Origin of the sequence: Streptomonospora alba, assembly GCF_000826685.1 — a bacterium.
Classification (GTDB): Bacteria; Actinomycetota; Actinomycetes; order Streptosporangiales; family Streptosporangiaceae; genus Streptomonospora; species Streptomonospora alba.
The window spans coordinates 115,012-222,606 of the sequence record NZ_JROO01000010.1 but is presented as its reverse complement, the minus strand read 5'-3'; the positions used below and the strand labels follow the sequence as shown (position 1 = coordinate 222,606).

General features: G+C 68.6%; 78 protein-coding genes, 1 tRNA gene and 6 pseudogenes (1 of these 85 only partly in view). 35 read left to right on the top strand and 50 right to left on the bottom strand.

Translation table 11 applies throughout. The features are described 5' to 3' along the window. Positions 1-1,301: hypothetical protein (locus tag LP52_RS27170; protein WP_052809543.1), on the bottom strand; the 1,301-nt coding region annotated here is incomplete at its 3' end. Positions 1,302-1,419: 118 nt separating this feature from the next. Here LP52_RS27170 and LP52_RS28960 point away from each other — a divergent pair. Beyond that, positions 1,420-1,923 (top strand): effector-associated constant component EACC1, encoded by a 504-nt coding sequence (locus LP52_RS28960; protein ID WP_084722975.1) that lies wholly within the window; start codon positions 1,420-1,422, stop codon positions 1,921-1,923. 225 nt (positions 1,924-2,148) lie between these two features. Here LP52_RS28960 and LP52_RS07045 read toward each other — a convergent pair whose 3' ends face one another. Further along, on the bottom strand, positions 2,149-3,066 hold the full coding sequence (locus LP52_RS07045) for an NAD(P)/FAD-dependent oxidoreductase (RefSeq protein WP_040271741.1): 918 nt from the start codon (positions 3,064-3,066) through the stop codon (positions 2,149-2,151). 368 nt (positions 3,067-3,434) lie between these two features. Here LP52_RS07045 and LP52_RS28720 point away from each other — a divergent pair, with 368 nt between their 5' ends. Continuing rightward, positions 3,435-4,121 carry a hypothetical protein gene (locus LP52_RS28720; RefSeq protein WP_274518791.1) on the top strand — a complete coding sequence of 229 codons (687 nt, stop codon included), beginning with the start codon at positions 3,435-3,437 and terminating at the stop codon, positions 4,119-4,121. A 178-nt stretch (positions 4,122-4,299) separates the two neighbouring features. Here LP52_RS28720 and LP52_RS28715 read toward each other — a convergent pair whose 3' ends face one another. Further along, positions 4,300-4,722 carry a DUF2637 domain-containing protein gene (locus LP52_RS28715; RefSeq protein WP_274518790.1) on the bottom strand — a complete coding sequence of 141 codons (423 nt, stop codon included), beginning with the start codon at positions 4,720-4,722 and terminating at the stop codon, positions 4,300-4,302. A gap of 225 nt (positions 4,723-4,947) precedes the next feature. On the opposite strand from LP52_RS28715, the gene LP52_RS07030 reads away from it, so the two are divergent. Then, a tRNA-Val gene (locus tag LP52_RS07030) sits at positions 4,948-5,021 on the top strand. A 753-nt stretch (positions 5,022-5,774) separates the two neighbouring features. Here LP52_RS07030 and LP52_RS07025 read toward each other — a convergent pair. The 10 genes from LP52_RS07025 to LP52_RS26320 form a co-directional block, all read right to left on the bottom strand. Further along, positions 5,775-8,246 carry a condensation domain-containing protein gene (locus LP52_RS07025; protein WP_052809542.1) on the bottom strand — a complete coding sequence of 824 codons (2,472 nt, stop codon included), beginning with the start codon at positions 8,244-8,246 and terminating at the stop codon, positions 5,775-5,777. Next, the gene (locus LP52_RS07020; protein ID WP_238580770.1) at positions 8,243-10,639 is read right to left on the bottom strand and encodes a penicillin acylase family protein; all 2,397 of its coding nucleotides are present in this window, start codon (positions 10,637-10,639) and stop codon (positions 8,243-8,245) included. Before LP52_RS07020 ends, LP52_RS07025 begins: the two co-directional genes overlap by 4 nt. Positions 10,640-10,657: 18 nt before the next feature. Continuing rightward, positions 10,658-12,322, bottom strand: coding sequence for an amino acid adenylation domain-containing protein (locus LP52_RS07015; protein WP_052809541.1), 1,665 nt, complete (start codon positions 12,320-12,322; stop codon positions 10,658-10,660). After that, on the bottom strand, positions 12,323-13,570 hold the full coding sequence (locus tag LP52_RS07010) for an MFS transporter (RefSeq protein ID WP_202966065.1): 1,248 nt from the start codon (positions 13,568-13,570) through the stop codon (positions 12,323-12,325). Positions 13,571-13,618: 48 nt separating this feature from the next. Further along, positions 13,619-18,925 (bottom strand): non-ribosomal peptide synthetase, encoded by a 5,307-nt coding sequence (locus LP52_RS07005; protein WP_052809540.1) that lies wholly within the window; start codon positions 18,923-18,925, stop codon positions 13,619-13,621. Between the two features lie 177 nt (positions 18,926-19,102). Further along, complete coding sequence (locus LP52_RS07000) at positions 19,103-19,987, bottom strand: TauD/TfdA family dioxygenase (protein ID WP_040271735.1); 885 nt, start codon at positions 19,985-19,987, stop codon at positions 19,103-19,105. 58 nt (positions 19,988-20,045) lie between these two features. Further along, on the bottom strand, positions 20,046-23,285 hold the full coding sequence (locus tag LP52_RS06995; RefSeq protein ID WP_052809539.1) for a non-ribosomal peptide synthetase: 3,240 nt from the start codon (positions 23,283-23,285) through the stop codon (positions 20,046-20,048). Positions 23,286-23,325: 40 nt separating this feature from the next. Next, positions 23,326-29,025 carry a type I polyketide synthase gene (locus LP52_RS25690; protein ID WP_052809538.1) on the bottom strand — a complete coding sequence of 1,900 codons (5,700 nt, stop codon included), beginning with the start codon at positions 29,023-29,025 and terminating at the stop codon, positions 23,326-23,328. Positions 29,026-29,027: 2 nt separating this feature from the next. After that, positions 29,028-36,074: a non-ribosomal peptide synthetase gene (locus LP52_RS06985; protein WP_052809537.1), complete on the bottom strand. Its 7,047-nt coding sequence runs from the start codon at positions 36,072-36,074 to the stop codon at positions 29,028-29,030. Further along, a complete protein-coding gene (locus tag LP52_RS26320; protein WP_084722983.1) occupies positions 36,064-36,309 on the bottom strand; it encodes an MbtH family protein in 246 nt (81 codons plus the stop codon). Before LP52_RS26320 ends, LP52_RS06985 begins: the two co-directional genes overlap by 11 nt. Positions 36,310-37,575: 1,266 nt before the next feature. Between LP52_RS26320 and LP52_RS06980 the strand changes: the two genes are divergently transcribed. Next, positions 37,576-38,217, top strand: a complete 642-nt coding sequence (locus LP52_RS06980; RefSeq protein ID WP_040271733.1) for a VOC family protein — start codon at positions 37,576-37,578, stop codon at positions 38,215-38,217. Between the two features lie 854 nt (positions 38,218-39,071). On the opposite strand, the pseudogene LP52_RS28955 reads toward LP52_RS06980, so the two are convergent. From LP52_RS28955 to LP52_RS06950, 7 genes and pseudogenes are all read right to left on the bottom strand, one after another. After that, positions 39,072-39,338 (bottom strand): annotated as a pseudogene (locus LP52_RS28955) (CPBP family intramembrane glutamic endopeptidase); the annotation flags it as partial. Between the two features lie 702 nt (positions 39,339-40,040). After that, entirely contained in the window at positions 40,041-40,913 is an 873-nt protein-coding gene (locus tag LP52_RS06970; RefSeq protein WP_040271729.1) for a YwqG family protein, read from the bottom strand. A 73-nt stretch (positions 40,914-40,986) separates the two neighbouring features. Next, on the bottom strand, positions 40,987-41,928 hold the full coding sequence (locus LP52_RS28005; protein WP_202966064.1) for a leucine-rich repeat domain-containing protein: 942 nt from the start codon (positions 41,926-41,928) through the stop codon (positions 40,987-40,989). 20 nt (positions 41,929-41,948) lie between these two features. Beyond that, a complete protein-coding gene (locus tag LP52_RS28000; RefSeq protein ID WP_202966063.1) occupies positions 41,949-42,647 on the bottom strand; it encodes a hypothetical protein in 699 nt (232 codons plus the stop codon). A gap of 124 nt (positions 42,648-42,771) precedes the next feature. Then, on the bottom strand, positions 42,772-43,278 hold the full coding sequence (locus tag LP52_RS06960) for a LysR family transcriptional regulator substrate-binding protein (protein ID WP_052809536.1): 507 nt from the start codon (positions 43,276-43,278) through the stop codon (positions 42,772-42,774). 603 nt (positions 43,279-43,881) lie between these two features. After that, entirely contained in the window at positions 43,882-44,088 is a 207-nt protein-coding gene (locus LP52_RS06955) for a hypothetical protein (RefSeq protein ID WP_238580767.1), read from the bottom strand. 10 nt (positions 44,089-44,098) lie between these two features. Beyond that, positions 44,099-44,899, bottom strand: coding sequence for a hypothetical protein (locus LP52_RS06950; RefSeq protein WP_157036243.1), 801 nt, complete (start codon positions 44,897-44,899; stop codon positions 44,099-44,101). A 404-nt stretch (positions 44,900-45,303) separates the two neighbouring features. Here LP52_RS06950 and LP52_RS06945 point away from each other — a divergent pair, with 404 nt between their 5' ends. Next, positions 45,304-45,642 carry a hypothetical protein gene (locus tag LP52_RS06945; RefSeq protein ID WP_040271726.1) on the top strand — a complete coding sequence of 113 codons (339 nt, stop codon included), beginning with the start codon at positions 45,304-45,306 and terminating at the stop codon, positions 45,640-45,642. 159 nt (positions 45,643-45,801) lie between these two features. Here the strand turns inward: LP52_RS06945 and LP52_RS27155 are convergent, their stop codons facing one another. Next, on the bottom strand, positions 45,802-46,170 hold the full coding sequence (locus LP52_RS27155; protein ID WP_157036242.1) for a hypothetical protein: 369 nt from the start codon (positions 46,168-46,170) through the stop codon (positions 45,802-45,804). Between the two features lie 618 nt (positions 46,171-46,788). Between LP52_RS27155 and LP52_RS06940 the strand changes: the two genes are divergently transcribed. Then, entirely contained in the window at positions 46,789-48,129 is a 1,341-nt protein-coding gene (locus tag LP52_RS06940; RefSeq protein ID WP_157036241.1) for a hypothetical protein, read from the top strand. Here the strand turns inward: LP52_RS06940 and LP52_RS27150 are convergent. Continuing rightward, entirely contained in the window at positions 48,060-48,962 is a 903-nt protein-coding gene (locus LP52_RS27150; RefSeq protein WP_157036240.1) for a hypothetical protein, read from the bottom strand. The genes LP52_RS06940 and LP52_RS27150 overlap by 70 nt on opposite strands. 577 nt (positions 48,963-49,539) lie before the next feature. On the opposite strand from LP52_RS27150, the gene LP52_RS06930 reads away from it, so the two are divergent. Genes LP52_RS06930 through LP52_RS25685 form a run of 4 tightly spaced genes read left to right on the top strand, consistent with a single transcriptional unit; the run spans position 49,540 to position 55,698 of the window. Continuing rightward, a complete protein-coding gene (locus tag LP52_RS06930) occupies positions 49,540-49,791 on the top strand; it encodes an acyl carrier protein (RefSeq protein ID WP_040271722.1) in 252 nt (83 codons plus the stop codon). Beyond that, positions 49,781-51,013, top strand: a complete 1,233-nt coding sequence (locus tag LP52_RS06925; RefSeq protein WP_040271721.1) for a beta-ketoacyl-[acyl-carrier-protein] synthase family protein — start codon at positions 49,781-49,783, stop codon at positions 51,011-51,013. Before LP52_RS06930 ends, LP52_RS06925 begins: the two co-directional genes overlap by 11 nt. A gap of 20 nt (positions 51,014-51,033) precedes the next feature. Then, positions 51,034-51,795 carry an SDR family NAD(P)-dependent oxidoreductase gene (locus LP52_RS06920; RefSeq protein ID WP_040271719.1) on the top strand — a complete coding sequence of 254 codons (762 nt, stop codon included), beginning with the start codon at positions 51,034-51,036 and terminating at the stop codon, positions 51,793-51,795. Positions 51,796-51,819: 24 nt separating this feature from the next. Continuing rightward, positions 51,820-55,698, top strand: a complete 3,879-nt coding sequence (locus tag LP52_RS25685) for an alpha/beta fold hydrolase (RefSeq protein ID WP_052809534.1) — start codon at positions 51,820-51,822, stop codon at positions 55,696-55,698. A 73-nt stretch (positions 55,699-55,771) separates the two neighbouring features. On the opposite strand, the pseudogene LP52_RS26305 reads toward LP52_RS25685, so the two are convergent. The 3 genes and pseudogenes from LP52_RS26305 to LP52_RS06905 form a co-directional block, all read right to left on the bottom strand. Further along, positions 55,772-56,056, bottom strand: a pseudogene (locus tag LP52_RS26305) (transposase); the annotation flags it as partial. Between the two features lie 164 nt (positions 56,057-56,220). Beyond that, entirely contained in the window at positions 56,221-56,697 is a 477-nt protein-coding gene (locus tag LP52_RS06910; RefSeq protein WP_052809533.1) for a nitroreductase/quinone reductase family protein, read from the bottom strand. Then, complete coding sequence (locus tag LP52_RS06905) at positions 56,694-57,473, bottom strand: glucose 1-dehydrogenase (RefSeq protein ID WP_040271717.1); 780 nt, start codon at positions 57,471-57,473, stop codon at positions 56,694-56,696. Before LP52_RS06905 ends, LP52_RS06910 begins: the two co-directional genes overlap by 4 nt. A 144-nt stretch (positions 57,474-57,617) precedes the next feature. Here LP52_RS06905 and LP52_RS06900 point away from each other — a divergent pair, with 144 nt between their 5' ends. Continuing rightward, entirely contained in the window at positions 57,618-58,262 is a 645-nt protein-coding gene (locus LP52_RS06900) for a TetR/AcrR family transcriptional regulator (RefSeq protein WP_040271715.1), read from the top strand. Positions 58,263-58,926: 664 nt separating this feature from the next. On the opposite strand, the gene LP52_RS06895 is transcribed toward LP52_RS06900, so the two are convergent. Beyond that, positions 58,927-59,601 (bottom strand): hemerythrin domain-containing protein, encoded by a 675-nt coding sequence (locus tag LP52_RS06895; RefSeq protein ID WP_040271713.1) that lies wholly within the window; start codon positions 59,599-59,601, stop codon positions 58,927-58,929. Positions 59,602-59,702: 101 nt separating this feature from the next. Here LP52_RS06895 and LP52_RS06890 point away from each other — a divergent pair, with 101 nt between their 5' ends. From LP52_RS06890 to LP52_RS29100, 3 genes and pseudogenes are all read left to right on the top strand, one after another. Further along, positions 59,703-62,390 (top strand): AfsR/SARP family transcriptional regulator, encoded by a 2,688-nt coding sequence (locus LP52_RS06890; RefSeq protein ID WP_193789959.1) that lies wholly within the window; start codon positions 59,703-59,705, stop codon positions 62,388-62,390. 101 nt (positions 62,391-62,491) lie between these two features. Beyond that, entirely contained in the window at positions 62,492-63,343 is an 852-nt protein-coding gene (locus LP52_RS06885) for an LLM class flavin-dependent oxidoreductase (RefSeq protein ID WP_040271712.1), read from the top strand. 684 nt (positions 63,344-64,027) lie between these two features. Beyond that, positions 64,028-64,337: pseudogene (locus tag LP52_RS29100) on the top strand (hypothetical protein); the annotation flags it as partial. A 226-nt stretch (positions 64,338-64,563) separates the two neighbouring features. On the opposite strand, the gene LP52_RS25680 reads toward LP52_RS29100, so the two are convergent. Continuing rightward, positions 64,564-65,484 (bottom strand): LysR family transcriptional regulator, encoded by a 921-nt coding sequence (locus tag LP52_RS25680; protein ID WP_052809532.1) that lies wholly within the window; start codon positions 65,482-65,484, stop codon positions 64,564-64,566. A 135-nt stretch (positions 65,485-65,619) separates the two neighbouring features. Here LP52_RS25680 and LP52_RS06865 point away from each other — a divergent pair, with 135 nt between their 5' ends. The 7 genes and pseudogenes from LP52_RS06865 (at position 65,620) to LP52_RS06845 (ending at position 71,621) form a co-directional block, all read left to right on the top strand. Next, positions 65,620-66,801: a CaiB/BaiF CoA transferase family protein gene (locus LP52_RS06865; protein ID WP_040271709.1), complete on the top strand. Its 1,182-nt coding sequence runs from the start codon at positions 65,620-65,622 to the stop codon at positions 66,799-66,801. 16 nt (positions 66,802-66,817) lie between these two features. Next, the gene (locus LP52_RS06860) at positions 66,818-68,119 is read left to right on the top strand and encodes an SLC13 family permease (protein ID WP_052809531.1); all 1,302 of its coding nucleotides are present in this window, start codon (positions 66,818-66,820) and stop codon (positions 68,117-68,119) included. A gap of 722 nt (positions 68,120-68,841) precedes the next feature. Further along, positions 68,842-69,231, top strand: a complete 390-nt coding sequence (locus LP52_RS28280; RefSeq protein WP_040271708.1) for an ABC transporter permease subunit — start codon at positions 68,842-68,844, stop codon at positions 69,229-69,231. A gap of 114 nt (positions 69,232-69,345) precedes the next feature. Next, a pseudogene (locus LP52_RS28950) lies at positions 69,346-69,501 on the top strand (ABC transporter ATP-binding protein); the annotation flags it as partial. A 73-nt stretch (positions 69,502-69,574) separates the two neighbouring features. Then, entirely contained in the window at positions 69,575-69,718 is a 144-nt protein-coding gene (locus LP52_RS28945) for a hypothetical protein (RefSeq protein ID WP_238580772.1), read from the top strand. 54 nt (positions 69,719-69,772) lie between these two features. Beyond that, positions 69,773-70,117, top strand: coding sequence for a hypothetical protein (locus tag LP52_RS28940; protein ID WP_238580771.1), 345 nt, complete (start codon positions 69,773-69,775; stop codon positions 70,115-70,117). A 319-nt stretch (positions 70,118-70,436) separates the two neighbouring features. After that, a complete protein-coding gene (locus tag LP52_RS06845; protein ID WP_084722968.1) occupies positions 70,437-71,621 on the top strand; it encodes an acyltransferase family protein in 1,185 nt (394 codons plus the stop codon). Here LP52_RS06845 and LP52_RS06840 read toward each other — a convergent pair. From LP52_RS06840 to LP52_RS27140, 5 genes are all read right to left on the bottom strand, one after another. Continuing rightward, positions 71,618-71,953, bottom strand: a complete 336-nt coding sequence (locus LP52_RS06840) for a hypothetical protein (protein WP_040271707.1) — start codon at positions 71,951-71,953, stop codon at positions 71,618-71,620. The genes LP52_RS06845 and LP52_RS06840 overlap by 4 nt on opposite strands. Before the next feature lie 730 nt (positions 71,954-72,683). Next, complete coding sequence (locus LP52_RS06835; protein ID WP_040271705.1) at positions 72,684-73,307, bottom strand: response regulator; 624 nt, start codon at positions 73,305-73,307, stop codon at positions 72,684-72,686. Then, on the bottom strand, positions 73,304-74,587 hold the full coding sequence (locus LP52_RS06830) for a sensor histidine kinase (RefSeq protein ID WP_157036239.1): 1,284 nt from the start codon (positions 74,585-74,587) through the stop codon (positions 73,304-73,306). Before LP52_RS06830 ends, LP52_RS06835 begins: the two co-directional genes overlap by 4 nt. Positions 74,588-75,297: 710 nt before the next feature. Continuing rightward, a complete protein-coding gene (locus tag LP52_RS06825) occupies positions 75,298-76,722 on the bottom strand; it encodes a non-reducing end alpha-L-arabinofuranosidase family hydrolase (RefSeq protein WP_084722981.1) in 1,425 nt (474 codons plus the stop codon). A 546-nt stretch (positions 76,723-77,268) separates the two neighbouring features. After that, complete coding sequence (locus tag LP52_RS27140; protein WP_157036238.1) at positions 77,269-77,418, bottom strand: hypothetical protein; 150 nt, start codon at positions 77,416-77,418, stop codon at positions 77,269-77,271. Positions 77,419-77,468: 50 nt separating this feature from the next. Between LP52_RS27140 and LP52_RS06820 the strand changes: the two genes are divergently transcribed. Then, complete coding sequence (locus tag LP52_RS06820) at positions 77,469-79,148, top strand: MFS transporter (protein ID WP_084722967.1); 1,680 nt, start codon at positions 77,469-77,471, stop codon at positions 79,146-79,148. On the opposite strand, the gene LP52_RS28935 is transcribed toward LP52_RS06820, so the two are convergent. Further along, on the bottom strand, positions 79,053-80,096 hold the full coding sequence (locus tag LP52_RS28935) for an AraC family transcriptional regulator (protein WP_084722966.1): 1,044 nt from the start codon (positions 80,094-80,096) through the stop codon (positions 79,053-79,055). The two genes, LP52_RS06820 and LP52_RS28935, sit on opposite strands and share 96 nt — an antisense overlap. On the opposite strand from LP52_RS28935, the gene LP52_RS06815 reads away from it, so the two are divergent. Both LP52_RS06815 and LP52_RS06810 read left to right on the top strand, forming a co-directional pair. Further along, positions 80,040-81,215: an aldo/keto reductase gene (locus LP52_RS06815; RefSeq protein ID WP_338011620.1), complete on the top strand. Its 1,176-nt coding sequence runs from the start codon at positions 80,040-80,042 to the stop codon at positions 81,213-81,215. The genes LP52_RS28935 and LP52_RS06815 overlap by 57 nt on opposite strands. A gap of 32 nt (positions 81,216-81,247) precedes the next feature. After that, entirely contained in the window at positions 81,248-81,541 is a 294-nt protein-coding gene (locus LP52_RS06810) for a DUF427 domain-containing protein (protein WP_040271702.1), read from the top strand. A gap of 503 nt (positions 81,542-82,044) precedes the next feature. Here the strand turns inward: LP52_RS06810 and LP52_RS06805 are convergent. The 9 genes from LP52_RS06805 to LP52_RS06765 form a co-directional block, all read right to left on the bottom strand. Next, a complete protein-coding gene (locus LP52_RS06805; protein ID WP_040271700.1) occupies positions 82,045-83,856 on the bottom strand; it encodes a gamma-glutamyltransferase family protein in 1,812 nt (603 codons plus the stop codon). A gap of 18 nt (positions 83,857-83,874) precedes the next feature. Continuing rightward, positions 83,875-84,987, bottom strand: coding sequence for a DUF3500 domain-containing protein (locus tag LP52_RS06800; RefSeq protein ID WP_040271694.1), 1,113 nt, complete (start codon positions 84,985-84,987; stop codon positions 83,875-83,877). 78 nt (positions 84,988-85,065) lie between these two features. Next, complete coding sequence (locus LP52_RS06795; protein WP_052809530.1) at positions 85,066-85,875, bottom strand: alpha/beta fold hydrolase; 810 nt, start codon at positions 85,873-85,875, stop codon at positions 85,066-85,068. 593 nt (positions 85,876-86,468) lie between these two features. After that, positions 86,469-87,086 carry a TetR/AcrR family transcriptional regulator gene (locus LP52_RS06790; RefSeq protein WP_040271692.1) on the bottom strand — a complete coding sequence of 206 codons (618 nt, stop codon included), beginning with the start codon at positions 87,084-87,086 and terminating at the stop codon, positions 86,469-86,471. Positions 87,087-87,197: 111 nt separating this feature from the next. Continuing rightward, on the bottom strand, positions 87,198-88,337 hold the full coding sequence (locus LP52_RS06785) for a pyridoxal phosphate-dependent aminotransferase (protein WP_040271691.1): 1,140 nt from the start codon (positions 88,335-88,337) through the stop codon (positions 87,198-87,200). Further along, positions 88,334-88,966: an RraA family protein gene (locus LP52_RS06780; RefSeq protein ID WP_238580769.1), complete on the bottom strand. Its 633-nt coding sequence runs from the start codon at positions 88,964-88,966 to the stop codon at positions 88,334-88,336. Before LP52_RS06780 ends, LP52_RS06785 begins: the two co-directional genes overlap by 4 nt. 249 nt (positions 88,967-89,215) lie before the next feature. Next, positions 89,216-89,479, bottom strand: a complete 264-nt coding sequence (locus LP52_RS06775; RefSeq protein ID WP_040271686.1) for a hypothetical protein — start codon at positions 89,477-89,479, stop codon at positions 89,216-89,218. Positions 89,480-89,584: 105 nt separating this feature from the next. Next, complete coding sequence (locus LP52_RS06770; RefSeq protein WP_040271685.1) at positions 89,585-91,024, bottom strand: carboxylesterase/lipase family protein; 1,440 nt, start codon at positions 91,022-91,024, stop codon at positions 89,585-89,587. A gap of 88 nt (positions 91,025-91,112) precedes the next feature. Next, positions 91,113-92,027, bottom strand: a complete 915-nt coding sequence (locus tag LP52_RS06765; RefSeq protein ID WP_040271683.1) for an MBL fold metallo-hydrolase — start codon at positions 92,025-92,027, stop codon at positions 91,113-91,115. A 144-nt stretch (positions 92,028-92,171) separates the two neighbouring features. On the opposite strand from LP52_RS06765, the gene LP52_RS06760 reads away from it, so the two are divergent. Further along, positions 92,172-93,056, top strand: coding sequence for a helix-turn-helix domain-containing protein (locus tag LP52_RS06760; RefSeq protein WP_040271680.1), 885 nt, complete (start codon positions 92,172-92,174; stop codon positions 93,054-93,056). Positions 93,057-93,519: 463 nt separating this feature from the next. Here LP52_RS06760 and LP52_RS06755 read toward each other — a convergent pair whose 3' ends face one another. After that, complete coding sequence (locus LP52_RS06755) at positions 93,520-93,774, bottom strand: helix-hairpin-helix domain-containing protein (protein WP_052809529.1); 255 nt, start codon at positions 93,772-93,774, stop codon at positions 93,520-93,522. A 203-nt stretch (positions 93,775-93,977) separates the two neighbouring features. Here LP52_RS06755 and LP52_RS28930 point away from each other — a divergent pair. Next, positions 93,978-94,310, top strand: a pseudogene (locus LP52_RS28930) (PhzF family phenazine biosynthesis protein); the annotation flags it as partial. 84 nt (positions 94,311-94,394) lie between these two features. Here LP52_RS28930 and LP52_RS06750 read toward each other — a convergent pair. The 5 genes and pseudogenes from LP52_RS06750 to LP52_RS06735 form a co-directional block, all read right to left on the bottom strand. After that, positions 94,395-94,613 (bottom strand): hypothetical protein, encoded by a 219-nt coding sequence (locus LP52_RS06750; RefSeq protein ID WP_040271785.1) that lies wholly within the window; start codon positions 94,611-94,613, stop codon positions 94,395-94,397. Between the two features lie 552 nt (positions 94,614-95,165). Further along, positions 95,166-95,540 carry an excalibur calcium-binding domain-containing protein gene (locus LP52_RS28260; RefSeq protein WP_238580765.1) on the bottom strand — a complete coding sequence of 125 codons (375 nt, stop codon included), beginning with the start codon at positions 95,538-95,540 and terminating at the stop codon, positions 95,166-95,168. Beyond that, positions 95,528-95,656 (bottom strand): annotated as a pseudogene (locus LP52_RS28925) (hypothetical protein); the annotation flags it as partial. The pseudogene LP52_RS28925 and the gene LP52_RS28260, both read right to left, overlap by 13 nt. A 185-nt stretch (positions 95,657-95,841) precedes the next feature. Beyond that, complete coding sequence (locus LP52_RS06740; protein WP_040271678.1) at positions 95,842-96,558, bottom strand: ABC transporter permease; 717 nt, start codon at positions 96,556-96,558, stop codon at positions 95,842-95,844. A gap of 89 nt (positions 96,559-96,647) precedes the next feature. Further along, positions 96,648-97,550 (bottom strand): ABC transporter ATP-binding protein, encoded by a 903-nt coding sequence (locus tag LP52_RS06735; protein ID WP_040271677.1) that lies wholly within the window; start codon positions 97,548-97,550, stop codon positions 96,648-96,650. A gap of 163 nt (positions 97,551-97,713) precedes the next feature. Between LP52_RS06735 and LP52_RS06730 the strand changes: the two genes are divergently transcribed. The 5 genes from LP52_RS06730 (at position 97,714) to LP52_RS06710 (ending at position 103,854) form a co-directional block, all read left to right on the top strand. Then, positions 97,714-98,865: a sensor histidine kinase gene (locus LP52_RS06730; protein WP_040271676.1), complete on the top strand. Its 1,152-nt coding sequence runs from the start codon at positions 97,714-97,716 to the stop codon at positions 98,863-98,865. Beyond that, entirely contained in the window at positions 98,862-99,464 is a 603-nt protein-coding gene (locus tag LP52_RS06725; RefSeq protein ID WP_040271675.1) for a response regulator transcription factor, read from the top strand. The genes LP52_RS06730 and LP52_RS06725 overlap by 4 nt, the downstream gene beginning before the upstream one ends. Positions 99,465-99,903: 439 nt before the next feature. Further along, positions 99,904-101,124, top strand: a complete 1,221-nt coding sequence (locus LP52_RS06720) for an MFS transporter (protein ID WP_040271673.1) — start codon at positions 99,904-99,906, stop codon at positions 101,122-101,124. Next, on the top strand, positions 101,111-101,863 hold the full coding sequence (locus LP52_RS06715; RefSeq protein WP_040271671.1) for a MerR family transcriptional regulator: 753 nt from the start codon (positions 101,111-101,113) through the stop codon (positions 101,861-101,863). Before LP52_RS06720 ends, LP52_RS06715 begins: the two co-directional genes overlap by 14 nt. A gap of 62 nt (positions 101,864-101,925) precedes the next feature. After that, positions 101,926-103,854 carry a S9 family peptidase gene (locus tag LP52_RS06710; protein ID WP_040271669.1) on the top strand — a complete coding sequence of 643 codons (1,929 nt, stop codon included), beginning with the start codon at positions 101,926-101,928 and terminating at the stop codon, positions 103,852-103,854. Between the two features lie 418 nt (positions 103,855-104,272). On the opposite strand, the gene LP52_RS06705 is transcribed toward LP52_RS06710, so the two are convergent. Continuing rightward, a complete protein-coding gene (locus LP52_RS06705; protein ID WP_040271667.1) occupies positions 104,273-105,211 on the bottom strand; it encodes a GlxA family transcriptional regulator in 939 nt (312 codons plus the stop codon). A 171-nt stretch (positions 105,212-105,382) separates the two neighbouring features. Between LP52_RS06705 and LP52_RS06700 the strand changes: the two genes are divergently transcribed. From LP52_RS06700 to LP52_RS06685, 4 genes are read left to right on the top strand one after another with little or no spacing between them, the layout of a single operon-like run. Then, positions 105,383-106,042: a DJ-1/PfpI family protein gene (locus tag LP52_RS06700; protein ID WP_040271666.1), complete on the top strand. Its 660-nt coding sequence runs from the start codon at positions 105,383-105,385 to the stop codon at positions 106,040-106,042. Further along, complete coding sequence (locus LP52_RS06695; RefSeq protein ID WP_238580764.1) at positions 106,039-106,392, top strand: hypothetical protein; 354 nt, start codon at positions 106,039-106,041, stop codon at positions 106,390-106,392. The genes LP52_RS06700 and LP52_RS06695 overlap by 4 nt, the downstream gene beginning before the upstream one ends. Continuing rightward, on the top strand, positions 106,389-106,886 hold the full coding sequence (locus LP52_RS06690; RefSeq protein WP_040271664.1) for a DUF2269 family protein: 498 nt from the start codon (positions 106,389-106,391) through the stop codon (positions 106,884-106,886). Before LP52_RS06695 ends, LP52_RS06690 begins: the two co-directional genes overlap by 4 nt. Then, positions 106,883-107,143, top strand: coding sequence for a hypothetical protein (locus LP52_RS06685; protein ID WP_040271663.1), 261 nt, complete (start codon positions 106,883-106,885; stop codon positions 107,141-107,143). Before LP52_RS06690 ends, LP52_RS06685 begins: the two co-directional genes overlap by 4 nt. Before the next feature lie 312 nt (positions 107,144-107,455). Here the strand turns inward: LP52_RS06685 and LP52_RS06680 are convergent, their stop codons facing one another. Further along, positions 107,456-107,595 carry the end of an ABC transporter substrate-binding protein gene (locus tag LP52_RS06680; RefSeq protein ID WP_238580763.1) on the bottom strand. The gene runs 745 nt beyond the window's last position, so 140 of the gene's 885 nt are visible here — the last part of the coding sequence; the start codon falls outside the window, past its right edge; its stop codon occupies positions 107,456-107,458.

Here is a 107,595-nt window from a genome sequence, read left to right as displayed (position 1 = left end):
TTCCCGTTGTCGGCGGCGCGGCGCCAGGCGGTCTCGGTAACGCCACGGTCTCCGTCGGTGTAGGCAGTGGCACCGATCGCGAGGCGGTCCTCGTCGCCTGCCCAGTCGAGCGCCACTCGCCACACCGCCTCAGGCACCGGCTCCTCGCGCGTGAGGTAGTCCAAAGCCCGCCAGCGCTTCCGGCCGTGGTCGGCGGGCACCAGGAGGCCGGCCACCTCGTGGCGCACCCGCGTCGCCCACTCCCACGCCTCATCAGCGGCCTCGGCCGCCGGGGGCGGGGGCGGCAGGTAACGCTCGGCGACCCCCTCGATCCGGGGCCGGCTCAGCGGCGCCGACAGGCCGGTGCGGGCCAGATCCACCGCCGCGGCCACCAGCGCATAGCCCCGGGGATGGCCGGCGGCAGGGCCATGGCGCCAGAGGTCTTCCAGCTGCGGGCCGCCGCCCACGTAGGCGGCCACCCCCACGGTCTCCTGCGCCGCGGCCTCGACCAGGCGTTCGTCGCCGCTGCGGGCGGCGCGGGCGCGCTCCCCGGGGCTCCAGTCGACCAGGGACAGGGCGGGGGCTCGGAGCACGGCATAGCCCACGGCCCGCCCGTCTGATTCGGTGGCGGGTTTGAGGGCCTGGACCCGGTTCCAGCGGATGGTGGCGGCCACGATCGCCCCGGCCCGGCCCAGCTCCTCGATCAGGGGTGGCTTCAGGTGGGCGTGGGGCAGGCGGCGGTCGAGGTCGTCCAGCCACACCACCCAGCCGCGCCGGCCGCGCCACCGGTGTCGCTTGAGCCATGCGGGCAGGTGGGTGAGGTCGGCGTCCTCGGGCGGGACCACCAGACGGCGCTTGGGCAGGCTGCGGGTCAGCGCGGCGGCCAGCGCGCGGCTCTTGCCCGCCATGGAGTCCCCCTCGACCAGCACCATCCCGCCGCGCCGGTCGGCCGCCGCGGCTTTCAGCCGCTGGTCGAGGTCGAGGTCGACGTCGCGGGGCACATAGGGGGGTTGGCGACCACCGTCGGGCCCGGGGCGGGCGGTGTGCACCCCCAGCCGGGCCAGGTCGGCCCGGGGCGTGCGCACGGCGTTGGCGACCCAGGCGGGCACCGGGGGGCGGGTGGCTGCGGCGGGAGGGCCGCGCAACTGATAGACGCCCAACACCAGCGCCACAGCGAAGGACGCGACAGCGACGACGAGGGAGGCCACGCTGGCGAGCCCGGGCAGGTCCTTGAAGGGGCCGAGGTCCAGATAGCGGTTGGCGGCCCACAGGCCCACGCATGCCGCGCAGACAGCCAGAAACACCCACGCCCACAGTCGCATGCGCCGATTCTGCCGCCTCCGGTCCCCTTCCCGCACAAGCGGGCCTTAGCGATGGCAGAGAGCAGCGGACCTTTTGGATTTTCGCGCCCGCCACCGCGACTCTCAGTAGGCTTCCCGTATGGGAACTTCCCGAGACGACGATAGGGCAGTGATGCGTCCCCGGAGGCGGCGAGGCTCGCCCGGGTTGCTGGGTGCGCTTCTCGAACTCGCGGGCATGCTGGTCCTGGCCCCCTTCGCGCTCGGCGGCGCCCTCGTCACCTGGATGCGCCACCGGAGTTCCGACTTGAAGGTGAAGCTCGCCCGCAAGGACGGATCCACCACCGACACCGACGAATTGTCACCGGAGTTTCGAGAGAACGCCGACACATACATCGCTCAAACACCTCTCGGGAGGCTCAGGGAGCCAGAGGATATCGCCGACGTTGTCGCCTTTCTCGTGGACGACGATGCGCGCTGGGTCACCGGTCAGACGAGGCCGCCGGCGGCCTCGTCTGACGCAGGGCTCGTTCAAGTTTCTGAAGTGTCGGGTTTGCAACTGATCCCGAAGAAAGGTAGGGCCCGTTCAGGCAGATCCCCGATCGTGGGGGTGGCCTTGGCGACGTTGTCGCCCCCGCAGCATTGAGGACACCGATAGCCAGATTGCGGAAGGTCGCCATAGCGCGGGGTGCGGCCCCGCTGTGCACCGGGAGGCGTCCTCGTTGAAGGCGACGTCGCGGATGCGGTGGCTGGAGCTGTCGATCGCCCGATGTCCGCGAAGGTAGGCCGCCAACGCCGCCGGGTTGGGCTGGTGGGCGTCCAGGCGCATGATCAGGACGGCGGCCTACCGCCCCTTCCGGTGTCGGGACCGTCAGCGCCCGGTGTTGAGTCCGACGACGGCCGCCGCCCCGACGAGATACCCGGAGGCGAGTGCGCTGCTAAGCGAAGGCGGTACCGACGTCGCCGCGTCGCCGGCCGCGAACAAGCCCGGCATCCCCGTGGCGCCCATGCGGTCGACCTGGATGGCCTCAACGCTGAGGTGCTCGTCGGGTTCGAGCACCGTGGCCCCCAGATCCCGCGCCAGGGTGGAACGTTGCCGCAGAATGGACTTGACCAGTAGGCCCTCGGCCGGAATCTCACCGCCGTCGGCGAAGTGCACAGCTTGCAGTTGGGGGCCGGTTCCGGTCACCTTCGCAACCGGTCGTTCGTCGAGCGTCACGCCGCCGTCGGCGAGAATCTTGCGGTGGTCATCGGTGAGCGAATCGTCGCCGTTGGTCAACAGCGTGATCCGATCGCTCCAGCCTCTCAGGTTCAGCGCACCGTGTACTCCGACCTCACCCGCGGCCAGCACAGCCAGCGGGCGATCACGCACCTCCCACCCGTGGCAGAACGGGCAGTGGAACACCGCGTTGCCCCAGCGGTCCTCGAGACCCGGCAAGCGGGGGTAGTCGTAGTCGACACCTGGCGCAAGGATCAGCGTTCTTGCATGGACCTCCGGGCCGTCTGCCAGCACGACCGTGAAGCCGTCCTCCGCGCGCCGGGCCGCCGCGATCTCGCCGTCGCGCAGCTCGACCGTGGGGAACGCCGTCAGCTCTGCACGCGCGGTAGCGTAGTACTCCGCCGGAGTACCGCCTTCGTGCCCGGGCAGCCCACCCACGGTCGTCGCCGCCAGGTTGCTCTGCCGACCGTTGTCGACCATAAGAACCTCACGGCGCCCTCGACCGAGAGTCAGCGCCGCGCTGAGCCCGGCCGCACCGCCACCGAGAACGACTGATTCGAATCGGGACATCTCGATACCACCCTTCACTTCACACACACGTCCCTGAAATGTAGCCCCCGGCTGTGACGTAGCAGTAGCGGCGATCGAGGATGTTTCGCCCATTGCACCAGTCGCCGTCGAAGTCCAGGGCCTGCCGCCTCTCGATCCGCGCCGCTTCCGGTTGTGCTGCTGGTCGGTTTCGGGATCACAGCGGTGCTGCCCCGGCCGCGCAGGTGGGGGGATTCGCGCGAGACGAGTAGGTCTTATCGCCGCGCACCGCATCCGGTCTCGTTCGGGGCCGTCCGACCGGTCTGGAGACACGAACCCGTTCCGGCAGCGGGCAGCATCGGCGAGTCTCCGGCTTGACCGGGTGTCAGGATCGTCGCCGGCGGGAGTCCGTGTACGACGACGATCTGATAGATCCTCGGCATCAGCGCGGCCACGGCGGCAAGGGTCGGCTGGACGGGCTCGCCGACGCGCCCCGGTCGGGCGCGCAGGCGACGATCAGCGAAGACACCATCCGGCGGGTCGTCGACGACACCCGCTTCGGCGAGCCGCCAAACGGCGCCCCGCACTGGTCATCGCGGGATATGGCCGCCCGCGCCCAGATCTCCCAAGCGGCCGTGGTGCGCATCCGGCAGTCGTTCAACCTCCAGCCCCATCGCCAGAACGCCTTCAAGCTCTCCACCGGCCCGCTGTTCATCGACAAGGTGATCGATGTGGCCGGCCTGTACCTCAAATCCGCCCGACCACGCCGCCGTTCTGTGCGTGGACGAGAAACCGCGGATCCAGGCCCTCGAACCCACCGGCCCGGACCAGCCGGTCTCCCCCAGGGCCATCCCGCCCCCTTTCCGGGAGTATCTGTCAACGGCGGTGGAAAACTGGCTCTGGCACGGAGGCGTCATCCACGCGAGCACCTCCTCCTCGCTGCACCGCAAACCGTACGGGAGTCAGGCGGCTCTCTGCCGGAGCGCGCCTTGCTGCCCCCGCTGCTTGACCAGCCTGCCCCAACGCTGCTTCCGGCCGAAGGCCGCAGCGATCTCGCCGCCGGTCGGCAGGGAATCGTCGTCACCGCGATGCTCTAACGCCCAGTTCCAGGCTTCGACTTGGATGGGCGGCACGACCACTCCCCCAGACTCGACAGGGCCGAGCGTTGGAGCCGCACCGTTCTCATCCCCGACAATATGGAGCCCTCCACGAGTTCGGTCCTGCACGTCTGTAGTGCTGGCAACGCCATCGCAGTTCTGGGCCCAGCTGTCGTTCCTACCGAGCGGCCCCTCGTCTGCGTAAGCCGTGCCTTCGCCGCGGGCGGCCACGCGGAAATGACGCATGAGCAGCTCGTAGGCGCCCATCAAGGCGAAGCTCGGCCAGGCGTGGATCACCCGCGACCACCGTCGGATCGGCCACCGCGACATTGGCGGCCAAGGACGCGGCGCTGCCGACGATCAGCAGGATCCAGGGCAGCGCTCCCCCACGCCTCCCCTGGCGGGCGTCGCTGAGCAGGGACATGGAGGCGGCGACGATCATGCCGTCCACCGACAGCGGGAACAGGCCGGCGCGCCAGGCGGGCTCGCCGTGGCGCAGGGCCAACTCGAACATGTGGGCGTAGGACACGACCGCGGCGATGGCGGCCAGCAGGCAGACGGTCGCGACGGTGGTCCAGCGCGACAGGGGCGAGGTGTGCATGGCGGGTCACTCACTCTTTTCCCTGGTGGAAGGAACGGTGAGGGAGCCGCCCGTGGCCGCGCTACAGCGCGAGATGAGGGCGCGAACGCCGGAATCCGCGTGGGAGACGGCGCTACCGGCCCGGCGCGGTGGGAGACGCGTGGGAGACGGGAACCGCGCCCACCCGCTCCCAACGGCCGCGAACGGCTCCCAAGAGACCCACCTGACCTGCCCGGAAACCGGAATGGGCCGGTCACAGGAACGGCCTGACTACCTTGACACGGTAGAGGTCACAGGTTCGAATCCTGTATCGCCCACCAGCAACACCGCAGGTCAGAGGCCGTTCATCGGTCTTGTTCAGTTATCGCGGGCTTCGGTGATGGAGAGAATCTGGAGACGATCTTGCTCCGGCTCCGTCACGAAGCCCGTTTCTCATCGGGTGCACGGTAGTACTCACCCAGCCGCGGAACCGTCTCCACGATCCACTCGCACTCGGCCGATTTCAGTGCCTGCAGGCTCTGTTGCCAGCGGTCCTCCAGACTCCTGTACAACGTAGATTTCTTCTGGGCGGGTCAGCGGGTCCGGCGCCGCTCGGCCATCGGCTCCTGCTCCGCCTCGCGCACGATCCGGTGCAGGCGATTCCCCGATTGTAAGCTAACCGTTGCCGATGGTGACGAGCAGGTTTGCGTACTCCATGCGCATGGAAGGAATTGGAACCGTGCGGATGGTCTTCCGCCCCAACCGATACCCGGCGGGTGGTCGTCGTCCGTCATCTGCCACCGAGAGGGCCATCTGCTGGGGCATGTCGACATCGCTCTTGAAGCTGTGGCGGAAGCCCTCTAGACCAGCGGACCTCGCCCGTTCGAGAGCCGATGACCGGCGTTTCGTCCGTTCCGTCGGCCAGCGGTTCCGCCAGAACTCCGGCACCGGGGTCATCGACGTGACTCCGTGACCGCACAACCCCGGGCCCCCACGAGGGCGTCAGCCACCCGCCCCCGCTTCCACGCAAGTGCGGCCCGTTCCCGTCGGCCTCCCGAGCACCCCGGCCCGCGCGGCTCGCTGGGGCGGGCCGGTCAGTCGGCGACGCGTTTGATCACCGCGGCCACCGATGCGACGGCCGGTGCGCGCAGTGCCGAGTGGTGATCGGCATCGAGCCGCTCCATATCCGCCGGGTCCCGGAACCGGTCTTTCCAGGCTGTCATTTCATCGTCCGGTAGATCCGCGGCCAGAATTGCGGCACGCGTCTCGAGTACCCGGCCGGACACGAACGAGGCTGACGCCCGAGAATGCCGGTCATACGCATTCCAGCGGTCAGTCACGGTTCCGTCCGACAAATCGTGTCCGAGGGCGCGCAGTCGCGCGGACAGCACCAGCAGCGCATCCCGTATCCCTTGCTCGGTGCTGAGGCCGTCCGGCCCCGTGGAATCGCTGGAATCAGCCACCGGCGAGCCGTCCAGCCGCACGCCGAGGCTCAGCGAGAGCATTGTGGCGAAATCCCGGATACGTTGCCGCAGCGGCAACGCCGAAAGGGGCACGGCCACCGGCGGCGGCGAGTCGATCAGTACGACGCCCGGCACCTCGTCGCGGTAGCCGGCCGCGACTTCGAAGGCCAGTTGCCCGCCCAGCGACCATCCGACGAGCAGATCGGGCCGGAGATCGTCGGCGTCCAGGTCCCTGCGGAACCGGGCGGCCAGGTCCGCGACGCTGTCCAGCGGCTCCTGCTCGCGGGAGAAGGTGATCCGCCAGTCGGCGGGCAACAGCTCGATCAGGTGCCGGTAATCCTGCGCGGATCCGCCTACCCCGGGGAACAGGTGCAGATGGCGTCCTGGGCCGGACCGCAGCGACACCACTGTGCTCCGCCCATCCGTGGCAGTCCCGGCGCAGCCCGCCATGCCGTCGGCCGGACCACCGAGCTGTGTGAGCACGTTGCGTGGGGTCGGCTTGGCCAGCCAGTCCGCCAGATCGGGTTCCGCTCCGGTGGCTCCAGCGATCTGGGCCATGAACTCGACCGCGTTCAGCGAATGCCCTCCGGCCTCGAAGAAGTCCTCATCAAGCGAAGAGGGCGGATAACCGAGCATGTCCGTCCACGCGTCGTAAACGGTTTGCTCCCTGTCCTCCATCTGGCCGGGGACCGCAGGCACATGCAGACGGGACGCGTCCGAATCCACCCACCGATCGTCCTTCGCTTTCCCGGACTTGGTCAGCACGCGCACGTCTGCAACGCGCCGCTGCGGCGCCGAGCCGTGGGAAAGCACCGCGTCGAAGTCCAGCAGCAGCCCTGACACGGTGGCTTCCTCGTACCGCACGGTGCTGTACTCCACTTCGGCCATGAGGCCCCCGTCCTCGGTTCGCCAGCAGCCGATGCCGATATCCGCGCGAGACGCGACGTTGGGGCTCGGCAGCAGCGTCAACTCGATGTCGTCGAGCCGCAGCCCCTGACCGATCGTCCCCAGGTAATTCAGCATCACTGGCGCGATGTCACCGAGACCGGACCTGGTCTCCTCGTCCAGCGCGGAGAACACCACGGGGTACGGAACCGCCTGATGCGCGAACATCTCCCACGACGCCTCGCTTGCCTGGCCGACCACTTCGGCGAGGGTGTCCTCCTCGGACACGTTCGACCTGATCATGCACAGGTTGACCAGGTAGCCGACGAGTTGCTGGTCGAGCGAACTCATCCGATTGGCGGCGACGGCGCCTATCACCACGTCACTACCCGCACCGGAGCGGGCGAGCAGGACCTGCAAGGCGGCCAAGAGGACGGCGAACGGCGTAGCCGACGACGACTGCGTCAACGTGGTCAGCCCGGCGACCGCAGCGTCGCTGAACGTGTGCCGCACAGTCGCCCCGGGGCCTCCGGTACCCACGTACCGGCTGCGGTCGCCGAGGACGGTCGCCGCCGAGGCACCGGCGAGAGTTCTGCGCCAGTAGTCGATGTCGGACTGCCAGCGCCCTTCGGCGCGAATGGCCTGTTCCTCGCGCGCGAACGCGCGCCAGGACGGAGCATCGGCGGCGAAGCCGGGCGGCCGCCCGCGTACGGCCGCCCGGTAGGCCTCAGCCAAGTCATCGAACAGCAGTTGGATGGCCCATCCGTCGACCACTATGTGGTGCACCGTGATGATCAACTCGTGGCCGTCCCCGACGCGCACGGCTGTCAACCGCGCCAGTGGTGCTCGGTCGAGGTCGAATGGGGCGCGGTGCGACTCCTCCGCGATGGACCGCAACAGCGCGTCGACCGGCGCGGCCCCCGGGTCGGCGACCTCGATGAGCGGCACCTCGACCGCAACCTCGGCCGCAATGCCGGCACTCAGATGCCCCTGGCCGTGTTGGAACGACAGGCGCAGCGCTTCATGCCGGTCCACCACCGCCTGCCAGGCCACCCTCAGGGCCGCGAGATCCAGCGCCGCCTCGGCCGCCAGCCGCCACGTGAGGTTGTAGACCGACTGATCGCCGATGCGCCGGCAGACCCACCACACCGCCTCCTGCAACGCGGTCGGCTCGACTTTCGTCAGGAGCCCGTCGTCGCTTGACACCTCCTCACTCACCTGTCTGCACCACCCCGTCCGGAGAGCGTGACAACCCTGAGTTCGGGTGAGGAGCGGATCTCCCGTTCGGTGAACCGCTCCTGCACCCAGGTACCGGCCGAGTACAACTCGGTCTGGTCTGCGTAGTGTGGCGAATTCGGGTCGGCCGACTGCGAGTACGCCAGCAAGGAGTGCGCCTGGGGGGCCTTTCGGCCATCGAACTCCACGACCTGGATGAAGCTCGATCCGTGCACAACGTCGGTGTTGCCGTCATCCGTCCAGGTCGGGGTGATCACGTTGAGAACACCGAGTTCGTGGGGTGCGCCGTGAATGGGAATCTGTTCTCCACCTCGAGTCACGTACTGGTTGTCGCCCAGCCGACCGTTGACGGGCACGTCCGCTGCGGACAGGTCCCGAATGGCGTCTCCGAAGGCGGTTTGAACCTCGGTTCGATCGACTGCGAGCGTGTTGGGCGTGGTGAGCGGCTGCGCGGGGTCGAAGGGGACGCGCCACGGACCGCCAGGGACCGAACTCAGCCTCGTGACGAACCTGCTGAACAGCAGCGAGCCCCTGCTGTCCAGTCGATAGTCGCCTTCCCACCGTTCCAGCGCCCGGCACGCGGCGCGCGCGTCCACCGGGCCCTCGCCCGACGGCGCCTGCCCGTGCGGCAACGCCGCACAAAGGTCGCGCACATCGTCTTCGGTGAGTTCGGCGGCTCTGCTCTTATCCGCGAACAGCACGCCGCGCAGCCTCTTGGAAGTGAACCCCGTACCCGGCAGTCCGTCAGTGCCGTCAAGTCGCCGCTGCACCGTGTGCAGCGCCTGTTGAGCGCGCAGCGACAGCGGCCCGCCCACCGGACCGACCACCCGGGGGTAGTTGGTCAGCGGCTCCGCCGGATTCGCTAGCCAAGGCGCGTTGTTCGCATTGGCTGTGTAATCCTTGCGGATGAGTGTCGGCAGGTCATCAGGGCCGAGCAATCCCGGCTCGGGCGCGCTCGGGTCCGTTCCCCAATCGCAGGACGCACGTGACCCGTCCAGAATCGAGACACCGGTGCCCGAGAAAACCTCGGCACCCAGATCCGTACTGCATTCCTCCGCTTTTTCGTCGGTGACGTGCGGTACAACCTCAATGCCGGAATAGAGCGAGCTTCCAGTTCCGTCGACGGCCACAGTATTGGTCCACGGAATGCCGAGCGTCGAGGAAAGCGTCGACCGGATGTCTTGAACGGAACTCGATTTACCCAATCCGAGCCAGGCGTCCAGCAGGCGGAAGTTTCTCGCGTTCGCGTCACGCAATACATGCGCGGATTCCCCCCAGGGCAAGGATACGCCGGACACCCCATTCACCACAGGGCCGTATTCGGTGGACCAGAGTGTCCGGGTCACGGTGCCAATCGATCCATCGTCTTTGCGCACCTGAACCGAGACTTTTTCCCGGGTCATGCTCTGCGGCTCGCCGTCGACCAGGTACTTGGTCGGTGATCCGGGCACCGTCTCCACTCGAAACAAGCCCAGGTTGGCCGCGGTCGACACGGTATGGCTCCATGCCACGTCAGCGTTGTGTCCGATCGCGATAACCGGCAGCCCGGCGAGACTGGCACCGGAGACGTTGAGCTCCCCGGGAATAGTCAGGTGGCTTTGCCAGAACCGCAGTGCGCCTTGCCATGGGAAATGGGGGTTCGCCAGCAGGACGCTATTCGCCGACTTCGCTCCCCGGGAGCCGATCGCAATCGCGTTGCTGCCGTTGCTGTGGTCGGATCCCTGAGCGCCCTGGATTCCTTGAACGGCGTTCACCAGTGCATCCGGCCCGGACTCCGTCTCAGCTTTGGCACTCGTCCCCGACGGCGGCTGGGCGCCAACCGTTTCATCGATCAGCGCGCCACTGCCGGACAGAAGCGCGACCGCATAGACGTAGCGGAAGACATCCCGCTCAGTAATGGGTCGAAGCCAGTCAGCACCGGCGCATTCGGGGTCGCTGACCTTATCGCTGCGCAACAGGCGATTGTAGCCTTCGGCGAACCCGCGCGCCAGATCGCGGACATTTCTCGATGCGGACTTGAAATAGTCGCGGATGATCTTCTCGGACTTGATCCGTTGAAAGTGGAGATCGCTGTTAAGACTGTTATTTGCCGTGGTTATACCGGATTCCGCCGGCGCATCGGGACCGAAAAATCTGGATCTCTGGGCGTTGACCGTAACGTACGTCTCCGCGAGGGTGCACAGGTTGTCCGAAGCGCTGGCGTAGCCGTATCCGTAGCCGAGACCGCGGTAATCCTTGGCGATGATATGCGGAATCCCGTACTCGCTGTAGCGGATCTTGGCAATAGGCCCCCGATCCGGTGCGGCCTGGCTCGGCGGCGCGGCGCCGAGCAGCATCAAGAGACAGGTAAGCAGCAAGCCGACCCGTTTTGTCATCGCCACGCGCAGCTCCTCCTATCTGTGATCGCCGCTCGGCGACTGGTTCCCGGTGACCGAAGTGATCATTGGTGCTGTCGGCCGGCGGCCGGGCCCGCTCTGCGCCACGGCTTCCAACGCCATCTTTTCCAGTTCGTTGCGGTCGAGCTTGCCTGACAATGTCAGCGGCAATGACGTTGCAAAAAAACAGCGTTCGGGGATCATGTAGCGGGGCAACTTTGCCGCCAACTTGGCGCCGATCCGGCCTATCGTTTCGTTCTGCTCGCTCTCCCGTTCGATGGGGACGACCGCGGCCACCAGGAGTTGCGATCCGGTCCGTCTCGTCACCACGCACACCGCAGCGTCTAGCACTCCGGCTTGTGCGCGAATCGCCGACTCGATCTCTCCGAGTTCGACCCGGAATCCGCGCAACTTCACTTGATGATCATTGCGGCCGCGATATTCGAGTTCGCCGTCCGGCATTCGGCGAGCCAGATCGCCGGATCGGTAATAGCGTTTTCTAGTCCTGGACGATCCATCCGTCACGAATTTTTGGGCAGTGAGCTGGGGACGGTTCAGGTAACCTCTGGCGACACCGTCACCGGAGACCCACATTTCGCCGATCTCACCGTCCTCGACCGGCCGGTGCGGTGGTTGTTCGCTGCGCAACTCGATAGTCAGGTGCGGCAGCGCCGTTCCGATAGGAGAACCCTCCGAGGACAGATCGGACTCGGTAATCCGCCGGAACGTCGAGTGCACCGTGGTCTCGGTGATCCCATACATGTTGATAACCTCGGGCCGGTATCCGTCGCATTGTGACCAGAATCGGCCGACGCTCCCGAGATCTATGTTCTCACCAGCGAAGATGACGTATCTGAGTTGCGCGGCCGGATAGCGCTGCAGACTGGAGAAATACCGGAATACCGATGGCACCTGGCTCAGCACCGTTACCTCCTCCTGAACCAGGACATGCACCAGCGATGCAGGCACCTGGGTCGCCTCGTGCGGTACAACCACCGCCTTGGCGCCGGTAGCCAGGGCGGCCCACAGCTCCCACACCGAGACATCGAAGCTGAACGAGTGGAAGATCGACCACCTGTCGTCGGCATTCACGGTGAGCAGCGGCAGCGCGGCGTGCAGCAGGCTGACCACGTTGCCGTGCGTCACCACGCACCCCTTGGGCACACCGGTGGACCCCGAGGTGTAGATCACATACGCCGGATCGGCCGGTCCCACCTCCACGGCTGACTCGCCGCTGCCCGGTTCGCGGCCGTCGCCCGCCGAGTCCGCCTCGTGGGTCCGCACGGTGCCCGCCCATTCGGCGCTGCCGAGCGCACCGGAACGGCCGACCACGAGTGACACTCCGGAATCCCGGAGAACGAATTCCTGCCGATCGGTGGGATAGCTGGGGTCAATCGGAACATAGGCAGCGCCACAGCGGAGGATCGCCAGAATCCCAATAACGACGTCCACCGACCGTTCAACCAGGAGACCTACCATATCTCCTTTGCGCACACCCTGATCGGCCAATCCGGTCGCCATCGCCGAGGCACGGGAAAGAAGCTGCTCATAGGTCAGGGTGGACACCGTATCGGACAGTGCCACATTATCCGGGTAATCTCTGGCCGTCATCTCGATGACCTCATTCAATGAGGCCGCCCGAGTCGACATCGACTCGCCACCTTGGAACTCGATCGGAACCACCTAAAGATCACCGCCTCGGCTGCCGGACTCCTTTTCAGCCGACACGGCGGTGGCAGTTCGAAACAGACTCATTCCGGGAACCGCCAATGCACAGAGACCTCCCAGAATGACAGCTGCACCCATGAACACCAGCACCGGCTGTGTGCCAACGGCCGCCACTGCCAGTGGTACCACGGCAAGGCTCAACGGACTGACCGAGTACGAGATCAGAAAGTCCAGCGAAGTGACACGAGCACGCACGTCGGTGGCGAACTCGCGCTGGATGGCAGCGAACCACGTGACATTGAAAACCTCCATGCCAACTCCGGCGACGAAATGCGCTACAAATATCGGCCAGGCGATCTCCGAGAACGCGAGAGAGAACGGGATCGCCGCGCAGAACGCGAGGCCGATCATGGCCAACCGGCCCGGTTTGCTTGGATGCCAACGCAACATGACCAGGCCACCCAGCAGCGCACCGAGCGCGAACATGGAAAGCGCCACCGCATACACCGACTCGGTGCCGAACTGCTCGGTGCTGATAACCGGCAATAGGACCAGTTGGGTGGCATCCGTGGTGCCGAGAACGATCGTGAGAACGAGCAGTCCGGCGACGAACCACGGTTGCGCGCGTGCCGCGCGGAAGCCGCCGAAGAGTTTGTCCCGGACCGACTCCGTGTGGCGCGGAACGTGCTCATCACCCTCCGGTGTGGCATGACGCGGCAACTTGCGCACTGCGAACGCCGCACACAGCCACAGAACGATGGACACGATCAGCACGGTGGCCGGCCCCGACCACAAAGTCAGTGCCGTGGCCACCCCGGGCGAAAGCACCAGGGCGATCCGGAAGGCGATGGTGGTCAACGCGATGGCGGACTGCTGCTGGGGCTCCGGGACGATGTCGCCGACCAGCGCCAAGTGTGAAGGCCGCAGGATTCCTTCCCCGGCCCCCACCACGAACACGCAGGCCGCGACGATCCACGTCGGACCGCTTGTTATGCAGAACAGGAGCAGGCTGGTCGACAGCACCCTCGCCAGGCAGGCTATGGAGATCATCTGCGGACGGGACCAATGATCCGCCGCGATTCCGCCGGGAACGGTCGCCAGGAGGTGTCCGAGGGTCTTCGCCGCGAGGACCAGTCCTAGGGCCGAGGCACCGTGACCGCTTTCCAGCAGAGCCAGCGTCACCGCCACCGGGAGCAGAAAGGCTCCCCACGCGTCCGCCGTGCTGCACAGCCAGAGTCGGCCGAATCCCGGCACCGCCAGCACGCCCAGTCGTTCCCTCAGCTGGGATCGCATCTGCAAGGACACGGGGGATCAGCCGCGCTTCCTGCGCTGGAGGGCACGTGCACGACGTCGCGCCCGTTCCCTGGCCGCATCGTCATCACTCGCCGGTCCGGAAGGGGCTGTCCCGGCCAGCGATCTCGCCAGCGAACCGATGGTCGGATATCGGAACAAGGTGATCAGTGAGACCTCCCGGTCGAGCGCGGTCGAGAGCTTGGACTGCACCTCGGCGGCCAATGCCGAGGTTCCGCCGATGTCGAAGAAGTTCTCGTCGGATCCCACCTCGGGAGAACGCAGAACGTCCCGCCAGACGGCGGCGACGAGCTGTTCTACCTCGCCGGGAGCCGACGGGGCGGCGGCGTTCGCTTCCTTCGGTGGCGCGACCTGCTGAAGAGCCGCTCGGTCGATCTTCCCGTGCCTGCTGCGCGGAAGCGTGTCGGTCACGATGAAGGCCGCCGGAACCATGTAATGCGGCAACCGCTCGCGCAGTGAGCTCCGCAGCCGCGCATCGAGTCCGCCGTCCGTGTCGTGCTCGGCCACGATGTGTGCGGTCAGCGTCCGATCGAGCGACGTGTTTGCGGATGCGGTGACAGCGGCCTCGCGGACACCCGGATGTTCGAGCAGTAGCGCCTCGATCTCCCCGAGTTCGACACGGACGCCGCGGATCTTGATCTGCTCGTCGTTCCGGCCGAGGTACTCGACCGCCCCGTCAGGGAGATAGCGTGCGATGTCCCCGGTCTGATACAGCCGAGCGCCGGGCCCGGTCCGGAACGGATGCGGGACGAATCGTTGCGACGTGAGCTCGGGCCGGCCCAGGTATCCCTGTGCCAGCCCCGTTCCGCCGATGTATATCTCTCCGGGCACCCCCACGGGGACGATGTTCCGGTTCGCGTCGAGGACGTAGATCTCTGCGTTGGCGATGGGGCGTCCGATCGGAACGCCGCGCGGTCGGGGCGGGCGTGCCGACGCCTCGTGGACACAGCAGCCGACCGTTGCCTCCGTGGGGCCGTACTCGTTGTAAATCCGTAATCCGGGTGCCTGACTCCGCCAGAACTCCAGGCTCTCCGGCAGGAACGCCTCGCCGCCGACGACGAGTGCTCCTGCGTTGATCGGCCGGGCATGCGCGGGCAGCACGGCACGGAGGAGTTCCAGCTGGGCGGGCGTCGCCTTCACCAGGCTCTGGTACGTCTCGCCGAGGAGCACATCCCGCAGCTCGTTGATCTCCTGGCCCTCGTTGAGAAGGCGAACCGTCCTGCCGGCCAGCAGCGGCCCGAACAGGCTGGTCAGGGTCGCGTCGAAGGTGACCGACGAACTCACCGGCGCACCGGCGCCCTCAGCCATGCGATATTCGCGGTTGGCCCAAGTCAGGTAGTTCAGGATGGACCCGTGGGAGATCATGACCCCCTTCGGTGTGCCGGTGGACCCTGAGGTGTAGAGGACGTAGGCCAGCCCGTCGGGCTCGACGTCCACCGGTGCGATGGAACCGCTCGGGAGGCAACCGGCGGACTCGCCGGGCGACTCGTCGACGAGGACGACCGCGTCGTGATCGGGCAACCGGTCGTGTATCCCACGCTGGGTCAGCACGGCCGCGGCACCGGTGTCGGCCAGTACGTGCTTGATGCGGCTTTGCGGGTGCTCAGGATCGACGGGCACAAACGCCGCACCCCGCCACAACACCGCGAGGAGCGCGACGACCAGGTCCGGGGATCGCCGCAGGCTCACAGCCACCAGTGATCCGGGACCGATCCCGAGCCCCGCGAGCCGCTCGGCGAGCACCCTTGCGCTCCGGTCGAGGTCGTGGTAAGTGAGCTCGACTCCGCCGTGGTTCACGGCGACGGCTTCGGGGGTGCTCACCGCGTGCTCGGCGATCAGCCGATGCAGGGATGCCGGGGAAGTACGGGTGGAGATCGCCTCGAAGCCCTCGGCCGTGCTGTTCCATTCCTGTATCGCGCGCTGCTGCTCGGCCGCAGTGAGCAGTTGCAGCGAACCGATCGGACGCTCGGGCCGCCTGGTGATCTCGGTGAGCAGGGTCCGAAAGTGCGTGCCCATCCGCTCGATGGTGCCGTGATCGAATAGATCGGTGTTGTACTCCCAGCGGGTGGTAAGGCCGTCGTCTTCCTCGACGCAGGCCAGGGTGAGGTCGAACCGCGACGCGCTGGCGGCCACCGTGATGGGGTAGAGCGGCAGCTCCGCACCCGTCGCCGCCGGCGTCTTCTCGTGGGCGAACATCACCTGGAAGACGGGGGTGTAGCTGGGGTCGCGCGGCGGCCGGAGTCGCTCGACCAGCAAGGGGAACGGGAAGTCCTGGTGGGCCAGTGCACCGAGCACCGTCTCCCGCGCTCGGGCGAGGTGGTCGGTGAAGGTCGGATTGTCCGCTATCCGAGCGCGCAGCACCAGCTGGTTGGCCAGGTAGCCGACCAGGGAGGCCGACTCGGGTCGTGTCCGCGCCGCCGAAGGGGTGCCGACCACGAAGTCGGCGCTTCCGGTGTAGCGGTGCAGCAGCACCTGGTAGGCGGCCAGCAGCAGCGTGTACAGCGTCACTCCCGACCTTCGCGCGAAGGCCCGGAGCTCACCCAGCAGCGCGTCGTCCAGCGGCAGGCTCACGCTGGCGCCGGCGGAACCCTGGACGGCCGGCCTCGGCCGGTCATACGGGAGTGTCAGGACGGCAGGCGCGTCGGCGAGTTGCTCCGCCCAGTATCGCCACTGCCGTTGCCCCTCCTCGCCTGAGACACGGTCCGCGACCCACGCGATGTGCTCCGACAGCCCCAGGCCGGTGTCCGATGCCGGTGACCGCCCGGTGTAGGTGCGTTTGAGGTCGTCGAGTAGGTGCCGAAGAGACCACAGATCGACCACGATGTGGTGCGCGGCGAGGACGAGAGCCCGCCGACCCGCGCCATGATCGACGATCAGCGCCCGCACCAGCGGTCCGTTCGCCAGATCGAACGGCTGATCCCGGAACTCCATGATCCGCTTTTCCAGCTCCTGCTCGTCGGCACCTCCGGATGCCGGATGTTCGTGTGTGATCGGTACCGGTAGCGCGTCGTGCACGACCGCGCGCGGGCGGCCGTCGACCGCCGGGAAGGTCGTGCGCAACGCAGGGTGCCGCTCGCTCAGCGAGCCCACCGCACCGCGCAGCGCGGCGAGGTCGACGCCATCCGGCAGCCAGGCGGCATAAGAGGTGTTGTAAGCGGGGCTTTCCGGCGCTGAGGCGTGCAGGAACCACAGCGCATGCTCGCCCGTGGACAGCGGACGCTCCGAGGCGGTGGCTGCGGGCTCCCGAACAGACAGCGCCGCCGAGGATTCGCCGGCGGCGACCAGCTCCAGCAGCCGTTGGACGACCTGCTCGACGGTCGAGTTCTCCAGGAACTCGGTCAACGAGACCGGCACCCCCAGTTCGGCACTCATCCGGTGGGCCAGGTCGGCCGCGGCGAGTGAGTCGACCCCCTGGTCGATGAGGGTGGTCTCCGGAGACGATTCCTCGGGCAACTGCTCGTCGGGATCGGCGAGTGCGTCCATGACGTAGCTCGTCAACAACGTCTTGCGTTCCTGTTCCGGTACCTTCAGCAGCGTCTCGCGCAGGGCAACCGCCGGTCCGGACGGTGCCTCCTTCGGGGAGGACACAGCCCGGTACAGCTCTCCGAGCGTGTCGTCGAGGTACCGGGTACAGCTCTCCCGCCGCCGGATCTTGCCGCTGGAAGTCTTCGGTACGCGTCCGGGCGGCAGCAGACCGACCGCGTGGACGTGCAATCCGTGGTGCTCGCGGATACTGCGCCGGATCGCGTGGACGATGGCCGGGTTATCGGCGTCCGCGGACGCTTCCGGGGTGAGCTCGCAGACGACGACCAGCCGCTCGGAGTCCGGGCCGGGAACGGCGAATGCTGCCGCGCATCCGGTCCGGACGGCCGGGTGGCACTCGTCCACGATCCGTTCCAGATCCTGCGGGTAGTAGTTGCGGCCGCGGATGACGATCAGGTCTTTGAGCCTGCCCGTGACGAACAGCTCGCCGGCGTCCAGGAAGCCGAGGTCCCCGGTACGCAGGTAGGGACCGTCTGCGGAGTCGGCGACGCGGACTCCGAAGGTCTTGGCGGTCTCCTCCGGGAGGTTCCAGTAGCCGGCTGCGACGCTCTCGCCGCCCACCCAGATCTCGCCGACCCGGCCCGGGGCGCGCTCGACGCGGGAAGCCGGATCGACCACCCGTACCCGTACGTCTCCTGGCGGGCGGCCGCAGCCGACGAGTTCGACGGGCTGCTCGCCCTGTTGGGCCTCACGCGCGGTTCCCGTGGCCGACAGCTCGTCCCCGGACAGCGAAAGCACCCGCGCCTCTCTGCCGAGCTCGGCACCCGTCACCATGAGCGTGCCCTCGGCCAGTCCGTAGCAGGGATAGGCTGCCTGTGGCCGGAAACCGTACGGGGCGAAGGTATCCGCGAACTCGGTGAGTGTGTTCGGCCGGATCGGCTCGGCGCCGTTGTAGGCGCTCAGCCAGCTGCTCAGGTCCAGACCCTGCCGGTCGGCGGCCGTGGTGCGCTCGGCGCACAGGGTATAGGCGAAGTTCGGTCCTCCGGAATGGGTGGCGCGATAGCCGGACACCGCCTCCAACCACCGGATCGGCTCCTTGAGGAAAGCGGTGGGCGGCATGAGGTAGGCGGGAAAACCCGTGTAGATGGGTTGCAGCACCCCGTCGATGAGGCCCATGTCGTGGTAGGCGGGCAGCCAGCTGACCGAGACGCTGGATGGCGAAAGATCGAAGGCTCCGCGGATCAGCTCGGAGTTGACCAGGAGGTTGCGGTCGCTGACCATTACCCCCTTGGGCGTCGAGGTCGACCCTGACGTGTACTGCAGCAGGGCGTAGCGGTGGGCGGGTCGTCCGGATTCCTCCCCGGCGAAGGCGGTACGCAGGCAAGTGATGTCGCCGGACCGCCGCGGCTCGGCATCGTCGGTACCGGGGCCGTGGCGGACCTGCTGCGGCAGGCCGGCGGCGATGGCGTCGGTGGTCAGCACGGCGGCCGGCCGCGCGTCGCCGAAGATGGCCTCCAGCTGCAGATTTCCCCGCCTGCCCGGTGGATAGGCGGGAACGGCGGTCACCCGCGCCTCGAAGCAGGCGAACAGCGCGACCACGAAGTCGAGTCCAGGCGGGAAGAGCAACAACGCGCGGTCGCCGGGTGCCGCGATTTCCCGCAGCGGCGCGGCGACAGCGCGGGCACGCTCGGCCAGCTCGCCGTAGCTCAGCTGATCGGACGGTGTACTGCCGTCCTGCAGGAACGTGTAAGCGAGCTGGTCCGGCGCGGTCGCCGCACGGAAATCGAGTAGCTCGGCCAGGGACGAGAAGCTCTGCTGCACCATGGAGGCCCACCTAGGTCGAGTACGCCGTCGACCGGCGCTTTGCCGATTCCTTCTGCTCCCGAATCGGGAGTTCAGCCGCATCGTCGGTGGATATCCTCGGTTTCGCGACGCGGTCGTACTCGGTGGGGTGCGCATTTCCCATAGTGGGACACTCCGTTGATCGGCACCGGGTGGTGCTTAGAAATTGAGGAAACTGAGGCTGGAGAATATCCGGCGGCCGGGGTCATTGTAGGGATTGCGGCCGTGCAGGAACCGACTGTTGTCGATGAACGCCAGATCACCGGGCTGCCACGGGATCTCCTCCGTCACTCCCATCATCACTTCATTGATCCGCCCTATGTCGGCATCGGAGATCGTCGTTCCGTCCTCAAGGGCCATCGCGTCCCCGAGTGTGTTCTCCCGCTCGGTCATCAGACTGTTGGCGAACGAGCGGTGGTTTCCGTACTTCGTGGTGACTACGGCGGAGACCACGTACTCCAGGTAGATCGACCTGTCGTCGTGCAGGAAGTAGGAGACTCCGTCCAGCGCGTCGAGAGTGTTCCGCAGGTCCTCGAGCGTGGCGTCCCCGCCGAGGAACAGCTGCCACTTGTCCTCCTCGTACTTCTGGAAGAAGCGGATGCGCCTGGTCTCGAAAAGCTCCCGCAGATCCTCGTCCAGCCGCTCCCACACCCGGACCCCGTCCCACAGGAGCGTCTCGCCGCCGTCCTTGGACGGTGTCTGGCAGCAGAACCACAGCGCATCGGGCCGGAACGGGGAATTGGCCTGCTCCGCATGCGGCTCGACGAACCCCTGTCCCTCGAGGACGGCCTGGACGTAGCCGTCGCTGCCGGCGACCGTCGGGCGAAGCCGGTCCCGGTTGAACCGGGTGCTGAACTTTTCGGCGAAGGAGTGCATCCGGGTCGGGTCGGAGACGTCGAATCCGCGGAAGATCAGCGCCCCCGATTCCTTGTACACCTCCTGGATCTCGTCTGTCGGCAACTCGAACAGGTCGACGTCTTGGCTGCCGGAGCGTTCGATGACGCGGGTCGAGCCCGCACCGAGCGCGGTGTGTTCGATGGTCATATTCGCCTCGAATTACGTTGACTGCTGAACCTGAATCGGGGATGTGGCGACCGAAGAGTCATCGGGCGCCCAGAAATTCGGTCACCTGGCGAATCGTCGGATGCTTGATCAGATCGGTAATCGTGATTTCCGCACCCGCAACCGGCTTGAATTGGTTGTACACCTTCACGATGCTCAGCGAATCTCCGCCCACCTCGAAGAAGTTGTCGTCCACTCCGACCGAGCCCAACCCAAGCGTGCTCCGCCAGATCTCGGCCAGCACAGCCGCCAGGCCGGCCGGTTCGGCGCCTCCGCTGCCGTCACCGGTGGTCGGCACGACGAGTCCGGCCCGGTCGAGCTTGCCGTTGGGCAGACGCGGCAGCTCCTCCACGATCTCGATCAGCGAAGGCCCGGCGAAGTGCGGCACCCGGTCCTGAACGAACTCGTGCAACTCCGTGGATGAGGCGCCGGAGTCGCGCAGCACCACGTTGGCGATGAGCCTGCGGTGCCGGGTGGCGTCCTCCGCCACGCCCACTGCGGCGGACTCCACTGCAGGATGCTCCCGCAACGCGACCTCGACCTCGCCCGGCTCGATGCGGTAGCCCCGCACCTTTACCTGATCGTCGATGCGGCCGAGGAGTTGGATCGAGCCGTCCGGCAAGTAGCGAGCGAGATCGCCCGACCGGTACAGCCGACCCGCGCCGAAGGGGTTCGGGACGAACCGTTCCGCGGTCAGTTCGGGCTTGCCCAGGTAGCCTCGGGTAACCCCGGCGCCGCCGATGTGCAACTCTCCCGGTACTCCGATTGGTACCGGTTGCCCCGTCCGGTCCAGCAGATAGACGCCGACGTTGGCGATCGGCTTGCCGATAGGGACCTGGCCTGCACCGCTCGTCGGTCCGCACCGGTGGACCGTGCTCCAGACGGTGGCCTCGGTCGGACCGTACTCGTTGAACAGCCCGGCGTCGGGCACGCGCTCCCGGTGCCGATCCACGAGATCCGGGTACAGCGGTTCACCGGCGAGGATGACGCTGTTGAGCGAGTCCAGCTCGGCCCGGTCCGCCTCCTCCAGGATCAGCTCGTACAGTGAGGGCACGGCCAGGAGATGGGTCGGCCTGTCCTCGGCGATGACCCGGCGCAGCTCCGGGATCTCGGCGGTCTGCGCGGTAGGCGGGATCAGCACCGCACCGCCCGTGGTGAGGGTCCAGTAGATTCCGGCCACGGAGCTGTCGAACGACAGCGAAGACAGCAGGAGGTACCGCTGCGGCTGCGCATCGTACCGGATCCAGCGGGCGGCGGTGGAGGCGACGAGGTTCCGGTGGCTTACCGGCACGCCGTTCGGCCTGCCCGTCGATCCAGACGTGAAGATGACGTAGGCCGGATCGTCCTCGGTGACGGCAAGGCCGAGTTCGTGGTCGTCCTCCTGGGAGACCTCCCCGTGGATACGCTCGAGCACGACCTTCCCTGCGGCGAGGTCGGGAAGGCGCTCCGACGTGTCGCCGTCGGTGAGGACCGCCGCCGGTGCCGCGTCGACCACCATGGCCTGGAGCCGACGCTCGCCGTACGCCGGGTCCAGCGGCAGGTACGCCGCGCCCGCCTTCAGCGTGGCCAGGATCGCGGTGAGCGCGTCGGCCGAGGGCCGCAGGGCGACACCGACGAGCTTGCCCGGCCCGATACCGAACTGCCGCAGCCACCGGGCCAGCCGGTTCGCGCGCCGGTTGAGCTCGGCGTAGGACACCTCGCGCCCGCCCACGACCACCGCTGGAGCGTCGGGTGTCCGTTCCGCCTGCGCCTCGATGAGCTGGTGGATGCCGTGACCGGCGGGTAGCGGTGCGTCGGTGGCGTTCCAGTCCAGGACGAGCGTGCGCCGTTCGTCGTCGGGCAGCAGCGCCAGTTCCGCGATCGGCCGGCCGGGGTAGGCGACGGCGGCTTCCAGCAAGGTCAAAAAATGCACGCTGAGCCGTCGGATGTCATCGGCCGAGTACAGATCGGTGCTGTACTCCCAGAATCCGCTGAACGTGTCCCCGTCTGTGCGCAGTTGCAGCACCAGGTCGTACTTGGCGACACCGATGTCCACCTCGTCGGGGGTGATCCCCAGACCCGCCGACTCGTCCTGCTGCGCCACCGGGGCGTTCTCCAGCACCAGCATGGTCTGGAACAGCGGGTTGAAGCTGGGGGAACGCTCCGCTTGCAGCGCGTCCACCACGCTCTCGAACGGGACGTCCTGGTTGTCCTGCGCGCTGATGACGGCTTCCCTAGCCTGAGCGAGCACATCCAGGAAGGTGGTCTGGGGGCCGCACCTGCTGCGCAGCACAACGGTGTTGGCGAAGAACCCGATAAGGCGTTCCAGTTCGGGATGCTCCCGGCCGGCCAGGGCGGTGCCGACCGGAATGTCCTCCTCGCCGGTGTACCGGTGGAGCAGGACCTGCAATGCGCTGAGCAGCACCATAAACGACGTCGCGCCGTGCCGCTGGGCCAGCTCGGCCACGGCGCGGCCTAGTTCGTCCGGGACAACAACGAGTTCGCGCGCGCCGTCGTGCGTGGTGACGTCTGGCCGCGACGCGGCGACAGGGAGCTCGAGCAGCGCCGGTGCACCCGCCAGTTGCCTCCGCCAGTAGTCGAGCTGCGGGTCCAGGCCGGCCTCGCCGATGCGCCGCCGCTGCCAGTCGGCGAAGTCCGCGTACTGGGTGGTGGGCTCCGCGAGGGGTGATGGCTCGCCCGCGCTGAAGGCCGCGTACAACTCCACGAGCTCACGCCGGAACAGGTCGGTCGACCAGCCGTCGGTGATGATGTGGTGCGCGATCAGCACCAGGATGTGCTCCCGCTCGGTGAGCCGCAGCAGCGCGACCCGCAGCAGAGGACCGTCGGCCAGATCGAACGGCTGCCGTGCCTGCGCCACGATCGATGCGTGCGCCTTGGCCTCTCGCCGGTCCTCGGCGAGGTCGGTCAGGTCGGTGACGTCCAGCCGGACCGGCTGCGGTTCGCCGATCACCTGCAGCGGGCCGTCCGGTGAGTCGGCGAACGTGGTGCGCAGGGACTCGTGCCGCCGAACGATCTCGCCCAGCGCGTCGCGCAGCACCGCGACGTCGACCTCGCCGCCGAGCCGCCACGCGGCCGTTTCGTTGTAGGTGGCCAGGCCCGGACGCAACTTGTCCATCAGCCAGAGGCGTTGCTGTGTGATTGACGCGAGCGCCGGTGCGTCGGTCCCCCGTGCCGGTATGCCGTCGCCGTTCGCGGTTGCGGCCCGCTGGCGAAGTGCGGCCAGCAGCCGCTCCCGCTCGGCGGGCGAGAGGTCGTCGGTGGGAGGCGTCGTGTCCGTCATGAGGTCGGTCCCCAATCCCTCGCGTGTCGGTTTCCGGTGCTCAGCGCCCGTTCTTGACTTGCTCGATCGCTTCGGCAATCGCTTCGGGACCGGCGCTGCTGATCAGCGCGTCGTCAACCACCTTCGCCAACTCCTCGATGGTCGGGTGCTCGTAGATCATCCGAGAGAGCAGGTGGACCCCGAGGCTGTTGCGCACTCGGGTGACGATCTGGCTGCCGAGCAGCGAGTCGCCGCCCAGCTGGAAGAAGTCGTCGTTCGCGCCGATGCGTTCGATGCCCAGCAGCCCCCGCCAGATTTCGGCGAGCATCTGTTCGGTGGTGGTCCGCGGCTCGGTGTACTCGGTGTTTAGCTCCGGTCGTGCCTGTCGCTGCTGCTGGTCGCCGTGGTGCTCGACTTCCTCCAGGTAGACCTGCGACAGGTCGCGGTTGCGGTCGTCCAGCATGTCGAGGTAGTTCGAGCTGGTGACGTAGACCTGGGGTAGACCGCTGTCGAGCACGCGGCGGAAGGCGTCGACTCCCTGCTCGGGCAGGATGCCGCGGTGCGTGAAGTCGGCGAGCTTCAACTGCTGGAGCACCTTGGGGCCGGTCGCGTCGTAGGCCATGCCGCTGCCCTGCCATACGTCCCAGTTGATGGTGGTGACGGAGCGGTGATCGGCCGCCAACTCGCTGTGCGGGAAGGAGTCCAGGAAGCAGTTCGCAGCGGCGTAGGCGGCTTGGCCGAAGCCCGGTTTGCGGGCTGACAGCGAGGAGAACAGGACCATGAAGTCCGGGTTGCGGTGCCGGAACAACTCGTGCAGCACCAGGGTGCCCGTGACCTTCGGCGCGAGCACCTCCGCGAAGCTCTCGGCGGACTTGCCGGCCATCGCGCCGTCGCCGAGCAGGCCGGCCGCGTGGATCACCCCGTTGATCGGCCCGAACCGCGATTCCGCGGTCTCCACCACCACCTGCATACGCTTCGCGTCCGTGACGTCGGCGGTCAGCACCAGCACGTCGGGGTTGCCGTCGTGCCAGGGTGCGTTTCCGCCGGAATCGCGGTCCCGGCCCGAGCGCCCGATGAGCACGACCTTGGCGCCCACGGTCTCGACCAGGTGCCGCGCGATGCTGGAGCCGATGGTGCCCAGGCCGCCGGTGATGAGATAAACGCCGCCGCGCCGCACCGCCGCCCCATCGCCGGCTCCCTCGTCCGGCTGGTCCAATGTGAGCGGTTCGACGGTTTCCACCCACCGGTACGCGCCCCGATAGGCAACCACCTCGTCTGCGGGAGCCGCGAAAACCTCATCCGCGAGGTGCCGGGCGACCGACCTGCTGTGTCGCGCGTCGTCGTCGCGCGCAACGGCGAAGTCCACGCTTCGACTGGTGATGCCGGGGTATTCCAGCGGAATAACGCGGGATGGGCCGAGCAGGAGAGCAGCGTCCGGCCGGGTATGCTCGCCCAGCACGTCGTGCAAACCAGCGGAGACGACCGTCAGGTCGACCGACCTGGCCAGACCCGCGTAGTCGATCGCCGTGGCCAGGCTGATGAGGCCCCGCCACTTCTGCCACCGGTCCGGCACGGCGTCCTCGTCGGGGGTGGCCGCCGACTCGGCCAGCCCCCACAGGTACACGACCCGGTCCGGGCTCCTGCCCTGGGCAGCCAGCTCGGACACGACCCGCTCGTAGTCGCCCGCGGCGTACGGGTCGATCTCGAAGACCGATTCGTCCTGCCTGCGGTAGGCCGTTCCCGGCCGCACGCTGACGACGTGCTGGTCCGCCGCCCGCAGCAGGCGCAAGAACTCTGTGTCGACTTCGGACGAACCGGCCAGCACGAGCCAGGTGTCCGCTGGTTTTCCGCCGCCGTGCCTGCCGACGGCGGCCGTTCGCTTCCAAGACGGCACCCGGAACCATTTGCCGACGTCGTTCTCCTTGCGCAGACTACGGCCGCCCTGAGCACCGGACGCCGGGTGGTTCTGCCGTTCTCCCGTGTTCCGGCCGACGAAGACCTGATGACCGAGGACGCCGCCCTCCGGCGCCAGGGCGGCGATGGACTCGAACACGGTGGACAGCTTGCGCTCCCAGCGTTCGCGGGAGAGGAACGGTGCGCTGCGGGTCCGGTCCGCGTCGGCCACCGGTCCCATGAGCAGGCCGTAGCTCACGGCGAAGTCGAGCGTCGGCGTGGTGATTTCGGCCAGTAGCAGAAGCCCGCCGGGCGCCACCAGTGACCGCGCGTGTTCCAGGGTCCGGTCCAGCTCGCCGGTGGCGTGCAGCACGTTGGCCGCGATGACCACGTCGAAGGTGCTGCCTTCGAAGCCCTGCTCGTCCGGCGGCTGCTCGATGTCGAGCCGGGCCGTGCTGAACCAGGAATGCTCGCTGTAGCGCCGGGCGGCATGTGCGACGAACGCGTCGCTGATGTCGGTGAAGACGTATCGGTGACCGCCGCCGTGGTCGGCCATCTCCTCCACCACCTGACCGGTGGTGATGCCGGTGCCGCCGCCGATCTCCAGCACGCGCAGGCCGTTGGCGGCGCGCTGGGTCCCCAGCACCCCGGACAGGGCACGCCGGATCACCGGCGCGTACTCGGCGCCGAAGATTTCACCGGGTTCGGCGAAGGCCCGGTCCAGTAGCGGGGTGAACAGGTGGACGGGGTCGGCACCGTCGCGCACCACGTCTACCAACGCGGCCCCGCATCGCCGCACCAGCTCGGCCTCCGGCTGACCGGCCCACGCCCTCCGCGCGCGGATCAGCAGGTCGTCTAGCTCTTCCGGCGGCCACGACGCCACCGAGGCGATCCGTCCGGAGTCATCGCGCCGCAACCGGCCCAGCCGGTCCAGCTCGTCCAGCCACTCGGCCAACAGCGAGCGATAGGAGGGCTGGACTTGGCTCCGTTCGAGGAACTCGGACCGCTCGACCGGGCCGTCCCCGAGAGAGCGCGCGCCCAGCGCCGCGATCGCGTCGGCCAGGTAGGCCGCGCTCAACCGCTCCAGCAGCTCCACCTTCGCCCGGCGCCGCGGGAGGTCGGCCGCGGCGATCCGGGCATCGGTTTCCTTGCGGCCCTCCCGGACCGCCGCGTCGAACTCTTCCCCGGCCGTCTCGGCGGCTCGGGGCGGGGAAATCCAGTGCCGTTGGCGGTCGAAGGGGTAGCTCGGCAGTGAAACGCGGCGGCGCCCACCGTGGTGCACACCGTCCCAATCCACGTCGACGCCGGAGGACCAAAGCGAGCCGACCGAGCGGAGGAAGACCACGTCGTCCGGTTCCGATACCGACCGGCGCGGCAGGGCGGGTGCGGCGATGCGGCTCCGATCCGTCTCGGGGTGGCGCCGGGCCAGGCTGGTGAGGACCTCGTTCGGGCCGAGTTCCACCAGTACGTGGTCGACATCGCGGAAGACGTGTCCTAACCCGTCCGCGAAACGGACCCGTTCGCGCAGGTGGGTCACCCAGTAACCGGGGTCGGTCGCCTGCTCGTCGGTGATCCACGTTCCGGTCACGCTGGACAGGAACGGTACCCGGGGCGGCGCGAGCCGGATACCGGCGAACTGCGCGGCGAACGGGCCGAGCACCGGCTCGACCATGGGCGTGTGCGAGGCATAGGAGATACGCAGCACCGTGGCGTCGACACCGCGTTCGATCAAAGTGTCCCGCAGCTTTGTCACCGCGTCGCTGGGGCCGGCCACGACACAGGAGGCGGGATGGTTCACCACCGCAATCGACAGGTCGAACCCGAGCAGCGGCTCCACCTCGTCCGGGCCCAGCGGTACGGCCAGCATGGCCCCGGCGGCGGGGAGTTCCTGCAGGAGACGGCCGCGGGCGACGACGACGGAAAGCGCGTCCTCCAGCGCGAAACTCCCGGCCAAGGTGGCGGCTGCATACTCGCCGAAGCTGTGCCCGACCCCGGCCGCCATCGGCACGCCGCAGTGTTCCAGCGTCTTCGCCAAGGAGTACTGCAGGACGAACAGGGCGGGCTGTGCGTTGCGCGTCTCGGTGAGGGCCGCGTCGCACTCCTCCGTCCGGCTCTCATCAGCGGGATAGACCAGTTCCCGCAGATCGAGCCCATGGGTGTTGCGCAACAGGTCGAAACACCGGTCGGCCTCGGAGCGGAACACCGGGTTGGCGGAGTAGAGGCGCCGCGCCATCCCGACGTGTTGCGGCCCTTGGCCGCTGAACAGGAAGGCGGCCTGCCGGCCCTCCGCAAAGGCGGGCGCCGGCTCGGCGCCGGTAAGAGCGTCCAGCGCGGTGATCACCTCGTCTGTGGTGCCCCCAGCGACGGCTCGCCGATGGGCAAAGGCGCGGCGGCCGCGTTGCAGGGTGTGCGCGATGTCGGCCAGTCCCCCGGTCCCGCCTGCCCGCAGATGGTCCCGCAGATCCCCGACCCGCTGGTCGAGTGCCGCCGCGGTGCGCGCGGACAACGGCAGCACCTGCGCTCCGCCCTGCTCCACGACCGGCACCGCGGGCGCTTCCTCCAACACGACGTGCGCGTTGGTGCCACCGATACCGAAGGAGCTCACTCCGGCACGCCGCGGCCCGGCCGAGTCGCTCCACTCGGTCGTCCGGGTGTTGACGTAGAACGGACCGGCCGCGAAGTCGATTGCCGGGTTCGGCTGCTCGAAGTTCAAGCTGGCGGGGATCTTCCGGTTCCGCAGCGCCAGGACCGTCTTGATCAGGCCGGCGACCCCGGCCGCGGCGTCCAGGTGTCCCACGTTCGTCTTGACCGAGCCGATGGCGCAGAATCCGGTCCGATCGGTGGCGGCCCGGAACACGTCGGTCAGCGCGGCGATCTCGATAGGGTCGCCGATGACGGTCCCGGTGCCGTGGGTCTCGACGTAGGTGATCGTCTCCGGGTGAACACCGGCCAAGGCGTGTGCCTCGCGGATGACGGCCGACTGTCCTTCGACGCTGGGGGCCGCATAGCCGGCTTTCACGGAGCCGTCGTTGTTGATCGCCGCTGACTTGATGACGGCGTGTATGTGGTCGCCGTCTGCCACGGCGTCTTCGAGTCGTTTCAGCAACACGACGCCCGCACCGCTGCCGATGACGGTCCCGTCGGCGCCCGCGTCGAACGCACGGCATTTCCCGGAGCGGGAGAAGATGCTCTCCTCTTGATAGAGGTGGCCGGCCTGCGGCGTCCGAATGGACACCCCACCGGCGAGCGCCATGTCGGACTCGTTCCACAGCAGTGACTGACATGCCTGAGCGACCGTGACCAGCGACGTTGAACAGGCCGTCTGCACCGTCATGCTGGGGCCGCGCAGCCCCAGCTTGTACGACACGCGGGTCGCCAGGGTATCGCTCTCGTTGCCCAGCAGCGTCCGCTGCAGGGAACCGGGTGACAGCAATTCGGCATGCGCCGCCACGTTGCGGATGAAGTAACTGTTCCAGCCCGAGCCCGCGTAGACGCCGACCGGTCCAGGATGGTCCTTCGGGTCGTACCCGGCGTCCTCGAATGCCGCCCACGAGCATTCCAAAAACAACCGGTGCTGCGGATCCATCAGCGCTGCTTCTCCAGGGCTCATCCCGAAGAACTGGGCGTCGAAGAGGTCCACCCCGTCGAGCACGCCGTGCGCCCGGACATAGTCCGGGTCGGACAGCGCGTTCCGGTCCTCACCCGATTCGATCAGTGCCCGGTCGTCGAGGCGGGAAATGGCCTCGGTCCCGGTTTCCAGCAGGTCCCAGTAGGCATCGGGGCCCTCCGCCTTCGGAAAGCGGCAGGAAATTCCGATGACGGCTATCCCGTCGACCGCTTCGGCCTCGTTTCCACCGTCGTATTGCACGGCTAGCCCCTCTTTCCTGGGTTCTCGGCATCGCACGGTCCCGCCCACCGGTCCGCCAGCACCCCGGCGATCTTCGCCAGCGGTTCCGGCCGCAACAACTCGTGGTGTGGTGCGGCGACGTCGCAGGTGCGCACGGAGCCGGTGACGAACGGCTGCCAGGCGTCGGGGCGCAGTTCGGCGACGTCAGGATGACCGGTCGCTCGGAAGAACAAGAGATCCCCGTGGAAAAGGGGCGGTTTGTGTCTCTCGGCGAGACCCGTGTTGTGCGTAAGAACGGCGGCAAGCTCGGCGACGCGCTCATCGTCCACTTCGGAAAGCGTCGTGCCGTCGATGTGCAGACGGCGAATCTCCGCAATATCCGGTGTTCGTTTCGGCGCGTTCGAACCGCGCGGCCTGCCCGCGTACGGGTAGGCGTCGATCAGCGCGAGTGTTTCGACTTCCTCGCCCGCCTCCCACAACATGGCAGCGATGGTGTGCGCCACGTTGCCACCGAACGACCATCCCGCAAGCCGGTACGGGCCTTCCGCTTGCACTTCGCGAATCCGTTCGAGGTAGTCCCTCGCCATGTCCTTCAGGGTCGGCGCGAGCAGGTTGGCATCGAATATGGCCCGTGCCTGCAAGCCGTAGATCGGGAATCCGTGCAGGTGCCGGGCGAATCCCGCATAACACCTGCTGTACCCGATTCCGGGATGAATAAAGAAGACCGGTGACCCCGCTCCGTTGTTCCGGATCGGCAATCGCACGTCCTCTGCGGCCGGCGCGCCGCCCGTGTCGATGGACTCACCGAGCCGCCGCACGGTCGGCGCCTGGAACAGGTGGTTGACGGACAGCTGCACGTTGAGCGCGGATTTGATCGCGCCGACCAGGCGGGCGGCGAGCAGCGAGTGGCCGCCGATGTCGAAGAAGTTGTCGTCCACCCCGACCCGGTCGAGCCCGACCGCCTCCGCGAACAGGCCGCAGAGGATCTCTTCCCTCGGGGTCGTCGGCGCACGCCCGGACGCCGCCGGCGCACGGACCGGAGCCGGCAGCGCCTTGCGGTCCAGCTTGCCGTTGCTCGAGACCGGCAACGCGTCGAGGACCACGAAGTCATTCGGCACCAGGTACTGCGGAAGCCGCGTGCGCAACGCGGCGATCAGCGCTTCGGCACGGATCCCGTCCCCTGCGCCCTCGCTCGGGCCGTGCGGGACGACGTAGGCGACCAGCCGGTCGTCCCGGCCGATGACCACCGCCTGCCGTACCGCTTCGTGCTCGGTCAGCACTGTGGCGATCTCATCCGGTTCGATGCGGACGCCCCGGATCTTCACCTGGTCGTCGGCGCGGCCGAGGAACTCCAGGACGCCCTCGGCCGTCCAGCGCGCGAGGTCGCCGGTGCGGTACATCCGGGCGCCGGGAGGTCCGTCGGGGTCGGCGATAAAGCGCTCCGCGGTCAGGTCCGGCCGACCGATGTAACCCCGTGCCACCTGTGCGCCCGCGATGTAGAGCTCCCCCTGCACACCGATCGGCAAACGGCGAAGCCGCCGGTCCAGCACGTGCAGGCGGGTGTTCCACACCGGAGAGCCGATGGGGACGGTGGCTGTGCCCGCGTTCGGCGCGCAGTCCCAGGACGTCACATCGACCGCCGCCTCCGTAGGCCCGTAGAGGTTGTGCACCGCCACCGGGAGCGTCCGGAAAGACCGCTCCACCAGCGGCGTGGTCAACGCCTCGCCGCTGCAGATGATCCTGCGCAAACCGGTACACGCGGCGGCCGAGGACGCTGTCAGGAAGACGTCGAGCATCGACGGTACGAAGTGGACGGTGGTCACGTCCTGCTGGCGAATCAGTTCGGCGAGGTAATCCGGATCGCGGTGGCCATGGGGACGTGCGACCACAAGCGTCGCGCCGGTCATCAGCGGCCAGAAGAACTCCCACACCGACACGTCGAACTCGAACGGGGTCTTCTGCAGCACGCGGTCCTCGGCCGTCAGGCCGAACTTCGCCTGCATCCACTCCAGGCGGTTCACGATCGCGTCGTGCTGCACGACCACGCCCTTAGGACGCCCGGTCGAGCCGGAGGTGTAGACGAGGTAGGCCGGGTTCTCCGGCGACGGCGCGGTCCGCGGTAGGCCGTCGGCCGAAGGCGCGCGCCCGGCGAGGTGTTCGACCACCCCCTCGTCGTCGAGCACCACCCGCGCGGTGGACGCGGACAGACTTCTTTCGGTTTCCTTTGTGGCGATCGCGACGACGGGAGCGGATTCGTCCAGCAGCAGCGCGACTCGGTCGGCGGGCTGCTCGGTGTCTATCGGCAGGTACGCCGCACCGGACTTGAGCACCGCCACGAGTGCGACCACGAGTTCGGCCGAACGCGGCAATGCGACCCCGACGAACCGCTCGGGGGCAGCCCCGTGCTCGCGCAGTAGCTCGGCGAGGCGGTCGGCCCGCGCGTCGAGTTCGGTGAACGAGAGCCGCTCATCGTCGAACACCACGGCGTCGGCGTGGGGCGTCCGCGCCACCTGCCGTTCGATCAACTCCGTCAATGTCGCGGGGAGCGTGTCCACCGCCGTGTCGTTCCATTCCACCAGCAGCCGCGCGTCGGCTTCGTCCAGCACGCCAGCGTGGTGGAGGGGCAGCTCCGGGCTCCCGGCGAGCGTACGCAGCAAGCCGGTCAGGCCACGGGCGATCCGCTCGGCGGTCGAACGGGTGAACAGAGCCGTGTCGTAGTCGAGTACGCCACGCACGCCGAGGAGGTCGCCCTCCGCGCCTATCCGCTCGGTGAAGTCGAAGTGCAGGTCGAACTTCGCGACTCCCACGTGCGCCGACATCGATTCGACGCCGAGGTCGCCCATCACGAACGTGCCGTCCGCGCTCGACTGGAACGTCAATGCGACCTGGAACAGCGGATGCCTGCTCAGTTCCCGCGGCGGGGACACAATCTCCACGATCCGGTCGAACGCCAGGTCCTGATGCTCGTAGGCCGCGAGGTTCGTCTTGCGCACCCGTTTGATCATGTCGCCGAACGTCGGATCGCCGCCGAGGTCGTAGCGCAGCACCTGGGTATTGACAAAGAAGCCGATCAGGTCGGTCAGCGCCTCGTCCGACCGGCCCGCCACCAGCCCGCCGAGGGGGATGTCGGTACCGGCACCCAGCTTCGAAAGCAGCGCGGCCAGCGCCGCCTGCAGCACCATGCTGAGGCTTGCCTGGTGATGCACGGCCAGCTCGCGCAAGGTCGCGTGCAGCTCGGGGTCGAGATCGACGGCGACCTCGTCGCCGTCCCCGGTCGGGGCCGTGCCGCGCGGGTGGTCGACCGGCAGCGTCAGCTCGACGGGCAGCGCCTCGAGCGTTTCGCGCCAGTACCGCGCCTGCGTCGCGGCTATACTTCGCGGATCGTCCTCGCTGCCGAGAGCTTCCTGCTCCCACAGGGTGTAGTCGACGTACTGCACGGGCAGCGGGCGCCAGTCGGGCTCCGCACCGCTCGACCGTGCCTGGTATGCCGTGGCGAGGTCGCGGCGCAGCGGGCCCATCGACCAGCCGTCGCCCGCGATGTGGTGAATCACCACGAGCAACACGTGATCGTCCGGCGACACCTGAAACAAGCAGGCCCGAATCGGCGCGTCAACGCGCAGGTCGAAGGTGCGCCGCGCCGCCGCGTCGACTGCCTGCTGCAAGTCGGCCTCGGTGACCTCGGTGACGGTCCACCGGTCGTCCATGTCCACTTCGGACAGTGGGAGCACCGCTTGCCGCAGAATACCCTCCTCCGTCGGGAACACCGTCCGCAGGGACTCATGACGGCCCATGACGTCGCGCAACGCCGCCCGCAACGCCGCGACGTCCAGCCGCCCGCGCATCCTCAGCACGACCGGGATGTTGTAGACGGGGGTGCGTCCGCCGTGGGCCTGGTCGATGAACCACAGGCGCTGTTGCGCTGACGAGAGCGGGACTCGCCGAGGCCGTTGCCGGACGGTCAGCGGGGGACGCACCCGCGCGACGTGGTCGAGCCCTGCCGCCAGACTCGCCGCGGTCGGGTTCTCGAAGACGGCGCGTACCGTGAGGTCGATACCGAACAGGGTCCGGGCCCTACTGGCCACTCTGGCGGCGAGCAGCGAATGGCCGCCCATTGCGAAGAAGTCGTCGTGGACTCCGACGGCCGCGGTACCGAGCAACTCGGCGAAGACGGCGCACAGCACCTCCTCGCGGACCGTCCGGGGAGCGCGGCCAGGGGCGCGCACGGCGACCGCGGCGGGCTCCGGGAGCGCGCGGCGGTCGATCTTGCCGTTCGCCGTGACCGGCAATGCGTCCAGCACGACGAACACGGACGGGACCAGATGGCCGGGCAGGAATTCGGCGAGTGCACTGCGCAGCTCCTCCTCGCCCAGAGTGGCCCCGGCTGCCGGTACCACGTAGCCGGCCAGCGTCGTATCCTCGGTTCCGCGCGCCACCACGGCGGCCTGGCCGACACCGGGAAGTCCGGTCAGCGCTTCCTCGATGTCGCCGGGCTCCACCCGGTATCCGCGAATCTTCACCTGATCGTCCAGGCGCCCGTGGAACTCCAGCAGGCCGTCCGCCCGCCACCTCGCCAGGTCGCCGCTGCGGTACATCCGGCCGCCCGGCGGGCCGAACGGATCGGCGAGGAACCGGCTTGCGGTGAGGTCGGGGCGGTGCATATAGCCGCGGCCGACCCCCGTGCCCCCGATGAACAGCTCACCGATCACGCCGTCCGGCACCGGCTGCAGCTCGTGGTTCAGCACGTAGCACCGGGTGTTGTCCAGCGGCGTGCCGATGGGCAGGGCTCCCGTGCTCTCGTCCAGCTCGCGAATGCGGTGGGTGGTCGCGAACGTGGTCGTCTCCGTGGGGCCGTACCCGTTCACGACGACGAGCTCCGGGCAATGGTCGAGCACCGCGGCGACCGCGGAGCGCGGGACGATGTCGCCGCCGGTCCACACCTCCGAAAGTCCCGCCAATGCTTGGGGCCGTTCCTCCGCGAACACCCGGAACAGTCCAGCCGTCAACCACGTGCACGTCACAGACTCCTCGCCTACGACGCGTTCCAGGACGGCAGCGTCGAGTGCTCCCGGCGGAGCGAGCACGACCTGTCCGCCGGACAGCAGCGGAACCCAGACCTCGAACGTCGCGGCGTCGAAGGTAGGCGGCGAGTGGTGCAACACGCACCGTGTGGCCTCGGTCCAGCCGCTGTCCCGCGCCAGCTCCGCCACCTGGCGATGCGCGATCGCCACGCCTTTCGGGGTTCCGGTGGAACCCGACGTGTACATTACGTACGCCGTTTGGTCGGCGCCTACGTCCATTCCTGGAGAGTGCGTCGGAAACGTGGCTGCGTCGAAATCGATGGTCGCGGTGTTCTCGCAGCCCTCGGAGCCCCGGCGGGAACGGTCCGATAGGAGTAGCCGCGCACCTGACTCGCGCAAGAGGGAGCGATGCCGGGCCACCGGATCGTCGACCGATAGCGGCAGATACGCCGCGCCGGCCTTGACGACGGCCAGGAATGCCGTTAAAACGTCCAATCTGCGTTCGGCCAGCACACCGACAATGTCCTCGGCGCCCGCGCCCGCCGCGATCAGCCGATGCGCGAGCTGATTCGCCCGCGCGTCGAGCTGCCCGTAGGTAAGCCGGGTGTCCGGCGCGACCACGGCGACTGCGTCGGGCGTTCGTGCGACCTCCGCTTCCAGCAGAGCTCCAAGCGACCGAGTGGCGACCGGGCGTTCGGTAGCGCGCCAGCGCTCCTCCCGGCGACGGCTCTCCGCCGCGCAGTGCAGGTCCAGCCGGGAGAGCGGCTGGTCCGGCTGGTCGAGCGCCTGTTCTACAAGCCGGGCGAACCGGTCGGCCAGCCGCGTCGCGGTGGAGCGGTGGAAAAGACCCGAGCGAAACGTCAACGTGCCGTGCAGCACGCCGTTCCGCACGTAGGTGGCCAGTTCCAGGTCGAACCGGGTGGTCCCGACCGTCCACGGCAGAGGGGTGATCCGGTCGTTCTCATCGGGTGCGGACAACTCCCCGTGGTGGACGAACACGACGTCGAAAATCGCATTGCGGCCCGGTTCCCGTTCCGTCTGGACCGCCGCGACCACCTGCTCGAACGGCGCCCGCTGATGGGTGTGTGCCGCCATTACCTTGCCGTGCGCCTGCCGGAGCAGTTCGCGGAACGACGTCGAGCGTTCGATGCGGGTGCGCAACACCACCGTGTTCACGAAGAAGCCGATGACGTCGGAGAAGCGGCGGTCGTCGCGGCCGTACAGCACCGATCCGATCGTCACGTCCTCCTGCCCGGCGTGGATGGACATCAGCACCTGGAACAGGGCCGCCACTGCGCTGGAAACCGCAGACCAATGCTGCAACGCAAACGCACGCAGTTCCGCCGTCAGCTCGGCGGGCAGTTCAAATTCGACATGATCGCCCGCATATCCGAGGCCGGGCGCTCGTGGGCGGTCGGTCGGCAGCCGTAACCGCTCGAATCCGTCGAGCTCCCGCCGCCAGTACTGCAGGTGCTCGGCGACCGAATCGGCGCTCGCGGCCGAACGCTGCCAAGCGACGAAATCCTCATACGTCGCCTCGCGCGCCGGCGGTGTCCTCGACCGGTAAAGGGCCGTCAGATCGTCGGTCAGGACCTGGGCCGACCGGCCGTCGAAGACGATGTGGTGGATTACCAGACACAGCACGGCCGACCCGTCGGCGCATTCGACCACCATCGCACGCACCGGGGGGCCCGCCGTGAGGTCGAACGGCTCGGCGGCCAGTTCGTCCGCGTGCGCCCGCCAGTCGTCCTCGCCGGGACCGGTGCTCCGTCGTTCCACCGGAACACGGAAGTACGGCACCGGCCTGGCGACCGGCGTGCCCGAGGAGTCCACGGCGAACACCCATCGGAGCACGGGATGCTCCTGCACGAGCGCGCCGAGCGCCCGGTCGAGCGCTTCCGGGTCGAGGCCGTCGTGGAAACGCAGCGCGAGCGGGACGTTGTACGCGGTGCTGGCCGGGTCGAGCTGCTGTAGCAGCCACAACCGCTCCTGACCGAAGGACAGTCGCGTGGAGTCGGGAACGGCGGTCCCGGCCTGCTGCTCATCGCTCAAGGCGGCCCCCGGTGCCTGGGGATCGGTGGTCGCACCGGGTGTCCGGGACGTTCGCGGGGCGGATGTCGGCCCAGTGCTGCCGCACGTAGTCGAGGCAGTCTCCCCTGGAAGCCGGACCATACGCCGGCACCCACCCCTGGGGCGTTGCGACCGACGCAGGCCACAGACTGTGCTGCCGTTGGTTGTTCACGAGTACTACGTGATCGAAGCGCGGATCGTCGAGCAGTTCAGTCATACCGGTTTCTCCGATACAGCACGTCGAAACACAGATTCTCGAGCAGCCGGAAACTGTCGAATACCTACGGAAAAAATGGCCACACTAAACATCAATCCAGCCAGAGAAGCACAGCGAACGCCTGACATCTCCAGACCCGAAAATTTTTTTCGATGGCGTTTCTACTGTGCACTCCGAGTGTCATGGACACTCCTGTGCGCTGTCAACCCTGCTGACCCGTTGGCAACGGCAAGAGATCGCAGAATGAGAGAAACAGAGAAATAGTGGGCCTCTGACCTGCGCAAACTATTCCCATGATCGCCAATTTTTGACATAGCAGACACTGCAGCCCCAGGGCCAGCGGAAAGTCCGGTTACTCGAGCGTTCGTGCTGGCCAGAAAGCCCTGGGGAGATCGAGTGGACGTTTGGACGCGCCCTAAAAGATCATCGCTGTGTTGGTGTGGCTGCAGTTGAAAAAGTGAGCCTTTGCCAACCTGGCGTGCGGATTGTTCAGGAGGTGTAGGGCGTGGCGTGGCCACGAACACGTGAAGCTCCCGGTAGACGGGCGACTACCTAGATCAAACCGTCCAACCAGGAGCTTCATATGCTCTCCTAACCCTCCGGGATGAACGTGTCCAGCCGCGCGCTCGGCGTGCTCGCCGAAGCGCTACGCCGCCACCGCAAGACAGCGCGGAACCCGGTGGCGCCGGCTCTCCGCCGGCCACCAGGCCCTGCTCGTGATTGCCTACCGCAAAGGCGAGATCTGCACCGAACTGACCTGCGGATTCACGAAGCGCGACAAAGCCCGATCCAGCGAGGAGATCGTGCTCACGAGCCTGGGCGGCGGCCGGTTCCGCAGCCGCGCCGAGACCACCGCCTTCTTCGAAGGCCTGGAGACCGACGAGTTCGGCTCCCCGAATGGCGCCCCGAGGGCCCGTAGACTTAGGCGAGGACCAGCGCGTCTTCCTGTGCGGCCTCAGCCGCCTGCCCGCCACCACCGGATCCACCGCCACGTGAGCCGGGTGGCCGGGAGGAACTTCGCCTCCCGGCCCCGCTCGCCCGGGCATCCACCTGTGTGAGGTGCCTTCGAGCGTGTGTTCCGCCTCGGCGCGGCCGCTGACCGCCGGGTGGCGTGCAGATCTTGGGACGGTTCACATCGTGGTGTCCGGCTCCCGGATACGTGTGCTGTAATCAACTGGTGCTCCGACCGGAAGCGTCCGCCGAGTCGGGTGATGGGTGCCAGGATTGGCCGGAGCCGCGTAGTCGACCCTCGGAAGCTGAGGTGGCATGGTGCGGAAGCCCGCTCGTCTTGGGGTCCGGGAGGTTGATCTGGCAGATTGGCGGTGGTTGCTGGGGACGCTGCGTGCTCGGTTCGAGACCGGTTCGTTCGGAGCGGGTGCTGCGTTCGTCGCGGCTGTAGCTCAACTCGCCGAGGCGGTCGGTCATCATCCCGACGCCGATGTGCGTGCGGGGCATGTCCGGTTCGTGTTGCGCAGCCGCGACGTCGGAGGGGTCGCAGAACGGGATATCCGGCTCGCTGAGCAGATCAGCGCGCTCGCATCCGACCACGGGCTGGTCTCGCGTCCCGAGCAGGCACAGGTGCTCGAACTGGCCCTGGACACGCCCGTATCGGACACGGTGCGGCCGTTCTGGGCAGCCCTGCTCGGTGGTGAGGCGGGTAGCGGTCTCGCCGACCCCTCAGGAGAGCTCCCGCCGTTGTGGTTCCAGACGACCGATTCCGTGGCGCCCGACCGGCAGCGCTTCCACCTCGACCTCACGGTCCCGCCGGAAGCCGCCGACCGGCGGGTTGCTGCAGCGGTTGCCGCAGGCGGACGCGTCGTCGACGACAGCAATGCCCCGGCCTTTATCGTGCTGGCCGATCCGGACGGCAACAACGCTTGTATCTGCACCGAGCTGGGTCGGGACTGAACTCGACCTTTCCCGTGCCGACGGCTGGGCACGCCCGCTTCCGCCCAGTCGGAGCTTCCCCCCACGGCCGGGTAGTTAGCGTTTCCGAGGATTACGCAAGGGGCACTGCAGAAGAGGCGGCCGCAGGCACAAAGCCCTGTAAGACAGGAAGTCGACCAAGACGAACTGTCCCCAGGAGCTCCGTTGCCCGCCCATTCTCCCACCAAGCCCGCTCTGACGACCATCTCCCGCGTGATCACCGTGGCCGCGGGCATCTTCGCGCCCGGCCATCTCGGGGCGCGTGCTCGCCGCCTGATCGGAAGAGCGCGAGGCTTCACCGAATCTGTGCCAGAGCCCCTTTTCAAGCGACATTGACACTCTGGAGGGAAAAATAGCAGGTAACGACGAAATTTGAACCCCGAGCGGCGCAATTGGAGGGCGCTTTTGTGATCCAGCGCGACCACACCGGACTCGACATGGGTACTCGTGGACGCCAGAATGCGCGGCAGTCGACACGCCGATCGCGGTATTCGGCCCGCGGTGCGTCGCACCGTCCGGCCCCGGCCGAGCGGGTGCCCCGGGAGGCACGGCGTCCCGGGGCGAGCCCCGGGACGCATGCGGTCGCTCAACCCGCCGCCCGGGATCGATCCCGCTCGGAGCGGGTCGGCGCCGGTCGGGGCCCGGTAGCCCAGTCGGCCGCCGGTTCCCAGCAGGATCAGCACCGCGGCGACGACCGAGCCGAGGGCCATCGCGTTCATTGAGGCATCCCCGTCGAGTGCAGGAAACATATCGATCCATATGACCGAGGCGAAGTTGTTGACGCTGACGTGGGCCAGCATGGCCAGCGGCATGCTTTCACCGGTGCGGTTGAACACCCAGGTCATGATGATGTTGAATGCGAGGCAGAAGATCAGGAACGCCGCCGGGCGGGTCCAGCTCGCATCCGGCCAGCCGCCCCACTCGGTGAGGAACAGCGGCAGATGCCACACCGCCCACAACGGGCCGAGGAGCATCGTCCCGAATAGCGGACCGAACCGGCGCTGCATGCGGGGCAGGGCGAAGTCGCGCCAGCCGGGCTCCTCGGCGAGTCCGGTGGTGAGAATCCGGAGGAGCAGGGCGGGGACATAGGCGGCGACCGCCATCATCGACGGTGCGCTCACCTGCCCTCCGGAGTAGATCCATCCGGTGGCCAGCACCGCCGCCGGCACACCGAGCAGGGTCACTGCGTACCAGTGCCAGCGGACCCTCCAGCGCCACATCCGCCCGAGCCAGCTCCGCAGCCCGGCCCGCCCGTCGGCGACAGCGGTGACGAGCAGCGCCGAGGCGATCGGACCCAGGTAGGCCCCCGAGCAGCACGCCGGCGAGCTGGGAGGTCCCGAGGAATTCGGGGAAGCGGTAGTCCCACACGCCCAGCCCGTTCTGGGGCAGGACGTAAGGTGTCCAGGCGGTCCAGCTCATCAGGTTGGCGAGCACGAAGAAGCTGAGCAGGGGATGGCGGCGCAGCGGTTCGAGCACGCCGCCGGCGCGGGACCGGCCGCCGGAGGCGGCAGGTGCCGGTGTGGGGTTCGAGATCGTCATACCGGCAAGGCTGCCGCTGCGGTGGATTCCACCACGAGACGCGAAGGACCGAGACTGGGCGGTGCCATCGAAAGGTGCAGGGCCGCGGGGCGGACATCCCCCGCTCGTCCCGGGCGCGGATGCCCATCGGCCTGCACCGCCGACGGCAGGCGTGGCCCGGCCCCGGGGCATCGAGCCGACTCGCGAAACCGCCGGATGTGTTCGGGGACAGAGCAGCCAGGGGCCCGCGGGCCTCGGGGCCGGGTCTCGGCCGTTCCCGGTGTGCGCTACGGATTCCAGGTCATGGTGGCGTAGACCCGGTCGAAGCGTCCTGCGGCCAGATCCTGCCGGGCGATCGACCAGGAGAAGAACGACATCTCCAAGCCCTCGATCGCATGAGACCACTGAGCGAGGCACACCCAGTTCTCAGGGCGTATGTCGGCCTCAGATGCCGGCAGATCGCCTTTGCTCTCCGCTCGTGCCGCCTCCCATCCAGCCATTACGGCGGGGTCCTCGTCCTGGTATTCGTCCTGGGCGTAGCCGCCGATCCGGAGTCCGGGAGAGAAGAGGCCCTGCGACTCGTCTGCCCATTCCATAAACATGTCCCCCCAGGCCCGGCATTGGTCCACGGTCAAATGGTCCCCCGGGAACCGCATGGTGACAGGAGGAGGACCGGGGTCGTGAACCGTAGAGTGGAAAGGTAGGGACAGGTCGGTTTCCAGGCGAAGCCGGCCCTCCGGGAACTCGCCGTAGTCTTCGCCGTCGCACGGTGCCGGGTCGAGATCCACTTGGCGCTCCTCGACCGGTGTACCTGCGGGGATGTAGAGCGCACTGCCCAGCGATTGGCAGCCCATCAGCTGGGGATCGGGGATGGCGAACAGCAGAAGCTGGCCATCGGTCGGCAGAGGGAGGTCCGTCGCCTCCTCGGGCAGTGCGGCGAGGTCGACGGTGGCGGCGAGCCCGCACCAGGGGTCAGGGGCGTCGGCGGGGAGCATCAACGGGCCGCCGAGCCGGCCCGCGACCGGCCCGTCACTTCTCGATTCCAGTTTCGCGCACGGGCGGGCGGTGGCGATCCACCGCTCGACTTCGTCCTGGGGGATGCCCTCTGCGAGGGCCATCGAGCGGAATCGGGCGAGTTCATCCTGTGCTTCAAAAGTCATGGGCAGCACCTTGGGTTGGAGGGTCGTGCAGCGGGGGCCGCCGAGCCGGTTCCACACAGCGGGCCGGGCTGGCTCAGCGGCCGATGGCGACGCTCACGCCGCGTTTCCTGAGTTCGCCTACCACGGGATCAAGGGTTCCCGAGTCCGTGATGATCCCGGACCTCGCGTGGACCCGGAGGTGCGTCAGCGACGGCATGCCGAGCAGCGGGGAGACGTCTTCCGGAGGGGCCACCAGCTCGAGGAATCGGAGGTTCTCCTGGCCGGCGATCCGGGACAGGTGCTTCTTCCAGTCCGCAGCGGTTAGGGACAGCGATTCGAGGGAATCGGGTATGTCCTCGACGCGCGGACAACCCCACAGGGTCAGTCTCTTCAGTCCGGGGCAGTGCTGCAGGGAGCTGAGCGACTCCAGGCCCTTCATCCAGAGGAGGCGCAGTTCGACCAGCGGAGATCCGGCCAGCTCGTCGATGTCGCTGAGGTCCGTACCGTTGATGTACAGGGTATGCAGCGCGGGCAGTCGGGCGAGACCGCCGAGATCGGTCAGCGAGCGGCCTCCGAACAACTTCACCGTGTGCAGTTCCGGTTGGTCACCGAGGCCGTCGAGGCTGTGCAGGCTGTGGCAGCTGTCGATCGCCAGTTCCGCCAGCCGTGGATGGGGCCCGAGCCCGTCCAGCGTCGTCAGGTTCTCACAATTCTCGATGCGCAGGGACTCGAGTCTGGGCATCGCGGCGAACGGCGAGAGGTCGCGGAGCTGGTCGAGGTGGCTCAGTGCGAGGTGGGTGAGGTGTGGAATAGCGCGGAGGCCGTCCATGTCCCTGAAGCCCCGGCCCTGGAGCTTCAGCGATTCCAAGGCGGGGAAGGCCCGGCCGAAACCGTGCACGGAGCGCGCATTGGCCCACTTGAGGTTCAGCTCGCGGAGGCGCCCGAGGTTCAGTAACGGCTCAGTGTCCTCGAAGGATCCGACGTCCACTACGAGCCGGGTGAGCCGGGTGAGCCGGCCGATCGGGGTAAGGTCCACGGATCTCGATCCGAATCCGTTCAGCTCGAACCGGGTGAGCCGGGTGAGCCGACCGATCGGGGTAAGGTCCGTGATGCTCGTGCAGTCGTGAGTTCGAGGTCGGTAAGCTCGGCGAGTTCGCCGACCTCGGTCAGGTCGATCTTCTTGCAATGTGCGAGGCGGAGCTTGGTGAGCATCGTGAGATGCCGCAGGCCGGTCAGCGACCCGGCATGGAACAGCCGCAGCTCGGTCCTGCACTCGTGACGGAACGCCGGGGCGAGCAGGTGCTGGGCGAATCCGTCCGGGTCGCGGACCCTCTTCCACAGCCGCAGGAGCAGACTGGAGGCATACCGGTCCTTGCTGACGAACCGGGCGGCCAGTTTCAGGGCTTCCCCGCCATCACCGGGGACCGACAGTTCCACGAGTCGTCGGATGGCCTTGCCGGCACAGTACGCCGGGGCGAGCAGGTGCTCGCAGAATCCATCCGGGTCGCCCTCGACCGTCGACCACAGCCGAAGCAGCTCCTCGTCCGAGTAGTCGGCTCTGCAGCTGAACCGTACGGCCAGTTTCAGGGCTTCGCCGCCATCGCCCGCCGCGGAGAGGTGCATGAGTTCCAGGACGGCCTCGCGGGCCTCGGCGGGCTCGGCGGTCTCCAGCCGCGCTCGCAACCGATCGAGTCGGGTTGAACTGTCAGCGCGTCCGTTCTCGTCGGCGTGTACACCGAAGGGTTTCTGCGTCATGTGCGGGACTCTAGGGGCGGGGGACGACAACGGTGCCGTCCCCTTCCGCGCGGCGGGGACCACTCCCCGCTCGCCGCCGGGCGGCGTAGCCGGTGATCTCGGGGAGGGAGCGGGTGTCGGGCCGTCAGAGCATGGACCGGGCAGCGGCGGCAGCGGGTCGCCCCCAGGTCTCTCGACGCAGGAGCTCGAGCAGGGCCGTCTCGCCCGGTCCCGCGTCACGGCGGATCACTGCGACGACGGGTTGGGACACGGCGGGGGACACCGGGCGCACGAGGTGCTCGTATCCGGCGGGCACCGCGGAGGCCGGAGCGAGCGTCGCCCCGAGTCCGTGGGCGGCCCAGCGCACGGCCGTCGCCGTCTGGGACACGCGCGCGGCCGTTGCCGGGGCTATCCCGTTGTCCCGCAGCGCATTCAGCAGCACGCCGTCGAGCGCGCTGTCGTGATCGAACCTCACCCACTCCTGCTCCGCCAGGTCGCGCAATTCGACGCGGTCCGCGGCGAGCTCAGGGTGCCCCGTGCCCAGGACCACGACGAACTCCTCGTCACCCAGGCGGTGGGCGCTGTCGGGACTCTGGTCGCACGCCGCCATCAATGCGAGGTCCAGCGCACCCCGGCGGCACAGCCGGTCCAACTCGAGGGAACTCGGCTCTTCGTCTCACTGGCAAAATAAGCTGCGGCCCGCTTGAGGATCTGGTTTTCGCCTTCCAGTTGCTTGTTGCGGCGGCGCAGCTCGGCGGGTTCCTTCTTTTCCGCACTTTTTGGGCCGGGCGGCCTCGCCGGCCGCTTTCTCCTCGGCGGCGGCCTGGGCGACCCGGTTCTGCAGGCACGAGCGGCTGATACCGAGGTCTTCGGCCGAGGTTCATCTCGACCCGCGCCGACGCAGACCGATTGGTTACCCCTGGGTGACGACTGGCTGGGGTGGCTGCCCGTCCTCGCTCAGGCGGGCGGGCCCCCTTGCCAAGGTCCAGCACCAGCTCCAGGTTGCCCAGCGCCGCGTGGAGTTCGTCGCTGACCCGGGCCAGCGCCTCGGACGCGAGCGGCTGGGTGCCGGTCGCGCGTCGCACAGCGCCGCGATCGCCGACAGCTCCCAGTACCGCCGAAAGGCCGCGCTTGTCCTTCTCACGCGAGGTGGCGGGCGTGCTCGTTGTCGTCGACTCCGCCCAGGCGAAGGTCGTGACAGATGCTAAGAGGTCCCATCGAGTGTCTGCCACGACCTTCGTGGGCCCGGCCCGGACTATCTGCCGTCCGAGGCCGACGTCGATGGACGCCAGTACCGCGTCCCCACTGCGAAGGCCACGGTGAGGCACGTGAGCACCCCGACAGCCCAGACGCTGCCCTGCTCGCCCGAGCGAAACAGCGGCGGGATGAACAAGATCAACACGGCAGCCGACATGGCCATCCCGACCAGGCTAATCACGAACATCCACGTCTTCTTCACCATTATGGACTCACTAGAAGCAGCTGGCGACGGCGGTGATCGACGCTCCACCGACAGTGGCGTAGGCGCCGATGCACGCGACACATACCGCCGTTCCCACCCCGGGAACCGTGCACGCGCCTGTGCAGGCACCCACGATAAGATACGCGGTGGCGCCACTTACGCCAAGAACGGCCGCGACGCAGGCGGCCGTAGATCCGGCCCCCGCCGTAGCCATCGCTTCACCGCTGGCCGCATCCTGCTGCAGCTGGGCGTCTGTCATGTAGGGCAGATCCGTGTCGTTGCTGTTCACGAGCTCGCCGTCCGTGAAACTCGTGATGTTGAAGTTTCCGGCGTCGTTCTCACTGATGAGCGTCTCGCCGTACTGGACGATGTCTCCGCTCTCGTTGAAGAGAACCGTGAGGTTGCTCAACATGCTGTAGTCCCCGCCGACGGGGATGGTCACTGAGGTGAACGTAGTGTCCTTGTCCTCAGCATCCACGGTGTAGACCTTGGTCTGCCCGTGGGACAACGCACTCTGCGGAGCCTGGACGGAGATCTCTCCGTTCTTCACGGCCTCGGAGACCGCACCCGGCAGGTCGCGCGCTTCCTGGTCCTCGACCAGGGTCATCTCGGTCAGCGCTCCCGCCGAGGACTCCTCGGTCGAGCACGCCCCATCCGCATTGCTAGCAGGCGTGGCGGCAGAGCCCTGACCTCCTGCTGGGACCTTGGCTTCCGGGGCCGCCGCCATGGAGGGCGTCATCCCTCCCACTAGGAATGCCAGTGTCAGCGGAGCGATAGCCATCGCCACCGGCTTACGAAGGATGCGTTGCAACGTCTCTCCTTTGAGTTGGGGGAAGGGGAGGGTTCACGGGGGTTACTGAGCGCAAAGAAAGATCACCAAACGTTTATATCTCTCGACAGAACGGGCGCTCTTGACACCTTCGAGGCTGGGCAACACGCTCGCCCAAGGTCCACCGTCCAGGGGGTGTCCGCATGCGGCCACCCTTGTCGGAGTGGCTGGCTGGCGCCCCTCCGGTGCGCACACCTACCGGGACCAGGCCCCCCGATGGCGGAAGGCCTGATCCCGGGGGCACGGCGCCCGAAGTCACCGCGGGATGCTCCCCGATGTCGGCGACCCCGTCTCCACCTGGTCGGCGATGAGTGCGGCCAGGGCTGCCGGCTCTTCCAGCAAGGGGAACCGCTGTGCTGGGGAGCTCGGGCGAACATCCTGGGAGCATGACCACATTGCGCTCCGCCCGGCTGGAAGCCCTCATCGGCAACGGAGTTGCCGAGGCCACCTATGCCAACGTGCTCTTTCTGGTCACCAACAACGTCCCCGAGAACTTCGATCTCGACTACAAGCGCGACCTGTACGAACGCACGGACGCGGGCAAGCGCGAGTGTGCTCCGACGTCGCTGCGCTGGCCGACACGGCCGGAGGAGTCATCATCCTTGGTATCGACGAGGACGACCACTCCTGTGCTTCAGAAGCTCCGGGCGTACAGATCAGCGACAAGGAGACCAGCGGGGTCTCCCAGGTACAGCGAGATAGAGGCGCTCGAGTTCGGCCAGTGAGCCGCCGTGCTAACCAAGGGGACTTCGAGATCGACGTTCTCTACGAGCGTCCGCAGTTCGCCGGGGGCAATACCGGTACCCGGCCGGCTGGTACGGGACAGCCATTCGGTCAGCCAAATCACGCCGTGAACCGTCGTATGGCGCAGCTGCTCGGCCGCATCAACGGGAACAGATTTCCGATCCTTCATGGAAGGCAGAGCGGCCATACACTGTCACCGAATCGGACGCTGCGGCACGTAACTTCGAGATTTCTTCGACTACGAGGATTTTACGGCCACACATACCGGCTGCACGGCCAATCAGGCCAGCGAACATCCGAACCACCGGAAAGGGCAACCCAACTCTCCAGAAGATGCTCTCGACGCCTGCATCAATCACATCGATCCAGGGTTCGCCTCCCCAGGAAATCCAAAGCAACCGGAGAACGAAAGAGAAGAATTCGATGAACGCGTCAACAACCTGAAGCGGAATAAACAGATTTGTCGCCTCTCCTGCGTTTCGGAGGTCATCCCGGCCTGAAGGAGGCACAGCACCTCGAGGGATGAATCCGGGTACTCTTGTCGTGTATCTACCGTCGGCACGGCTAAGGCTCGAGTGGCTCTTCGGATTAAGCGGAGGGGTGAGGTTCGTGCGGGTGCAGCCCACTGCTAACGCGGGCAGACCGAACCCGGGCACCCGGCACGGGCACCTATACGGGCCCAGGCCCCGGACGGGTTGGCGCGAATCGGCAGCCCGCTGGACGATCCGCCTCCAGGCAGCGGAATTCAGGGGCCGCACAGGCTCTGGCATGGGTCCGGCGCTTCGGCTCCGGACGATGGTCCGCTCCCGCGGCGACGCGGGGTGCCGCTGTGCCGCCTCTTGCCGCCGCCCTTGCCGCACCGGGTTGATGCGCGGGTCGGTGGTCTGTACTGGGAAGGGCTGACCGCCCAGATCACGACCCAGTCAGGGCTTCACCGACTCCGGTTAGCGTTTACTTACATCACCACAACAAATATGTCACCCTTTCGATGCGTGGCTTTATTCACCTATCGCGGTCAAGCGCAATAAAAGCGGTATACTTCATTACGAACATCGACGGAACAGTCGTTTCACGTTTCTCCGGCCAATTGGCCATGCTTCCACAGCGATCCCTACGGACGGTCGGTCATGGTGGACGAACCAGTCTCGAATCAGAGTCTGATCCGGCTACAGCAGGAAGCACGATTGAGCGGCGAGGAGTTGGCGAAGAAGGTCAACGCGATAGGTGCGGAGATGGGGGTGGGCCTGAGGTACGGGCGCGCCTCGGTGAGTCAGTGGCGGTCGGGGACCCGTCCTCGGTGGCCTGTGCCCGACCTCGTGGCGGAAGTCCTGTCACGGAGTCTGGGCCGAACGGTCACCGCGGCAGACGCGGGATTCGCCGGCGGCGGCTCCGCAGAGCAGGACGGCGGCGACGCGGTGACCCAGCTCGAGAGGCTCGGCTCCTCCGCCGAGAGCGGATGGGATCATCGATACGTCTTCAACCTGCACGACCTGGACGTTCCCGTGTGGCGCCCCGCCACCGAATTCCCGCCGGCACACCGCCAAACCCCGTATTCGGGACCTGTGGGAGAGGACGAGCTCGAGACCAGCGAGGAGATGCTGGAGATCTTCTCCAGAACCGAGGCGGTACACGGCGCGTCAAGGGTCGCCCCGTTCCTCGGCGAATACCTTCACCGCACCGTTGCCCCCTGGTTGCGCTCTCCGGGCAGTACCGACACACGGCGCCGGCTGCTTCGCACGTCTGCGAGGCTCAGCTACCTGTGCGGCTTCGCCTATTTCGATCTGGAGGAGCACGGTATTTCGCAACGGTTTTACCGGGCTTCCCTCCTGCTCGCGGCTGAAGGTGCCGACGCGTGGGGGTATGCGGTGACGCTGCGTGCGATGAGCGTGCAGGCGTGGCATCTCGGACATCGCCACCAGGCGCTCGATCTCGCCGGCGCGGCCGTCGATGCCGCTGCGCGCGGCACCGACGACGCGTCGAGCGCTTTCCTTCATGGCCAGCTCGCCGTCGCCCACGCCGGTAGGGACAACCGGGACGCGGCGCTCTCCTGCCTCAGCTCGGCCGAGCGGTACATGGAGGCGGCGACGAGCGGCCCCGGAACGGTCACCTACCACTGGGCAGCGTTCGCCCACCAGCGCGCCGTTGTCCGAAGCCTATTGGGGGACCGGTCCGGCGCCACTCTCGATTTCACGAACGCCGTGCAGTGGCGCCCGGCGTGCGAGCGACGCTCGACAGCTCTCATCTGCGCGCGCCTTGCCGAGCACCACCTGGATCAGGGACAACTCGAACAAGCGGTGTCGAGCTGGCACCGCTTCCTGGATATCTATCCCTCGATTCGCAGCGGACGGGCTCGATCGGCACTCGCCGTCCTGCGGTCCCGTGTCCGGCCCCACGCCGCTCATGAGGTCGCACGCGGACTACTGGCGCGGGCCACCGCACTTTGGCGTCCCGATACCGGAACGCGGTGACGCGCATCGCCTCGCGCGTCGACCGACGTCGGCGCCTGGACGCCCGCCCCGCCGGCCCGGGGCACACAGTGGTCGACGACCACCGGTCCCACGCCGTCGAGGGCACTGAGCAGTGTGCGAACGAGCGTGGGGCGGACGTTCTCCCCCAGAACCACTCCGACATCCCTGCGTCCGGCGAGCCATTCCGGTGCGACGACCATGCGGTCGTCGACGACGTGTACCGCCGCACGCGGGTGCTCAGGTCGAACGGCAATGCCGCAGGCCTCCGCTGCAGGAGCGTCCCCGAGCACGAAGACGACGTCGGACGAATCGATTCGCGCGCACCCGGACCCACAACTCCGGTCACACAGGAGTAGGCGCCGTGACCGCATGACGGCCATCCAGGACTCCGTGACGTCGCGCGCGATCGCCATCGCCCCGGCATCGTCGGAGCGGGCACCGATCGCAACACCGACAGGAAGACCGGTCCGGGGATCGATATAGCTGGCAGCGCAGACAGTCGCGTCTTCTCCGGCCTCAGGGGCCATGTCGAGTTCATACGTGCGCACCTCGCGTCCTCGGCCGTCCGCATGGGCGGCGACCAGCGGCGCCGCCGGACAGGGCACCCAACCCCGGTGGGGATCACGGAAGCACTGCAATACGACGATTTCGCCCTTGCGCACACCGGACGCGGCGAGCCACACCAATATCCGTGTTCTTCCCACACCAGCCCTCACATATCTTCTGGAACTCAATCGACCGCCGGCGGACCGCCCTCCAGCGATATAGTTATCGCCGATCGAAAACGAGTGAAACCGCAGCCGCATGTTTTTCCGAATGGGTTCGTGGTCCAAATAGGGCGATCTCCCACAAAAGAAACGAGTCCACATTGCATGGTTTGGCCTTGTATTTCCTGAAAAGGACACGTCTAGGGCACTAGAGGTCGCCGCCTCGACGACGGGTTAGGAACGGAAACCGCGAGGGGGGCACGGGATGAGCCTTCATGACGTTCATGACCGCGGATCGCGGCGCTGGACGGCTCGCGGGAGGCCCGCGCCCTTGGTGCCCACCGCGTGAATCCGCGCCGCCGGGTCGATGGCAGCAAGCCTCGAGCAGAGCCGGACGCGGTCCCGGGGGATGCGGCCGCCCCCGGCGTGGGAGCGGGCGCGCAATCCGCACACCGGGTTTTCCCGAAGGTATTCAGCGACGAAACGCCGCGAACGCAATGAACCTGTTGAGTCCACCCCTGGGCATTGACACGTTCGCCCGCGCTCTCCCTTCCGTTCTGCGGACCGCGCACGGTGGAATGGGGATGTTTCCAGGGACGAACAGGTACGGATTTTCGCTTCGTTCGTACACCGGAGACGTGCGTAGGGACGTCGATACCTGACGAGCACGCCACCGAACCGGCATTTCGCGAAAGGAATCAGATTGCTTGATATATCCGCAGAGGTATCCGGAATCCTGAGCGAGGAATTCGATATACCAGCCGACGAGATAATTCCTGGGAACACCCTTGAGGATATCGGGGTCGATTCCGTCGCCGCCGTCGAACTCGGCGACATCCTCCAGCACAAGTTCGGCATCAGGATCGGTGAAGACGAACTGACCACACAGAGCACCGTCGAGCAGGTAGTCGGCGTCGTCTCCGGGAAGGCGGGAGCTGAGCACCGTGACGGATAGCCCTCCGGTCGCGGTCACCGGCGTTGGGCTCGTCACTCCCGCCGGCGTCGGACGTGCCTCCAACTGGAGGGCCGTCTGTTCCGGGATTCCGACCGCCGGCGCCCTCGACTCCCTCGCGCACGCACCTGTCGGATTCGCCAGTACCGTTCCGGGCGGATTCGACGCCGGCCGCCTCACCGGCCGGCGCCTCTCCCGCCGGTACGATCGCAGCACGCAGTTCGCTCTGGTCGCAGCGCAAGAAGCCCTCGGCGACGCCCGCCTCACGCAGACTGCGGTGCAAGAGGCCCGCGTGGCCGTCGTTATGGGGACCGCGTTCGGCGGGGTGCAGACGCTCGAAGACAACCACGCACGGCTCATGGCCGAGGGCCCGGACGCCGTCAACGCCCGGTTTCTGCCCAACGCCCTGGCGAACATGGTTGCTGGCATCCTGTCGATCGAGCTGGGCACCACCGGTCCGGCCGTGGTCGTCTCCACCGCCTGCGCCTCGGGCGCGACGGCGATCGGCACCGCACTGGGGCTGCTGCGCTCAGGTGCCGCCGACGTCGTCGTCGCCGGCGGCACCGACGCCAGCGTAACGCCGCTGCAGGTGGCGGGATTCGACAAGCTGCGGGCCTTGTCGCGGGGGAGCCGGTTCCCGCCCGCCCAGGCTTCGCGGCCCTTTGACGCCGAACACGACGGGTTCGTCATGGGCGAGGGGGCGGGAGTCCTCGTGCTCGAACGAGAGTCCGATGCCGCCGCCCGCGGCATCAGCCGCTACGCCAAGTTGGCCGGGTACGGAACCACGTCGGATGCGTACCACATCACTTCGCCCGCCCCCGACGGCCGCGGCGCCAAGGAGGCGATCGCACAGGCGTGCCGCGACGGCGGCCTCTCCCCACGGGACATCGCCCATGTCAACGCCCACGCCACCTCCACCCCCACGGGCGACGCGGTCGAGGCGGGGGTCGTGGCCGCCACAGCACCGACCGCTGTGGTGACCTCCACGAAGGGCGTCACCGGCCACACGATGGGGGCGGCCGGCGCCATCGAGGCCGCCTACACCGTGCTCGCGGTACACACCCGAACCGTGCCGCCCGTAGCGAATCTCGCCACACCGTGCAAAGGCGCCGAGGACCTCGACCTCGTCATCGGCGACGCCCGTTCACAGACGCTGGAAAACGCCATTTCCAGCAGCTTCGGCTTCGGCGGCCACAACGCCGTCCTCGCCTTCACCACCGCCTAACCTCACAAGGAGCCGCTTCGATGGGAAACGTCGCAATCATCACGGGTGGCACAGCAGGCATCGGGCTCGCCTGCGCAGAAAAGCTTCTCGCCGACGGTGCCACCGTCGTCATCGCGGGCCGGTCACCCGAGCGCGGCCGCGACGCGGTCGCCGACCTGGGCGGAAGCCGTGTCCGCTACGTCGAGTGCGACGCCACCGACCCCGCGCAGGTCGCTCGTCTCATCGAGCAGACCGTGGACGATCACCGCCGCATCGACGTACTCGTCAACAACGCCGGAGGCGTCACCGACCACGGACGTCCCGTCACCGAACTCGACGACGACACCCTGGACCGCGCCTTCACCCTCAACGTCAACTCGGCGTTCTGGGCGTGCCGCTCGGCATTGCGGCACATGCTGCCTCGGGGCTACGGGCGGATCGTCAACATGTCCTCTATCGCGGGCAAGACCGGAGTCGCTGGACTTCCCGGCTACACCGCCTCCAAACACGCACTCATCGGATTCACCAAAACCCTCGCCAAGGAGGTCACCGCCCGCGGCGTCAGCGTCAACGCCGTCTGCCCCGGCATGACCGACACCGAGATGATCCCCCGCGAGCTGCAAGGCGCGATCGAAACCGCCGGCGCCGACTTCGCCACCGCCGCCCAGCACTACACCGGCGACCTCGGCCGCATCGTCGACCCCGCCGAAGTCGCCGCCCTCGTCGCCCTTCTCGCCTCCCCCCAGGGCTCCGCCATCTCGGGGACGGCGATCAGCGTCGACGGCGGATTCAGCCAGTTCTAGTCCCCGCCCGGAAAGGAGTGGGCCGTGGCGTCGACTCCGTGGCTCGCACACACCCCCGACCCCGCCGCCGACCAGCACCTGCTCTGCTTCCCCTACTCGGGCGCGCCTTCGTCCCTATTCGGGGACTGGCGGGTTCCCGGTATAGACGTGCTCCCGGTGCTGCTGCCCGGGAGAGGCCCGCGGCGACACGAGCCGCTCGTCACATCCCTGCACACACTCGCCGAAGGCATCGCCTCCGACGTCATCCCCCTCCTGAACGGGCCCTACTACTTCCTCGGCCACTCGATGGGAGCCTGGCTCGCGCACGCCGTGGCCGCCCTGCTCAGCCAACGCCACGGCACCGGCCCCGAACGATTGTTCGTCCTCTCCGCGCCGCCTCCCCACTTGCCTCCGAGCCGGTTCTCCTCCCAGCACGAACTCTCCGACGACGGTGTAGTCGACGAGGTCATCCGGCTGGGCGGGGCCCCCGAATCCGCCCGCGACGCGGTCCGTGCCAACGTCGACGCCATCCGCGCCGACGCCGCGGCCGTGGGTCGCTACCGGCCCGCGCCGTACACGCTGACCTGTCCCATCACGGCCGTCTGCGGCAGGCGGGACCCGCTGTTCGACCCCGGCAGCCTGACGGAATGGAGCGAGACGACCCACGCTGACATCTCCGTCGATCTCGTCGACGCCGGCCATTTCCTCGTCACCGAACAACCCGACGAATCGATCCGCATCGTCGTGCGCGACACCGTCGACCGGCATCGCACCGATCCCGTCGCCGTGATCGGTATGGCCTGCCGGTTCCCCGGAGCCGCCGACCCCGCCTCCTTTTGGGAACTGCTCCGTACCGGCCGCAGCGCCGTCGGCCCCGTCCCGGCCGACCGCGTCCGCGACGACGAAGAGCCGCAGATCATGAACGCAGGCGGATTCGTCGACGGCGTCGACCGGTTCGACGCCCGGCATTTCGGGTTCGGCCCTCGTGAGGCCCACCGCTCGGATCCGCGCCTGCGTTTGCTACTCATGACCGTCCAGGAGTCCTTCGACGACGCCGGACTCTCGGCCGCCGACCTCGCGGGGCCGCGCAGCGGGATCTGGGTCGGCGAGTCCCATTCCGACTACTGGGACCTTTCGACCTCCGCTGAGCCGCCGAACATGTACACGCTGTCCGGCGGAGGGCTCAAGAGCTTCCTGTCCGGACGGGTGTCGCACTTCTTCGACCTCCAAGGCCCCAGCCTCACGCTCGACACCTCGTGCTCGGCGTCGTTGACCGCTGTCCACACCGCCTGCCGGGCGCTCCGAAGCGGCGAAGTCGACACCGCGGTCGCCGCCGGAACGCACCTGATCCTCAACCCCCATGGGGGACCCTCCCACGGCCTCGCGAAAGCCCTTTCGCCCCACGGGCGTTCCGCGTTCGCCAGCGTCGACGCCGACGGTTACCCTCGCGGCGAAGGCGTCGCCGCCGTCCTCCTGCGGCGCCTCTCCGACGCCCTGCACAACGGCGATCCGATCCACGCCGTCGTCGAAGGCAGCGCGGTCAACGCCAACGGCCGCTCCGGCCGAAATATCGTCGCCACCAGCGGCCCGGGCCAGGTTCGCATGATGCGCAAAGCCCTGGCCGACGCGGGACGCCGCCCCGGCGAGATCGCCTATGTCGAGGCCCACGGCCCGGGGACCCGTACCGGCGACGACATCGAACTCGCCGCCCTCCACGAGGTCTACGGCGGCAACGCGCGCCCGTGTCTCGTCGGATCCGTCAAGACCAACATCGGCCACCTCGAACCCGTCGCCGGGCTCGCGGGTTTCCTCAAGGCGGTCCTCGCCCTCGAACACGGGCAGGTGCCCGCTTCCCTGCACCTCTCAGCCCTCGCGCCCGCCATCGACTGGGACGGCTCGGCGCTTCGCGTGCCGACCGCCTGCGAACCCTGGCCCGTGGACGGCCGTCGCCGGGCGGCCGTCTCCTCTTTCGGACTCTCCGGAGCCAACGCCCACGCCGTCCTCGCCGCCCCGCCCGACCAGACCGCGGCGCGTCCGCGACTTCCCAAGCGCACCTGGAATCTGCAGCGCTACTGGTACACCGAACTGGGAGACGAGCCCTCCCCGCCACCGGACCGGGAAACGGCGGCGATTTCCGCAACACCTGCCCGACCTTCGCCGCGACCGGCACATCGAGGTGGTGAAATGCCCCTGCATCCGCTCTTCCACGACCGCATGCCCGTGTGGGCCGAACTCGACGAACTCCTCGACCTGCCCGAGTTCTCTTGGAACCTCACCGGCGTCAGCGCCGTCTACCATCGCCTCCAGGCGTTCGGCCGAGCCCTGGGGCCGGCCCGAGCGCTGCACGACTCCCCCATGCGCCTGCTGGCCGGTATGGAATGGGCTGGAATCGTCGATCCCGCCATGATGCACGCCGCCATGGTGCACTACGGCGTCGCCACAACCGCTCTGGTCGAATGCGGGCACACCGACGACGATCTGGACGCCCTTACCGCCGACCTCGACACCATGGACGCCCCCGGCGCGATCGTCGCCACCGAACTCGGACGCGGCGGATCCCAGACCACCATCCGCACCGAGGCCCGCTACGACCGCGAGCGCGGTACCTTCACGCTCCACACCCCCGAGGATGCTGCGCTGAAGATCATGCCCAACGTCGGCTGGACCGGACTCGGACGCACCGCGGTCGTCAACGCCCGCCTCGTCGTCGACGACTCCGACCACGGAATCCACGCGTTCGCGTTCCGCTTCCCGCACCCCCGAGCCGATGTGACGATCCTGCCCGGCGGAGCGCCGGTGCCACTCGACTACTCGGTGATCCGCTTCCGGGACGCCGAGATCCCGTTCGGCTACTGGCTCCGCGACACCGCCGTCATCACCGGCGGCGGCGTCACCGATCCCCTGACGCCGACGCAGCGGCTCGCCCGGTCCCTGGGAGGAGTCAACGCCGCCGTCGTCTTCGCCGCCGTCGCCCTCGCCTCGGCCGCCCGCGCCGCGGTCGCCATCGCCTTCCGCTACAACGCGCAGCGGATCATCGGCGATCCGGGAACCCCCGCGCTCACGTTCACCACCCACAGCAGCGATCTCGCCTCGGCGATCGCACGTGTCTACGCCACAGGTTCCTACGTCGAGAAGGTGCGTCGCGACTTCACCGACGAACGCCTCGGCACCAACACCGCCGAGCCGCGCGCGACGGACAGCGGCACCGCCTATGCGCCCTGGCTCGCCGCCAACCGCGACCGCACCCTCGCCAAAGCCGCTGCGGCCACCACGGTGGAGTCTGTCACCGCCACCTGCCGGCGGCTGTGCGGCTTCCAAGGCGTACTGCACACCAATCGCATCACCGCCTACGAGGACATGGCCAAATCCTTCCACGCGGCCGGAGGCGACACCCGGCTCCTGCTGCTTGAGGCTGGGAAACAGCTCCTCGACGGAACCGACACCTCACCCGTCCCCGCGCCCGACGGCCCCGGAACGAGCGACGCGCGCTCGACACTGCGCCTCGTTTCCCTGCACGAGCGCGTTCTCGCCGACCAACTCAGCCACCGCGTCGACCCCGGCGATCCCAACCCCTACCTCGCCGAGATCGAGGAGCTTGCCCGAGTCCACCTCACACGACGCACTCTCGAGGAGTTCGACCGCCTCCTCGCCGCCATGAGCGGTCCGTGGCGAAGCGCGCTCGAATCGGCTCGACGCCTCCATGGGCTCGACGTCGTCCTCGACTCCGCCGCCTGGCACCTCAATCAGGGGTCGCTGCTTCCCGGCGACGCCGACCTCCTCCGCACCGCCCGCACGACGGCGGCGGAAGACGTCGCCGATCGCCTCGGGATCCTCGTCGACGGACTCGCCGTACCACCCGGCCGAGCCGGCGGATTCATCGGACGCGACGACTACATCAGCCGCATAGCCGCCCTCCTCGCGTGATCTCAGGCGGCGCAGGGTGGCGCGAATGCGACTGCGAAAGCGCAGTGCGCACGAGCATGGGTTTTCCGGCTCTTCACGGGTTGAGGTGTAGTCGTGGTCCGAACCCGCCGGTCTCGAGCAGGCTTCTGGCGATGTGGTTGGTGAGGTTGCGGAACCCGAGCGCTGAGCCGCGGAGGTGTTCGAGGCAGCCGTTGATCGCCTCCATGGGCCCGTTGCTGGTGCCGGGTCAGTCGAAATAGGCGAGCACGTCGTCGGCACGCTTCTTCAGTATCCGACCGAGCGTGACGACCTCGACAAGAGCGGCCGGGACAGCATGGCCGATTGAGTCGATCAGTGCGGTCATCAGGTCCCGGCCACGGCGGCGGTTTTCAGGATGAGCGTGTAGGAGCCTTGCCCTTTAGCACCTCGACATCTATCCGGGGCCGCCGCGCCACAGCTACACCCTCATCCGGCGAAGAGCCGCTCTAACCGCGACTAAGCCCCCAGCCCCTGGGAGCAGGTCCTCTGTCGAGGGGTCCGCGATCACGGCCGATGGCGGAAGCTGATGCGCATCAGCCGGCTGTCGGCCCAGTCTTCGAGCCGAGTCGGCCGGATGGTGCCGGGGTCGTGGGGCTGATTGAGATCCGCGACGATCTCCGCCAGCACGGCCTGACGTTCGGCTGGGGCGGTGACCGGCGTGGCCCGTGCAGGCAGATCTGCACGGATCCCGTTCTTGAGGTGGAAGGTGAAGGTGGGATTGGCGAGAAGGTTCGCATGCCAGTCGGTAGCAGCCCCGCCGGCGCCGCTACACAGGTAGGTGACGCCCACAGCTCGGTAGAAGAAGATCTCGATGCGGCGCGGCCGGCCGGTGCGGCGCCCCAGTGTCGTGATGTCGATGATCCGTTCGCCGGTGCCTGCGGCGGGTGTGATCTCGATGGCTCGCCGGATGTGCTCGGGCAGGTGGGATAAAGACGCGTCCCGTGCGGAGTCGTTCCATCCGGTCGTGTCCGGAGTGCTCATGCGGTCTCGGTCTGAAGGGCGGGCCCGAGGAGGAGTCCACCGTCGATGACGTACTCCGACCCCGTGATGAACGACGCGTCTGATGACGTGAGGAACAGGAGAAGCCGGGTGACGTCGGTCGGCTCCCCGAGCCGGGGGATGGCGAACGGCTCGGGTGAGTAGAAGTCGGCGATTGCCGCGGTGGCGCCGGCTGCTGGTTCGTGGATGAAGGAGGTCGCGATCACGCCGGGGTGGATGGTGTTCACGCGGATGTGGTCGCGGCCGAGCTCGAGTGCTGCCGTTTGGGTGAGGCCTCGCACGGCCCACTTGCCGGCGACGTACGGCGCGTAGTGCGCCGTGCCGCCCAGGCCCATCGTCGAGGCGATGTTGACGATGGCTCCCCCTGTTGCGCGGCGCAGAGCGGGGGCGGCGACCTTGATGCCGAGGAAGGTCCCTGTGAGGTTGATGTCGAGGATGCGCGACCACGTGGCCTGGTCCGTGTTTTCGATCGTTGCCGGCGGGTTCTGCACGCCCGCGTTGTTGACGAGCACGTTCAGGGCGCCGAAGGCGCTCTCGGCGGCTAGCACAGCGGCGGACCACGAGCTCTCGTCGGTGACGTCGAGGTGGGTGAAGCGAGCGCGGGTCCCGAGCTCGTCGGCGAGAGCGGCGCCGCGTTCGGCGTCGATGTCGCCGATCACCACGTTCGCTCCCTCCGCGTGAAAGGCGCGTACGTGGCTCGATCCCTGACCGCCGGTCCCACCGGTCACGAGCACGGTCTGGTCGTCGAAGCGGGGCATCAGTTGTTCCTTCGGTACGTGGGTGGCTGACCGGGATCACCAGTGATGAACGGCGGCCAGTGGTGAGCCGTGCGACTCACCATCTACTTGAGACTAGGTCGGCGACAGTGGCGAGTCAAGCCACTCACCTCGTATGCTCGGTCCATGAGCAAGGTCGCATCGACGTACCACCAGCGCATCGCCCAGGAGAAGCGCGCACTGATCTTGACGGCCGCGACCGCACTGTTCCTCGAGTTGGGCTACGACCGGACGTCGCTGGCGCGGATCGCAGAGCGCTCGGGGGTCTCGCGGGCCACCTTGTTCAAGCAGTTTCCGACCAAGGCCGCCCTGTTCGACGCCATGGTCACCGAGTCCTGGTCAACCGCTGGCGAAGAGGATCCTCCGCCGGCAGGCAACATCGTGGACGGGCTCAGCACCATCGGTCGCCGCTACGCCGAGCTGTTGAGCCAGCCCCGGATGACCGACCTGTTCCGAATCGTCATCGCCGAGCTGCCGCGATTCCCCGAACTCGCCAATGCGCAGTTCTCGCGCGGGAAGATGCCCTACTTCGAGTCCGTACGCGGCTACCTCCTAGCCGAGCACGAGGCGGGGACGGTGCGGGTCGAAGACGTGGACCTCGCCGCCACCCAGTTCCTGGGCATGATCTCCAACTACGTCTTCTGGCCGACACTCCTCGTGCCGGGCTGGGAGGTGAGCACCGAACGCGTGGCTCAGGTGGTCGACGAGGCCGTCCGCACCATCGCCGCCCGGTACGCCGCGACTGGACCAGGGCCGCCGACCAACGGCTGAGTCCCACCGACCGCGAATGAGTCCCGCTCCTGTGGCCGTAGGGGCCGATCAGGGCCGCAATGGCTGAGTCGGAAGCGCGGTGAGCGCTCCCCGCGCCGGACTGCGGCTGACAGCGGTCAGTACATGCCGGCTCTGTCGCAAAGTTCGTGACGCCCGCTCCTCCCGCGAGGCGGAGAAGGCGCTTACACAGGAGAGCGGGCTTGGCGCGGCCGAACATCTGTCCGTCCCCACGTCCGTGGGGCTCGGGAGTCACAGTTCCTAGGCCGCTCTCCTGGTTCAATCGACGAAAGATCCGGCTGTGCCGATCGGGCGCGATGGCTGCGCCGCGGCCGTCGGTGAAGACATAGCCACTGTCGTGCCACCCGTCCCCCATGGCGGTGGCCTCGGCCCTCTGCTGGGACCAGTGTCGGCGAAGCACGGCGGCACTGGTCCAGTCCAGTTCCACAGTGCGCCGGCTGGCGGGGTCGCCCAGTACCCTAAGGCCCGCAACGTCGGCCCGAGTGAGATCCACACAGCGCAGATTCGGGACCGTAGGCAGCGGCGCGAGGCCGACCGGAGCGGAGGTTGGCCAGTTCCAGAAAGGTGAGGTGGCGGCGGCCCTCCAGGGCGAAGTCCCCGACTCCACGGGCAGCGCCCGGAGCGGCGCCAAATCGGTGGTCGAGGATCAGAGAGCCGAACCCCGGCTCGCGGAGGCCAGGCGCCGACGGTGGGTGCGATAGAGACGGCTCCCGATCGGGCGGCCGACGTGCCAGACGACGGCGGGGACGGCGGCCCGCAGGAGCTGGGCCTGCTCCTCGCTCGCCTCGTTCAGGGCCATGCCCAGCATCAGCAGACGCCGCGCGAAGGTCACCTTGCCGAAGGACGCCTCGACGGCCGCCTTCCACTCGCGTTCGGTCAGGTAGCGATCGATGAGCGGCAGGATCCGCTCCTCCTCCAGCTCCAGATGCTCGTACAGCGCCGGCAGCAGACGCTCCGCGACGGCGGCGACGGCATCCCGGTCGGTGGCGTCGGCGGAGGCCCGCCAACGCCGGCCGCCCGCGGCGAGCGCCTCCAGTTCGCCGTCGATGAAGGCGTGCTGCCGGTCCATCGTCTCGATGAGGGGCTCGACGTCGTCGGGGCAACGCTCCCGCAGCCGGGGCCACACATGGTCGTCCTCGCTGGTGTGGTGGGCGTGCAGGAAGTCGACCATCATCAGGACGTGGCGGGCGACGACGTCGGTGCCGTCCGCGTCACCCGCCGGAACGCCGGCGATCAGGGCGGGCATAGCGCCGAATTCCCGCCGCATGGCGTCGTGCGCGCCGATCATGTCGCGGCTGTCGGCCATCTTCTCGTTGTGCATGGGAAGCAGCTTCGAGGACGTGCCTTTCAAGCCGCCTACAACGCGGAACGGCGGCCGCCGCGCCATTTGCCGCTGTCGGCGACATGGGCTTACATGGTGCGGTGTCGACGTTCGCGGTGCTGGGTCCGTTCGAGGTCCGTGCGGGAGATCAGCCGGTCCACGTCGGGGGTCGGCTGCCCCGCAGGCTGCTGGCGATCCTGATCGCCGCGGAAGGGCGGCCGGTCTCGGATGACAGCCTGGCCGAAGGACTGTGGGGTGAAAGCCAGCCACGCAATCCCGCTAGCGCCCTGCAGGTGTACGTCTCCCGGCTGCGCCGGGTGCTGCCGGGCACGGCGTTGCAGCGCTCCCCCGGTGGCTATCGGCTCCTTGCCGACGACACCGACGTCGAACGGTTTCGCGGCCACCTCGTCCGCGCCCGTGCGTTGGTGGACGGCGACCGCCACGCCGATGCGCACGAGGCCTTCGAAGCGGCGCTGCGGTTGTGGCGCGGGACACCGTACGAGGATCTGGCCGACGACGCGTCGACGACCGCGATCCGTGCCGCCCTGGTGGAACAGCGCGCCAGCGCCCAGGAGGAGGGCGCCGCGGCGCTGCTGGCCACCGGCGACCACGCCGGTGCGGTGGCCATGCTCGAGCGGCTTGTGCACGCCGAGCCCTACCGCGAACGCCGTTGGCAGTTGCTCGCGCTGGCGCTCTACCGCTCGGGGCGCCAGGCCGACGCCCTGAACGCGGTGCGCCGGGTCCGGACCCTGCTGGCCGAGGAACTGGGTGTCGACCCCGGACCGGAGTTGCGGCGGATTGAAGGCCGCATCCTGGCGCAGGACCCGGCCCTGGCGGCCACCGGTGTCGCGGCCGCGACGCCCGGTGATCGGCCGCTGTCGTCGTTCATCGGCCGCGACGCCGATCTTGCCCTGCTGGACCGGCTCGTCGGCATGCATCGGCTCGTCACCGTCGTCGGGCCCGCCGGGTCGGGCAAGACCCGCCTGGCCGTGGAATGGGCCGGGCGGGGCGCCGTCGTCCGACTCGCCGATGTGGCAGACCCCGCCCACCTGGTCTCGGCGGTCGCCGCGGCGGTCGACGCCACCGGGTCCGCCGGGGACCCGTACGAGGCGCTCGTCAAACGGCTGCGTCTGCACGGGGAGCCCTTGGTGCTCGATAACTGCGAGCACCTGGCCGGTGAGGCGGCCCGGCTCGTTGTCGACCTGCTCGACCGGGTTCCCGCGTTGCGGGTGGTGGCCACCAGCCGTGGCCCGCTCGGCGTCGACGGCGAGCACAGTCTGCCGCTCGGGCCGCTGGCCGCCGACGACGCCGTGGCGCTGCTGACCGATCGCATCCGCGCGGGCCGGCCCGGCTGGGTCGAGCAGGACGCCGACCGCCGGGATCTGCGCCGCCTCGCCGACGCGCTGGACCGCCTGCCGCTGGCCCTGGAACTGGCGGCGGCGCGGGTGCGGACTTTCGGCGTACGGGGGCTGATCGAGCAGCTGGACGACCGTTTCACCGTGCTGGGCCGGATCCCGCACGGCACGATGACCTCGCACGCGACGTTGCAGGAGGCCGTCGCGTGGAGCTTCGATCTTCTCTCCGGCGACGAGCGCGACCTCGCGGTGCGGCTCTGGCCGTACGAGGGTGGCTTTCCCTTGGAGGCCGCGGCCTCCGCCACCGCCGGGCTCGGCGCGCTCGTCTCGCTGGTCGACCAGTCCGTGGTCACCGCCGAGACCGGCGGCAGCACGGCGCGCTACCGGATGCTGGAGACGATCCGGGCGTACTGCCGGTCCGTGGACCCAGATCCGGCGGCGACCCGGGCCGCCCATGCCGTCTGGGTCCGCGAGCTGGTCGCCCGGGCCGCGGGCGATCTGCAGGGCGAGCGGTCCGCGACCACGATGGCGGCGCTGCGTCTGGAGTTGCCGAACCTGCGCGCGGGGCTCGCGTACGACCTGACGCATGCCCCGGTCGAGGCATTGCGTACGGCCGCGCGGCTCATGTGGTTCTGGATCCGCAGCGGCCTGCTCGACGAGGGCAACCGGACGCTGGCCGCGGCCCTGGCCGCCGCACCGGACGCCCCGCTCGGCGACGTCGTGCGGGCCAAGGCCTCGTCGGCCAGCCTGTTCTACTTCACCGGCGACGTCACCACGGCGCGGCGCATGCTGTCCGAGGCGTTCCTGGCGGTGGGCTCGGAACCGGGGCATCGCAGCCTGCTCGCCGAGGTCCGCTACTACCAGGCTCTGGTCCAGCTGCCGGGAGGCGACCCGGCGATCGCGCTGACCGCGTCGGCCGAGGCGCACGCCATCGCCACCGAGACGCGGACCACCTGGCTGATCGCGGCGACCGCGATGGCGTGGGGCGCCGCCCTCGTCATGGCCGGCCGGATCGCCGACGGCCGGCGCCGGCTGCGGGCCGCCGTGCGGCTCGCCGACGCCTCCGGGCTGGTCTGGACGGCCGCGCTCAGCGAACTGATGCTGGCCCAGACCCTGGTCGACGCGAGGGACGGCGAAGCGCTGCCGCTGCTGCGGACCTCGCTGCGGCGCTTCCTCACCGAAGGCGACCTGAGCAACCAGCTGGCCGTGCTGCACAACGGGGCCCTGGCCCTGGACGCGGCGGGCGATCCGGCAGGCGCCGCGCTGCTTCGCGACGTCGTCCATTTCCACCAGGCGCGCAGCGGCATCCGGCCGGCCGGCACCTACCTCCAGTCGGTCATGCCGCACGGCTGGTACGAAGGCGCCCCTCCCTCACAGCCGCCGACACTCGACGACGCCGTCGCCGTCCTGACCGCCCCGGCGCGCGCTGTCTGATGGTTGCAACCCGGGTGTATGGGCGCCTGGCCAAGATCGCGAGGCGGGCCGGTGCACGGCCCGTGCACCGTCGACACCCGTATCAGCTAAGGAGCGCCTCGATGCGCATTGGCATCGGACTACCCAACCAGGTCCGCGATGTCCACGCCCCGGTGATTCCCGCCTGGGCCCGCCGAGCGGAGGAAGCGGGCTTCGCCACCCTGGGAACCGCCGGCAGGGTCGCCTATCCGGGCGTGATGGACACCGTCGCCTTGGCCGCGGCCGCCGGTGCCACCACCACGATCGGGTTGCTCAGCCAGGTGCTGCTGGCTACCACGTGGCCGGGCGCGCTGCTGGCCAAGGAGGCAGCGTCGATCGACGGGGTCTCCGGCGGCCGGCTCACCCTCGGCATCGGGGTGGGCATCCGGGAGGACGACTTCGTCGTGCCCGGGCACGGACCGCGGGACCGAGGCGCCCGGATGGACCGCGATCTGGCGACCTACCGGTCGATGTGGGCGGGCGAACCCGTTCCGGGAAGCCCGAACCCGGCGGTTCCGGCCGGAGGACGGCAGGTGCCGCTGCTGTTCGGCGCAATGACCCCGGCCGCCTACCGCCGGATGGCCGAGTCGTCGGACGGTTACATAGCCGGATCGGTGCCGGCGGCCCTGGCATCCGGCGCTTTCGACGCTGCCCGTGCCGCGTGGCAGGCGGCCGGGCGGGTGGGACAGCCCCGGCTGGTCGCCCACAACTACTTCGCGCTAGGCGATCCCGGCCGCGGTCGGGCCAACATCGCCGATTACTACGCCGCTACCGCCGAATACCAGGACATCGTCGTCGATAACGTGCACACCGACGCGGGATCACTGCGCGACACCGTCCAGCAGTTCGAGGCCCTGGGCGCCGACGAACTGATCCTGGGCCCCGGAACCGACGACCTCGACGAGATCACCCGCCTGGCCGACATAGTCCTCTGACTCGACGCTCACGCCTGCCCTCACCTCAAGCGTCCACGCTCCGGGGGAAGCTCAGACCGGCGACCGCGATGTTCGCGGCGAGGCTCGCGACGCTGCCCAGGATCAGCAGCGTCCACGGCAATAGGCCCGCCGCGCCGACTGTGGCGGGCGTCGGCCAGCAACGCCATCGACGACGCGACAATCATCCCGTCGACCGACAGCGGGAACAGGGCCGCGCGCCACGAGGGTCGCCATGGCGCTGGGCCAGCTCGTACATGTGGGAGTAGGAGACCACGGCCGTGATCGCGGCCAGCAAGAGAACGGCGGCGATGGTTGTCCAGCGGGACCAGCGGGAAGAGTCCATTGCGGGTCACCGCCCGTCCAGCGCCAGGTCCGCAGACAGGTTCAGGGGCATGTACGTAAGGTTCGAGTCCCCCTCCGACACAACCCGCATACCTGGGGCGCACCAAGGCACCTATCGGGAGCAGCGGCCTCGTGGCAGGAAGAGCTTGGCCGACGGTCACCGCAGTAATGAGTCTGACTCGCGCTAGATGTGATGTCCCGGCACGTTGGTAACAGCCGACACGCCCCCAACAGCGGTTGACCATAAGGAGGGCCTCCTGATCCCGGTGTGGATTGCGACACCTACGCCGATACTCAGGAGGCCCTCGTGTGCCACCGTAACGCCCCGCTGCCCCCACCGGCGTGGCCATCGCCCACGTCCTGCTCGACTGCGACTCCGAACGCCACTGGATGCGCGCCGCACCCGACCGGATCGGCCACCTGTCCCCCCGCCTGCCCGGCCAGTCCGAGTGCAACCGCCACCTGCGCGATGCCGCCCCGGCCCTGCTCGCCGCCTCCACCTGGCCGGGCCCGGGCGGTGCCCACCTGGCACGAGAACCTGCGGCTGATGGACGGCACCCCGCTGCGCTGCGGCGCCTCCCGCGTCACGGTCAACCGCTCCCGGCTGGGCGGGATCGCCGGATACGGCCGCGACGCCTCCCACCACGCCTTCTAGCGGGGCGCCAAGCTCATGCTCGTCACCACCGCCGACGGAGCATCCCACCTGGTTTGAGCGATCCGTGATCATGCCGCTGTCCGCTCAAGCGGCCGTTCGTTGCCGGAGACACGTCAAGCCGCAGCGCCTGCCCGGGCGAACGGTGACGTCAGGCCGGGCCCTGACAGCCTGCAGTTCACCGAGTGCGCGCGCTACGACAGCAGCTCGCCCGGACGCACGGGGTCTACCGTGGGTCGCCACTGCCGCCTGTGACGTCCTCGGCGCCGCCGAGGAGTTCGGCGGCCCGCTCCTCAACGAGGCGGCGGACGATCAGCGCCGAGGGGGACGGACGGCTGCTGCCCCGCTGCACGAGGCAGATGTCGACCGGCTCCGCACCGCGTATCGGGATCCAGCGCAGACCATCCACGTCGGTGGAGGTCTCGAAGGGGGCGAGCACGCCGATCCCCGCGCCGTGCCGCACCATCACCTTTACCAACCGGGCCGACATGGCCTGCACGACGACGTCGGGATCGGCGACGTTCTCCTGCAGCCGCTCCCACATCACGGTCCCCGCGCGCATGGTGACGATAGGCCAGGTCGCGAGGTCGTCCCACACGAGTTCGCTCCGCCGGGTCAGCAGATGATCGCGATGCACCACCGCCCCCACGGGCACGCGCAGCAGCGGTGATCGGCGCAGCCCGCCAGCCGCGGGAGCGGCGGGAGCCGTGATCACCCCGAAGTCCAGGTCGCCGCCCAGCACCCGCGACTCGATGTCGCCGGAGGAGGCCTCGATGACGCTGAACCGCAGGTCGGCGTGCTCTTGGCGCAAGCGGGCGACCACCGGGGCGACGAGGGTCTCTGCCACCACGGATATCGCGCCGATCGCCACCCGGCCCTGGTAGGCCCCGCCGGAGTCCGCCGCGGTCCTGAGCGCGGCGTCCTCCGCGGCGACAAGCCGCGTGAGAGGTTCGATCATGGCCTGTCCGGCGGCTGTTGGGCGCACGCCGCGGCGGCTGCGGGTCAGCAGGACGACGTCGAGCTCCTCCTCCAGAAGCGACACCTGCTCCCCCAGTGTCGGCTGGCTGACGCCGCACCGTTCCGCGGCCGCCCGCAGCGATCCGGTCTCCACTGCCGCCAGCAGATACCGCGCACGCTCCACCCTCATGGCGCCAACATAAAGAGAACACCTTTCGCGCGTCAAAGGTGTTCCCGTCTTCCGTGCAGGTAATAGCGACGACCATGCTCGACCCATGGGCCGGTGTGCCCCGCATCACAAGCATGGTGAAAGGAAATCCCTGACATGTCCCAGCCGCTCGCCGGTGTAACCGTCCTCGATCTGTCCACCATCCTGGCCGGTCCCCTGACGGCGACGCTTCTGGGCGAGTTCGGGGCCGACGTCATCAAGGTCGAACAGCCGGGCACGGGCGACCCGGCCCGCCGGTATCCCCCGCTGGACGGCGACACCTCGGCGAGCTGGGCTCTGCTGGGGCGCACCAAACGTAGCGTGACGATCGACCTGCACCGTTCGGGCGCCGCCGATGTCGTCAGACGCCTGGCACGTGAGGTCGACATCGTCGTCACCAACTTCCGCCCGGAGACCCTGCGGCGGTTCGGTGTCGACTTCGAGGACCTGCGCGCCTACCGCCCCGATCTCGTCATGGTGCACGTAACCGCCTTCGGGCGGACGGGCCCCTACGCCGACCGACCCGGATTCGCCCGCGTGGCCGAGGGGTTCGCCGGGCTCACCTACCGCACCGGAACCCCGGACGGCCCGCCGACCTTCGCGGGCTACCCGGTCGCAGACGGAGTCACCGGCATCTACGCCGCGTTCGCCGCCCTGCTCGCGCTGCGCCAGCGCGACCTCACCGGAGAGGCGCAACTGGCCGACATCCCGCTGTACGAACCGCTGCTGCGGATGATGGAGGACTTCGTCGTGGATTACAGCGCCACCGGCGACAGTGTGCAGCGCCAGGGCAACCGCAACCCCCACATCAGCCCCAACGACCTGTACCGCACCCGCGACGGCCACTGGGTGGCCATCCCCGCCTCGACCGACCGCATGTGGGAGCGGCTGGTCGAGGTGATGGACGCCCCGGACCTCGCGATCCACCGCTCGATGGGCTCTCGCATCGAGCACCGGGCCGAGGTTGAGGCCCGTGTCGCCGCGTTCGTCGGCGAGCATGATCTCGCGCCGCTGCTGGCGCGGCTGGACGCTGCCGGCATCGCCGCCGGCCCGGTCAACTCGGCCGAGCAGGTGTGCGCCGACCCCCACATCCGCGAGCGCGGCTCGATCGTCGCGGTTGAGGACGCCCACGGCCGCCGCCGGCTGGTCCAGGCCCCCGCGGGGCGGTTCTCCGGATTCGAAGGGCGTACCGGCCCCTCGGCGCCGGAGGTGGGCGAGCACACAGCCGAGATCCTGCATGAGCTGCTCGGCCTGACCGGGCAGGAGATCGACGACCTTCGCGACCGCGGCGTCGTCTGAGCCGGAAGGACCCCCCATGACGATCGCCGATGCTTCCATCGTCGTCCTCCTCGTCCTCTTCGCCGCCACCGCCCTGCCCGGGTTCAACCTCGGGATGGCGGCCTTCGCCGCGGCGTTCCTTGTCGGCCTCGCAGCCGGGGTCGCCTCCGAAGACGTCACCGGCTTCTTCCCGGGTGATTTCTTCGTGCTGATCGTCGGCGTGACCGCGCTGTTCGCGGTCGCCAAGATCAACGGCACCCTCGATTGGTTGCTGGACGGCCTCCTGCGGCTGGTCGGCGGGCGGGTCGTCCTCGTCGCCCTGGTCCCGTTCGTCGCCGGTGCGCTGCTGGCGGCCTTCGGCACGCTGCCCGCCGCGGCCACGGCGATCGTGGCGCCCATCGCCCTGGGGCTGGCGGGACGCTACGGGCTGCCGCCGCTGATGATGGCGCTACTGGGCATCATGGGCATTCTCAGTGGGCTGCTGTCGCCGCTGGCCGTGTACGGTGTGACGGCCCGGCAGCAGGCCGCCGCCAACGGCATCGCCCTGCCCGATCACGCCCCGCTCACCCTGCTGGCCGGCTCCCTGGCCGCCGGTGCGGCCGTCTGCATCGGAGCGCTGGTCGTGGCCCGGCTCCGGCGGCTCCTGCCGACGGGGACCGCGCTGCTCCGCGGCGAACCCGAGGGTAGTCCGGTCCCCGGGCGGCCGGGCGGAGGTGCCGCGCCGGACGAGGCCGCCGAGTCGGCGGGGGCGCCGAGCTCGATGGTCCGTCTCGTGACGCTGGGCGGCATGGCGGCCGTCCTGGTCCTGTCGGTCGGCTTCGACATGAACATCGGCTACCTCGGCCTCACCGCTGCGTGCCTCCAACTCCTGTTGCTTCGCATCGATCCGGGCCCGGCAGTGGCGCGGATGCCGTGGGGCGTCGTCCTGCTCATCGGCGGGCTCCTCACCTATATCGGCGTCATGCAGGAACTCGGCGCGTTCGAGCGAATCAGCGAACTGCTCACCATCGAGAGTTCGGCGATGCTCACCCTGCTCTTGCTGTGCTACATCGCTGGCATCACCTCGTTCGCGGCGAGTTCGATCGCGGTCTTCGTGACGGCGATGCCGCTCGTGCCCGCCGTAGTGGAGTCGGGCGTCCCGCCCGTCGGGGCACTACTCGCGGTGGCGTTGTCCTCGGTGGTGGTCGACATCAACCCGCTCGGCATCACTGGCGGCCTGATCCTCGGCGCGGCCCCGGAGGAGACCCGCGCGCGGCTGTTCCGCCAACTGCTCTTCTACGGCCTGGCCTCGGTCGCTGTCGGCCCCCTACTCGTCTGGGCGGCCTTCGGCTGGTGGTGATCGTCGCCGGCCCGGGCAGCCTGCGGGCCCTCGCCTGCACGGAAACCGCGTTCGCGGGAATCCTCAGCAGGGTCGCCGCATCCATGTCGGTGCCGACTGTGTCCCCCTCTTTGGGGAGCGGACGCAGCGTGTCGGCCACACCGGATTCGGCTACGCCTCCGGCGATGAATCTCATGGCTGCTCCTTCGACGAGGCGTGGGCAGCCCAGGTGGATGTCGTCGCCCGGTCGTCCACGCCGTCGAGCGGATAGGCGGTCACGGGAGCCGATATGTGCATGCGATCTCGACAGCATCCGCGGCGCCCTGGACGGGATCGAGCGCGAGCCGCCCGAAGGCCCCATCACCATCGATGCCAAACCAGCATCGGCATAACCACGCGCGTCGGCCTGATCAACGAGGAAGGGCTGATCGACGAGGTGTGGACGTCCGAGGACCGCATCGAGCCCGCCCCCTACCTCGACGGCTACGGTTGGGCCGAGGATCACCGAGGTCGAGCAAGGGAGGGCTGCGCCCCCGCCACGCGGGCCCGCCGCGTTCGTCCCCGAAGGACCGCGACTCCCCTCCGCGGCGTGGCGGGCCCGCCTCCTTGGCGGCACCCCTTCCCGAAGGGGTGCCACACCTCGGACAACGGTGTCCGCAACCGCCGCCCTCGGGCACACGCGGCCCGACCCACCCGGACCCGGCGGACTCCCGGGCCCCTGACGCAGAAGGCCATGCACCCCCATGGACGCGATCCTGGACCAGGTGCCGATCGGTCTGGCAATCGGCACTGTACTGCTCCTCGCCGCCCTCGGCCTGAACTTCACATTCGGCCAGACGGGCGTCATCAACATGGCGCACGGCGAGTTCACGATGGTCGGCGCCTGCACGGCGTTCGTCATCCACGCGTGGTTCGGCCTGGACGCCGCCTACGGCAACTCGGCGGCCTCCTCGGCGGTCAGCATGATGCGCTCACGCGGACGACCGGCTTCTGCCAAGCCGCCATCTCACCTCAGCGTCCTACACACCGCTGTGGCGTCCCAACATAACTATGCAACGAACTTCCAAATCATGCCCCTGAGGGGAGAGGTGACCGTGCCGGAAGACCCGGCCGGCTTGCCCGCCCCCGCCTGAGCGCCGCGGCCGAGCGGTCCCGGCGCATCCACCGATCGGTTGATGCGCGAATCCGCCAAAGTCCGGGCCTGACGGGCGATCCGCGCGGCGGTCCGCCCGGGGGATGCTCACGCCATGCCGATCATCGAAGTCAGCGAACCGCACAAGCGCTACGGGGAAACCGTCGCGATAGACGAAGTGTCGTTCACCGTGGCCGAAGGGGAGATCTTCGGGATTCTGAGTCCCAACGGGGCCGGCGAGACCACCACTGTGGAATGCGTCCAAGGGCTGCACACGCCCGTGTGGCACGGGGGCTCGGCGCTGCGCGGGGCTGCTCTCCGACCCGCTGGTGTGTTCACGGTCAATGGGGTCAGATTCGCGCCCGGACGGCCGGCGCAAGCGCACCTTCGTCGAGGAGGCGCGGCGCGCGCAGATCGCTTCCGCGGCCATCAGCACGGTCGCCGAGGCGGGTTACGCCAACGCGTCGCCGGCACGCATCGCGGAGTAGGCCGGTATCAGCAAGGGCGTCATCCCCTACCACTTCTCCGACAAGGACGAGCTGATGGAGAAGGCCGTCGAGCACGTCTACTCTTCCGTCGGGCATTTCGTCCTGTCCCACCTCGCGAAGGCGCCCGACGAGCGTGCGGCGCTGCGGACCCACATCCCGGCCGTGGCCGACTACATGCGCGAGCACCACGACCAACTGCTGGGTCTGGCGGGCATCTTCAACGGCATGCAGTCCCCCGTGGGCGTCCGCGTGCCCCGGGCCGCACCCTCCGAACGGCTCTATGAGGGAATCGAGGAATGCCTGCGCGCCGGGCGGGAGCGGGGCGTCTTTCGCGGCTTCGACGTACACGTCACGGCGGTGTCCCTCCAGGCCTCCATCGACGGCATGTTCGAGTACTGAGGGCCATCCGGACCAGAGTCTGGAAGCCCACGCCGCCGAACTGGTCGAGCTTTTCGATCGCGCCACACATGCCGGCCCCGCGAACCTCCCCGGCTGAACCGCCCGACAGGTCCGCGCTCCGAACGCGCCCTTCGACCGGCGCACAACTGCGCCGCCCGCCGCCGCTGTCCTGAGCCCGTTTCAGGGTCGACTCGTGGGCTCGTAGCTCCGCACGACCTAAAGGCTGTCCGGTTGGACAAAAAACTGTCTCTTCGGACAAAACCCGGCTAGTGACCCGCTGTCTCTCCCGCCCAGTACACACCCACCCGATCGGAGAATCATGGCACCGGAACGGCCCACCGCCTCACCCCCGCAGGCGCAGGCCCTCTCACCGCCACCGGCCCGCGCCGACTCCCCGGCCGCGGCCCCCGCTCCACGCCGCCCGCGCCTGTACTACCTGGACCACCTGCGCGCGACCCTGACGGTGCTGGTGGTGCTGCACCACGCCGCCATGGCCTACAGCACCATCCCGAGCTGGTACTACACCGACCCCGGCAGCGGGCTGATCGACGTCTTCGTCGCGCTCAATCAGACCTTCTCCATGGGGTTCTTCTTCCTGATCTCCGGGTTCTTCACGCCCGGCTCCCACGACAGCAAGGGCGCCCGCACCTTCCTACGCGGCAGGCTGGTGCGGTTGGGGGTGCCCCTGGCGGCCTACCTGCTGCTCCTGCACCCCGCGCTCCACCTCGGGACCTACCTGGGTGACTCCAGCCCCGAGCCGTATTGGCGCTTCTACTTGGCGACGTGGGGTCTGGGTCCGATGTGGTTCCTCGAGGTATTGCTGGTCTTCTCCCTGGTATATGCGCTGGTCAGGCGCATCCGACCGCCGCGCCCGACCGTACCCGCGCCTGCGCACTCGGCTGCCATGCCCGGACCGGCGGCGGTCATCGGCTTTCTAGCGGTCCTGGCGGCGGCCACCTACCTGTGGCGGATCGCAGTGCCGGTCGACGCTACCTGGCAGGTCACGGGACTGCCCACCCCCGGCTACCTTCCGCAGTACGCCCTCATGTTCGCCGCAGGCGTGCTGGCCTTCCGCAAGGGCTGGCTCAACACGGTCCCGCGCTGGGCGGGCCGTGCCGGGGCGTGTGCCGCGGTGGCCATGGCGCCGGTCTACATACTGCTGATGGGCACGATGTACGAGGAGTCGCTCGTGCCCGGCAGCTGGCAGTCGCTCATGGTGGCGGCCGTGGAGAGCACCCTCGCCGTGAGCGCCGTGCTTGCGCTCCTGGCCCTGTTCCAGCGGCTGTTCAACCGCCGTACGGTCGGCGGTGCGTTCCTCTCCGACCAGGCCTACGCGGTCTACTTCCTGCACCCGCTGGTGATCGTCGGACTGAACTACGGGCTCTCCCCCTGGGAGGTCCCGGCAGTCGCTGACTTCGCCGTCGTGGCCGCACTCTGCCTGCCGCTGTGCTGGGGTGCCGCCTACCTGCTGCGGCGCCTACCGGGCGCCAAGCGGGTGTTCTAATGTCCTGCGTCTGAAATCCGTAGTAGATATCGGGCGAGGGAGTCGAGGATCTCTTCGGCGAGCTCGCGCGAGACGAACGGGCGATCGTCGTTACACTCCTCGGTCCACGCGCGCACGTCCTTCTCCAGCGCGGCCACGCTCGTGTGCACGCCGCGACGGGCGAGCTCGGCGGCGAGAGAGGCGAACCAGCACTCGACTCGGTTGTTCCCGGAGGAACCGGTCGGGGTGATGTGCACATGGAAGCGGGGGCGGCGGGCCAGCCGCTGCTGCACCGCCCGCGGCAGTACGCCGAGCGCCCGAACACGCGGAGCAACCAGGAGCGCTGGCTTCATCTACGAGTTCGCCCAGACGGCCGCCGAAGGGCGGTTCCTACTGCCGATTGCAGACACATTCGCGCTCGATGACTGGCGCAGTGCACTGCGGGTCAGCCTCGGCGAGCACGCTCAGGGGAAGCTATGCCTACTCCCCCAGCAGTGAACGCCTCGGCAGGAACCGGGATTGACGCCATGGGCGAGGGACTCACCGGCGTGCCGACGGATACTCCGGTCGTCATCGCCGCCATCCCCGACACGAACGTCAGCGGGACTATGCCGAGTACGTCACGCTGGCAGCGAACAGGGTCATCCGCCGGCCCGCCGAACTCGACGCCCCTGAGGCCGCCGCGATCTGGGGCGCCTTCGCCACCGCCTACGGCGCGCTCGTCGAGAAGGCAGGCTACGCCCCCGCCCGCCCCCGCGTGTCCCCTAACTACGGTTACTCCCCGCTCGCCCCGGCCCACACGGCTAGCAACGACGGGATCGTGTTCGTCAATGACGTCCCGCAGAACTAGAGTCCCGCCTCTGAAGAGCGGCCGGTACCGCTGTAGGTGTTCGTGGCGGGCGGAGCCCGACCGTATCGCCTTCGCAGGAGCGAGCCATGCCGGACCGTGGCGACCGCCTGGACCAGGCTGGCCGCCGCGGCCAGCACGGGGCAGTCACGTGTCGGCCGCGACAACGGTGCGCCAACTGAGTACGCGATGGCAACGGCGCCCCTCTACGTCCGTCTACCAACCTCGCCACCCGCTCACCTCAGCACGCCGCGGCGGTAGGCCTCGGCGACGGCAGCGGCGCGGTCGCGCACCCCCAGCTTGTCGTAGATGTGTTGCAGGTGGGTCTTAATGCTGGCCTCACTGACGAACAGGCGCGCTGCGGCGGTGCGGTTGGATGCGCCGTCGGCCACCAAGCGCAGCACCTCCAGCTCGCGGTCGCTGACAATCCGCCCCCCGGTCGGGGTGCGCACCTGGGCCATGAGGCGTCCGGCTATGGTGGGCGCGAGCACGGATTCCCCGCGGCGTACCGCACGCACTGCGCGCAGGAGTTCCTCGGTGGGGGCGTCCTTGAGCAGGTATCCGGCCGCCCCCGCCTCGATCGCGGGCAGCACGTCGCTCTCGCCGTCGAATGTGGTGAGCACCAGCGTTCGCGCGCCGGGCGCGCGGGTGGCGATTGCGGCGATTGCCTGCACACCGTCCATCTCCGGCATCCGCAAGTCCATCAGTACCACGTCTACGCCCAGTTCGGCCGCCCGCTCCACCGCCTCGTGTCCGTTGGCCGCCTCCCCGACCACCTCGATGTCGGCCTCGGCGGCGAAGACCCCGCGCACCCCGTCACGGAATACCGGGTGGTCGTCGGCGATCAAGACCTTGATCATCGAGTAGCTCCAGGAACGGAGGAAAGGCCGACGGGAGGCTCATATTCAGTGGAGGGAGACCGGTCGGGGGAGGCACCCACCGTGATCGCGGGCACGCTGGCGCTCACCGCGGTGCCCTCGCCCAAGGTGCTCTCGAGCTCGACACTGCCGCCCACGCCGCGGATGCGCTGGGTCATGCTGTTGATGCCGACCCCTGCTCCGCGGGCGGCCCCTATGCCCCTGCCGTCGTCGCGGACGTCCAGCAACACCACGTCGTCAAGATAGGACAGGGTCACCCCCACCCGAGACGCCTCGGCGTGCTTGGCCACGTTGGTCAGCGCCTCCTGGGCCATGCGGTACAGCGCCACCTCGATCGCCGGACTCAGCGGCACACGTTCCCCCGTGACCGCGACCGTCGCGTGCGCATCGTTCTCCACGTCCCATCGGCGCACCAAGGTCTCCAGCGCGTCGGGCAGATGCGCTTCGGCCAGGTCCTGTGGGCGCAGCGCTTGCACCGCGCGGCGGGCCTCGGCCAGGCTGTCCCTGGCCAGGGCCAGCGCGCGGTCCAAGTGCCGGCGGGCCTGCTGCGGGTCCTGCCAGATCCACTGAGCGGTTTGGACCTGGGTGATGATGCCGGTGAGCCCTTGGGCAAGGGTGTCGTGGATCTCCCGCGCCATGCGCTGGCGCTCGTCCAACACCCCCGCCTCCCGGGCCTGAGTGAGCAACTGGGCGTGCAGCCCGGCGTTTTCCTCCAGCGCCTCCTTCAGCTTGGCCAGCGTCTCCTCGCGCTCGCGGTCCTGCTCGGCCGCTTTGGCGCTGAACACGATGCCCAGGCTCACGGCCGCGGTCTGGATCAGCACGATCGCGATGTAGGTGCCCACGCCCTGCGCAGTGAGGTCGCTAGTGTCGAGAGCGGTGGCGGTGTGGAGGAGCAGAGAGGTGGCGAACACACCCGTGACGCCCAGGAACACCGGCTTCAGATAGAACGCGTGGAAAAAGCCGGCGATCGTGAACATCAGGAACATGTGGTCGCGTTGCATGAGCGCGGCGGCCACGGCGAGTAGCCCGACGAAGTACACCAGCATGGGCAGGAGGCGTTCGCGTTGCTCCGCCGATTTTCTCGTGTGCCCGATGTACACCCAGAAGGCCGCGACTGCGACCAAGGCCAGGGTCACGCCCTGCTGCCCCCAGTCTTGGCGAGTGAAGGCCAGGTTGATGGCCAGCGGTACTGCCAGCAGTATCCAGGGAGCCAGAGTCAGGATCCAGTCCCACCCGGATTCCCAGTTCGGGCGAGGCTTCATCGTACTGTACGTCTGCCGGCCGCTCATTTCCATGCCTTGGTCACTCCCAGCGGAAGAACGTGGCGGCCACCGTGCCCGCTACGTTCGCTGACTTCGATGATCGGCATGGCGTGAGCATCCCCCGGGCGGACCGCCGCGCGGATCGCCCGTCAGGCCCGGACTTTGGCGGATTCGCGCATCAACCGATCGGTGGATGCGCCGGGACCACTCGGCCGCGGCGCTCAGGCGGGGGCGGGCAGGCCAGCCGGGTCTTCCGGCGGCCCTCCGTTCCCAGGCGACACGGTGCCGGGCAGGTACAGGGTCCACTCTCCGCCCTGGCGGCGGATCAGCTGGTCGCCGCCGGGACCTCTGGGCGAGGCGAAGGTGGGCCACTTCCACCCCCGTCTCGTCCAGGTCCGTCCGGGCCCACTCGGCATCGGTGAGTTCAAAACGACCGGACACGAGCACCGAGTGTGCCAGGGCGGGCCCTGCCTCACTCCCGATTCCAGAAAACAGACCCTAAGCGGAACCACCGCCTAGCGCTGTGCGGGAGCGGCGGCGCGGTCGGACCGACCGCCAAACGGCGACTCCACCCGCGGGTGCACCGCCGATACCCTGCTTTCGCAGGGCGACGCTCCGGATTCGACCTACGCCACCGCATCCTCTCGTGTTGGGAGGCACTCAACGTCGCCACCGACGACGAGCCGACCCCCGCAGTCCCACGCTGCCTGTCAGCGCTGCAGTGTCAGCAGACCTGGCCGATACGGCAGGAGACCGTAGTCGCCGCCGGACTCGGGGGAGCGCCCCTGGTAGAGGAACTGCATGTTGCAGGGATCGACGGTCATGGTCTGATCGGGGTCGGTGCGGATCAGCTCGCCGTGGCTGATGTCGTCGGTCCAGGTGGCGCCGCTGTTGGCCTGGCCGGCGAAGGGGTTGCTTTCGGTGGTGGCCTGCGGTGTCCACGTGCCGTCCAGGCTGTCGGCTGTGAACGAGCGGAAGTAGCGGTCTCCTTGCGCGCCGATCGCTTCGACGATCATGAGGTATTGGTCCTGGCCCTCGACGTTGTAGACCTGGACCGCTTCAAACAGGTCGTTGGTGCTGTCGGACATGATGGTCGTCGAGGTCGAGCCGAAGCTGCCCGGGAAGTCGCCGATAGGCATACTGTCCCGGTAGATTCTGCCGTTGTCTCCGGCGAAGAACAGGTACATGTCCGTGCTGTCGCCGATGAGCGCCTGATCGATGGGGCCTGTGTCGGAGTCGGCGATGCTTCCGTCGAAGAGGGTCTGCGCCTGCGACCAGCTGTTCACGTCGGCGGGATCGGTTGATGTCCGGTAGGAGAAGGCGGGTCCGCCCCACTGGTAGGCGAGCACCCAGACGTCCCCGGGGGCGAAGTAGAAGAGAGTCGGTGCGACGGCGGCGAAGGGCATCGGGTTCTGGCCGGCCGAGTCCATTCCGGACCAGTCGTTGAAGAGGTCGAAGTTCATCGAGCCCCATGACGATCCCGTGTCGTGGTTCGTCGCATAGACGAGATGCTGGCCGTTGTAGGGGGCGTGGGTGAAGTCCTTGAGCGAAGCCCATCCCTGCCTCGGCTGCGCCAGCGGGCCGGTCGATGTCCAGTCGTACGTCGAGGGAAGAGCGCACGTGTCGTCCGCCCCCTCGTCGTCGATCCGGACGAGTCGCCACTGCTGGTGGTCGCCACCCGAGTCGTCGGCCTGCACGATGTCGGCACCGTCAGCGTTCGAGGCGCCCTGTACCTCTACGGCCTTACCGCTGTGCCGGTTGATCAACCGGACGTAGCCGCCGGGCGAGTCTTCCAACCGGAACTGTTGGTTGGCCTGGTTGTAGTCGGTCCACTGGACGATATCGGCACCGTTGGCGGTCGACCAGTTGTAGACGTCAAGCACCTTGTCCGAAATCCGTGATTGCAAACGGTAATAACCGTCGCCGGAGTCGACGAACCGCCACTGCTGCTGGTGCTGGTCGTTCCGGGGCCACTGGGTGATCCGCGTCCCGTTGTCGGTGGCCCGGTTGTACACATCCAACGCTTTGCCGCTCTCGCGGTTCACCAGCACGTATGACGCGTTCGTGTCGACTGTCGCGGCCGCGGCGGGTGTCGGTTCGACCACGGTGCCAGCACTGCCGACCACCGTGACCATCACGCCGGCGATGATGGCTCGCAGGACCCCTCGCAGTCGCAAGGGCGGCGCGATCGGAAACCTACGCAACGTAGACATGGTCCTTCCTTTCGAAGCCTGGAGCTGCACGGTCCGCCTGGAGGGGGCCGGCGCGAGCTCTAGGCCTGCACTGGGGGATGTTAGCGCTAACATTTCGCCGGGCGGCCTGACGCATGCCTGGACGTGACTCCGATGCGACAGACCCACCCGGAAGGCCGGGGCGTCGCTGCCCTTGCCGCTGAATGTGAGCGATAACGCGCTCGACGTCAAGCAATTTTCGGGAACATTCCGGAACATCGCGAGTCGGGACATCACATCTAGGGGCGCGGCTGGGTGAACAAGCCCGGCTCGGTCTCCACGAGGAAGGCCGCGGTTGACCAGGCGTTTGAGCTTGGAGCGCGTGTTCTCGACGTTCTTGGACACGATGGGCAGATCCAGGCTCTGGCACAGGTACCGGGCGCGCAGCGGGGGCCGAGGTCGGATAGTGATGATTTCAGACACGGGGCGACCGTCGCCTATGAAGCCGCCTTAGGGCGTCGCCCCCTCACCGTCCAGGATGTCGTCGGCCAAGAGCGGCACGGACCGCACCGCCCTGCCCTCGGCGTCCAGGATGCGGCCGAGCAGCTTGACGGTGTGCAGGACCACGGTCCTGTCCACGATCTGCAGTGCGGGCAGCATCCGCCGCATCCGATGTTCGAGGTCGTGGGCTTCGGCCGTCGAGTGCAGCCATGCGTCGACGACGACATTGTAGGGGCCGACAGCACACGCGGTGGAACCCGTTGCTCGCGGGCCAGTTGGCCGTCCTGATCCTGGTCAACTTCATGGCCGACACGGCGATCGGGGCGCCCCTGGTGGTCCTCTCCGACATGCTCGACCACTTCGACACCGACCAGGCGGCCTGGCTCAGCGCCAGCGCGATGCTGGCGGGAGCGATGTGGGCCCCGGTGCTCGGCAAGAGCGCCGACATCCACGGGAAACGGAAAGTGCTCGGGGTGACGCTGCTCATCAGCTGCGCGGGGGCGCTGGTGTGCGCCGCCGCCCCCGCCCTCTGGCTGTTCGTCGCCGGGCGCATGCTGCACGGGGCGGCCGTGGCAGCCATGTTCCTCACGGTGGCGCTCATTCGCGATGCCTGCGCACCCCGTATCGCGATGGTCGCCGTGGGTATTGTGACCTCCGGCTCCGCGGTCCTCAGCCTCTTCGACTCGTTCTTCGTCGAGGCGCTGGCCGCGCGGTTCGGCTTCCAGAGCCTGTTTCTGCTCTCGGCGGCCGTCGCACTCGCCATGGCGATCGGCGTGCGCGTCCTCATCCCCGAATCCCCGGTCAGGATCCGGGGCAGGATCGACGTCACCGGAGCCCTGCTCCTCGGCGGAGGCTTGGCAGCGGTGCTCAGCTACATCAGTCTCGGGACGCAGTTCGGCTGGTTCGCCGTCGGCCCGCTCGCCCTCCTGGGCGCCGGCGCCGCGGCTCTGGCCCGATGGTTCCTGGTTACGAGCCGCAAACCCGAACCCGTGATCGACGTCCGCGACCTCCGCGGGCCGCTGGTGCTCACGCTCCTCGTGGTCGTCCTCGGCACCGGCGCCTACCAGAGCATGCTCCAACTCATCGGCATCGTCGGTGACGTCCCGGGGAGTCTCCGCCTCGGGTACGGCCTCGCCGAGCAGGGATCGCTCGCCCTGATATTCGCCTTGCCGGCCGGCGGGGTCATGGTCGGCGGACCGGTGGCCGGAGCGCTCGCGACACGCATCGGGCCGGCCGCGACCCTGGCTGCCGGAGCGGCACTGGGCACGGCGGGGACCGCCGGCATGTTCCTGGGGGTTTCCCGGTTCGGCGCGGCGGTCTTCTTCGTCTTCGTGCTGGGCCTTGCGGCGGGCGCGCTTATGACGTCCGGTTTCAACATGGCCGGCGCCCTGGCCTCCGCCGACCGCCAGGGCGGCGTGTCCAGCCTGGTCGTGGTCATGGTCGCGATCGGTTCGGTGGTGTTGAACTTCGTGGGTTCGGCGGTGCTCGAAGCCACCACCGTGGTCGTCGGCGGATCCACGGAGAACTCCGCTACGGGCGTGTTCAGCTACATCGCGGTCGCCCTCGGCGCATTCGTGATCGCGATCGTCCTGGCCGTCCAACTTGGTGCGACGTCACCGCGGCGCGGCCCCACGCGCTTAGCGCGCGGGTCGGAGCCACGGGGTGGCCGTCTTGGAGGCACGCCGCAGCTGCCGCGGTGGCGACGAAGTGGGCCCAGGCGCCGTGCGGGCTCAGGCCGCCGCGGGGGGCAGGCGCACTTGACGATCAGAAATGAATCGATCCCTGATCCAGGCTCAGTCGCCGTATCTGGAATCCAGATTGTAGACCTCGGACGGCCCCACCGGGACAGAATTACCGGACCTACGACCCCTCTCCTGCGCACGCAGTGAGACGCGGAACTCTCGTGGTGACATCCCCACAACGCGCCGAAAAGCGGTACTGAAAGCACTTTCGGACTGGTATCCGATGGCCGCTGCTATGGCCGCAAGGGAGTCCTCCGTGCGCAGCGCGGCACGCGCCAGCTGCATTCGCCATTCAATGAGGTAATCCGAAGGAGGCCTTCCTACTCTATTTCTGAAGTTCGCAGCGAAAGCTGATCTCGACATCATCGCAATTTTAGCGAGTTCTTCGAGAGTCCAGCGATGGCGCGGTTCAGCATGTATAGCTCGTAACGCTGCCCCGATCCCGTCGTCGGCAACCGACGCAAGCCATCCCAGGGGCTCATGGGACGAACCGGCGTGCGACCTCAACATATGCACCAGAAGAATCTGGGCTAGATGCTCAAGGACAAGAGAGCGGCCCGCCTTTTGCGTCTCGATCTCGGAGACGAGTAGGGTCGCAATATTCCAGAGCAGTCTTCCGTCGGTATCGCCTGCTTTAACAAGCATAGCCGGAGGGAGCGATGAAAATAGGATCGATGCATCGGAATCTTGAAACTCGAAGTCGACGCTGCATGTGTAGATGACGGAGCCTTGAGGGATCTCGGGTCTACTCGCGGAAATTTCCTGGCGGGGCGGACCCTTCGAGTCGCGGGCTCGGGCTGCCTCAATCGAGCTCCCGAGGCCATAAGGGGGTGGATTTCCGAGAAGATAGAAATCGCCCGTGCTCAGGAAAAGAGGTTCCAGTCCGTCGACGCACAGCCAGCACTCGCCTTCCACTATCACGCCGAGCTTGATGTGTGGGAATGGGGAGAACTGAGCGCTCCACGGCGCCGTCGCGTGGAGCGGGACGGGAGCGACGGTCCGGGGTCGCGCCAGCGCTAGGGCGTCCCGGAAGGGGTCATGTGCATCGAGGGGGACCTCAGTGCTGGACGATCGGTAAATACTACTGGACTCCATGTTATGGACTATACGCCCAGCGATGGGAACGATGGGTGTCTGGCGGCGGGAGCTGCCAGGTGTGAGGAGCCTACTCATGCCGGATCGACGCGAGGAGTAAAGAGACGTATGCGATACCGATTTCTCGGAAGATCGGGGCTGCGAGTATCGGAACTGTCGCTGGGGACAGGAAATTTTGGCATGGGCTGGGGGCATGGGGCGCATGCGCCCGAGGCTCGAGCGATGTATGACACCTATAGAGAAGCGGGAGGAAACTTCATTGATACCGCTTCCAACTATCAGTCGGGGGAGGCTGAGGAGTACCTCTCAGATATCATATCCTCGGATCGCGAGGACATAGTTCTGGCGACAAAGTACACTATGGGGTCTTCAGCGGGCAGCGGCCTCCAATTGACCGGGAACAGCCGAAAAGCGATGGTCCAGTCTCTGGAGCAGAGCTTGCGTCGACTGGGCACCGACCGGGTGGACGTGCTCTGGGCCCACGTGGCCGACGAATCCACATCCGTCGAAGAAATATTGCGAGCCTTCGATGATCTGACGCGCGCCGGCAAGATTCTGTATGCCGGCCTTTCGAGTTTCCCCGCATGGCGTGTGGCAACGGGAGTTACCCTAGCGCAGCAGCAGGGTTGGGCCCCTCTAGTGGCGATTCAGGCCGAGTACAGTCTCGTCGAGCGTAGCGCCGACCGGGAGTTGGTGCCGATGGCAGAAGCCTTTGGCTTGGGCGTCCTCGGGTTCTCGCCTCTCGGGGGTGGCCTTCTGACGGGCAAGTATCGGCGGGGCGCAACAGGTCGCGCACAGAGCTCGATCAGCCAGTTCCTTCACAAGGAAGACGCCCCCGCCAAGACGACTATTCTGGATGCTGTCGAGAGCGTCGCTCGGGAGCTCGATACGACTCCAGAGCGGGTAGCGATCAAGTGGTCGATGTCGAAGGGGGTGATCCCCATCGTTGGACCGAGGAGCGTAGATCAGCTCACGTCTAACCTCGCGGCCAGCGAGCTGGATATCTCAACGCGTCAGCTTGAATGGCTGGACAAGGTGAGCGCGCCGAAGTTGGGATACCCCCACGAAATGTGGTCGGAGCGTGAACGGGTAGAGAAGAATCGATTCGCCCAGCCGTGAGAAGTATCCATCGATTTCATCGAAAGGACGACATGAAAGCCACACTCGGGGACAGGGCCATCGCGACTGCGGACGCCAAAGAACTCGTCATGATCGAGGGGAACTGGTATTTCCCGCCGAGCTCTATCAATTGGTCGATGCTGGAATCGAGCCCAACTGTGTATACGTGCCCCTGGAAGGGGCAGGCCGAGTATTACTCCCACGTCGGCGGCCCGAAGGATGTCGCTTGGGCGTACATTGCGCCCGACGCGGACGCCGTCACGAGGATCGGCAGGGACTTTGCCAAGTTCGTCGCGTTCGATAGTTCCGTCGTCATCAGCGAGTAGCCCGTAGTCGTGTTCTGCCGGCCAACCGGCGCCAGACGCGACGCTGGCCGCGGGAGGTCGCCGCCGAACACTCGTGACTGCTTCGCGACCGGACGGGGGTGCTTCTATGGGGTTGTCAGGCCGCGAGAGCGGTGGGCGGCTGGTAGATCGTTCCTTCGTGAACCTGACTACTGCGCCGCGAACACGATCAACGCGCGGGGGCGAGCGGCTGCCCGCCGTTTACCGCCAGGCCGGGCGCCGCAGCGGCCAGTAGCGGTCCAAACGGCGCCCAGCAGCCCCGTGCACCGGCCGCTCCAGCCCGGAGAGGCGGTGCGCAGCACCCGCCCGGCGGCGGCCGTGCCGACGATGAAGGATGCCGGCGCCACGACCGGACCCAGCGGCGGCGGCCCCGCCGGGGATGACCACGCTGCCCCTGGCGAAGGTGGCGCCGAGCATCCGGCCCAGTGGCATGACAGGCCGTGGAACAAGCTCGGCACTGGTGCGAGGGCCGGACCCGATGGCGCTCATCGCCCTGCCGCGTAACCTTGGGCACCGCGCGGGTTCGCCGCCGCCTGGAGGATGCCGCTATCCGGATCGCGCGTGACGGCCGACAGCCGACCCTGGCTCCATGATCCCGCGACGGTCACGTCATGCCCGCGTTCGCGCAACTCGTCGATGACCGTCCTGCCCGCTCGTTCCTCGATGACCAAACCGCCCGGCGTCCAGGTCCGCGGCCAGAACGAACTCGGCACCGCGGTGGTGTGGAACGCGGGTGCGTCGATCGCCTCCTGCGGATCCTGCCCGAGAACGAGTGTGCGCACGAGGTACAGCAGTTGCCACTGGTCTTGCTTGTCACCGCCCGGCGTGCCCAGCGCGCCCACAGGGCTGCCGTTGCGCAGCAGCAGCGTCGGACTCAGCGTCGTACGAGGCCGCCGCCCGGGTGCCAGGCATGACGGGGCAGCCGGGTCCAGCCATGCCATCTGAAGACGTGTTCCCAGCGCGAAACCGAGATCCGGCACGGCGGGGGAAGACTGGAGCCACCCTCCCGACGGTGTGGCGGAGATGAAGTTCCCCCAGCGATCGACGACGTCGATGTGGCAGGTGTCGCCGCGGGTCTCCCCGGTCTGCTGCACCGTGGGCTCTCCCACTCCGCTTGCTCGGACGACACGCTTCTCGGTGGCGAGCGGTGGTGTGTACGGTGTGACGCCGATGTCACCGGGCCGGAACGCGGTCGACGCGACGGCGCTGATCAGGTCGGCGCGCTCCTTGCTGTACCGAGGGGACATCAGATGGCGCACAATCGTCTGCGCCTTCGCAGGGTCCAGATGCCCGTAGAACGCTTCGCGGTCGGCCAAGGCCAGTTTCAAAGCCTCGGTGATGGTGTGGATTCCGCCGGCGGTCGACGGATCGATCTGTTCGTCGTCGAAGTGGTCGAGAATGCTGAGGGCCTGCAGAAGCACGGGGCCTTGGGACCACAGGCCCGCCTTGGCGACCGTGATCCCCCGGGACTGCGCGGTGACCGCGGACTCCAGGGACGGAAGGAAGTCGGTGAAGTCAGCCGCGGTGATCACCCCGGCGTGATCCCCGCCTGAGGAATGCCGATGGGGCGTGGCCACGAACTCCGCTACGGCGCCCGCCACGAAACCGGTTCGCCAAGCGCGCCGCGCGGAATCGATCCGTGCGGTCCTCGTCTCGCCGGCACCCTCGGTGATCAGCCGGTGCAGGGTCCGGGCGTAGGCGGGGTTGACGAGAGTCTCATGCGGTTGGGGGACCCGTCCTCCGGGCATCCACAGCGCGTAAGACGTCGGCCAATGCGTGCGGAAGAGATCCTCCACTGTGGCCATTACGCGCGCCAATTGGGGTACGACCGGAACTCCCTGCCCCGCGTAGTGGATTGCGTAGGCCAAGACGTCGGCGATCTCCCAGGTGCCGAACTCGGCGAGCAGCCAGAGCCACGAATCGACGGCGCCCGGGACGGCTGCGGCCAAGGCACCCGCGCCTGGGACGTGGTCTAGCCCTTCGGCTCGGAAGTGCTCGATCGTGGCTCCCTGCGGAGCGTGGCCCTGTCCCACCAGCACGAGCGGAGACGAGCCTGACGCGGTTGCGAGCATGGCGACCAGATCGCCGCCCGGCCCGTTGAGATGGGGTTCGGCCGCATGTAGCACGAAGGCACCGGCCGTCGCCGCGTCGAAGGCGTTGCCGCCCCGCTCCAATACGGACTGGGCCGTCGCGGAAGCCAGCCAGTGCGTCGACGCGCACATGCCGAAGGACCCCCGCAGTGTGGGGCGCGTCTTGTCCGGGGCAGCGTCGGTCGGTGATGGCTGTCGACCGGCCATGTCTGTCACATCCCGTTCTTATGGCACGTGATGGGCGGTGTGGTGGGCAGCGAGGACGTCGCCGCCGAAGTCGGACTCCGGATCGCGCCACACGGCGTGGGCATGGTTGACACCGCGCTGAACGTTGGTCCATTCGACGAGCAAGCGGGGGCCCTGCAAGCGGTAGTAGTGCGGCTCGCCCGGCGTGGTGGAACCGGCCCAGGCGAAGTGCACGGCGTCTAGCGCCGCCGGGTCGTCGTAGCGGGACAGCGGGGACACGCCGTCCGGGACGCGTTCGAGGTAGGTGCCCAGCAGGGCACGCAGCAGCTCCTGCTGCGCGGCGTCGAGCTCGGCGCCCGGAACGCCCCTGGGCGTCGGTGTGAGCGCCACCGCCTCCCGGTCCGCGCCGTAGAGGCCGGTTGCCGGGTTCTCGGCACCGTCCGGGGTGTGCTGGCCAGGACGCCAGAGTTCGCGGCGCCTCACCACGCGGTCCTCGATCCGGGTGGTGTTGCCCGCCACGATGTCGTTGGGAGCGCGTGGCAGCAGCACCGCCTCGGTCGCGAGCTCTGGCCGCAAGGATCGGATCAGCTCGCGGGCCAGATCCTCGGCCGTCCCCAGCGGGCGCAGCACCGCACCCCCTAGTAGCGGCGACACGGCCGGGTCGGCGCCAAGGAAGCACGGCGTGGTGGCAGCCACGCGCCCGTCAACCACGAGGTTGTTGAGCGAAACGTGGTGGCCGCCGAACCGCCATCCCCACGGCTGCGATCCGCCGGGCTCGCCGAAGACCCGAAGGTAGTACATGCTTGGATCGCGGGTGCGTTCCCTCCCCCAGTTCACCGAGAAGCCTTCGGTGCGGTCGAGCACGTTCTCCAGTCCGAGCACGGTGGCGACGGTGGTGTACCCGGCTTCGGAGAGTCCGCTGGCGACCAGCCGCATCACCAGGCGGTGCTGGGCGGGGCGCTGCTGGTGGAAGGTGAGGCCGCCGTGATCGGTGGGCGTGTAGAACCAGGTGGTGCGTTCGGCCTCGACCGCACCGTCCGCGCCCGGCCGCGGCCCGACCGCAACCGCGCGCTGATCCGCATCGAGGGAGTCCAGCCACGCCTGGGCCGCCTCGGCCATCCGGTCCGCGACAGCGCGGCTCGCGTCAGTCATGGTTGCGGACCGGCATCTGTCGCGGGCGCGCGCCGCCTGGCACCGGTGCCCGCCGGAGGCGGGCCTGCATCGCGCCGTTCACTTCGCGGTCACGCCCAGGAACTCGCGCGCCCAGAGGGCGATCCTGTCCGCGAACTCCATCCCGACAGCGTGTCGCCCTCCTTCGATCGAACGCAGTTCGGCGTTCGGAATCCGTTGCTCCATCAGGACGGCGCCGGCGTAGGGGGCCAGCAGGTCCTCGGTCCCGTGCACGATCAGGGTGGGTGCGGCGATCTCCCCGAGGAGGTCCCGGATCTCGTGCTCTCGGGCGGCGGCATGGCGGCGGGCACGCTGCTCGGGATCACGGGAGACGAGTGTCTGGGCGGCCCGGGCGCCGATCCTGGCCTGGCCTTCGGGGGTGACGAAGTAGTCGTCGACCGCGTTCCGCAGGTCGCCGTAGGACAGGTTCAGCAGTTTGTCGATCGAGTCGGCGCCCAGCGCGAAGCTCGGCGTGGTGGCGACCAGGGTGAGGGACGCGACCCGCTCGGGATGCCGGAGTGCGGCGTGCTGAGCGACGGCGCCGCCGAAGGAGGTGCCCAGCAGGTGCGCACTCTGGAGTCCCAGCGCATCCAGCAGGTCGACGACGTCGTCGCCGAGGTCGCCCAAGGTATACGGGACCGGTGGGTTCACGGTGATCCCCGAATCGCGTTGATCGTAGGAGATCGCCCGTATTCCTGAACCGAGGTGCGCGCGGAGCGTCGCGTACGCGGTGCGGTCGCCCTCGCCGCCGTGAATGAGCACGAGGGGCACACCGCTGCCGACATCGATGTATCCGACTTCAAGCTCACCCGCCCGGAGGGTGGAACCGGCCGATTCGGCGGGCTCCCCTTCCACCTCTTGCCTTGCCACTGCCGACCTCCTGGCCAACCAAGCACAATAGATACGTATATAATTTGAGAGAAACTTATCATTTATGTTGTGTCGGTACAAGCACGTGCCCCTGAGGGTTCGCCGGGAATCGTGCGGGCTTGCTTACCTGCCGCCGGGTGGCCGGATCCTGCGGGAGCGGGCGCGGTGGCAGGGTCGGCGAACGCCGTGGGCCGACCCGCGGATGCCGCCCTGTCTGCCCGCTCATCGACGCCGACCCGGCGCTACAGGACCAGCACCGCGGGGCGATCTCGGTGGCGCGGTGGGGGCGGCACCGCAGCCGGCGGAGGAGGCGCCGGTTCGTTGCCTGGGCCATCGCGCGTCTGCGGCCGCGATCCGCGCCCGATGCGCCACACGCGCGCGACTCCGGTGGTGTGCACGGCGCCCGGAAGCACACCGGAGACCCACGGATCACCGTGGGGGTGCACGACCCGGGCATTCATCCCGCGGCGGCGGTTCTTTCCCGGGTAGAAGGAGTGATCGCCCGCCGGCCGGTCGCCGGTGATGAGCGTGGTGAACGGAGAGTCAGGCGAGGAGTCCGCTGGAGCGGGCCGGTGCCGTCGGCGCCTGGGCGATCAGCCTGCCCGCGCCCACCCGCGCAACGCACCGCCGTAGGCCTCGGTCAACCGGGTGACGACCTCACGACGGCACAGGTCCGTCTCCTGCAACAGGTCCTGAATCTCCCGCGGATCGAACATCATGTTACTGATGAACAGCGCGTACTCGATCATCTCGTGCGACAGGCCGATGTCGTCGAGCAGCCCCTGCACCGGCCGAAGCCAGGCATTCCGCATAGTAGCTATGATCTCGTTCCCCGCATGGAGCCGTTCCAGGTAACCCCGTCGGGATCGAAGCTGCACCAGTGCCGGGCCGTGCTCGGCGAGCAGGTCCACCCATTTGCCGACGACGGAATCGAACAGCGGTCGTCCTTCCGCGCTCGATGCCGTGCTGAAATCGCGGAGCTCTTCGACGACGCTGAGCACATAGGCCGCGAGAACCTCCTCCATCGAGGAGTAGTAGCGGTAGGCGGTCGCCGGACCGATCTCCGCCCTGGACGCGATGGCAGGCATGGTGAGCTGGTCAGGCGCCTCCCTGGCGAGCTCGCCGACGGCCTCGAGGAGGCGGCGGCGGTTGCGGCGGGTGTCACTGCGCAACTTTCGGCCCCCGCGCGGAGCGGCCTGCTGATCGGACACGGACCTCCTTCGCCTGGTAGAAGGGCACGCAAAGGATATCGCGTCCGATCGCGGTGGGTTCTACGGCTCGAACGCATCGGTACGTAGTACGCACCCGATCCCATCAGGACCTCACATGCCGAGGTGATGGACGATGCGGGTCAGTCCGGTCCGCAGGTCGTCCTCGGAAGCCGCGAACGAGATCCGGATGTGCCCCTCGCCCGAGGGCCCGTACTCGGTGCCCGACCGGACCAGCACCCCCCGCTCGGCGAGTTCTCGGGCGACCGCATCGGAGGGAAGATCGGCGTCGTAGCGGAGGAACCCGTAGAACGCTCCTTCCGGCGGAACCAGGTGCAGGCCGGCGATGCCGGCCAGCCGCGCAAGCACGAGCCCGCGACGGTGCTGGTACCTGTCGACCATGGCATCGACGGCCTCGTCCGGCAGATCAAGGGCGGCAAGGGCCGCGTGTTGGACCACCGTATTCACCGAGCCGTTATAGGTCCGGTGCACGTGCGCCGCCGCGTCCACCACCTCGCGCGGCCCGGTCAGGTACCCCACCCTCCAACCGGTCATCGCATACGTCTTGGAGAACGTCTGCACGTACAACGTCCGGTCCCGCAGCGATTCGATCTCCAGCGCAGAGGTCATCACATGCCCCGGGTAGACCAGCCGGTGGTAGGCCTCATCGCTGACAACCAGGATGTCGGAGCCGGTGAGGAGTTCCCCGAGGGCCTTGAGTTCCTGCTCGCCGTGCACGATGCCGGTCGGGTTCGACGGATTCGAGAGGATCATCATTCTGGCGCCGGGAAGTGCAGCGGCCAGCGCGTCAAGGTCCCAGTGCAGGTCCGGGCCTAGCGGCACGAAGTCCACGGTACCCCCGGCGAAGACGACCAGGTCGGCGTACAGGGAGTAGGCGGGCTCCGGAATCACCACGCGGTCGCCGGGTCCCACAATCGCAAGCACGGCGGCCGCCAGCGCGCCGGTGGCGCCGTGGGTGACCACGACGTCGTCGGCGCTCCAACGCCGGCCGGGGTGCGCAGGCAACCTGGAGGCAAGCGCGGCCCGCAGTTCAGGCAGGCCTCTCTGGTCGGCGTAATGGGTCTCTCCCCTGCGCAAGGCGGCCGCCGCGGCTTCGAGCACCGGCGGCGGTGTCGGGAGGTCCGGCTCGCCCATGGCGAGGGAGACGGCCCCCTGCGGGGCCGGGGCGAGGGCCGGGCGCCTCGAGCAGCGACGCAGTTCCTCGATCCGGAAGGCGGGCAGCGTGACGGTCATCGGGCCGCTGCCGCATGGTCGGAGCGCGCGGCGAGGATACGCCGGCGGAGCGCCTCCTCCTTCTCGCCGATCCCGTCGACCGCGTTCACGACCTCGCTCACGCGGTGCCGTGGAACGACGACGACGCCGTCGGTATCACCGACGAGCACGTCACCCGCCGCCACTGCCACGCCGCCTACCGCCACCGGTGCGCCGATGGCACCGGGCCCGTACTTGAAAGGTCCAGCGGGTGTGACCGCCCGCGCGTAGACGGCCAGCCCCATCTCGGACAACGCCTGAACGTCGCGGACGGCGCCGTCGACCACCGCGCCGACAACCCCGGCATTGACCATAATCTCGCCGATGAGGTCGCCGACCAGCGCACGGGTCATGTCACCTTGTCCGTTGACGACCAGGACGTCGCCCGGTCGGGCCTCGTCGAGCGCCCGGTGTATGGCCAGGTTGTCACCCGACCGCACGTCCACCGTCAGGGCGTTGCCGAGCATCACGGCCCGCTTCGTGAACAGTCGGATACCGCCGTCCATGACGGTCATCCGCTGCAGCGCGTCGCCCACGTTCGCGGCAGAGACCTCCCCCAGACGGTGAGTCTCCGCCGCTGCTAGGCGATCCCAGCTCGGAGCAATGGACACGCTGTCCGTCGCGGCAGCAATGAACACAATGACCCTCAATTCTTAAATAAGACTCAAATATCAGATAAGAGCCACCCTAGTGTTGTTACGTGTCCGGTTGCAACGCTTCGAGCCGCCAAGCTGCTCGGCGGGCCCCTGGGTGAGCAGGCCCAGGACCCGGCCGTACGAGGACGCCGGTCGAAGCTGCGCACGAGTGGATGTGGTCGGCGTCGGCGCGGGCCACGCGTGCGCCGGATCCGTACTCATCGCTCAGGGAGCTGAGGACGGCGTCCTCGTCGACAGGATGGTTCTCGCGGCTGCGGCATTGGGCGATGAAGTCCTGCGTGCATGGCGGTCGCTGGGTTGGTAGTGGGCGGCTCCGCCGTTGGGGCCGGTGATGGTGCCGAGCCGCCGGTCCTGCTCGCATAGGGGTGCGGTCCCGGTGACGCCGGTCGGGGTTTCGAGCTGGTGGAGGCCGGTGACCCGGATGCGGGTGTGGGGCATCTGCAATCCGGTGTGGACGAGGGCGATCATGTGTGCCTCCTCGCGGGGGTGTGGTTGGGCAGCAACCGACGGCGATCCCGGAGTAGGGGGCCACGGTCTGATCGCGCCGCAGACGGCGGTGACGGTGCGCGCCGCCTACCAGGCGGACAGGTCCCGCGCTTCGGTAGTCGCCGAAACCGCACCGAACCGGCGGATCCGGCCGCCCGCTCCGAACCGCGGCCACCCCGGATCCCCGGTGCGGGCGAATCCGGTCCACGCCGCGTGCATCTCCTCGGCCAACGCTTCCGGCGCCCCGTCCGGCCCCGTCATCGCCTGCGGGCCGCGCAGCCCTGAAACGTTCAGCCGGTCGAACACGAACGGCAACTCCATCGCGTGCGCCGCCCCGAGTTGCCCGTCGAGAGCGCTCGACCTCCAGGCGAATTCGTAGACGTGGGCGCCGCCGTGCGCCTCGGCGAGCCTGCGGGTACCGACGCCGAACAGCGCGTCGCCCAGGATGGCCGACCGCAGCTCGCCGGGGCCGGCGCCCGGCCGCCGCGCCTGATAGGCCGCGACGAGCCGGTCGGGGGCGCGGTGGGCGCGGGCAGCGGTGTCATGCACATCCTCGGCGGTCGATGCGGACAGGTCGCCTTGCGGCGCGAGGTAGAGGTTGCCTTCCTCGGCGTTGGTGCCGACGAGTAGGTCGACGTCGGCCAGGCGGCTTTCGGCCGGTTGGCGGTCCAGTACCAGGCTGAACGGGCTGAGTCCCATGAGCGGGTCGAAGCGGTGTTCCGTGCGCAGGTCGAGTCCCGCGATTCGGGGGACGACCGCGACCAGATCCTCGTCGGGCACCGCGGCGAAGCCCTCCGCGTCCGGTGCCACACCCAGCGTCTCTGCGGCTGCTCGGGTCACCCGTGCGCCCTGCTCGGGGGAGAACGCGCCCAGCCCGCTGCCGCTCTGCACGATCGCCCGATGGAACAGGTTTTCGGCCCGCGGATCGGCCAGCACACCCGCGACCGTCGTCGCGCCGGCCGATTGGCCCGCCAATGTGACGTTTCCGGGGTCGCCGCCGAAAGCCGCGATGTTGTGCTGCACCCACTGCAAGGCCGCCAACACATCGAGCAGCCCCCGGTTGCGCGGCGCCCCGGGCAGGTCCAGGAACCCGGCGACACCGAGCCGGTAATTCAGCGTTACGAGGACGACGCCGTCGCGGGCGAAGGCCTCGCCGTCGTGCAGAGGGGCACGGTTCGAGCCGGCGACGAACCCCCCGCCGTGCACGAATACCAGTACCGGACTGCGGTCGGCCCTGTTCGGGGACCAGATGTTCACGGTCAGGTACTCCTCGCCCTGCACCCAGCCGGGGCCGAAGTAGGGGGACATGTCCAGTTCCCCGAAGGCGTCCCGGCGGGGCTGCGGCGCGGTGGGTCCCGGCGACGTCGCGTCGCGCACGTTCGGCCAGGGGAGGGGCGGCTCGGGCGGGGCGAACCGGTCGGCGCCGGCGGGCGCCGCCGCGTAGGGGATGGAAAGGAAGCGGACCGCGGCGCCGTCGGCGCTGCCGCGGACGGCCCCCTTGGTGGTCGTCACGATCGGATCGGACACTGCGCACTCCTGCTCTGTGCTGTTCGCTGGTACCGGCTTCGGCGACGCTGCCGCCGGTGCCGACTCGCCGCGACGAGCCGGTCGGCCCTCAGATCCGGGCGAAGGGCGCCCACTCCCCGATGGCGAACGTGTCGCCCTCCCGGGTGACCTCTGCTCCGCCGTGTCCGCCCAGGTGGGCGGGGAACAGTAGTGCGCGGGTGTCGGCGGCCTCGCCCAGCAGCCGGCGCCGGGTGGCACGGGACTCAGCGGGGTCTTCGCAGAAGCAACTGCTGGCGTCGGGCTCCACAATCTGCAGCGCGGTGTGCACCAGGTCCCCGACGAAGAGCGCGCGGTCGCCGCCCGAAGCCATCCGAACCACCGAGGAACCCGGCGTGTGCCCTGGCGCGGCCTCCAGGTGCAGGTTGGCGTCGACGGTGTGGCCGTCCTCCCACAGCAGCGCCTGCCCGGCCGCGAATACCGGGGCCACACTGTCCTCGAACACGTTCTGGTTTCCGCGGCCCAGGTTCGGGGTGTGGCCGTTCGCCGGATTCCAGAAGTCGAAGTCCGCCTTCGGCATCAGGTAGGTGGCATTGGGGAACGTGGGCACCCATTCGCGGCCCGCGAGGCGGGTGTTCCAGCCGACATGGTCGACGTGGAGATGGGTGTTGACCACCAGGTCGACGTCCTCGGGCGCGAGTCCGGCCCGGGCCAGCTCGCCCAGGAAGTCGCTCTCCCTACGGCTCCAGACCGGCGAGTAGGGGCGTTCCTTGTGGTTGCCCACGCCGGTGTCGATCAGGATGGTCCGGCCCTCGCTGCGCAGCAGCCAGGTCTGGATGGCACTCATGACGACGTCGGAGTCGGCGTCGACGAAGTCGGGCGCGAGCCAGGGACTGTGCTTTTGCCAAGCTTCCTCCGGCGCCTCGGGGAAGAAGGTCCGCGGAGCGATGTCGACCGATCCGAAGTACTCCACGAGTCGGGCGACCGTGACGTCACCCAGCACGATTTCCTGCTTGTGTTCCTGCACGTCTGGCCCCGCTTCGTGCTCGGCGTCGTTTCCCGCTCAGGATCCGTCGCCCGTGTCGGGGCAGCCAGCCCTCCGCTGTGCGTATCCGCGTCAGGGGCAGGCTCGCGGTTCCGGAGGCGAGGGAGCCGCGCCTAGGCTGCTGGGATGACGACTTCTCGGGCGGCCGAGTGGACGGCCGCGGACCGGCTGGGCGACTTCTTGCGGGCGCGGCGGGCACGGTTGCGCCCCGAGGACGTGGGCTCGGCGGCGCTTCCCGGGCGCAGGCGCGTGGCCGGTCTGCGGCGCGAGGAGCTCGCGCAGTTGGCAGGGGTCAGCGTGTCGTACTACACGCGGTTGGAGCAGGGGCATTCGGCCAACGCCTCCGACGCCGTGCTGGACGCGATCGCGCGGGCGCTGCGGTTGGACGAACACGAGGCCGAGCATCTGCGGGAACTCGCTGCGCGGCGCCCCCGGCCCCTCAATCGGCCGTCGCCGGAGCGGGTCGACTCCCTTACCCGCGACCTGTTGCGCTCGCTGGGCGACGTGCCCGCAATGGTCCTGGGCCGCCGCACTGACGTGCTGGCCTGGAACCCGATGGCCCATGCGCTGCTCGCCGGGCACCTGGACCCGGCCGCACCGGACCGCCTCGCGGACCGGCCGAACCTGGCGCGGATGCTGTTCCTGGACCCCCACACTCGGGACCTGTACGTCGACTGGGAGCGCAAGGCACGAGCGGTCGTGGGGAGCCTGCGGCTCGTCGCGGGCCGCCACCCGGAGGATGGGCTGCTGGCGTCACTGGTCGGCGAGCTGTCTGTCCAGTCGGAAGAGTTCGCCGAGCTTTGGAGCGACCACCGAGTCAAGCCCTGCGAGGCGGACCGCTACCGGCTGCGCCACCCGCTGGTCGGCGAACTCACCGTTACGCAGCAGCTCCTCGCGGTTGCCCGCTCACCGGAGCAGTCGGTGGCGGTGGTCACCACCGAGGAGGGCTCCTCCGCCGCCGACTCACTCAAGCTGCTGTCCCGGTTCGCGGGGCCGGCCAGCGCCGACTGATACGGCCGTCCCTGCGGTGCCCAATGCAGGGGCGGCCGGGATCGCCGTCGTGCGGCGGCGAACGCGGCTTCGAGCTCGGTGAAGACCTCCCTGATCCGGGACACGTCCGTGTCGTCGTCAGGGCTGTTCTGATTGGCGGACCGGTCGTTCGTCTCGTCTCCTGCCATCGTCGGGGTCACGTGCTCCTACACCTCGCCCATCCCCCGCCATCCGATGCCCCTGCCGGGCGACTCGCGCGACTTCGGGAACCCCGTCCTCGGCCGGGCACGTGCGGTGGGTGTAGCGCCCCTCATTGACGGTGTGCGCGTTCGGCATCCCGCTGCGTCGAGATAGACCGGACGCCAAGGCGCCTGGCGCATGCCTGGTCGGCCTGGGACGGTCGCCCAGGGATGCGATAGCAGTGGCCGATCACTCCACGCGGTGCCGCTCCCACTCTGGCACTGGACCGTCCGGGAGCCGGGTCTCACTCATCTCGGAAACTCAAGCCCCTCAGGCGCAATTCTTCACGCAGGATGCGGATCGCCTTGGGGCCGACGCCATGGATGTCGAGCAGTTCACGCTCCGAGCGGTCAGCCAACTGCGCGTACCTGGTGAGGCCGTGCACGGCCAACTCTCGGCGCGCGACCTTGCCGATCGACGAAGGGAACTCGGACTCTTCGACCGTCAATCTCGATGCCTTCTGCTCACGTCTTGATAAGGCAACCACATCAGTGATCATGGCCCGACGACCCGATCGGACCGTCTCTGGGCCGATGATATCGAGCGTCGGCCGGTTTTCCCGGAATTTTCGCGGCCGGTGCCGGAAAGTACCGCACTGGACAGACCGAAGACGAAGCACCTGGAAACGGCCAGATCAAATCTGACACTCCACTATGTGTGCGGACGCGCTGAGGGCCGCTGCGGTTTCGCACCGGCGCCGGCGTGCTCACCGTCGAGCCCGGCGACGGCTACCTCTGGCTCGACCTGCCCGCCTACCCGCCGTCCGCCGCCGCCCCGCCCGACGGTGCCCGCGCGGCCATAGGCGCCGAACCCGTCTGGAGCGGGCGCACCGGGCTGGGCGACGTGCTGCTGGCCTACGACACCGCAACCCGGGTGCAGGCACTGCGCCCCGACCTCGCATCCCTGACCCGCGCCATGACCGGTCGGCGCGGGTTGATCGCCACCGCACCGGCCGATGACGGGGACGAGCACGCGCTCGTGTCGCGGTTCTTCACCCCGACCGCCCGGAATCCCGAGGACCGCGTCACCGGAAGCGCCCACACCGCAACTGACGGGCCGTTCGCCCTTCGCGGCGCAGACCGGCGCCGTGGCACGCTATCCACCCCCAATGGGCGGGCGCTACTTGCGTGTCTCCTCCAATCGGAGTGCGACGCCCAACGCGAAGAACGTCGGTGCCCATTCGCCAACGAATATCCCCCACCGGTCGGCACGATCGGTGTCGGCTCTTTCCTTCGCCTTCGAGGCCGACCAGGCCAAGACACTCAGGCCGATGGAGACAGCCCCTGCGGCGTAGGCCATATCGGAGGTGACGCCGGCCTGGGACAACTTCTCGATCATAGCGATCACCATCTATCGCTGTTCGTAGGATTCACCACAGCGGGCTGCCCCACCTTGCGTCAATGCAACCCGAGCAGAAACCAAAAGCGGCTTGAACAAAGGGGCAGACATGCGTCCCAGGCGGCTGCTTGGACGGATGGCGCTTTTCGAAAGCTCATCGCACGCGTGGAGGCCCCTCGGTCACCGATCCACTCGAAGCGCTCATCGAGCGCGCACGCCCACCACGGGGCCTCCACCACCGGCATGAGCGCGGCGTGCTCGTCGGACTCCCTCAACGGGTTTGGCCGCCGTGCAGCGGGCCACGGCCTCGTCATAGCCGCGCCGCGCGAACGCGGAGTGCGGCTGCCGCCGCACTCACCACGGCCACCACCCCTCCCCCATTTTCAGGAACCCGTATGCGTCCATCGTCACCGCCCCCATGTAGGAGGCGCTGTCGCTCTGGGCCCGCGACACGCCCACGCCCAGCGGGGTCGTTGGGGCGTTCCGCGACGGTTCGGCGACGCCTGACCCGCCGGGCGTGCAGCCCGACACGAGAGTGCCGGGCCCTGGGCGTCACGTTTCGCAGCCGACCCCGTCACCGTCACGGTCGAGATGGCGACCGTACCCGGGCTCGCCGACATGGACCGGGGCCGCACCGGCCGCGCGAGCCGCGTCGCAGTTCGCGTAATGGGGCGCCGGCTCCGGCTCGGGCTCGGGTTCGGGCTCATACTCAGGCTCAGGCTCGGGTTCAGGTTCCGGTTCGGGCTCGGGGGCGCGCGTGGTTTCAGGGACTACCGGCTCCGGGCTGACCGTTCGTCCCCGCTCCTCGTCTTCGTCGACGGGCTGCTCCTCGGGTGTCGCACTCGGCGTTGCAGACGCAGCGGGAGACGGCGACTCTCGGCCAGGGCAGTCTGGACGCCGCGGGGCTTCTCCACGAGGTAGTCCCACGCGGACCGGAGGATGTCGTCCGCCGGCGGACGATCCTCGATCGCCGCCACGCGCCTCGTCCCGCCCCAGCCAGGCTCGGTGCGCACGTGGCCGCGGAGCCCGAGGTCCGCGAACACCGCCACCGCGAGGGTGTAGAAGAGCGTGTTCGCACCCGCGACGGTCCCGGCGCCGGACCGAAGACCGGCGTACGGCTGGAACAGGAGAAGCGGAATTCCACGGGGGCGGTGACCGCAGCGCGGCCGCGGACGTGTGTGGGCGCAGGTGCCAGTACCACCCGGCCGACCGCCCCCTCGCGGGCTCGTCAGCGACGCGGCTCCCAGCGGAAGACTCGCGTGGCCAGGACGACGGCGACGACGACCCAGGCCAGGGTGGGCGCCAGAAGGACGAGCGAGTCCGCGAAGGCGACCCCGCCGTTCCAGGCGTTGACGACCAGTTCGGCGGCGGAGCCGCCGGGGAGTATCCGCTTGACCAGGGAAAACTCCTCGGTGCCGCTGAACCCCACCCAGCCGGACACGGCGAGTACACCGACGAGGATGGGCAGCGTGGTCACCTGGGCGTGTTCGGGCGAGTTGGTCACCCCGGCTGTGGCCAACGCCAGGCCGAGCATCATGATCACCGTCGCGAGGACGGCCGCCACCAAAAGGAGCAGCTCGGCCGGCGGGTCGGCGACCACGGACAGCACGGTCAGGATCACGGCGACCTGGACGATCGTGATGGCGGTGACCGGGAGCAGCAGCCCGGAGAGGATGCGGGTGTCGTCCACCGCCGTGGAGCGCAGACGCTTGAGGAAGAGGTTCTGGCGGCGCGAGGCGAGCGTGGTCACGGCGGTGGTGTAAAGCCCCATCGCCACCACGAGGAACATCAGCACCGCGGCGACGGCCCCCAGGTCCAGGCCCGGGATGCGGTCGTGCAAGTACATGTAGAACGCGCTGGACGCGGCGGGAACGATGAGCATGGTGACCAGAACCAGCCGGTTCCGGAAGACCTGGATCAACTCGCTCTGAGCGATCGCGAACATGGTGAGAATCCCCTTGTCGGAAGGTGCGGGGTGGGTGGCGGACTGCTCGGACGGCGCGAGCGGCGCCGGCGGCCGGACCGGCCGGCGGTCTACGCGTTCTGCTCGCTGCCGATGGAGCGGAAGACGTCGTCGAGCCGGGTCGGCCCGGCCTGGAGCTCGCGCAGCTCCACGGCGCGGTCCTGTGCCCAGTTCAGGAGCACGTGCAGGTCCTTCTGCAGACTGGTGGTCTCGACGAGGAACGTTCCGTCACTCTCGCGCGTGGCCGGGAGCGGAAGGTCCGGAGCGGAGGACGGAAGGGAGAAGCGAACGGTGGCGGGCAGGGTCCGCGTGAGTTCGGAGACGGTCCCTTCACGGTGGAAGACTCCCCGGTGCATGAGCCCGATCCGGTCGGCGCGCTGCTGGGCCTCCTCCAGGTAGTGCGTGGTGAGGACGATGGTGGAGCCGTCCTCGCGCAGCCGGTCCACTTCGTGCCACAGGTGGTCCCGGGACTGGATGTCCAGGCCGGTGGTGGGCTCGTCCAAGAAGACCAGTTCCGGGGACCCGTAGACGGCGGTGGCGAAGTCCAGGCGCCGCTTCTCGCCGCCGGAGAGCTGGGACACCTTGATCCCGGCCTTGCTCGTGAGATCGACGATGTCGAGCAGACGCTCGACCCGGTCGGTGCGCTGGGTGAGCCTGCCGATCAGCCGGACCGACTCCGCAACGGTCAGGTCCGGTGAGAATCCGCTCTCCTGCAGCATGATTCCGGTGCGGGGCCGGACGGCCGCCCGATCGCGCGGGCTCTGCCCGAAGACCCGCACGGTGCCCGAGGAGGCGGCGCGGTGGCCTTCGACCGTCTCCAGAGCGGAGGTCTTGCCCGCACCGTTCGTGCCGAGCAGGGCGTAGAGCTCCCCGCGCTGCACCTGGAAGGACAGGTCTTTGACGGCGTGGAAGTCGCCGTACTCGACGTTCAGACGTTCGACGTCGATGACTGGTGTGGTCGCTGTGGAGCTCATGTCCCCATTCCAGCCCTCAGCGCGCCTGCCCGGCAGTGCGGCCACGTCACCACTTCGCCATGACCTTTCTCCAGGTGACGACATGACATGGGGTCACTGGTGGCGCGGCGGGGTCGGAAGAATACTGGGACGCGCCCCGCTGCTCGTTCCCGGAAGGGCCCACATGACGTTCGAGCGCACCGAAGTGACGCAGGTACAACTGCGGACGCTCAACCTCAACATCGTGTTCGCGTCGCTCTCCGCCGTAGGGGCGCTGCTGATCTCGATGAACGCGGAGAACCTGGGCCAGGTCATAGTCCTGGTCCTGGGCGTGGTGGCGGCCGTGCTGGCCGTCCGGGGACGGTCGGGGGACCATCATTATCGCCTCACGCTTCCCAGCCTGGTCGTCGCCTCGGCCGTGTGGATCTTCGGAGTACTGGCGCTGGACAGCGCGTCCGCGTCCTTCGGCATCTCCGTCGTGGGCACCGTCGTCGTCTTCCAGCTGCCGCGCCACCGCCGCGCTGCCGCCCTGGGGCTGGTCGCCCTCGTCCTGGTTGTGATCGCCGTGAAGACGCTGAGGACACCGGAAGACGTTTCCGGCGCCCTGGTCGAATACTCCGTCGGCTCCTTGAGCGTCGCCGTGGTGGGGGTCGTCTTCGCGACCCTCGACCACATGGTCTCCGACCTCATCGCAGAACTGGAGAAGGCCCGGGAGCGCGACGCGGAGCTGGCCGTGGCCCGGGAACGCGTGCGTTTCGCCAACGACCTGCACGACATCCAGGGCCATACCCTCCACGTGGTGAAGCTGAAGGTCGCGTTGGCCCGGAAGCTGGTACACAGAGACACCGACCAGGTGGAGCGGGAGCTGAGCGAGGTGCACGAGCTGGTCGGCGACACCATCGCCCAGACCAAGGAGCTCGCCTACGCGCAGCGGCGGCTCAACCTGTCCGCGGAGGTGGAGAACGCGAAGAACCTCTTCGAGGCCGCGGGCATCCGCGTCCGCGTCGACCGCGAGGCTGCCGTCGAAGGCGAGACCGAGAGCGGGGCCGGGCCCGGGGCCGGCACCCCCGCGGGCGAGCTGCTCGGCCAGGTCCTGCGGGAGACGACCACCAACATCCTGCGACACGCCCAGGCCGGGCAGGTGCGGATCACGCTCTCGGGCACGGGCATCACCATCGTCAACGACGGCGTGCACGAGACCGCGCCGCCCGAACTCAGAGGGCTCTCCGCTCTCCGGGACCGGGTGGAGCGCGACGGCGGCACGCTAACCGTGGAGCAGAAGGACGGGCGGTTCCTGACCGCCGCGACACTCCCCCGGCGGAAGGACGACCGATGACCACCGTGGTGCTCGCCGACGACGAGGCTCTCCTCCGCAAGGCGCTGGCTTCGTTGCTGCCGCTCGAGGGCGAGATCACCGTACTGGCCGAGGGCGAGGACGGGGAGTCGGCCGTGGCGGCCACACTGCGCCACCGGCCCGACGTGCTCGTCATCGACCTGGAGATGCCCGGCGTGGACGGGCTGGGCGCCGTGGCGGCGATCCGCCGCGAACTGCCGGACCAGGTGATCCTGATGCTGACCCGTCACGCCCGGCCCGGGGTGCTCCGCCGGGCGCTCAAGCTCGGTGTGCAGGGCTTCGTCAGCAAGTCCGCGGAACCGGCCCACATCGCGTCGGTCATCACGACACTGCGCGATGGCAGGCGGTGGGTCGACCCGGACGTCTCCGCGCTCGCGGTCGTCGACGACAATCCGCTCACCGACCGGGAGATGGACGTACTGCGGGCGACGGGTGAAGGCTACTCGGCCGCCGATATCGCCACCCGGCTCCACCTGGCGGAGGGCACGGTGCGCAACTACCTCTCGAACGCGATGCAGAAGACCCAGGCACGGACCCGGCACGAGGCGGCGCGGTACGCGCGCGAACACGACTGGCTCTAGCTGGGCCCTATTCGAAAAGGTGTCGTTGCGAGGTCGCGTAGCCAGATGTCGATCACGCGACCTGGACCGCTCGTGTATCGGCGTGGAGGTGCTCGTGCACCGATCTGCCGAGCAGCTTCACAAGCTCCGTCTCGACATGGTCGTCGGTGAGAAAGTGATCGGCCATCTCGCTGTGGCTGGACTGGTTGCCCAGCACCCAGCCGGCACGTCTGGATGCGCCCGGCTGTGACAGTACGGCCAGCTCATGCCTGATGTTCTATGCCGAACGGGGCCTGGACCTCGGCGCGGTCGAGGTGCGGAGCTGGACGGAGCTGGCGGGCTGGATCGCGGCGGAAGGCGACGCGCCCCGCGGGGCGCGTCGCCTTCCGCGTCGGGCACCGGGACTGCGGCTGAGCTTCGTGCTTGACCCCGACGTGACGTCAGAGTCTTCTCTGATCACATGCCACTCGTCGCACTTGCCTACTACGCCTCTCACCTGCTGAGCCTGCTCGGCAACGGCATCGCCTCGGTGGCGCTGCCGCTGATCGTCTTGCAGACCACGGGCAGCCCGCTGGGGATGTCCGCCCTGGCGACCGCGGCCGCGGTCCCCTCCGTCGTGGCCGGCCTCCTCAGCGGGGTGATCATCGACCGAATCAACAGGCTTACGGCATCGGTGGTCTCGGATGTCATCTCCGCCGCGGCGATCGCGGCGCTGCCGCTCGTGGACATGCTGTGGGGCCTCGACCTGGTGTGGTTCATTCTGTTGGGCATCCTGGGCGCGTTCGGGGACGTGCCCGGCATGACGGCCCGTGAGGTCCTCGCTCCGATGGTGGCCCGGCACGCCGGTCTCGATTTGCGGCGCGTGGTGGGCGTGCGCCAGACCCTGACCTCCGTCGCCTTGGTGGTCGGACCCGCTGCCGCCGGTGTGCTGCTGGCCGCCGTCGACTCCATGGCCGTGCTGTGGATCACGGCGGCGACATCCGCGCTCGCAGCGGTGCTGACCCGGATGTTGCCGCGCCGCCTCGGGGAGGTCGACGCCTCCCGCGCCGCGCGCCAAGCCCTGATGCGGGAGCTCGTGGATGGCCTGCTGGTCGTGGGAAGGAGCCGATTCCTGATGGGCACGACCTTCTTGGTCCTCGGTCTGGCCGTCGCGCTCGGCGGACTGCAGGGGCTGGTGATGCCGGTGTACTTCGACCTCATCTCCCGCCCCGAACTGCTGGGCCTGGTCCTCACTGTCTTAGCCGCCGGAATGCTGGTCGGAGCGACGATCTACAGCGCCATCGGAGCCCGGTTGTCGTCGCGGACATGGTTGTCGGCGGGGTTCATCGTCACTTCCGTAGGATTCGCTCTGATGGCTTCGCTGCTCTCCCCGGCGGTAGTGTTCGCCGGGGCGGCGGCCCTGGGACTCGGCAATTCCGTGGTCGGAGCGGTCACCGGTGTCCTGCAAGTCCAGCACGTCCCCGGCGCACTTCTCGGACGGGTGCTCAGCGTGAAGACAGCCCTGCTGACGGTTGCCGCGCCGGCGGGGATCGGGCTGGCAGGTGTGCTCGCGGAGCTCGGCTCGCCGCTGCTGGCCGCGGTCAGCGTCACCGGGGTGTGGATCCTGGTGCTACTGGCCGTGATCGGTTCGCGTGCCCTGCGCGACCTGGCCCCGAAGGAGATGCCCGATGCTCAGCAGTGAACTCGCCGACCTGGCCGGCGTCACCGTGCGCACGCTGCGGCACTATCACCAGATCGGACTGCTGCCCGAGCCGCCGCGAACATCCGGGGACTACCGGCAGTACGACGTCGGCCACCTCGTGCGCGTCCTGCGAATCACGCGACTGACGGCGCTGGGTCTCCCACTGTCCGCCCTCCCCGACGTGCTGGACGATCCCACGGTAGCCGAGGAGCTGCTCGACCAGCTCGATCGCCAGGCCGCCGCCGAGATCGAACGCCTCACCGCCCGCCGCGCCAGCATCGACGTGCTGCGCAGCACCGGGGCCCCGCCCGACCTGCCGCCGGAACTCTCCGCATGGCAGGCGGGACCCGGTCCGGGCGTGCCCGAGGACATGGTCGGGTACGAACGCGAGCAACTCATCCTGATCGCTCACCTGCTCGGGGAGAAGGGCACGGCAAGTCTGGCCGCCCTGCTCGATGTCCCGGAGGACGCCAGGGCGGCCTCCGCCGCGCTGACCGCGCGCTTCTACGCCCTTGATGCCGATACGCCGGAGCATGACGTCGAGGCACTGATCGATGAATGGGTCGAGCAGATCCGACCGCTCGTGACGAGCACGGAGGGCATGCCGTCCCTCGACCCCCTCGCCCCCGCGCTGCTGGACCAGCTGGGCGCCCGCGGCCTCCGCCCGGTGCAGCACCGCGTGGTGCGGGCCCTCCAGCAGCGCCTCACACGGGAGCGGCCCGACGCACACGACGCTTGAGCCCGACGCGGCGTCAGGGTGTCGACTGGGGCATCCGCACCCACCGACCAGGAGGCCCCGTCATGACCGCCGTTCCCGCCCTGATCCCTGTCGAGGATCTCTACGCCCCGCCCACCCGCAGCCGCGCCCTGCTTTCCCCGGACGGGACCAGGATCGCCTACCTCGCCCCCTGGCACGGCCGGCTCAACGTGTTCCTCCGTGACGTCGACTCGGACTGGTCCGCACCCGACCTCGAGGACGGCTCGGGAACCCCCGCCGCCCGACGGATCACCTCCGAGACACGGCGCAACATCGACCGGTTCTTCTGGAGCGTCGACGGCCGCCACCTCCTGTTCCAGCAGGACACTGACGGCGATGAGAACTGGCATCTCCATCGCGTCGACCCGGCGCGGCCCGAGAAGTCCGCGGTGGACCTGACCCCGTACGAGGGCGTGCGCCTCCTGGACGCGCAGCTGTCGCCGGACCGGCCCGGGACGGCGTTCGTGCAGCTCAACAAGCGCCGTGCCGACCTGATCGACTTCTTCGAGCTCGACCTCATGAGCGGGGAGCTCACGCCGGTCGCCGAGAGCTCCGGCGACGTGATCTCGTGGCTGCGCGTCCCGGGGCGGGTGCTGGCCTTCACGATCGAGGAGGGCGGCGAGCACGTGCTGTCCGAGCGGACCGGCGGAGAGCCGCGAACGATCGCCCGCTTCCCCCAGTCCGACATCCTCCTCGGCGTCCTCCCCGCGGTTCCCACCGCGGACGGCATGGGGCTGTGGATCGGGTCCGCGCGCGGCTCGGACCTCACCCGGGTGGCGCGCCTCGACCTGGAGACCGGGGAGGAGACGGAGGTCGACAGCCACCCCGTGTTCGATCTGGACACTCCTCGGCCAGAGGCGGACCCACGATTCGCCTCGTCGCTCATCATCCATCCGGCCACCGGCGACCTGCTCGGCGTCCGGTACCTCGGCGACCGTCAGGACATCCACGCGCTCGAGCCGCACTTCGCCGAGATCCTGCCCCACCTGACCGAGCTCTCGGACGGCGACCTCTCCCACGTCTCCACCGATACGTCGGGACAGCGCTGGGTCGTGGAGTTCACGCACGACCGTGACCCGGGCGTCACCTGGTTCTACGACCACGCCTCCAGAAAGGCGCGTCGCCTGTTTCGCCCGTTCCCGCATCTCGACCCCGAGCAGCTGGCCCCGGTCACCCCCGTGACTCTCACCGCCCGTGACGGTCTGCCCCTTCCCAGCCACCTCACCCTCCCGGTAGGCCTCGAGCCGCGGAACCTGCCGACGGTGCTGCTCGTGCACGGCGGTCCCTGGTACCGCGACAGCTGGGGCTATGACCCGGAGGTGCAACTGCTCGCCAACCGGGGGTACGCGGTGCTTCAGGTCGACTTCCGCGGCTCCACCGGCTACGGGAAGGCCCACCTCGAGGCGGGGATCGGCGAGTTCGCCGGGCGCATGCACGACGATCTGATCGACGCCCTCGACTGGGCGATCGACCGAGGCCTGACCGACCCGAACCGGGTCGCGATCTACGGCAGTTCCTACGGCGGCTATGCCGCGCTCGTCGGAGCCGCCTTCACCCCCGACCGGTTCGCCGCGGCGATCAGCTACACAGGCATGTCCGACCTCGTCGACCTCGTCGAAGGGGTGGTCCCCTTCGCCCGCCGTGCCGTCGAGAACAGCTACCTGCGCCACATCGGCGACCCCGAGATCCCCGAGCAGAGGGCGGACATGCTCGCCCGCTCCCCGATCAGCCGGGTCGAGGACATCACCGCCCCGGTGCTGCTGATCCACGGCGCCAACGACGTCCGCGTGCACCGGCGCAACTCCGATCGCGTCGCCGAGGCCCTGCGCGACCGCGGCCGCGAGGTCGAGTACCTGCTCAACGAGACCGAGGGGCATTGGTTCGTCAACCCCGAAAGCAACATCGAGCTGTACAGGCGGCTCGAGAGCTTCCTGGCGAGGCACCTGGGAGGGCGCTCCTCGGAGGCGTCGTGACATGACGCCCGGACCCTGACCGCGGGCGCGCCGAGCGCCCGCGGTCAGGCGCCGACCAGGGCGGGCTCGCGTCGGCGTTCCTCGGCCCGGTAGCGGACGGGGGAGGCGCCGACGACACGGAGGAACGTCGAGGTATGAGATCCGTTCATTCATCCCGAGCGCCGTGCCTACAACGTCATGACGACAGGGCACGCCGGCGCAACTGTTCGACGCTTGGCCGGTCGGGAAGTCGACTGGCGGGCATCACGACCTCCTGGTCCATGCCTGCGGTCCGCAGTTCAGGCACACGCGGAGGCGGTGCGTACTCGCCGGCGTGCCTCCTCCCGGATTCGGTCGGGCTCAGCCCTTTCCGCGGACCCGGAGGCGTCCCGCACTCCTTGTTTCAGGCTGCTGGACAACGCGAAGCTCGCGTGGCGCTTTATGAGCGGAAGGTTTTGCGGTATCCGCTGGGAGTGACACCGACGGTCTGCGTGAATTGGGCGCGGAAGTTGCTGGCGCTGGAGAAGCCGGTCTGTGCGGCGATCCGGTCGACGGTGTGGTCGGTGGTTTCCAGCAGTTCCTGGGCGTGGCGGATGCGCACGCCGGCGAGCCATTGGACGGGGCTTTGCCCGACCTCGGCGGTGAAGCGCCGCGTGAGCGTGCGGACGCTCGTGCCCGCCGCTTCGGCGATGTCGGCAAGCGCGAGGCCGCGGTGCGCGTTCTCCTCGATCCACGCCAGCACGTGTTCCAGCGTGGCGGTCTGATATGTCGGGCGGTTGCGAAGGATGTACTGCGCCTGCCCGCCGCTGCGGTGCAGCGGAGCGACCGCGAGGCGGGCCGCGTCGGCGGCGACCGCCACCCCGTAGTCGGTTTGCACGATGTGCAGGCACAGGTCTAGCCCGGAAGCGGCGCCCGCGGAGGTGAGCACCTGGCCGTTGTCGGTGTAGAGCACGTCGGGGTCGACCCGGACGGCCGGGTAGCCGCGAGCGAGCTCATCAGCGGCGCGCCAGTGGGTGGTGGCCTCCTTGCCGTCCAGCAACCCGGCTTCAGCGAGGGTGAACGCACCAACGCAGATTGAAGCGACTCGGGCTCCCCGATCCGCAGCGGAGCGGAGCGCGTCCAGCACCGCGCGGGGTGTCGATCGGACGGGGTCGTTCCTGCCGGGTACGACGATGAGGTCGGCGCGCTCGAGGAGGTCGAGGCCCTCATCGACCGCGAGCCGCAGCGGTCCGGCATCGACCACCGGCTCCGGTCCGGCGACGATCACACGATAGCCGGCGCGGCCATCGGGCAACCGGACGCGGCCGAACGTCTCGATGGGTGTGGCCAGATCGAAGGCGATCGCATCGTCAAGCGAGAGCACTACCACCGTGCGCATCGCTCGATCCTAGCGCCCAATCCTCCTGAACCCACTATGCGCGTCGCGGTCGCGCCGTTCGGCGAGTGTGGCCGGATTCAGGAGGAAAGTGGCCTGAACGCCACTGGGCGCACGGGCCGACCATCAGCAGCATGGATGGAAGGAAGCAACCCCCGGCAGAAGGGACCGGCCATGCAAGCGCGTGCACGATTCGTGCTCTTCGACGGCTTCGACCCGCTCGACGTCGTCGCCCCATTCGAGGTGTTCTCCGCCGGACGTGACGCGTCCGGCGGAGGTCTCGACCTCGAGCTCGTCAGCGCGGAAGGCCCGCGCACGGTGCCGTCTGGTACCTCAGGGCTGTCGCTGACCGCGACCGGGTACGTGGACCCCTCGGCCCCGGGATATGTCGTGATCCCGGGCGCGTCCGGGCCTGTCGACGGCGACCCGGACGCCGGAGTCGACACGGTTCCGGTCCTGCTTTCCCGGTTCGCGGCCGGCGATGCCGCGCTCCAGCTCACCCGTGCTCTCCAGGAGCCCGGCGTCACGGTGGCGACCGTCTGCGGTGGAGCCCTCGCCTTGGCGATGGCCGGCCTGGTGGAAGGGCGCACGGCGACCACCCACGTACTCGGCATCGACATGCTCGAGGCGACCGGCGTCACCGCGGTGCGGGCGCGCGTGGTCGACGATGGCGACCTCGTCTCCGCGGGCGGTGTTACCTCGGGACTCGACCTGGGGCTCTACCTCCTCGAACGCGACTTCGGACCGCAGATCGCCCATGCCGTGGAGCAGCTGTTCGAGTACGAACGCCGCGGCACCGTCTGGAAGAACACCGGGCGCGTTCCGGCCGCATGACCCACCACGACGAACGGGAGGCATCGAGCGCCATGAGCGGCATCACCGGAACCTGGCACCTGCGCATGAAGACGCCCATCGGCACCATCGACGCCCACTACCGCTTCACCGACACCGGCGACGGGCTCACCGGCATCGCGGCCGGTGCGGGCGAACAGGTGCCGCTGCACGACATCGTCCGCGAACCCGTCACCGGCGGGGAACGCGTCATCTGGCAGCAGAGCATCACCAAACCGCTCCGCTTGAATCTCGCCTACGACGTCACCGTGGTCGGCGACCACCTGACCGGGCACTCCCGCGCCGGGCGGCTGCCCCGCACGGCCGTCACGGGTGAACGGACCGGCGCATGACCGCCTTGCTCCTGTCCATCCACGTCCTCGCCGCGATCCTGACCATCGGCCCGATCGCCGTCGCGGCCAGCATGTTCCCCCCGGCAGCCCGTGCTGCCCATCAGTCGCCGGATGCCCCCGCGAAGACCGCCGTGGTTCGGGTCCTGCACCGCATCACCCGCGTCTACGCCGTCGTAGGAATCCTCGTTCCGGTTTTCGGCCTGGCCACCGGTGCCAGTCTCGGAGTGCTCGGTGACGCGTGGCTCATCGTTTCGATGATCTTGACGGCCGCTGCGGCGGTCGTCCTCATCGCCCTCATCCTCCCCGCCCAGGGCCACACGCTCACGGTGCTCGAACCCGCCGTGACGCCGGAGGCCGTCAGGCCTGTGGAGGAAGCCCCCGACCGCATCGGTCGGCGCCTGGCGATGCACACCGGCGTCTTCAATGTCCTGTGGGCGGTCGTGGTCGTTCTTATGATCTACCGCCCCGGATCGACCACGGGAGTCGGGCAGTGAACCCGCGCGGCACACTCCGCCTCGCCGGCGTTATCGAACCAGCGACGCTGCTCGTGATGCTGCTGAATATGGCCACATACCATCTACCAGCCGTTTCCAGCGTCCTCGGCCCGCTCCACGGCCTCGCCTACGCTACAACCGTCATCGCCGCGATTCTGGTGAACGGGCGCCACCGTGTCTGGCTCCTCGCGCTTATTCCCGGCATTGGCGGACTCCTCGCCGCGCGCCACGCCACCCGGTCCACCCTCGTGTCCTGAGCCTGAAGTCCGTTCCAGTATCGGGCGAGGGAGGCGAGGACCTCTTCGGCGGACTTGCGCCCGACGAACGGGCGAGGCTCGCTATTCCAGTGCTCGATCCCAAGGCACTCTTGAATGAGGTGCATCTCGACTTCGCGAGTGCTGAGAGATTTTCGTCTGAGGAGGGAGCGGGTGATCTCGGCGAGGGACAGTCGCGTTGATGGCCGGTGGGCGGCGGTTCTGCCAGCAGGCCTGCCATGGACGCCCATGGCCGGCCTGCTCGAATCCTGCTTGCGGAAGCGATAACGGGCAGACGCTCCGGGGGCTCTGAGGTCAGAACGCGCCGGGGTGGAGTTCCTCGGCGATGGTCTCGACGGCGTCGATGTTGCCGAGGGTGCCGGGGTGCAGGTCGGCCTGGGATACGGCGATGAGCACATCGTTCTCGACGGCGGCGACGTCGGGGAAGGTGCTGT

Bases quoted from the DNA above. Each gene is read 5' to 3' on its own strand.
- LP52_RS28960 (WP_084722975.1), top strand. From the start codon at position 1,420: ATGGGAACTTCCCGAGACGACGATAGGGCAGTGATGCGTCCCCGGAGG.
- LP52_RS07045 (WP_040271741.1), bottom strand. From the start codon at position 3,066: ATGTCCCGATTCGAATCAGTCGTTCTCGGTGGCGGTGCGGCCGGGCTC.
- LP52_RS28715 (WP_274518790.1), bottom strand. From the start codon at position 4,722: ATGCACACCTCGCCCCTGTCGCGCTGGACCACCGTCGCGACCGTCTGC.
- LP52_RS07020 (WP_238580770.1), bottom strand. From the start codon at position 10,639: ATGACAAAACGGGTCGGCTTGCTGCTTACCTGTCTCTTGATGCTGCTC.
- LP52_RS07005 (WP_052809540.1), bottom strand. From the start codon at position 18,925: ATGGTGCAGCAGAGCTTCTCGTCCCTGGCCGAGCTACTCGATTTCCGT.
- LP52_RS07000 (WP_040271735.1), bottom strand. From the start codon at position 19,987: ATGACCATCGAACACACCGCGCTCGGTGCGGGCTCGACCCGCGTCATC.
- LP52_RS06995 (WP_052809539.1), bottom strand. From the start codon at position 23,285: ATGACGGACACGACGCCTCCCACCGACGACCTCTCGCCCGCCGAGCGG.
- LP52_RS26320 (WP_084722983.1), bottom strand. From the start codon at position 36,309: ATGACTGAACTGCTCGACGATCCGCGCTTCGATCACGTAGTACTCGTG.
- LP52_RS06980 (WP_040271733.1), top strand. From the start codon at position 37,576: ATGGTGCGGAAGCCCGCTCGTCTTGGGGTCCGGGAGGTTGATCTGGCA.
- LP52_RS06970 (WP_040271729.1), bottom strand. From the start codon at position 40,913: ATGACTTTTGAAGCACAGGATGAACTCGCCCGATTCCGCTCGATGGCC.
- LP52_RS28000 (WP_202966063.1), bottom strand. From the start codon at position 42,647: ATGACGCAGAAACCCTTCGGTGTACACGCCGACGAGAACGGACGCGCT.
- LP52_RS06955 (WP_238580767.1), bottom strand. From the start codon at position 44,088: ATGGTGAAGAAGACGTGGATGTTCGTGATTAGCCTGGTCGGGATGGCC.
- LP52_RS06945 (WP_040271726.1), top strand. From the start codon at position 45,304: ATGACCACATTGCGCTCCGCCCGGCTGGAAGCCCTCATCGGCAACGGA.
- LP52_RS06940 (WP_157036241.1), top strand. From the start codon at position 46,789: ATGGTGGACGAACCAGTCTCGAATCAGAGTCTGATCCGGCTACAGCAG.
- LP52_RS06920 (WP_040271719.1), top strand. From the start codon at position 51,034: ATGGGAAACGTCGCAATCATCACGGGTGGCACAGCAGGCATCGGGCTC.
- LP52_RS06910 (WP_052809533.1), bottom strand. From the start codon at position 56,697: ATGAGCACTCCGGACACGACCGGATGGAACGACTCCGCACGGGACGCG.
- LP52_RS06905 (WP_040271717.1), bottom strand. From the start codon at position 57,473: ATGCCCCGCTTCGACGACCAGACCGTGCTCGTGACCGGTGGGACCGGC.
- LP52_RS06900 (WP_040271715.1), top strand. From the start codon at position 57,618: ATGAGCAAGGTCGCATCGACGTACCACCAGCGCATCGCCCAGGAGAAG.
- LP52_RS06895 (WP_040271713.1), bottom strand. From the start codon at position 59,601: ATGCACAACGAGAAGATGGCCGACAGCCGCGACATGATCGGCGCGCAC.
- LP52_RS06885 (WP_040271712.1), top strand. From the start codon at position 62,492: ATGCGCATTGGCATCGGACTACCCAACCAGGTCCGCGATGTCCACGCC.
- LP52_RS25680 (WP_052809532.1), bottom strand. From the start codon at position 65,484: ATGAGGGTGGAGCGTGCGCGGTATCTGCTGGCGGCAGTGGAGACCGGA.
- LP52_RS06865 (WP_040271709.1), top strand. From the start codon at position 65,620: ATGTCCCAGCCGCTCGCCGGTGTAACCGTCCTCGATCTGTCCACCATC.
- LP52_RS06860 (WP_052809531.1), top strand. From the start codon at position 66,818: ATGACGATCGCCGATGCTTCCATCGTCGTCCTCCTCGTCCTCTTCGCC.
- LP52_RS28280 (WP_040271708.1), top strand. From the start codon at position 68,842: ATGGACGCGATCCTGGACCAGGTGCCGATCGGTCTGGCAATCGGCACT.
- LP52_RS28945 (WP_238580772.1), top strand. From the start codon at position 69,575: ATGGGGTCAGATTCGCGCCCGGACGGCCGGCGCAAGCGCACCTTCGTC.
- LP52_RS28940 (WP_238580771.1), top strand. From the start codon at position 69,773: ATGGAGAAGGCCGTCGAGCACGTCTACTCTTCCGTCGGGCATTTCGTC.
- LP52_RS06845 (WP_084722968.1), top strand. From the start codon at position 70,437: ATGGCACCGGAACGGCCCACCGCCTCACCCCCGCAGGCGCAGGCCCTC.
- LP52_RS06840 (WP_040271707.1), bottom strand. From the start codon at position 71,953: ATGAAGCCAGCGCTCCTGGTTGCTCCGCGTGTTCGGGCGCTCGGCGTA.
- LP52_RS06835 (WP_040271705.1), bottom strand. From the start codon at position 73,307: ATGATCAAGGTCTTGATCGCCGACGACCACCCGGTATTCCGTGACGGG.
- LP52_RS06830 (WP_157036239.1), bottom strand. From the start codon at position 74,587: ATGAAGCCTCGCCCGAACTGGGAATCCGGGTGGGACTGGATCCTGACT.
- LP52_RS06825 (WP_084722981.1), bottom strand. From the start codon at position 76,722: ATGGTCACGGTGGTCGGCAGTGCTGGCACCGTGGTCGAACCGACACCC.
- LP52_RS27140 (WP_157036238.1), bottom strand. From the start codon at position 77,418: ATGCTGCCCGCACTGCAGATCGTGGACAGGACCGTGGTCCTGCACACC.
- LP52_RS06820 (WP_084722967.1), top strand. From the start codon at position 77,469: ATGCGTCGACGACGACATTGTAGGGGCCGACAGCACACGCGGTGGAAC.
- LP52_RS06815 (WP_338011620.1), top strand. From the start codon at position 80,040: ATGTGCATCGAGGGGGACCTCAGTGCTGGACGATCGGTAAATACTACT.
- LP52_RS28935 (WP_084722966.1), bottom strand. From the start codon at position 80,096: ATGGAGTCCAGTAGTATTTACCGATCGTCCAGCACTGAGGTCCCCCTC.
- LP52_RS06810 (WP_040271702.1), top strand. From the start codon at position 81,248: ATGAAAGCCACACTCGGGGACAGGGCCATCGCGACTGCGGACGCCAAA.
- LP52_RS06805 (WP_040271700.1), bottom strand. From the start codon at position 83,856: ATGGCCGGTCGACAGCCATCACCGACCGACGCTGCCCCGGACAAGACG.
- LP52_RS06800 (WP_040271694.1), bottom strand. From the start codon at position 84,987: ATGACTGACGCGAGCCGCGCTGTCGCGGACCGGATGGCCGAGGCGGCC.
- LP52_RS06785 (WP_040271691.1), bottom strand. From the start codon at position 88,337: ATGACCGTCACGCTGCCCGCCTTCCGGATCGAGGAACTGCGTCGCTGC.
- LP52_RS06775 (WP_040271686.1), bottom strand. From the start codon at position 89,479: ATGATCGCCCTCGTCCACACCGGATTGCAGATGCCCCACACCCGCATC.
- LP52_RS06760 (WP_040271680.1), top strand. From the start codon at position 92,172: ATGACGACTTCTCGGGCGGCCGAGTGGACGGCCGCGGACCGGCTGGGC.
- LP52_RS06755 (WP_052809529.1), bottom strand. From the start codon at position 93,774: ATGATCACTGATGTGGTTGCCTTATCAAGACGTGAGCAGAAGGCATCG.
- LP52_RS06750 (WP_040271785.1), bottom strand. From the start codon at position 94,613: ATGATCGAGAAGTTGTCCCAGGCCGGCGTCACCTCCGATATGGCCTAC.
- LP52_RS06740 (WP_040271678.1), bottom strand. From the start codon at position 96,558: ATGTTCGCGATCGCTCAGAGCGAGTTGATCCAGGTCTTCCGGAACCGG.
- LP52_RS06735 (WP_040271677.1), bottom strand. From the start codon at position 97,550: ATGAGCTCCACAGCGACCACACCAGTCATCGACGTCGAACGTCTGAAC.
- LP52_RS06730 (WP_040271676.1), top strand. From the start codon at position 97,714: ATGACGTTCGAGCGCACCGAAGTGACGCAGGTACAACTGCGGACGCTC.
- LP52_RS06725 (WP_040271675.1), top strand. From the start codon at position 98,862: ATGACCACCGTGGTGCTCGCCGACGACGAGGCTCTCCTCCGCAAGGCG.
- LP52_RS06720 (WP_040271673.1), top strand. From the start codon at position 99,904: ATGCCACTCGTCGCACTTGCCTACTACGCCTCTCACCTGCTGAGCCTG.
- LP52_RS06715 (WP_040271671.1), top strand. From the start codon at position 101,111: ATGCTCAGCAGTGAACTCGCCGACCTGGCCGGCGTCACCGTGCGCACG.
- LP52_RS06710 (WP_040271669.1), top strand. From the start codon at position 101,926: ATGACCGCCGTTCCCGCCCTGATCCCTGTCGAGGATCTCTACGCCCCG.
- LP52_RS06705 (WP_040271667.1), bottom strand. From the start codon at position 105,211: ATGCGCACGGTGGTAGTGCTCTCGCTTGACGATGCGATCGCCTTCGAT.
- LP52_RS06700 (WP_040271666.1), top strand. From the start codon at position 105,383: ATGCAAGCGCGTGCACGATTCGTGCTCTTCGACGGCTTCGACCCGCTC.
- LP52_RS06695 (WP_238580764.1), top strand. From the start codon at position 106,039: ATGACCCACCACGACGAACGGGAGGCATCGAGCGCCATGAGCGGCATC.
- LP52_RS06690 (WP_040271664.1), top strand. From the start codon at position 106,389: ATGACCGCCTTGCTCCTGTCCATCCACGTCCTCGCCGCGATCCTGACC.